Source organism: Bacillus sp. UNC438CL73TsuS30, assembly GCF_000482325.1.
Lineage (GTDB): Bacteria > Bacillota > Bacilli > Bacillales > Cytobacillaceae > Neobacillus.
Map to the genome: position 1 here is coordinate 57,672 of NZ_AXVA01000019.1, position 89,075 is coordinate 146,746.

General features: G+C 40.8%; 69 protein-coding genes, 1 rRNA gene and 1 riboswitch. Of the genes, 61 read left to right on the forward strand and 9 right to left on the reverse strand.

Annotated features, from left to right (window positions below; genetic code table 11):
* The first annotated feature begins 464 nt into the window (after window positions 1-464).
* The gene (locus M028_RS32715) at window positions 465-602 is read left to right on the forward strand and encodes a hypothetical protein (protein ID WP_155925532.1); all 138 of its coding nucleotides are present in this window, start codon (window positions 465-467) and stop codon (window positions 600-602) included.
* Between the two features lie 290 nt (window positions 603-892).
* On the opposite strand, the gene M028_RS0108760 is transcribed toward M028_RS32715, so the two are convergent.
* On the reverse strand, window positions 893-2,110 hold the full coding sequence (locus tag M028_RS0108760) for an MFS transporter (RefSeq protein ID WP_026573584.1): 1,218 nt from the start codon (window positions 2,108-2,110) through the stop codon (window positions 893-895).
* 475 nt (window positions 2,111-2,585) lie between these two features.
* Between M028_RS0108760 and M028_RS0108765 the strand changes: the two genes are divergently transcribed.
* The 5 genes from M028_RS0108765 (at window position 2,586) to M028_RS0108785 (ending at window position 9,901) form a co-directional block, all read left to right on the forward strand.
* Entirely contained in the window at window positions 2,586-4,922 is a 2,337-nt protein-coding gene (locus M028_RS0108765) for an EAL domain-containing protein (RefSeq protein ID WP_026573585.1), read from the forward strand.
* A gap of 262 nt (window positions 4,923-5,184) precedes the next feature.
* Window positions 5,185-5,829 (forward strand): LytTR family DNA-binding domain-containing protein, encoded by a 645-nt coding sequence (locus tag M028_RS0108770; RefSeq protein WP_026573586.1) that lies wholly within the window; start codon window positions 5,185-5,187, stop codon window positions 5,827-5,829.
* 119 nt (window positions 5,830-5,948) lie between these two features.
* Window positions 5,949-7,469, forward strand: coding sequence for an acetyl-CoA hydrolase/transferase family protein (locus M028_RS0108775; protein ID WP_026573587.1), 1,521 nt, complete (start codon window positions 5,949-5,951; stop codon window positions 7,467-7,469).
* 302 nt (window positions 7,470-7,771) lie between these two features.
* Window positions 7,772-8,275: a hypothetical protein gene (locus M028_RS0108780; RefSeq protein ID WP_026573588.1), complete on the forward strand. Its 504-nt coding sequence runs from the start codon at window positions 7,772-7,774 to the stop codon at window positions 8,273-8,275.
* A 165-nt stretch (window positions 8,276-8,440) separates the two neighbouring features.
* On the forward strand, window positions 8,441-9,901 hold the full coding sequence (locus tag M028_RS0108785) for a PAS domain-containing sensor histidine kinase (protein WP_026573589.1): 1,461 nt from the start codon (window positions 8,441-8,443) through the stop codon (window positions 9,899-9,901).
* Between the two features lie 157 nt (window positions 9,902-10,058).
* Here the strand turns inward: M028_RS0108785 and M028_RS0108790 are convergent, their stop codons facing one another.
* Entirely contained in the window at window positions 10,059-10,589 is a 531-nt protein-coding gene (locus M028_RS0108790; protein WP_026573590.1) for a ribonuclease H-like YkuK family protein, read from the reverse strand.
* 253 nt (window positions 10,590-10,842) lie between these two features.
* Here M028_RS0108790 and M028_RS0108795 point away from each other — a divergent pair, with 253 nt between their 5' ends.
* The 3 genes from M028_RS0108795 to ilvB all read left to right on the forward strand — a co-directional run bounded on the left by M028_RS0108795 (window position 10,843) and on the right by ilvB (window position 14,300).
* Window positions 10,843-11,919: a DUF2157 domain-containing protein gene (locus M028_RS0108795; RefSeq protein WP_035423984.1), complete on the forward strand. Its 1,077-nt coding sequence runs from the start codon at window positions 10,843-10,845 to the stop codon at window positions 11,917-11,919.
* Complete coding sequence (locus tag M028_RS0108800) at window positions 11,912-12,463, forward strand: GDYXXLXY domain-containing protein (protein ID WP_026573592.1); 552 nt, start codon at window positions 11,912-11,914, stop codon at window positions 12,461-12,463. The genes M028_RS0108795 and M028_RS0108800 overlap by 8 nt, the downstream gene beginning before the upstream one ends.
* Before the next feature lie 166 nt (window positions 12,464-12,629).
* Window positions 12,630-14,300, forward strand: a complete 1,671-nt coding sequence (gene ilvB / locus M028_RS0108805) for a biosynthetic-type acetolactate synthase large subunit (RefSeq protein WP_051590976.1) — start codon at window positions 12,630-12,632, stop codon at window positions 14,298-14,300.
* Between the two features lie 119 nt (window positions 14,301-14,419).
* On the opposite strand, the gene M028_RS0108810 is transcribed toward ilvB, so the two are convergent.
* Window positions 14,420-15,157 carry an IclR family transcriptional regulator gene (locus tag M028_RS0108810; protein WP_026573594.1) on the reverse strand — a complete coding sequence of 246 codons (738 nt, stop codon included), beginning with the start codon at window positions 15,155-15,157 and terminating at the stop codon, window positions 14,420-14,422.
* Window positions 15,158-15,355: 198 nt separating this feature from the next.
* Here M028_RS0108810 and M028_RS0108815 point away from each other — a divergent pair, with 198 nt between their 5' ends.
* The 5 genes from M028_RS0108815 (at window position 15,356) to M028_RS0108835 (ending at window position 20,474) form a co-directional block, all read left to right on the forward strand.
* Window positions 15,356-16,210 (forward strand): dimethylarginine dimethylaminohydrolase family protein, encoded by an 855-nt coding sequence (locus tag M028_RS0108815; RefSeq protein WP_035423995.1) that lies wholly within the window; start codon window positions 15,356-15,358, stop codon window positions 16,208-16,210.
* A gap of 27 nt (window positions 16,211-16,237) precedes the next feature.
* A complete protein-coding gene (locus M028_RS0108820) occupies window positions 16,238-17,644 on the forward strand; it encodes an amino acid permease (protein WP_026573596.1) in 1,407 nt (468 codons plus the stop codon).
* Between the two features lie 239 nt (window positions 17,645-17,883).
* Window positions 17,884-19,443, forward strand: coding sequence for an FMN-binding glutamate synthase family protein (locus tag M028_RS0108825; RefSeq protein ID WP_155925534.1), 1,560 nt, complete (start codon window positions 17,884-17,886; stop codon window positions 19,441-19,443).
* Between the two features lie 191 nt (window positions 19,444-19,634).
* Window positions 19,635-19,793 (forward strand): hypothetical protein, encoded by a 159-nt coding sequence (locus tag M028_RS33320; RefSeq protein ID WP_197031394.1) that lies wholly within the window; start codon window positions 19,635-19,637, stop codon window positions 19,791-19,793.
* Between the two features lie 138 nt (window positions 19,794-19,931).
* Window positions 19,932-20,474, forward strand: a complete 543-nt coding sequence (locus tag M028_RS0108835; protein WP_035423986.1) for a DinB family protein — start codon at window positions 19,932-19,934, stop codon at window positions 20,472-20,474.
* A gap of 67 nt (window positions 20,475-20,541) precedes the next feature.
* On the opposite strand, the gene M028_RS0108840 is transcribed toward M028_RS0108835, so the two are convergent.
* The gene (locus M028_RS0108840; protein WP_026573599.1) at window positions 20,542-21,048 is read right to left on the reverse strand and encodes a DinB family protein; all 507 of its coding nucleotides are present in this window, start codon (window positions 21,046-21,048) and stop codon (window positions 20,542-20,544) included.
* 218 nt (window positions 21,049-21,266) lie between these two features.
* On the opposite strand from M028_RS0108840, the gene M028_RS0108845 reads away from it, so the two are divergent.
* The 11 genes from M028_RS0108845 to M028_RS0108895 all read left to right on the forward strand — a co-directional run bounded on the left by M028_RS0108845 (window position 21,267) and on the right by M028_RS0108895 (window position 35,812).
* Window positions 21,267-23,456, forward strand: a complete 2,190-nt coding sequence (locus M028_RS0108845) for an alpha-galactosidase (RefSeq protein ID WP_026573600.1) — start codon at window positions 21,267-21,269, stop codon at window positions 23,454-23,456.
* A 267-nt stretch (window positions 23,457-23,723) separates the two neighbouring features.
* Window positions 23,724-24,746 carry a sugar-binding protein gene (locus tag M028_RS0108850; RefSeq protein ID WP_026573601.1) on the forward strand — a complete coding sequence of 341 codons (1,023 nt, stop codon included), beginning with the start codon at window positions 23,724-23,726 and terminating at the stop codon, window positions 24,744-24,746.
* Window positions 24,730-26,193, forward strand: coding sequence for a sensor histidine kinase (locus tag M028_RS0108855; protein WP_026573602.1), 1,464 nt, complete (start codon window positions 24,730-24,732; stop codon window positions 26,191-26,193). The genes M028_RS0108850 and M028_RS0108855 overlap by 17 nt, the downstream gene beginning before the upstream one ends.
* Window positions 26,186-27,781, forward strand: a complete 1,596-nt coding sequence (locus M028_RS0108860) for a response regulator (RefSeq protein WP_026573603.1) — start codon at window positions 26,186-26,188, stop codon at window positions 27,779-27,781. Before M028_RS0108855 ends, M028_RS0108860 begins: the two co-directional genes overlap by 8 nt.
* Window positions 27,782-27,979: 198 nt before the next feature.
* Window positions 27,980-29,038, forward strand: coding sequence for a galactose/glucose ABC transporter substrate-binding protein MglB (mglB, locus tag M028_RS0108865; protein WP_026573604.1), 1,059 nt, complete (start codon window positions 27,980-27,982; stop codon window positions 29,036-29,038).
* Window positions 29,039-29,245: 207 nt separating this feature from the next.
* A complete protein-coding gene (gene mglA, locus M028_RS0108870; RefSeq protein WP_026573605.1) occupies window positions 29,246-30,751 on the forward strand; it encodes a galactose/methyl galactoside ABC transporter ATP-binding protein MglA in 1,506 nt (501 codons plus the stop codon).
* Between the two features lie 12 nt (window positions 30,752-30,763).
* Window positions 30,764-31,786, forward strand: a complete 1,023-nt coding sequence (gene mglC, locus M028_RS0108875) for a galactose/methyl galactoside ABC transporter permease MglC (RefSeq protein ID WP_026573606.1) — start codon at window positions 30,764-30,766, stop codon at window positions 31,784-31,786.
* A 243-nt stretch (window positions 31,787-32,029) separates the two neighbouring features.
* A complete protein-coding gene (locus M028_RS0108880; protein ID WP_026573607.1) occupies window positions 32,030-32,419 on the forward strand; it encodes a GntR family transcriptional regulator in 390 nt (129 codons plus the stop codon).
* Window positions 32,412-33,311, forward strand: coding sequence for an ABC transporter ATP-binding protein (locus M028_RS0108885; RefSeq protein WP_026573608.1), 900 nt, complete (start codon window positions 32,412-32,414; stop codon window positions 33,309-33,311). The genes M028_RS0108880 and M028_RS0108885 overlap by 8 nt, the downstream gene beginning before the upstream one ends.
* Window positions 33,286-35,259: a DUF6449 domain-containing protein gene (locus M028_RS0108890; RefSeq protein WP_026573609.1), complete on the forward strand. Its 1,974-nt coding sequence runs from the start codon at window positions 33,286-33,288 to the stop codon at window positions 35,257-35,259. The genes M028_RS0108885 and M028_RS0108890 overlap by 26 nt, the downstream gene beginning before the upstream one ends.
* Window positions 35,260-35,290: 31 nt before the next feature.
* Entirely contained in the window at window positions 35,291-35,812 is a 522-nt protein-coding gene (locus M028_RS0108895) for an RNA polymerase sigma factor (protein WP_026573610.1), read from the forward strand.
* Window positions 35,813-35,862: 50 nt separating this feature from the next.
* Here the strand turns inward: M028_RS0108895 and M028_RS0108900 are convergent, their stop codons facing one another.
* Window positions 35,863-36,678, reverse strand: coding sequence for a phosphotransferase family protein (locus M028_RS0108900; protein ID WP_026573611.1), 816 nt, complete (start codon window positions 36,676-36,678; stop codon window positions 35,863-35,865).
* Between the two features lie 122 nt (window positions 36,679-36,800).
* A riboswitch (cobalamin riboswitch) is annotated at window positions 36,801-37,000 on the forward strand.
* Window positions 37,001-37,141: 141 nt separating this feature from the next.
* Here M028_RS0108900 and M028_RS0108905 point away from each other — a divergent pair.
* From M028_RS0108905 to M028_RS0109005, 21 genes are all read left to right on the forward strand, one after another.
* A complete protein-coding gene (locus M028_RS0108905) occupies window positions 37,142-39,409 on the forward strand; it encodes a ribonucleoside-diphosphate reductase subunit alpha (RefSeq protein ID WP_026573612.1) in 2,268 nt (755 codons plus the stop codon).
* A gap of 95 nt (window positions 39,410-39,504) precedes the next feature.
* Entirely contained in the window at window positions 39,505-40,551 is a 1,047-nt protein-coding gene (locus tag M028_RS0108910) for a ribonucleotide-diphosphate reductase subunit beta (RefSeq protein WP_026573613.1), read from the forward strand.
* A gap of 12 nt (window positions 40,552-40,563) precedes the next feature.
* Window positions 40,564-41,031, forward strand: a complete 468-nt coding sequence (locus tag M028_RS29665) for a flavodoxin domain-containing protein (protein WP_051590977.1) — start codon at window positions 40,564-40,566, stop codon at window positions 41,029-41,031.
* A gap of 163 nt (window positions 41,032-41,194) precedes the next feature.
* Window positions 41,195-41,575: a GntR family transcriptional regulator gene (locus M028_RS0108920; protein WP_026573614.1), complete on the forward strand. Its 381-nt coding sequence runs from the start codon at window positions 41,195-41,197 to the stop codon at window positions 41,573-41,575.
* Window positions 41,572-42,474 (forward strand): ATP-binding cassette domain-containing protein, encoded by a 903-nt coding sequence (locus M028_RS0108925; RefSeq protein WP_026573615.1) that lies wholly within the window; start codon window positions 41,572-41,574, stop codon window positions 42,472-42,474. Before M028_RS0108920 ends, M028_RS0108925 begins: the two co-directional genes overlap by 4 nt.
* A complete protein-coding gene (locus M028_RS0108930; RefSeq protein WP_197031395.1) occupies window positions 42,452-43,189 on the forward strand; it encodes a hypothetical protein in 738 nt (245 codons plus the stop codon). Before M028_RS0108925 ends, M028_RS0108930 begins: the two co-directional genes overlap by 23 nt.
* Entirely contained in the window at window positions 43,186-43,914 is a 729-nt protein-coding gene (locus M028_RS0108935; protein ID WP_026573617.1) for a hypothetical protein, read from the forward strand. Before M028_RS0108930 ends, M028_RS0108935 begins: the two co-directional genes overlap by 4 nt.
* A gap of 194 nt (window positions 43,915-44,108) precedes the next feature.
* On the forward strand, window positions 44,109-45,293 hold the full coding sequence (locus tag M028_RS0108940; protein ID WP_026573618.1) for an ABC transporter substrate-binding protein: 1,185 nt from the start codon (window positions 44,109-44,111) through the stop codon (window positions 45,291-45,293).
* A 296-nt stretch (window positions 45,294-45,589) separates the two neighbouring features.
* Window positions 45,590-46,822, forward strand: a complete 1,233-nt coding sequence (locus M028_RS0108945; protein WP_026573619.1) for a Zn-dependent hydrolase — start codon at window positions 45,590-45,592, stop codon at window positions 46,820-46,822.
* Window positions 46,823-46,940: 118 nt separating this feature from the next.
* Window positions 46,941-48,497: a response regulator transcription factor gene (locus M028_RS0108950; protein WP_026573620.1), complete on the forward strand. Its 1,557-nt coding sequence runs from the start codon at window positions 46,941-46,943 to the stop codon at window positions 48,495-48,497.
* Window positions 48,498-48,509: 12 nt separating this feature from the next.
* A complete protein-coding gene (locus M028_RS0108955; RefSeq protein ID WP_026573621.1) occupies window positions 48,510-50,282 on the forward strand; it encodes a cache domain-containing sensor histidine kinase in 1,773 nt (590 codons plus the stop codon).
* A 174-nt stretch (window positions 50,283-50,456) separates the two neighbouring features.
* On the forward strand, window positions 50,457-51,743 hold the full coding sequence (locus M028_RS0108960; RefSeq protein WP_026573622.1) for an ABC transporter substrate-binding protein: 1,287 nt from the start codon (window positions 50,457-50,459) through the stop codon (window positions 51,741-51,743).
* A gap of 133 nt (window positions 51,744-51,876) precedes the next feature.
* The gene (locus tag M028_RS0108965) at window positions 51,877-52,797 is read left to right on the forward strand and encodes a carbohydrate ABC transporter permease (protein WP_442852778.1); all 921 of its coding nucleotides are present in this window, start codon (window positions 51,877-51,879) and stop codon (window positions 52,795-52,797) included.
* Window positions 52,790-53,614 carry a carbohydrate ABC transporter permease gene (locus M028_RS0108970; protein ID WP_026573624.1) on the forward strand — a complete coding sequence of 275 codons (825 nt, stop codon included), beginning with the start codon at window positions 52,790-52,792 and terminating at the stop codon, window positions 53,612-53,614. The genes M028_RS0108965 and M028_RS0108970 overlap by 8 nt, the downstream gene beginning before the upstream one ends.
* 27 nt (window positions 53,615-53,641) lie before the next feature.
* Window positions 53,642-56,671 carry a glycoside hydrolase family 2 TIM barrel-domain containing protein gene (locus tag M028_RS0108975; RefSeq protein WP_026573625.1) on the forward strand — a complete coding sequence of 1,010 codons (3,030 nt, stop codon included), beginning with the start codon at window positions 53,642-53,644 and terminating at the stop codon, window positions 56,669-56,671.
* A 192-nt stretch (window positions 56,672-56,863) separates the two neighbouring features.
* The gene (locus M028_RS0108980) at window positions 56,864-59,092 is read left to right on the forward strand and encodes an alpha-galactosidase (RefSeq protein ID WP_026573626.1); all 2,229 of its coding nucleotides are present in this window, start codon (window positions 56,864-56,866) and stop codon (window positions 59,090-59,092) included.
* 343 nt (window positions 59,093-59,435) lie between these two features.
* Window positions 59,436-60,617 (forward strand): galactokinase, encoded by a 1,182-nt coding sequence (locus tag M028_RS0108985; RefSeq protein ID WP_026573627.1) that lies wholly within the window; start codon window positions 59,436-59,438, stop codon window positions 60,615-60,617.
* Window positions 60,614-61,609 (forward strand): UDP-glucose 4-epimerase GalE, encoded by a 996-nt coding sequence (galE, locus tag M028_RS0108990; RefSeq protein ID WP_026573628.1) that lies wholly within the window; start codon window positions 60,614-60,616, stop codon window positions 61,607-61,609. The genes M028_RS0108985 and galE overlap by 4 nt, the downstream gene beginning before the upstream one ends.
* A gap of 5 nt (window positions 61,610-61,614) precedes the next feature.
* Window positions 61,615-63,090: a UDP-glucose--hexose-1-phosphate uridylyltransferase gene (galT, locus tag M028_RS0108995; protein ID WP_026573629.1), complete on the forward strand. Its 1,476-nt coding sequence runs from the start codon at window positions 61,615-61,617 to the stop codon at window positions 63,088-63,090.
* An 18-nt stretch (window positions 63,091-63,108) separates the two neighbouring features.
* Window positions 63,109-64,158 carry an aldose epimerase family protein gene (locus tag M028_RS0109000; RefSeq protein ID WP_026573630.1) on the forward strand — a complete coding sequence of 350 codons (1,050 nt, stop codon included), beginning with the start codon at window positions 63,109-63,111 and terminating at the stop codon, window positions 64,156-64,158.
* A 12-nt stretch (window positions 64,159-64,170) separates the two neighbouring features.
* Entirely contained in the window at window positions 64,171-65,160 is a 990-nt protein-coding gene (locus M028_RS0109005) for a LacI family DNA-binding transcriptional regulator (RefSeq protein WP_026573631.1), read from the forward strand.
* 41 nt (window positions 65,161-65,201) lie between these two features.
* Here the strand turns inward: M028_RS0109005 and M028_RS0109010 are convergent, their stop codons facing one another.
* Window positions 65,202-65,804 (reverse strand): DedA family protein, encoded by a 603-nt coding sequence (locus M028_RS0109010; protein ID WP_026573632.1) that lies wholly within the window; start codon window positions 65,802-65,804, stop codon window positions 65,202-65,204.
* A gap of 230 nt (window positions 65,805-66,034) precedes the next feature.
* Here M028_RS0109010 and M028_RS0109015 point away from each other — a divergent pair, with 230 nt between their 5' ends.
* Both M028_RS0109015 and M028_RS0109020 read left to right on the forward strand, forming a co-directional pair.
* Entirely contained in the window at window positions 66,035-66,487 is a 453-nt protein-coding gene (locus M028_RS0109015; protein WP_035423991.1) for a nucleoside deaminase, read from the forward strand.
* A gap of 232 nt (window positions 66,488-66,719) precedes the next feature.
* On the forward strand, window positions 66,720-67,988 hold the full coding sequence (locus M028_RS0109020) for an MFS transporter (protein WP_026573634.1): 1,269 nt from the start codon (window positions 66,720-66,722) through the stop codon (window positions 67,986-67,988).
* A 39-nt stretch (window positions 67,989-68,027) separates the two neighbouring features.
* Here the strand turns inward: M028_RS0109020 and modA are convergent, their stop codons facing one another.
* Window positions 68,028-68,819: a molybdate ABC transporter substrate-binding protein gene (gene modA / locus M028_RS0109025; protein ID WP_026573635.1), complete on the reverse strand. Its 792-nt coding sequence runs from the start codon at window positions 68,817-68,819 to the stop codon at window positions 68,028-68,030.
* Window positions 68,820-68,874: 55 nt separating this feature from the next.
* Complete coding sequence (locus M028_RS0109030) at window positions 68,875-69,243, reverse strand: winged helix-turn-helix transcriptional regulator (RefSeq protein ID WP_026573636.1); 369 nt, start codon at window positions 69,241-69,243, stop codon at window positions 68,875-68,877.
* Window positions 69,244-69,426: 183 nt separating this feature from the next.
* Here M028_RS0109030 and M028_RS0109035 point away from each other — a divergent pair, with 183 nt between their 5' ends.
* From M028_RS0109035 to deoD, 6 genes are all read left to right on the forward strand, one after another.
* Window positions 69,427-70,632: an MFS transporter gene (locus M028_RS0109035; protein ID WP_026573637.1), complete on the forward strand. Its 1,206-nt coding sequence runs from the start codon at window positions 69,427-69,429 to the stop codon at window positions 70,630-70,632.
* 17 nt (window positions 70,633-70,649) lie between these two features.
* Complete coding sequence (locus M028_RS0109040; RefSeq protein WP_035423993.1) at window positions 70,650-71,489, forward strand: aldo/keto reductase; 840 nt, start codon at window positions 70,650-70,652, stop codon at window positions 71,487-71,489.
* Between the two features lie 152 nt (window positions 71,490-71,641).
* Window positions 71,642-75,052: a S8 family peptidase gene (locus M028_RS0109045; RefSeq protein ID WP_026573639.1), complete on the forward strand. Its 3,411-nt coding sequence runs from the start codon at window positions 71,642-71,644 to the stop codon at window positions 75,050-75,052.
* 289 nt (window positions 75,053-75,341) lie between these two features.
* Entirely contained in the window at window positions 75,342-76,523 is a 1,182-nt protein-coding gene (locus M028_RS0109050) for a NupC/NupG family nucleoside CNT transporter (RefSeq protein WP_026573640.1), read from the forward strand.
* Window positions 76,524-76,668: 145 nt separating this feature from the next.
* Complete coding sequence (locus tag M028_RS0109055; protein WP_026573641.1) at window positions 76,669-77,847, forward strand: MFS transporter; 1,179 nt, start codon at window positions 76,669-76,671, stop codon at window positions 77,845-77,847.
* A 27-nt stretch (window positions 77,848-77,874) separates the two neighbouring features.
* Window positions 77,875-78,573, forward strand: coding sequence for a purine-nucleoside phosphorylase (gene deoD, locus M028_RS0109060; protein WP_026573642.1), 699 nt, complete (start codon window positions 77,875-77,877; stop codon window positions 78,571-78,573).
* Between the two features lie 32 nt (window positions 78,574-78,605).
* Here deoD and M028_RS0109065 read toward each other — a convergent pair whose 3' ends face one another.
* Window positions 78,606-79,364, reverse strand: coding sequence for a TrmB family transcriptional regulator (locus M028_RS0109065; protein WP_026573643.1), 759 nt, complete (start codon window positions 79,362-79,364; stop codon window positions 78,606-78,608).
* A gap of 225 nt (window positions 79,365-79,589) precedes the next feature.
* Here M028_RS0109065 and M028_RS0109070 point away from each other — a divergent pair, with 225 nt between their 5' ends.
* From M028_RS0109070 to M028_RS0109100, 7 genes are all read left to right on the forward strand, one after another.
* The gene (locus M028_RS0109070; protein WP_026573644.1) at window positions 79,590-81,131 is read left to right on the forward strand and encodes a bifunctional GNAT family N-acetyltransferase/carbon-nitrogen hydrolase family protein; all 1,542 of its coding nucleotides are present in this window, start codon (window positions 79,590-79,592) and stop codon (window positions 81,129-81,131) included.
* Between the two features lie 190 nt (window positions 81,132-81,321).
* Entirely contained in the window at window positions 81,322-83,055 is a 1,734-nt protein-coding gene (locus M028_RS29670) for a sigma 54-interacting transcriptional regulator (RefSeq protein ID WP_051590980.1), read from the forward strand.
* A 343-nt stretch (window positions 83,056-83,398) separates the two neighbouring features.
* Window positions 83,399-84,751, forward strand: a complete 1,353-nt coding sequence (locus M028_RS0109080) for an APC family permease (RefSeq protein ID WP_026573645.1) — start codon at window positions 83,399-83,401, stop codon at window positions 84,749-84,751.
* Window positions 84,752-84,814: 63 nt separating this feature from the next.
* Window positions 84,815-85,603, forward strand: coding sequence for a carbon-nitrogen hydrolase family protein (locus tag M028_RS29675; RefSeq protein WP_051590981.1), 789 nt, complete (start codon window positions 84,815-84,817; stop codon window positions 85,601-85,603).
* Window positions 85,604-85,743: 140 nt separating this feature from the next.
* Window positions 85,744-87,087, forward strand: a complete 1,344-nt coding sequence (gene gabT, locus M028_RS0109090) for a 4-aminobutyrate--2-oxoglutarate transaminase (protein ID WP_026573646.1) — start codon at window positions 85,744-85,746, stop codon at window positions 87,085-87,087.
* A gap of 19 nt (window positions 87,088-87,106) precedes the next feature.
* Window positions 87,107-88,525: an aldehyde dehydrogenase family protein gene (locus tag M028_RS0109095; protein ID WP_026573647.1), complete on the forward strand. Its 1,419-nt coding sequence runs from the start codon at window positions 87,107-87,109 to the stop codon at window positions 88,523-88,525.
* A gap of 339 nt (window positions 88,526-88,864) precedes the next feature.
* Window positions 88,865-89,075: ribosomal RNA gene (locus tag M028_RS0109100) — 16S ribosomal RNA — on the forward strand; the annotation flags it as partial.

Here is an 89,075-nt window from a genome sequence, read left to right on the forward strand (position 1 = left end):
ATTTGATTTAGGCTTATTTTAAACCGGGAAAAAGATGAACGGAAACGGTATCATCTTTTGTAAAGACTCCGTTAAACTTGTATTGAGCATCGATTAAAAGAGGTATTTCTACAGAATTGTTAACCGGAGAGAAATAAGAAAATTGGTATTCTAGAAGAATTACTTAAATGAGTATAGTGGATACTTATATTAATAATTACTATTGACAGCTTGTTAAATATAGATTAGTATGAATTTACACAAAATTCATCCCTAGAAGGATTACCTCTTTCGAGATCGGTGAATATATTCTTTGAACTCAATTAGTAAACAAACTGATGAATCTTCTGAACTCCGAGAGATCGGAGAAATAAAGTAGATCAAAGCCAGTTGTATTATCCGGAATTATTCCGATTAATACAGCTGGCTTTTTTGCTATATGAGTTAAAGAATCAATAGAAAAACCTGGAGAGGTGGAATTGTATATGAACATGATCAGAGATTTAGTAGACAAATGTATCAGTTGCCATCAAGAATTAGCCCCCTGTGAAAGGAACCGCAGTGAATGTCTGGATTGCCGGGATAAAACCATTGAGGCATACGGAGATGATTCTGAGGAGTAGCGAGTGCTATGAATGCTTATTTGGCAGTATCAAAGGGGGAATGACCTTTTAATGGCGATGAACACAACAACAATTAGGGAAATGGATACTAAATTTAAAGAGGAAGATGAATAATATCCAGGAAAGTGAATGCAACAGGGGAGTTCAATAATACCCAATTTAACGGGTCAGCCTTGTTCAAAAATGGTTTGATGATTGGAAAGCTTTTTTCGGTCTTTAAATAAAAAGTGAGCAATGTAAAAAAGGGAAGTTTGGGCTTACACTTCCCTTTTTTGATATTCTATGAGAGACTATCCAGCACGCTTCAATTCTACAGATTCCACTCTTTGATTTTTCTTAAGACCAAGCATCACAATAAAGGATACACAGTAAAGAACCGCCAAATATGTCATCGCGATAGTCATATCATAGTTTTGCAAAATGTAGCCAACCAGAATTGGTGACAGTCCTCCAAGTGCACGTCCAAAGTTGAAAATTGCGTTTGTGGCGGTACTGCGGATTTGAACTGGATAGTAACTGCTAATAAGTGCGCCATAGCCTGCAAACATTCCGTTTGAAAAGAACCCAACGATTGCCCCGCCAATGAGTACAGCTGCACCACCTGCGGCTTGCGAGTATAAGAACACCGCTGAGGCAGAGGCAAGCAAGAAAATCCCGTAAGAACGTTTCATCCCAAGGCGGTCGATGAATTGACCAAAGGTCAGCATTCCAATCAACATCCCAACTGCCGTGCTGATTGTCCATAAAGCCGAACTTGAAACGGACAATCCTTGTGATTTTTGCAGCATAGATGGCAGCCAAATCATCAAGCCGTTATAGCCGGCAATTTGTACAGTTGCCATAATTGCTAATGAAATGGTAGTCATGGATGTTCTCGGTGTAGCAAATAATTGAGGAAGTTTGCTTTTTTCGAGTCTTTTATCTGCCTTTTGGCGTTTTTGAGCTGCCAGCCATTCCGGTGATTCCTTTAAGTTTTTACGTACCATAATGGCGAATATAACCGGAATAATTCCGACAAAAAACAATGCTCTCCAGCCGAATGCAGGAAGGATGACCGCACTAAGTACGGCTGCGATAATAACCCCAAATTGAGCACCAATACTTACATAAGATGAGGCCCTGCCTTGTTTTTCCTTTGGCCATGCCTCTGCTACTAGCGTCATGCCAATTCCGTATTCCCCACCTGCACCGAGTCCGGCGATGAATCTGAAAATGTAAACTTGTTCTATATTAGTTGCCATTCCGGTTAAAGCTGTACCGATGGCAAAGAAGAGAATACTATACGTAAACGTCCGAACCCGGCCAAACTTATCTGCAAGAATTCCAAAAATCACTCCGCCTGCAAGCATTCCTAGATTCGTAATCGAAGAAATAAGTCCTCCTGTAGCTAAATCAATGTGAAAATTGGCAATAATCATTGACATGGCGAAGGAGATAAACATAATGTCCATGCCTTCTAGTGTCAAACCCGTTACTGACGCAACAACTGTTTTTTTCTGATAGTTCATTTTTGATACCCTCCAGTTTTTTACAAATGTTTGAAGGGAATGGATACTCAAATTCAGTAAATGAATCTTCCATTCTCTTTTCAAGCCTCACAGGACTACGTTAAAAAGAGTACTGCGTAATACTAAAAATGCCCTTTCGTCACAGAGGACAAAAGGGCATGGATAGACTAAGCCTATTTCATTATTACGCGCCCTTTTCAGCCTCTCTGGACTGATTTTTAAAGGAAATATTATATTACTATATATACTAGCATGCTTATAAATTTCGTTCAATGGAAATTTAAATATGATTATTTGAAAAAATTTACAATAAATATTTATAACGGATGATGATAAAATCAAACTAATATGAATAAAAAGTTCTGCAACTTTCGACAGATTTGAAGTGGGAGAGGGGCATTCTTTTTACACAATTTAGAAGTATGATTCCTTACCAAATCAGCTAATGCCTTTAATCATAGAAAGGAAAAGATGGATGAAACTAAAAGTAAAAACGCTCTTGGTTGTAGGTATTACGATGTTTCTTTTTCTCACTCTTCTTTTCATCTTTATTCGCCCCTTTTTACTTGAGGATTCAATCGAATTAGATCAAAACAATTCGTTAAAAGATCTCGATCGAGTTCAAAATTACTTGAAATCTAATATGGATAATCTGAATCGAACAAATCGGGATTGGGCTGTCTGGGATGATAGCTATTTCTTTTTGACAGGAGAAAATCCGGATTTCCCAAAAGCAAGTCTTCAAAATGGTACGTTTGAAAATAACGAAGTCAATTTTATGCTATATATTAATAATCAACACCAGATCATTTTTCAAAAGGCTTATGATTATAAAAAACATCAGCAGCTCTCAATAAATAGTGATTTTTATAAAGTGTATTTACCTCTTTTAGATGCTGTAAATAATGGCAGAAGTCCTCTATTGATTACAACGGATCTTGGCCTGGCAATATCTTCTATTCAACCGGTGAATCGAACGAATGGTCAGGGTCCGTCTCCTGGAACGTTAATCATGGGACGTTTGATTAATAACGGCTCGATTTTAGATATTGGGGAGGAACTCCAGCTTACACTTTCTTTACATCGGACGGACCAGCGGTATTTTTCATTACAGCATATTGTTAAACCAATAAGTGAAACAGAAATGGAAGGTTCGTTGTATTTACAAGATTACGCTAAAAAAAATGCGTTTGAAATTAGGCTAATCAATAAACGGAATTTCTATTTACAGAAACAGGCCAACGTGAAACAATTGACTTTCTATTTAATCCTTACAAGTCTGTTCTTTATTGTGCTGACGATTTTTTTGCTAAATAAATATATCCTTTCTCGCGTCCGGGAATTGTCCTCACAGCTATTTACGATACAAAATAAAAAAGATATTAATTCGAGAATTAGTATTAGTAATGGTCCAAAGGACGAATTAACAGATTTGCAGCATTCGATTAATCAGATGCTGTCCTCACTTGAAGAGAAGCATAGCGAAGTTATTAATCTTGCCTATTACGACCAGCTGACCCAGTTGCCAAACCGGTATTTTTTCTTTCAGGAATTTACCAACCGTTTGGAGCAAAATCAAAGTAAAATGGCCGTTTTATTTTTAGATTTGGATGGTTTTAAGCGAGTAAATGACTCATTGGGACACAAAGTTGGCGATGCCCTGCTTCGAAGTGTTTGCGCACGGGTGCTGCCCATGATTAATGAAAAAAACGGAATAATCGCCCGCTATGGCGGCGATGAATTTGTTATTTTACTAAAATATGAAAGTATATCCGAACTGGAAATACTTTCAGAGGAAATTCTATATAAAGTAGGACAGGAATATCAATTGCCGCCATTCAAAACGGTTGTTACTGCCAGTATCGGGATTAGTTTGTACCCACATGACGGTGAAACGATTGAACAGTTATTGCAAAGTGCCGATATTGCCATGTACGAGGCAAAACGGAAAGGAAAGAATCAATACTTCTTTTTCCAGGATCTCGCGGAAGACAGCAGTTATAAAAATTTGCTAGAACTTGAAAACGATTTAAAATTCGCTCTGCAAAAAAATCAATTGGAATTAAATTATCAAATAATTGTTTGCGGAGTCGATAAAAGCATTGTCGGGGTGGAAGCACTTTTACGCTGGAACCACCCAGAAAAAGGAATGATTCCTCCAGGTAAGTTCATTCCGATAGCCGAAGAAACGGGATTAATGCCGGCGATTGGGTTATGGGTATTAGAGGAATCGGTAAAACAAGTAAGTATTTGGCATCAAGCCGGATGGGATCAAATGACCTTGTCTGTTAATATCTCAAAATCGCAGATGAAGGACCACAGCTTGATTGAAAAGCTGGATCAGGTTATGAAAGATTATGCGTTTCCGCCATCGATGCTGCAAATTGAAATAACTGAGAGTGATATTCATCATTACCTTGATGAGGTTCTCCAATTTACGAAAGATCTGAAAAAGCGAAACGTTAAAATTGCCTTAGATGACTTTGGGGTAGGGAATTCTTCCTTACTGTATTTAAAGGAATTGCCGATTGATGTCATCAAAATTGACCGTAATTTCATTAAAAATGTACCGGCCCAGCCTTTTGATACGATTCTGTTATCAGGAATTTTTGAAATTATCAAGGGGCTGGATCTAGAGGTCATTGTCGAGGGAATTGAAACAGAGGAACAAATCCATTATATAATCGCCCTCATTCGAACAAAATTACAGGGATTTTATTTTAGCCGTCCATTACCAAGTAGTAAGCTAGAAAAGGAGTTTCTTGGGATGGGGTATGAAAAAAATGAGGAAATAGGGCAGTTAGGAAATTAATATTGTATAAAGCCGGACATTTATAAAGTTCAATTAAATAAAAATGGAAGCAGGCACCGTTTGTATAACGGTGTCTGTTTTTTATAGGACTTAGTAATCTTTCTATTAGATTTATAAGAGGGCGGGACTAGGATTGAGAGGATATGGTCCGATGTTTAAATGGTATACTATTATAGTAGAATTTTAAGTGCATGTCACAATGTTCCGACCTGAGGATCTAGAATGGGGCGTTGTGAAATTTTGTAGGAGGAGGGGCCGGAATATGGAAAGCATTACTGTCGTTTCTCTTCTAGATGTAATCAGTGAATTGTTTTCTGATGAAATCTCTATTGCGGTATCTAATAAGACGGAATATATCTATTATCGGCCAAGTAAACGGGTTGATTTAAAAATCAGGCCTGGGGACCTGTTAAAGGAAGGGACCATTGCCCACAAAGCGATTCAATCGAAGCAAAAAATTTCTGAATTTATTGATCGAGATGTTTTTGGTATTCCTTATCATGGGATGGCGGTGCCCTTTTTTCATGATGGAAAGCTAGAAGGCTGCGTTACTGCTATTTTTCCATCCTTAACAAGCGGGAAATTAGTTGTAACGATTAAAACGGAGGATGGCTGGCTTCCCATTCCTTTTTCACAGGTGGTCTACTTGGAAGCCAAGGATAAAAAGACGTATGTTTTTGGCAAGGAGCATAGTGGGACGCATAAATACTCCCTTCAGGAATTTGAATTTCTGCTGCCAAAGGATTATTTTATCCGCTGTCACCGCTCGTTTATTGTGAATGTGAATCATATTAAAGCGATTTATCCTGATACCCATTCTACGTTTGTTCTTTCGATGGATAATGGTGATCAAGTTCCGGTGAGTCAATCCTATTCCAGTTATTTTCGCCGCTTGCTTGGATTTTAAAAAATTCTGTTTTATCCCTTAAAATTGCTGTTTTATCTGAATTTTTCGTAACTAATCCTTGAAATCCCCAATTGGTCAACCTTATCTGTAAAATATTAGGTAAGGGGGTTGGATGGGATATGGATAAACGGTTTGATCGGATTCGTGATTCAAGGCTCTGGAACCGGGTCGTAACACCTGAGGAAGCAGCATCTTGGATTCAAGATGGGATGACATTAGGGTTAAGTGGATTTACCCGTGCCGGTGACGTGAAAGCGGTTCCGTTTGCGTTAGTGAAACGGGCGGAAAATGAATCCTTTAAGGTGAATGTGTATACCGGGGCTTCTTTAGGTTCCGATGTGGATAAGCTGTTTGCTGAAGCGGGGATTTTAGGAAAACGACTGCCGTTTCAAGCGGATCCTACCATGAGGAGCAAAATTAACAATGGTGAGATTTTGTTTGTCGATCAACATTTATCACACACCGCTGAATTGGTTCGGGCTAATGTCATGGACCCAATTGATGTGGCTATTTTGGAAGCGTTCTCAATTACGGAGGATGGAATGGTGGTTCCAACGACTTCGATTGGGAACTCCTTATCGTTCGCAGCAAATGCCAAGTCCATTATTATTGAAATCAATTTGGCTCATCAGGTGAACCTAGAGGGACTGCATGATTTATATGAGCTTGGAAAGCAAGGAGAACGGGACCCGATTCCTTTAACGAAAGTGGATGACCGGATTGGGACAATTGGAATTCCGGTGGACCTTGAAAAGGTGAAAGGAATTGTATTTACCAATCAGCTGGATTCTCCGTCTACGATTGTTTCACCTGATGAGGAAACGGTTGTCATGGCCCAGCATTTAATGGAGTTTTTGCGCAAAGAGATTGCCGCAGGCAGGCTGACGGAACGACTTGCCCCGCTGCAATCTGGAATTGGTTCGATTGCCAATGCGGTTCTCCATGGAATGGTTGATTCAGAGTTTCACGATTTAGAGGTTTATTCAGAGGTATTACAGGATGCCGTTTTTGATTTAATGGACGCAGGAAAGGTTCAGTTTGCCTCTTGCTGTTCGATTACGCTTTCGGATGCAAAAATGAAAGAGGTTTTTGCAAACTTTGACCGATACCGGGATCGATTGATTATGCGGCCGCAGGAGATTTCCAATCATCCGGAAATTATCCGCCGCCTTGGCTTGATTTCAATTAACACTGCATTAGAATTAGATATTTACGGGAATGTCAATTCAACCCATGTGTTAGGAACGAAAATGATGAACGGTATTGGCGGATCCGGTGATTTTGCGCGGAATGCCCGCTTAGCTATTTTCGTTACAAAATCAATTGCCAAGGGTGGCAAAATTTCAAGTATTGTTCCGTTTGTTTCACATGTTGACCATACAGAGCATGATGTCGATGTGATTGTGACGGAACAAGGATATGCGGATTTGCGCGGATTGGCTCCACGGCAGCGGGTGGAACTGATCATCGAGCGTTGTGCACATCCAATGTATCGCGAGCAGCTTCGAGAATATTATCGTGAGGCTCTGGTTCGGGGAGGGCAGACCCCTCACGTATTAGAAAAAGCACTTTCATGGCACACCAACTTTGCAGCGAACGGGACAATGCTGCAGCAGCAGAAGGTTGCCGAAACGGTTTAATTTGTGATAATGATGTCAACTGTCATATAAATGGATGGGGATCTTGGGACGGACGGTTTGACCATTATAAAAATTGGAGCATCTGGATATTTATATCCAGGTGTTTTTTTGACTAAATGTGAAGGCCATAATAGTTAAGCGATGGTGGTTTTAAAATTGTGAAGGAAATGGCAAAAGTGGTAAAGGAAGCTATATAATATTAGGGACTGATTCTCAAAGTGCTATGGCTTTAATGTATTTTGGTGTCAGCCACAATTTTTTTGAGGCAACATGCAAATCCACTATGGAAGAAGGGGATCATTTTGTATCACCGGCTTTGGCTGATTGTTAATGCTGCGTTAGTCGTTATTTTGACAGTATATATTTGGATCATAAGCCCTCATGATAGTTCTAGAGTGGTTTTGGCTCAATTATTGGCGCAGATTGCTGTGATTCTTTTCATCTTGAATGTGAATATGTATTTCATTTTTCTTGTGATTCGGAATACTTCGCAACGAAATGTGAAGATTCGACTTGCGAAATTTTCAAGAGCTTTAATGAAGTGGCATATAAAAATAGGAGTCTCCGCTACCATTCTTATTTTGGCCCATGCGTTGATTAATTTAAGTAAGGTGGGGCCGCTGGTTGGTTTTACTCATGTAAAATTTGTAAGCGGTTATCTTGCAATCCTATTGCTTTCGGTCACATTATTCGCCGGCTATTTGCGTCATAAGAAGTCCTCCGGATTTCGGCGTAAATTCCACCTTACCTCAGCTATGATCTTCTTGGCAGCTTTTCTAATCCATATTTTTGTCCTCCTTAGTTAAAGAAGATCATTCCCGTGTCCATGTGGAATGGACAAATCAACCGTTTTGTCCACAAACGGTGCCTGTCACCTTATTCTGTCACTATATTGAAAAAAGTTCTTTTATTTACCGCAAAATTCAGTAAAATGGATGGAGAGTATATTTGTAGCGGTGGGAGAGATTTCTATGTCGATGAGTATCCCGATTTTTGGTAATGGAAATGAATTGGTCTTATATAATCCTGATGAATTAATTGACCTGTTTCTCAATTGTACAGCAGACGGATTTGCGATCGTCGATATGGAAAATCGATTCATTCGCATAAACCCCGTGTATACACAAATTTTCGGTTATACAGTGGAAGATGTTATTGGAAAGAGGTTTGATGATTTTCCACATTCTGATTTAGTGAAGGAAATTATTGAAGAGGTCAAACTAGGCAAATCGTTTACCAATATGATTACTCAATGGTTTCATAAAGATGGCACGGCCCTTGACATATCCGTTTCCTATTCGCCTTTTCGAAATTCGAATGGTGAAATGATCGCCATTATTGCGACTTATCGTGATATTACACATACCGTTTTAATGGAAAAGGAGTTAAAACGAACACGTGAATTGTATAAATTAATTACGGAAAATACAACCGATATGATAAAAGTTTATTCAAAGGATTATGATATTCTCTATGCTTCCCCATCCCATGAACAAAGAATTGGATACACTCCCGAACAATTAGTGGGCAGAAGTATATTTGATTTGGTTTTTCCTGAGGAAATGGAAGATTTCAAAAAGATGTTTCAAAAAATAGAGGAAACAGGGGAATCCCAAGTTTTTCAAGTGAAAATGAAGACAAGTACGAACGAAATTATTCATTCTGAATCCAATATTAGTCCAATTTTTAATGAAAAAAAAGAAGTTGAATCATATGTCACGGTAGGAAGGGATATAACCGAGAGAGTGAACAATGATGCTGCGTTTCGGAATTTGGATAGACTATCCATCATCGGACAATTAGCGGCAGGTGTTGCCCATGAAATCCGAAATCCGTTAACCTCTTTAAAGGGGTTCTCCAAACTTTTAAGAAGTACAGCAAATAAGGAAAAGAATGACCAATACTTATCAATTATTATGAATGAATTAGACCGGATTGATATGATTGTGAATGAGTTTATGTCCTTAGCAAAACCACAAGCAATCCATTTTGAACGGGAACAGTTAATATCAATCTTGGACAGCACCATTAACGTACTGCATCCACAGGCACTCTTGCATGGAGTAGAAATCAAAATAAATTATCCAACTGACCATGTTGAGATTAATTGCAGTCTGCATCAGCTTAAACAAGTATTCGTTAACTTTTTGAAAAATGCAATAGAAGCCATGCCAAAAGGCGGGACTGTACATATTAATGTAGAAAAAGTGAACCGCAATCGAGTCGTGATTTACTTTACGGATGAAGGTGTGGGGATTGAACAGGAACGCTTGAATTACCTAGGAACACCCTTTTACACCACAAAAGATAAAGGAATTGGACTCGGATTAACCGTTAGCAATAAAATCATCCAAGAACATTGTGGAACAATGAAAATACAAAGCCAACTCGGTGTCGGCACAACCATCACCGTAGAATTGGACTGTTTATAAATTTAAAAGTGACATCATAAAAAAGGTGACAAAAAAGAGTGACAGGCACCGCCCGTGGACAAATTGGTTATATTGTCCATGTGGGGTGGATAATGCTGTTTTTCGCCTGTTTGCCTGACTCTCAGGGCGCTTGGTTAGCGTGCTGGGTGTCAGGCTTTTATTTTGTGTAGCGGTTTGCATAGCTTGAGGCGACAAAAGCATCCGGTTTGATTTTTGGCTCGACCCCCATTGACTCCATTCTGGTTACCATTTCTTTTACAAATGCGCTGGTTTTATTCCGTTTTCCTGCTCCAATATCAATATGTCCTTCCATGACAAAGGTTGCCCCCTGATAAAGATGTGGAAGAATAATATTGATGAGCTCATTTTTTCGCCCCTCTGTAAACATGGAGACGATTTCCTCTGTCAGGGATAATTCAAGTGAAATCCGTTCATGCAGCTGAAGCATTTTTCGTGGAACAACGTATTTCCGAATACAAGCCCATACCCCGTTCCCTTCGTTTTGAATGACAATGCCCGTGATAAAAACAGTATAAGATCGATGAACCTGCGAGTCTGTTCCGACCATTAACCGGTAGTTTCCCAAAGGGTCAGATTTCATGAAAGAAACAATTTGGCTAAATACATGCTCAAATGTCATATTTTGTTCTTGAAGGTTTTGAAATAAATAATCTTGATTTTTACTCATCTGGAAGCACCACATCTTCCTTTTTCAGCAGAATAAACCGCTTTTATTTCTATCTTATGGAAAAAGTTTTTATGACGTGCAACTGAGAATGATCTTAAAAAAGAGTGAAATTTTTATAAGGGAGCAATAACATATCGGAAGAAAATTTGTTTGTTTTTAGGAAGAATATACTAAAAAATCATATAATTGTTAAAATGGGATTAGAAAGAAGTGGTACCTTAAAGATATTTTTATACAGAAAGGGGCGAGATTAGTGACCAAGCGGAAAGTAAAACAGAATGAGTTTGAATTTTTAAAGCGGGAACTTCAGTTTTTAGAGGATTCAGAGACTATCCCCAGGGGGAAGGCCAAAGAAATTCAAGAGTTATATAAAGTGGAGGAAAAGCTATCTTTTACAAAAACTCTCTTATATGTTGGGTCCATTTTGATTGGGGTAGGGATTCTTAGTTTTATCGCCAGCAATTGGAGTGAAATTGGAAAGACGATTAAGCTTCTGTTTATTCTCTGTTTGTACCTTGGATGCAACTTTGCTGGATTCAAGCTGGAAAAAAGCTTACCAAAAACATCTAGAAGCTTTTATTATCTGGGTGTGATGGTTTTCGGAGCGGGAATATTCCTGATTGGACAAATGTTCCACTTTGGCGGCAGTTTTCAGGGGGCTTTTTTATGGTGGACCATTGGCATTTTGCCTTTAACCTGGGTGCTGCGGGATAAATGGATGCTCCTTGTTTCTGCTTTGTTTACCCTTATTTATATGCTGGATGAACCGTTCCTTCAAGGAGATCGTATCCCAATTTGGACGATTCTGTTGATAGCGGTCATTTATTTCCTGAATGAAAAAATTGGTTTTTCGCGAACAGTAGGGTTTGTGAATGGGCTGCAACAGCTTGTATTTATCAGCACGGTTATTACCTTCTTTATCGGAGGAGACGATGAGTTCCTATATCTTTATGGGTTAATCTATTTAGCTCTTGGCATTGCGCTTATTCTTAGAAGATCAAAAATTAGAGATGTCTATGTTTTATTGGGACACCTTATTCATGGAATCGCCGCTCTGATGCTATCCTTCGAGGATGTCTGGCCTTCTTCGATTGATTGGGTGTATATTCCGTTTTCAATTCTTTACCTGATTTTTGTACTATTTTTAGTGAATCGGGGCAGTTTGTTTAGCATTGTGATTCTTTGCGGACTGATTTTCCGGTTTTATATCGACCTATCATTTGATTTTCTGCCAAAATCGCTTGTGTTTATCATAGGCGGACTTCTCCTGCTTGGATTTGGTTTTTATTTTGAAAAACAGAGGAAAAAAGGGGGGAGTGTTCATGAATAAGCAGACGCGGGGAAAGCAGTTGATATTGGCTTGCTTGGTACCGGTGGTCATTCTCCTTGGTATGTGCTTTACCCCTTTATTTACTTTGATGACCGGGAAAGAAATCATTCTTCAAACCATTCCAGTTGACCCAACGGATTTGTTTCGGGGAGACTATGTAACCCTTCGGTATGAAGCGGAGGAGGTCCCGAAGGAGTTGGTGGAAGAGGAAGTGGTAAATAAAATGAAAGATGGGCGGGGTGGAATCAAGGTATACGTGACGTTGAAGAAAAAGAATGGAATCGACACCCCGGTCAAGGTCTCACTTGTAAAACCAAAATCGGGCGCTATATATCTAAAAGGAACCTTGGACTATATTGGGGATAATCGGGACCAAAATGAAGTTGCCTTCATTCAATACAGCCTGGATAAATATTTTGTTGAGGATAACACAGGAATGGATTGGGAAGCGGCCTCAGTAAAAGGAGAAATCCTAGCCACAGCCAAAGTCAAAAACGGCTATGCGATCCTAACCGGAATCGAAAAAAAGCGACCAAAAAAGTGACAGGCACCGTACGTGGACAAATGGCTATTTTTGTCCGCGTAGGGTGGACTCGGGTGCCCATGTCTTTTAGAACGACTCCCAAAATGATAGATAAGCATGATATATCTCACATACTTTTGATTTCTGATGATTTAAAATATTAGAAAATTGGAAATCAGGTGAAGGTATGTTTTTGCAAAGAGAGGTTACAGAAAAAATAGGATTATTTGAGTCTTTAAGTCTTTTAGAAGTGGAATGTGTTTTTGGGTGTGATGACCGCTGCCTGCTTCTAGGTGTTGACCAATCAAACATTCGATATGTTCAGTTAAATCATGAACAGGCTGCAGTTCATGCAGCGGATGGCTTTGCCCGAGCGACAGGGAAACCCGGTGTGGTTCTCCTATCAAACGCTGCCGGAGTAACTAACGCAATTACAGGAATTGCAACGGCTTATAGCGATTCAGTACCCCTTGTCCTTATCACGGGTCCGCTTGTAGCTAAACCGCAAATTAAGGAAGCATTTCAAGATTTGGATGTTTTGGGAATCACGATGCCGATTACAAAGTACTCTTTTAAGCAGAAGGATTGGGAATGTTTATCCGAGGCGCTGCAAAATGCTTTAACCATAGCAGAAGAGGGCAGACCCGGTCCCGTTTTAATCGAATATGCGGCGGGGCCTTTAACGAATAATCAGGATAGACTTCTAAGTTATCCGCGTCCTCGAAGTCACATAAGTAAGGGACAGATGGAAAAATCGATTGAATCGGCCGCAGAATTGATTGAAGCTGCAAGGAAACCGGTTCTATTTATTGGCGGTGGAGTGATTTCTTCCGGCGCAGCCAACTTTTTAAGGGGAATTGTTCGGCAGGCTCGAATACCGGTAGTCAGCTCCCTTATGGGAATTGGTGCGATGGAGGCTGCAAATCCGCTGTACTTGGGAATGCTGGGGATGCATGGAACTTTTGCTGCAAATAAAGCTGTTCACCAATGTGATTTACTGATTAGTATCGGGGTCCGTTTTAGTGACCGGGTCACAGGGAAAATCAGTGGGTTTTCACCAAAATCAAAAAAAATCCATGTCGATGTGGATCCGGCTGAAATCAATAAGATCATTGCGGTAGACCTGCCAATTGTGAGTGATGCAAAAGAGTTTCTTTGCGAGCTTAAAGGGCGGTTAGATTATCAGCAGATTTTAAGAAATGTTGAAATTTGGACGAATGAAGTAATTGGGTGGAAGCGGACAGTGCCGAGATTTGACAAGTCTCATAGTCTTCTTAGCCCGCAGACAGTGATAAAAAAGCTGTGTGAATATTCAGCTCAAGATACAATCGTTGTTACGGATGTGGGACAGCATCAAATTTGGACAGCACATCATTATGCTTTCACAACCCCTAGAACATTGATTACATCAGGCGGTTTAGGAACAATGGGGTATGGGCTGCCGGCGGCAATTGGTGCAGCTGCGGCATGTCCGGGAAAGCCGGTCCTTTGTGTATCCGGTGACGGCAGCTTTCAAATGAACCTGCAGGAATTAATCATAGCAGTAAGATATCAACTTCCGATCAAGATTGCGATCCTTAATAATGGATACCTTGGTATGGTTCGTCAGTGGCAGGAGCTCTTTTACCATGGACGCTATTCTTCCGTAAAAATTGGCTCACCAAGTTTTGCAAAACTGGCAGAGGCTTATGGCGTTCCCGGATATGAGGCTCGGACCGAGGAGGAAGTTGAACGGGTGATAGCAGAGGCTTTTCAGCACAGCGGCCCAGCTTTAATAGAATTCGATGTAATAGAAGAGGAAAATGTATACCCAATGGTACGGCCCAACCATAGCAACCACCAAATCATCCTAGAGTGACCACTAAGGTGACAGGCACCCTTCGTGGACAAAAGGTCATCTTTGTCCGTGTGGGGTGGACACCCTGTTGGATAGTGGTACGAAACAAAAAGGCAGAAGCTTAGAAATCTGCTTCTGCCTTAAAATTTGTATCCTAATTTTGAGGAAATGCGGATTCCGTATTCGACTACTTTTTCCTTTAAAAAGGTTTGTCTTTCTTCTGATATATTAAAGGAAACGTACCCGATGCTGATGGCGCCCATCAGTTCATTTAATTGATTAAAAACCGGTGCCGCAACAGAGGAAGTTCCCGGTGTTTTCTCTCCGTGGCTTTCTCCAAATCCCTTTGCATGTACCTCATTTAAAACTCCAATAAAAGTCTCCTGCTCCTCTTTCGGAACCAGTGCATCTACGATTTTTGCTGCCTCTGATCTTGGCATGTTTGCTAGCATCGCTTTATTGGCAGCACCGACATTCAGAGGAATCCGGATCCCTAATTGATCATAGATACGAATCGGGTTGTGCTGGCAGTCAATCCTCTCGACAATCAACGATTCCAGTCCAATTGGTTTACTAAAATACACACTCTCTTCAACCTCTAGCATTAATTTTTCCATTTCTGGACGGATCTGACCAACAAAGTCAAAAGTATCATACATTTGCAAACCATACTCTAACCACTTAGTCCCTAACGAATAGAGCTTTAAAGCGGGGTCCTGTTGAATCAAACCATGTTTTTTCATGGATTGTAAGATTCGATGCATTGTACTTACAGGTAACTCGCACTCCTTCGATAAATCGGTAATGGAAAACCACTTTTTTGTTTCAGTTCCGGCAAGGACAGCCGCAACCTGCATGGCGCGGTCAATTGTCTGCATATACTCAACTCCTATTCCTTTCTATTATCTACTATAGCGGGAAAAATTTAAAAACAAAATTATTCAGTAAATTCATAAAATATTGACATGTGATTACATCTATCATACTATTTTATTAATAGATTTTCCTCTGTAGGGAAATGTATTCCGTAATGTGGAAAAATAGTAGGAGGGGTAAATTTGTCGTACAGTCAATCCATGCATAAAAAACTAGGCCATGTCATTGTGAAACATCCAAAAGATGCGTTTCTTAACCAAGAACATTTAAGTAAGGAATGGAAAAAATTCAACTACCTTGAGGAGCCTGATTTTACAAAAGCTCAACAAGAATATGAAAAGTTCCTTTCGATTTTGAATCAGCATGTAGAACAGATTGATTTTTTACCAACTTCAGAGAGTGTTGGTTTGGACTCGCTCTATGCCCACGATCCTGTTAAGTTCACCAAAAATGGAGCAATTATTTTAAAATCAGGAAAAAAACTGCGCCAGCCTGAAGCTGGGGTATATAAGGAATTTTTACAGGAAAAAGGAATTCCGATTATTGGGGAACTTACTGGCGATGCTGTCTGTGATGGCGGAGACATTGTCTGGCTTAATGACCGGACACTACTTGTCGGACGTGGTTATCGCACGAATGATGAAGCGATTCGGCAGTTAAAAGAAATCACGAAGGATTTAGTGGATGAATTTATTGTCGTGCAGCTTCCGCATGACCAAGGCGAGGATGAATGTCTCCATCTTATGTCGTTTATTAGCTTGGTTGATGAGGATTTAGCTGTTGTTTATTCAAGATTAATGCCTGTATTTCTACGGCAAATGCTGATTGAGCGCGGCATTCAATTAATAGAGGTTCCAGATGATGAATATCTTCGACTCGGGTGCAATGTTCTTGCTCTGGCACCGCGTGTTTGTATGATTGCCTCTGAAAACCCTTCCACGAAGCAACAGTTACTTGATGCCGGGGCAACAGTTTATGAGTACGAAGGAAATGAAATTTCTTACTTGGGAACTGGCGGTCCGACATGTCTTACATGTCCTGTTGTCCGTTCATAATACATTAAACGAAGGGTGTGGGAAGTGATGGAACAAGGGACTCAGCAAAATCAGCAAAATCAGTTGAATCGTTCCATGAAGCGCCGGCATTTATTTATGCTGTCGCTTGGGGGTGTCATTGGAACAGGATTATTTTTAAATGCAGGGTATACGATTCATCAAGCAGGAGTGGGCGGCTCGTTAATTGGCTATTTATTTGGCGGAATTATTCTTTATTTAGTTATGGTTTGTCTTGGTGAACTTGCCGTCTACATGCCTGTTACAGGTTCCTTCCAAACCTATGCGACTAAATTTATTAATCCTTCGGCAGGCTTTTCGCTAGGGTGGATGTACTTTATCGGTTCGGCAACAACCGCCGGGGTGGAATTTACCGCAGCCGGAATTCTGATGAAACGATGGTTTCCTGATATATCGGTTTGGATTTGGTGTATTATTTTTATCGCCTTGTTATTTTTACTGAATGCTTTAACGACAAAAGGCTTTGCCGAGGCTGAATATTGGTTTGCTGGGATTAAGGTAATTGCAGTTATTTTCTTTATAATTATTGGGCTGGGAGCAATTTTTGGCATCATTCCATTATCAGATAGACCGGCACCATATGCGAAAAATTTTGCTCCGTCAGGTTTGTTTCCGGCTGGTTTTGTCATTCTCTTTACGACCATGATGAATGTTATTTTTTCATATCAAGGCTCGGAATTGATAGGGATTGCGGCAGGGGAAAGTGAAGATCCCCAGAAGAATATCCCTCGTGCTATTCGAAACGTCCTTTTTAGAATTATTGTCTTTTATCTTGCATCGATTGTGATTTTATCAGCGATTTTCCCAACGAAAGAATTAGGATTGTTAGAGAGCCCGTTTGTAACCTTAATGGATTTGGCGGGGATTCCGTTCGCACCTGATATTATGAACTTTATTATCTTAACTGCGATTTTATCTGTAGGGAATTCATGTATTTATGCTTCGACCCGTTTGCTGTGGGCGATGGCAGGGGAGGGAATGGCACCGAAGTACTTTGGAAAACTTTCAAAGCGTAAAGTTCCATTTACTGCTCTTGTATTTACGATGATTTTCTCTCTATTATCCTTGTTGACAAGCGTGATTGCTGCGGATACTGTGTTTGTGTTATTAATGTCGATTGCTGGTATCTCTGTGACCATTTCCTGGATTGGAATTGCTCTCTCCCAATTGATGTTCCGACGCAAATATATACAGGGAGGCGGAAAATTGGAAGATTTGCACTACAAGGTTCCGTTCTATCCGTTGATTCCAATTATTTGTATCGTATTTTGCGTATCGATCTTAATCTTCCTGGCCTTTGATCCAACCCAGTTAGTAGGATTACTAGTTGGAATCGGCTTCTTGCTAATCTGCTACTTTGGATACTACTTCAAAGATAAAAAGACATCAAAGGCTGATACTAAAGTTAGCGGCTGATCGAATAAAGTGACATAAAATAAAGTGACAGGCACCGTTCGTGGACAAATTAGCGATTTTGTCCGTGTGGAGTGGACGGTGGTGAATAACGAAGGATGCTCTTGTAAAAAGGGCATCCTTGGTTTGTTTTTTCACCAATTTCACAGTTAAACAGGATACAATAGATACCTTTAATAACAACCTCGACCCTTTTGCATAGATTGATTGTAATATAGCTACCATGCAAAAGGGGATTATGGATATTTATGACTGCTCTGATTATCATTTTGGTTGTATTTGTTATGGGGCTGCTCAGTTTATTGTTATGGCTTCGGAGTATCGCAAAAAGACCTCAGCACTCGATTATCCGAATGCACCCGTATTTGGGCTGGATGCGATACCTTTTAGAACAAATGGGGCCGAAATTAAGACAGTATTGGTATGAAAATGATAATGACGGCCGCCCTTTTTCAAGATACGACTTCTTAGGCATTGTATTTTCGGCAAAATATCGGAATGATCTTTTAAGCTTCGGTTCTAAAAGGAACTTTGATCAGCCGGGTTTCTATATAGCAAATAGTCTGTTTCCGTTATTAACAGAGGAACTTCGTGTGGACAATCAGGAAAAGATTCATGCGATGAAATATAAAATTGAACATGAGGGCCTGTTCACTCGAAGGGAACAGCTTGAAAAGGATCAAGCCGACCGCTGGTTATACCCTAACGAGGACGCGATTATAGTTGGACCGGACCGGAAAGTTCCTTGGAGGCTTCTTGGACCGTTCGGTGCTTCGGCGACCTCTTACGGTTCGGTTGGTGAAAACTATATTTTATCAACGGGTCTCGGCAGCCACATTGCGGGAGGTTCGTGGATTAATACAGGAGAAGGCGGAGTGGCTCCGGAGCATTTAGAAAGCGGAGCGGATGTTGTCGCCCAGATTGGCCCTGGGTTATTTGGATTTCGCGACCAGAATGGGGACTTTTCGCTCGCTGAATTTAAGTTGAAAGCAGAGGAGCCTAATATTAAAGCGTTTGAATTGAAATTTGGCCAAGGCGCAAAAATCCGCGGGGGGCATCTTGAAGGGGCAAAGGTTACTCCAAAAGTAGCCAGTATCCGAAAGGTTCCGGTGGGTCAGACCATAAATTCCCCAAACCGCTTCCCATTTTTACGAAATGCGGTAGAAATGCTTACCTTTGTCAAACTCCTGCAAAAGGAGGGCGGGAAGCCGGTGGGAATTAAGATTGTTGTTGGGGCACCGGCCATGCTTGATGAATTATTTTTAACCATGAAAAACCTCCATATCTATCCTGATTTTATTACGATCGATGGCGGTGAAGGCGGTACGGGTGCTACGTATAAATCGATGGCCGATACGATGGGGCTGCCGCTGTACCCGGCATTGATTACATTCGTCGATAAGGCCAATGAGCATGGTGTCCGCAATCAATTTAAGATTTTTGCTTCTGGAAAGCTGATTTCGGCGGATAAAATTGCAATTGCCCTTGCCATTGGAGCGGATGCCGTGAATTCTGCCCGGGGATTCATGATTGCGGGTGGCTGTATCATGGCCATGCAGTGTCATACGGGAAAATGCCCGGCAGGTGTTACCACTACTGACCCCAAATACCAAGAAGCCCTTGTCCCGGAGGAAAAGAAATGGCGGGTTATGAACTACATTATTAATGTCCGGCAGGGCTTATACGCCTTAGCGGCAGCCTGTGGAATTGATACCCCGCGTAAATTCACCCGCGAACATATCGTATTTAAAGATGCCGATGGAAAAATAAAAAGGCTGTCAGACCTGTTTCCTAATCAATAAAGTGACGTTAAAGTGACAGGCACCGTTCGTGGACAAAAGGTCAATATTGTCCGTGTGGAGGAGACATCAGTTGATTTGCGTGTCTGTCCCATTTTTTGACGAATTTAATGAAAAAAGTTATCTGCCTATCAATCTTTGTGCCGGTCCATCATTTAATAAAGAAACAAGATTTATTGAATAGGATGATGAAAATGGCTAAGAGGAATCGGGGGAAAACGATCAGCTATCTGCCTTCGAGGGGGCGCGGGACTTGCCCGTTGTGCGGCAGAACAAGAATTAAATTATTGTATCCGCATAAAACAGTGGAAAATGTAACAATCAAAGTTTGTAAGATGTGCCGTCATAAATAATCATATTTTTCTAGATTGAGAATATAATAGCCCCTGAACTCCTCCGAAGCGAAGGGGTTATTTTTTTGAAAAAAGGGATTCCGGTTTAAAAAATTGAATTATTACGTTGTGGATTTGTAAAAAATGTTGGAGGGGAATATGGCAAATTTAGATACTTTATATTTAATTGATCAAAAAGAGGGGTTTAGTCCTGAGTTTAGTAAATTAGTATCAATGATGAACTATACAAGAACAATCACCATTGAAGAAGTCAAAGCGCTAACAATTGAGGAGCTCGATTTTCATTATGATGAGGAAGCGAATTCGATTGGTATGCTGTTAGACCATATGGCTGAGGTGGAAAAGGCCTATCAAATTTTAACCTTCCAAAATCGCGACTTAACTGATGAAGAGGTCGACTGCATGAATCCCGGGTTAGATTTAGGTGTTCCAGCAAGGGAAACGATTAAGGGCCAACCAATCGAGCATTATTTGGAAAAATTAGCGAAAGTTCGGAATGAAACCATCACCATGTTTAAAACCCTACCGGATGAATGGCTGTTTGAACAAACTCCGTTTTGGTGGGACCGCCCTGCGAACAACTATTTTAAATGGTTCCATGTTTTTGAAGATGAACTAAGCCATAGAGGGCAGATTCGAATTATTAAAAAAATGATAAAAAAACAGATGGGGTCTTTGTAAAAATTAAAGACGATTTGCATTAAAAAAGATGCACATAAAGGTGAGTGCATCTTTTTTATGGAGAGATTTAATGCCTGTTAACAAGCTGCTTTATCTCCTTTATTTGCTCAATATGCCGTTGCTCGTGGAGATAAATCAGTTCTACCCATTGAGTTAATGGCATTTCTCCAAAGACAGGGTGAACTGCGGACCTTTCCGCTAAAACGCTTTGATCCTCAAGGCTATCCAAAACCTTTAGAAGCTGATTTCTAGCATCGTTTAACATTTCCAGCATCTGTTGAACATCAAATGGCTCTCCGCTGGGCTGCACGATTTCAGGAGCAATATATTTCGTAGAGCGGTCAGTCGCAAGTTGGATGGGCTTTGACTCGGCCTTGTTAATTTCTGGCTTGGTTACTAGATGGTGAATAAGCTTAGCTGTTCGTCCCTCAAGTAAAACTAGATGATGGCACACCTCGGCAACACTCCATTTGTCATTGCCCGGCTTATAATTAAATTCCTCATTGGTAAAAGATTTAATTTCATCAACTAAATGATTTCTTGTTTCTTCCAAGTTTTTATTTACAGAGCTCATAGTCTATCCCCTTTCAAAAATAGATTCTTCCTTTATATATTCGGTGTTTCAAAAATATATCCTTCACAGTAGAAACAAGGTGACAGGCACCGCTCATGGACAATTCCCATATTTTGTCCGTGTGAGGTGGACATCCAGGGGGTTACTAGAAATATAGAACATTGTTTTCAATCAGGGGAATATGATGAAGTAGGACGTGTTTTAAGGGGGATTGGGTTATGCCAATTGAGTGGAATGAACAAGATGGAATCTTTCATTTATATAATAATAAGGTCAGTTATTTAATCCAGATTGTGCATGGGAAGTATCCCGCCCATTTATACTGGGGAAAGCGGGTGGAAACAAAGCAGGCTGCGGCCATTCTTTCCTTTAAGGGAAGGGCATTTTCGCCATCAACAGAACCGGCCTATCCGCAATTTTCACTAGATACACTACCACAGGAGTATCCGGCGTTTGGCAACGGGGACTTCCGCTCACCAAGCTATCAACTCCAAACCGCTGATGGATCCACGATTACAGAATTCGTCTACGACTCCCATGAAATTTTTCAAGGAAAACGTCCTTTAAACGGACTGCCGGCTTCCTATGTAGAAGCTGAATCAGAAGCCGAAACCCTCGTGATTACATTGGTAGATTCCAAGCTTGGGATTGGTCTCCATCTTCAATATTCTATCTATCGGGACTTCGAAGTCATCACAAGATCCACTGCAGTTGAGCACCTCGGATCCCAACAAGTAAAAATCTTAAAGTGTATGAGTATGTCGGTAGATTTCCATCAAGCCGATTGGGACCGGCTGCATCTTCACGGCACCTGGGGGCGAGAGCGTCATATTGAGCGAAAGCCACTGTACCACGGGACGCAAATGATTTCATCAGCAAGAGGGGCAAGCAGCCACCAGCATAATCCGTTTATCGCCCTGCTCTCAAAAAATGCAGACGAGGACCACGGGGATGTTTATGGGATCAGCCTCGTTTACAGCGCGAATTTTCAAGCCTCCATCGAAGTGGACCCGTTTCAAAGCGCACGGCTTGCCATGGGCATCAATTCCTTTGATTTTACATGGCTGTTGAATCCGAGAGAAACTTTTCAAGCCCCTGAGGCATTAATGGTTTATTCAAATGAAGGTCTCGGCGGGATGTCCCGAATCTTTCATAAATTTTTAAGAAAAAGAGTTTGCCGTGGTGCTTATCGTGATCAAACGAGGCCAGTCTTAATCAATAATTGGGAAGCTACTTATTTCAATTTTAATGAAAAAAAATTAAAGGCCATCGCTGATGCAGGAAAAGAATTGGGAATTGGGCTGTTTGTTCTGGATGATGGCTGGTTTGGACATCGGGACAATGCAAAAAGTTCATTGGGGGATTGGGTGGTCGATAAGAGGAAACTGCCTAATGGACTAGAGGGCTTAGAAGAATATCTTCGAAAAAAGGGAATGAAGTTTGGATTATGGGTGGAGCCGGAAATGGTTTCACCGGATAGTAACCTGTACAGGGAGCATCCGGATTGGTGCCTGCATGTGCCTGACAGGAAACGGACACCGTCGAGAAATCAATTAGTGCTGGATTTAAGCAGGGAAGACGTATGCAATTATTTAATCAATACCTTAACAGCAGTTTTTCAAAGTGCCCAAATCGCTTATGTTAAATGGGATATGAATCGTAATATGACGGAGGTGGGTTCCGCAGCACTGCCGCCTGAAAGGCAAAGGGAAACCGCTCACCGTTATATGCTGGGACTTTATCGGATCTTAGAGAGGCTGACTGAACGTTTTCCTGATATCTTATTTGAAAGTTGTTCCGGGGGCGGCGGCAGGTTTGACCCAGGCATGCTTTATTACATGCCGCAAACCTGGACAAGTGATGATACGGATGCTGCCGAGCGGTTAAAAATTCAATACGGAACGAGCCTGCTCTATCCCGCTATCACTATAGGCTCCCATGTTTCAGATGTGCCAAACCATCAAGTGGGCAGGACAACACCTCTCCTAATGAGATGCCATGTGGCGATGGCGGGGAATCTTGGCTTTGAATTAAATATCGATAAGCTGAGCGGGGATGATAAGAAATTGGTCGCGGAACAGATCAAACAGTATCATAAAATCAAGGAGTTGGTTTGTTTTGGGGATCTTTACCGGCTGATTAGTCCCTTTGCTGGTACGGATTCAGCCTGGATGTATGTTTCAGAGGATAAAATAAAAGCAGTCTTGTTTTATTTTAAAACCATGGCAACTCCAAATCCACCCTTCCAGCGTGTGAAATTACGGGGGTTGGAGGCTAAAAAAAGGTATAAACTCAACAATGGGAATCGAGAGTATTTTGGCAGCGAACTCATGCAAATCGGGCTTAACCTGCCGCTGATAAAAAATGACTTTTCATCGTGCTTATTCTATATCGAAGCAACACAGTGACTCCAAATCCCACCAAATAGCCCTCAAAAATTTAACTAAACGTTTGATTAGTTCCAAAAAATCCATATGACGCAAGGCTTCCACTGGATTTAATCAAACGTTTGATTAGTTTTTTAATTCCCTTTATGTCTACTCCACACGCACAAATTTTGCCATTTGTCCACGAACGGTGCCTGTCACCATATGTTTTCACCGTATGTTGTTGATTTTGTGAAAATTCCGTATAATGATTGTAGTTTTTTCACTTACTGGGACTGGGGTTGTTTTATGAGCAGATTAACCAAAGCCGCTTATATTTTAGGCATTTTTTGTTTTTTGATCAGCTGCTCTTTTGCGATTTTTTATGGATATAAAATCTTTACCCATGACGTACCAAAAACGAAGAAAACAATCGAAGAGGCGCGGTATCATTTTGTGCTTGTTCCTGAGGAGCTTGACAACGAATATTGGCGGCTTGTCGAAAAGGGAGCAAAAGCTGCGGCAAAACATTACGGTGTGGTACTTGAATACGTCGGGCCGAAACAGGCGAATATTGATGAGCATTTAAAAACAATTGAAATGTCCGCAGCCGCTAAGGTCGATGGAGTCATCACACAGGGATTGAGCAACAAGCAGTTTACCCCGCTGATTAATCGGGTTGTCTCCTCTTATGGAATCCCGGTTATTACAATTGATACAGATGCAGCCAATAGCCATCGCATTGCCTATATTGGTACGGATAATTATCATGCAGGTTACCTGGCGGGAAAAGCGCTAATTGCCGATACAAAGGGAAAGGCCAATGTAGCCATCATCACCGGGAGTTTTTACGCGAATCATATGATTCAGCGGGTAAAAGGGTTTAAGGATGCAGTAAAAAAAGCAAAAGACATTCATATTGTTGCGATCGAAGAATCACAAATCAGCCGGATTCGGGCAGCGGAGAAAGCCTATCAAATCCTGCAGGAACACCCTGAAGTCAATGCTTTTTACGGGACAAGTGCCTTAGATGGAATCAGTATTGCCAAAGTGGTTGAATTAAAAAAGAGACAGCATGATATCTATATAATTGGCTTTGATGTCCTGCCGGAGACCATTGCAAATCTTCAAAAAGGAACAATTAATGCAACCGTAGTCCAGCAGCCCTATGAAATGGGATATGGTTCGGTCAAAATGATGGTTGAACTAATGGAGAAGAAACATATACCGCCGATTGTCCATACAGAAACACAGGTAATCAGAAAAAAGGATTTGTCCGACTTACATCAGAGCAGAATGGAGGCGGGCAAAAAAAATGCTATTCCGAATTAGATCCAAACTGTTGCTTTATTTTATTGTGCTTGTCGTTTTATTAACCTCCATCGGTTTTTATTTTTATAATAGCAGTGAAAAACTGGTGGTAGAATACGATAACAGCTTTGAACAGTTCCTCTTGTTAAATGATATCTCAAAACGGACCAACCAAATTTCCGAGAGCCTGCATGCGTATATTTTGGATAAAGAAGAACGTTATTTAGAGGACTATACAGCAAAAAGTACAAAACTGCTCAAGGATCAAAAGAGAGTATATCAAGAAATTAACACCAATGATATTACCCTTGTAAATTATAAAAATATGATCGACAGCTTTTTGGAAGAATGCGATACTTCGATTCATTTTTTTCAAAAAGATGATATTAACCGCTATTCAGATCATTATAATGAAGCGTTGAAAATTGCCTCATTTTTACAAGAAAGTACACTATCATTATTAAATAATAAGCTGACAGACTATCAAAGATTTTATGGTGAAATCGAATTGCAAAACCATTACTACAAATTAATGGCGATTTCCCTTTTTGCTGCCACTTTTTTTCTTAGTACCTTACTTGCTCTGTGGATTTCAGGTGGAATTACGAAACCAATCCGCCAGCTTTCGAAGGCGGCAAAAGAAATTTCGAAAGGAAATTTTTCCGGGGAGGATATTAAGGTTTCCACAAATGATGAATTAAAATTATTAACAGAAACGTTTAACCAAATGCGGACGAATATCCGGCAGCTGGTCATTGAAATCAAACAAAAGTCCGAATTGGACAAGCTCTTAAAGGAGCTGGAATTGAAGAGTCTGCAAAATCAAATCAATCCACATTTTCTTTTTAACACGTTGAACACCGTTTCTAAAATGGCGTACCTAGAGGACGCAGAAGAGACTTCAAGATTAATTGAAGCGGTTGCGGCCTTGCTCCGTTATAATCTTGGTGATTTAAACAAGGCATCCACGCTTCGAGATGAGGTTAGAGTGGTGAAAGAGTATTTTTATATCCAGCAAACAAGATTTGGGGAACGGATTCAGTTTAAGACAGATATTCAAAAGGATTGTTTAGATATTGAAATGCCAAGTTTAATTCTTCAGCCTTTGGTTGAAAACGCATTCATCCATGGAGTGGAGGAATACGAGGAAAATGCGGTGATCAGCTTAAATATTTATCGGCTAGCGGACCGAATTTTCGTGGAAGTGAAGGATAACGGGGGAGGCATGGATGCGGCAACCAAGAAAAAACTTCAAGACTATGTTCAAGGGATTGAAAAAGAAGAGAACTTTGAGCTGGAAAAATCGACGGGCCATTCGACGGGCATTGGCGTTAAAAATGTAATTAAACGGCTGCAGTTATTTTATCAGCGAAACGAGATCGTTGAAATTGAATCTGAACTAGAGAAAGGGACAACGTTTAGAATAGTCCTGCCTGATGAAGGGGAAGGTGGAGGAGAACGTGCTTAGAATTCTACTTGTCGATGATGAAGCCCTTGAGCGGAAGGCAATCGGAAAAATGATTCAAAAAGGCATGGAAGATGTTGAAGTAATTGGTGAAGCCCCGAATGGGAGGAAAGCGGTAGAACTGGCCGTCGAACTTAATCCCGACATTATTTTTATGGATATCAAAATGCCGGGAATGGATGGGGTGCAAGCTGTAAAGGAAATCAAAAAGCTCAACGCGGCCATTAAATTCATCATGGTTTCGGCCTTTAATACGTTTGAATATGCCAAAGAAGTTATGCAGCAGGGAGTTAAGGAGTATATTCTTAAACCCAGCAGAAAACAGGATATTTTAGACTCCCTCGCGCGGGTTTCCTCTGAAATTCAGGAAGAGCGCAAACAGCAGGAAGAACAGCAAAGCCTGCGGGAAAGCCTAAACCGTGCGGTAACCCTCGCACAAAAAGAATGGGTCTCTTCCCTTATTATTAACCAAGTTCAGGACATCACCTTTGAAGAATGGGGACAATTGTTAGGTGTGGAAATTACCACCGGCTATATCATGCTTTTCTCTCTAAAGCCCAAGGACCAAAGGGAATTTACTGCTAAGGAGAAACAAAATTGGTACAACTGGTTGAAGGAGGCCCTGCATTCTGTCGTAAAAAAGCAAGAAATCATGATTGGCCCATTAATAGAATTACAAGTGCCTGTATTGTTTCTTTGGAAAAAATCGAACGAGAAATTGCTGTTTAAATCGCTATCACAGTATATAATTGAAAGTTTATTGACCCTTTTTCAAAAAGAGTCCCTTCATGCAGAGTTACGGATTGGCGTTGGCCACCCTTACCTTCATGCCTATGAACTCAATAAATCCTATCATGAGGCTGTGATGGCATTAAACCACCTCATGAAAAATCCAAACCAAAAGTATTTAATCGGGGTAAAACAAGCTGAACGAGAAGAAAATTCAACCATTGCTTCAGAAATCCTTGAGATGGAGAAGAAATTATTAGAAGCGGTTCGTCAAGGCGATGTGAATAAGGTATTATTTCTCTTTGATTCCTTTATTACCAAACACCAGTCGAACTCAAAGATAGAGGCTGCTGTTGTAAAAAAATCATTTGATGAGCTCTTTATATTGATTTCCCGTATGCTGCATGATCTAGGTGTGAATTTGGAACGAACTCCTGTGGTTCATCAGACAGAGGATGTTGCTGAGATGCTTGAAGCCGGAAAAGCACACCTTATATCCATTGTCCAATCCGTGCAGCAATGGCGGACCAATCATGCGAAAGGAATGCTGCAAAAAGCAAAGGATTATATTGAAACGAATTTTGCCGATACAATTACATTAGAATCTGTTGCAGAGTATGTCGAGCTAAGTCCGTTTTATTTTAGCAAATTGTTTAAGGACCGGTTTGGGATGACGTTTATCGATTATTTAACAGAAATTAGGATTAAAGAGGCAAAGGCCTTAATGGAGGATCCTGGGAAAAGCTTGAAGGAGATTTGTTATTCCGTTGGCTACAAGGATCCCAATTATTTTAGCCGTGTGTTTAAAAAGCTGACAGGCTCATCACCATCAGAATTCCGCAAGGTGGTAATAAAAGAATAATAGCTTATAAGACCAAATCGGATTTGGTCTTATTTTTATGGAGAAATTCCCGAAAAACAAAATAGTCTAGATAATCACAAATTAGTGCTATTGTTTTGAACTATTTGAAAAATAAGCCCCATGCTACCATAAATGTAAGGGTTTACATCAAATGCTGAAACCGGTTCCAATAACTTAATCATAAAGGAGATTGATTCGATGTTTAATAAGAAAAAAGGCCTCATCCTTTCATTAACGGTTGCTTCTAGTATTCTTCTAGCTACGGGCTGCAGCAGCTCAACCTCTGGAAATTCTGCAAGCGGCAAGGACGGTGACCTGCCAGCTGTAGGTGCTACGATTTATAAGTTTGACGATAACTTCATGTCCTATGTACGCCGTTCAATGGAAGACTCGGCAAAAGGCAATGTGAAATTAATGTTGAATGACTCTCAAAATGACCAATCCAAACAAATTGAGCAAGTGGATACACTGATTGCAAAAGGCGCAAAATCACTGGCTATTAATCTAGTCGATCCAAAAGCGGCTCAAACGATTATCGATAAAGCGAAACCGAAAAACATCCCAGTTATCTTCTTTAACAAAGAGCCGGATGCGGCTGTATTGAAGGGCTACGATAAAGCTTACTATGTTGGTACAACTTCATCTGAATCAGGTGTCCTTCAAGGTGAATTAATTGCCAAGGCTTGGGAAGCAAACAAAGATAAATGGGACAAAAACCATGATGGAAAACTTCAATACGTACTATTAAAAGGTGAGCCAGGGCACCCGGATGCAGAGGCGCGTACGAAATATGCGGTTGATACGATCAAAGAAAAAGGCATTCAGGTAGAACAGTTAGCGTTAGATACCGCCATGTGGGATGCAACAAAAGCGACAGAGAAAATGGATGCTTGGTTAGCAAAATACAGCGACAAAATTGAATTTGTTATTGCTAACAACGACGGCATGGCCTTAGGTGCGATTGCTTCTCTTGAAAAAGCAGGATACTTCACTGGAGACAAATTCATGCCGGTTGTAGGGGTTGACGCGATTCCGGAAGCACTTGAAATGATTGAAAAAGGCAAAATGGTTGGAACCATCTTGAATGATGCGAAAAACCAAGGAAAAGCTACGATTGACCTAGCTGCAAATGCTGCAAAAGGCAAGGATGTTTTAGACGGAACTCAGTGGAAGCTGGACGATGCAAAAGCAGTTCGTGTACCTTACGTGCAAATCACTAAGGATAACATCCAAGAAGGTAAAGACGCTTATAAGTAAGCTTTTACTAAACAATAGTTTCATAGAGACAGCGCCTAAGTCCAGCACCTTGAGTTGATCGCAAGGGGCATGGCGCTCCTCGAACGAAGGAAAAGATCATGCTTTTCCTTCGTTCGGGGTTAGGCTTCCGTTGTTAGCGAAGCTGGACACTTTTTCATCCTAATATATTCCTGATCGAAGTTTCACCTTACGCGAGGAGGTTCGCTCATGTCAGAATCAAGTACTACTAATCTACTTGAAATGCTAAATATAACAAAAAGATTCCCAGGAGTTATCGCACTGCAAGATGTTTCGTTAAAAGTAAAAGCGGGATCCGTTCATGCCTTGATGGGTGAAAATGGTGCTGGAAAGTCGACGTTGATGAAATGCCTATTCGGGATTTATTCCATGGACGAAGGCAAGATTGTTTTTGACGGAAAAGAAGTAGCATTTGCAAATTCCAAGCAAGCACTTGAAAACGGAGTTTCCATGGTTCACCAGGAGCTCAATCAAGTCCGTCAGCAAAATCTCATGGATAATATCTGGCTCGGCCGCTATCCGAAAAAAGGTTTTTTCATTGATGAGAAAAAAATGTATGACGATACTGTCGCTATTTTTAAAAGTCTTGATATTAATCTTGATCCGCGCAGCAAGGTAAGTACTTTATCTGTTTCCGAAATGCAAATGGTGGAAATTGCAAAAGCAGTCTCCTACCATTCTAAGATCATTGTGATGGATGAACCGACATCATCCCTAACAGAGAATGAAGTAAATCATTTGTTTAAAATCATTAAGAAACTGCAAAGCGAAAATGTGGCGATCATTTATATTTCACACAAAATGGAAGAGATTTTAAAAATTTCTGATGAAGTAACGATCATGCGTGATGGACAGTACATCGCAACAAAGAGTGCGCAGGACTTAACTACCGACGAAATTATCAAGCTAATGGTTGGACGAGATCTTTCACAGCGCTTCCCTACAAAAATCAATCAGCCAGGGGAAGTCATCCTAAAGGTGTCCGATTTAACAGCGGAAGCAGAAGGTTCTTTTTCGAATGTGGATTTTGAACTTCGAAAAGGCGAAATCTTAGGAATTGCCGGCTTAGTGGGTTCGAAGCGAACAGAAGTGGTGGAATCGTTATTTGGAATGAGGTCACTAAAATCCGGGACGATTGAAGTCAATGGCAAAGTGATTCAAAATCCGACTCCGCAGCATGCCATTAAAAATGGTTTTGCCCTTGTTACCGAGGAACGAAGGACAACGGGAATCTATCCAGAGCTGAGTATCAGCTTTAACTCTATCATTTCAAATCTGAAGCAATATAAGACAAATGGATTGTTCTTATCTGATAAAGGGGTTTTTGATGATACCAAATGGGTGATTGACTCGATGAAAGTAAAGACACCTTCGCAAAAGACCTCCATTGGTAGTTTATCTGGCGGGAATCAGCAGAAGGTGATCATTGGCCGCTGGTTGTTAACCAAACCCAATATTCTATTACTAGATGAACCAACACGGGGGATTGACGTAGGGGCGAAGTTCGAAATCTATCAATTAATCAACCAATTAGCCGCTGAAGGAAAAGGAATCATTATGATTTCATCTGAAATGCCTGAGCTTTTAGGGACTACTGATCGCATTTTAGTCATGAGTAATGGAAGAGCAGCTGGAATCGTGGAAACGGCCACAACGTCGCAAGAAGAAATCATGCGATTAGCAGCTTTGTATTAGGAGGAGATGCAAATGAATAATCAAGTTTCACAAAAAACTACTATCTCTAAATGGCTCTTTAATAATGTAATCTATGTGTTTTTAATTCTATTAGTCGTGGGAATTGTCATTGCTTCTCCGGACTTTTTATCCGTTACGAACTTAATCAATATATTAAGTCAATCATCTTCTCGGATCATTATTGCCCTTGGGATGGCTGGGATTTTGATTACTGCGGGTACAGACTTGTCGGCTGGACGGATGGTCGGACTTGCAGCAGTTGTGTCTGCATCTCTTTTACAGGCATCTGACTATGCGTATAAAATGTACCCTCATCTTCATGAATTGCCGCTTTTTGTACCAATTTTAATTGCAATGGCCATCACGGGACTTATTGGAGTACTAAATGGTGTGATTGTTTCTAAATTCCATGTTCCTCCGTTCATTGCCACTTTAGGGATGATGATTGGTGTTTACGGAATCACTTCCATCTATTTCGACCGCCCTCCGTACGGGGCGCAGCCAATCGGTGGATTAAGTCAAAAATTTACTACTTTCGCGCAGCGGGGAATTCCTATTGGACAATACGAGATTCCTAATCTAGTGCTTTATGCGATTATTGTTACGGCTATCATTTGGGTAGTTTGGAATAAAACGACACTTGGTAAAAACATGTACGCAATCGGTGGAAATCCAGAAGCTGCAAAGGTATCTGGGGTAAACGTTGCCAGAAATATTATTATTATCTATATGATTGCCGGTATTTTGTACGGTTTCTCTGGAACACTTGAAGCGGGCCGTGTCGGCAGTGCCACCAACAATACTGGTAATATGTATGAGCTGGATGCAATCGCAGCCTGCGTTGTCGGCGGGGTGTCCTTATCTGGCGGAATCGGAACCGTACCTGGCGTGATCACCGGAGTACTGATTTTCCAAATCATCAACTACGGCCTAGCCTTCCTCGGCGTAAGCCCATACATCCAATTCATCGTCAAAGGCGCCATCATCATCGTCGCAGTAGCCTTCGACATGCGCAAACACGCAAAGAAAAAATAATACGGAGCCTTAATACGGAGCCTTAATACGGTGCCTGACACCGTTCGTGGACTTTTACCTTGATTTGTCCACGTGTGACGGACACATCTGAAACGAATACAATATTGATCACAAAGTCTGGCTCTTGGTTGAGCCGGGCTTTTTTTATTTTTTTTCGAATCCCTCTTTTCTTTTGGAAGCAGATGGAATATAATACAACTGTATTACGAATAATAGTACACTTAGTACAGATGGGGGGTCTTTATGTTTGAGCTTGATATTCGAAGCCGTAAGCCCATTTATGAACAGCTTGTCGACAAAATGAAGGAATTGATTATGAATGAGGTGGTCAAAGCAGATGAGCAGCTGCCATCGGTCCGGGCGCTTGCCACTGAACTATCCATCAATCCCAATACCATCCAGAAGGCTTATCGGGAACTTGAGACCCAAGGATTTATCTACTCCATAAAAGGCAAAGGCAGCTTTGTCAGTCCGAACAACCAGGTGAAGGACAATGAGAAAATCACTGAGGTTAAAAAGGAGCTAGAGAAGCTAATCATAGAGGCACTATACCTGGGAATCCAGGCAAAAGAAATCATCGAATTAATCGAAGTCGTAGACGCTTCAAAAGGGGGAGGCGAAAGCAATGATTGAAATGAACAAGGTCAGCAAAACATTTGATCGCTTTAAAGCAATAGACCAAGTAAATCTTTCCATCCAAAAAGGATCGATTTACGGATTAATCGGATCTAATGGGGCTGGGAAAACAACCTTAATCAAGCTGCTTGCTGGTATTTACCGCCAAGAGTCAGGCAGAATTACGGTGGAGGGCCAACCAGTATTTGAAAACATCAGCCTGAAACAGAAAGTTTTTTATATACCAGATCAGCCGTATTTTTTATCCCATTATACAACCAAGCAAATGGCCCGTTTTTATAAAAACATCTATCCAACCTGGAGTGAGGAGCGTTTTTATAAACTGGCTGAGCTGTTTGAAGTCAACCTTTCCAAGAAAATCCACACGTTTTCAAAAGGCTGGCAAAGGCAAATTGCTTTCATTCTGGCCCTTTCTTCGAATCCTGAAATTCTCATTCTAGACGAACCGATGGATGGACTGGATCCAGTTGTGAGGAAAAAAGTGAAGAATCTGCTAATTAATGATGTGGCCGAACGGGAAATGACGATCTTGATTTCATCTCATAATTTGCGTGAAATTGAGGATATTTGCGACCATATCGGAATCATCCATAAGGGAAAGCTCATCATACAAAAAGAATTGGATGATTTAAAGGCGAATGTTCAAAAAGTTCAGGTTGCTTATAAGGATGGACTTCCAAAACAGTTGCTGAAAAATCTGGACCTGCTCCATCAAGAAAAACGGGGCAGCATCTACCTGTTCATTATTAGAGGCGACGAGGATCAAATCGCAAAACAAGTCCGCCAGACGAATCCGGTCATTTTTGACTTGCTGCCGCTCACTCTCGAAGAAATTTTTATTTACGAAATGGGGGATATCGGCTATGCCATCAAAAATGTCATTGTTTAATAGAGAACTAATCATGCAGATTGGCAGGGGTACGGGCTGGATTTCCATCGTTTATTTTTTTGGACTGTTGTTTGCACTGCCGCTGCAGCTGATCATGAGGTATTCTTCGGAAGAAAATAGGGCCTTTTACATGAAGCCTGAAAACCTTTTTCAATTTTATTATGATATTCAAATTACCTTAATGATTACAGTTCCTATTTTGCTGGCGGTGTTTTTATTCCGTTTTTTACATGTAAAACAGGCTTCAGACCTGATGCATAGTATCCCGCTTAAAAGAGATAAAATTTTCCATCATTATGCGCTCAGTGGAATCATCCTTTTGGTTTTACCGGTTGCGATAACAACGATTTTGCTATTAATCATTCGGATCAATCTTGATATTACGGCGATTTATAGCAAAACCGATATTCTTATTTGGGCAGGAACCACGATTTTATTTGACCTGCTGTTGTATATAGCAGGTGTCTTTATTGCAATGATGACTGGAATTTCGGCGGTTCAGGCAGTGCTCACCTATGTATTTGTCCTGTTCCCTGTAGGAATAACAGTATTGGTTTGCTCTAATTTAAAAATATTATTATATGGTTTTCCAAGCGATTATCTTTTGAATCGGGACTTGGAAAAGATGTCACCGATTACGACGGCGATCACCCTTAATAATGCCGATTTAAAATGGGAGTATGTTGTTATTTATTTGCTTTTATCGGTGGTCCTTTATGGTCTTGCATTGTTTTTTTATAAAAAAAGAAAATTGGAAACAGTTTCCGAAGCGATTGCGATTGTCCGCTTACGTTCGGTTTTCAAATATGGTGTAACGATTTGCGTTATGTTCCTAGGCGGAGTGTATTTTAGTGAAGTACAAATTGCTAATACCGGCTGGATTATTTTTGGATATGTGATTGGGGCAGTAATCGGCTATTTTATTGCGGAAATGGTTCTGCAAAAAACATGGCGCGTGTTCAGCCTAAGCCGATTAAAGGGTTTGGTTGTTTTTTCAGCCATATTCGCAGTGTTAATCCTTGGGGTTAAGACACTAGGAGTCTATGAAAAACGAGTACCGAACCAAATGGAAATTCAAAACGTTTTAATTACGGATAACCCATACCTTTTTAAGAGTCAATATTCATCAACTGAAGAATATCGTGTACCAGAACCATTGAAAGAAGAAGCAAATATTGAGGCGGTTCGAAAGCTCCATAAGCAAATTATTGCGAATGAGAAGCTAAATAAGGGGCATATCTCTGAGCAGACACAGGATTTGTTTTTACGATATAAATTGAAAAACGGAAGATATGTAACTCGAGAATACAGGGTGGATAAGCGTCTTTACGCGGATTTATTTAAAACGATTAATGAATCGAAGGAATATAAACTTGCTACGAATGAGATTTTTAAAATCAATGTGAATCAAATCAGATCGATTCGTATTAGTACGAATGGACCGGTTGGCAAAGAGGCCGCTTTTGCCGATCCAATCGAGATAAAAGAGGCTATTTCACTCTTACGGTCCGATATATTAGCGGAATCCTATGAGGACAATCTTTATTACCAGGACCGAGGTTCCGGGATTGAAGTGGATATGGGAAGAGGCAGAAATATCTATCTTACTTTAAGACCGTCCTTTGTAAATTTTACAGAGTGGTTAAAGAAACAGAAACAGCTGGAAAGGGTGACTATTACACACAAGGATATTTCAAAAATCCTGGTCGTAAAGAAGGATTACTCAAATGCATTTGATTCAGAGGAACCAATTCCACAGTTGGAAAAGGATAAAAATTCGCTAAAAAGCACAAACAAGCAGCAAATTGAACTTGCACTGCAAAGGGCGGGAAGTCATCCCAAAAAGGATTATACTGTCGTTTTTTACTATAAGAGGGGTAACTATAAAGAGGTTTTATTTTTCGATGAAGCACATGTGCCGGATTTTGTAAAAGAACATTTCAGATAATGGTGGTTTTTCTCATAAAGGGGGTAGATTCATGGGCTCCATTGATTTTAATCAAATAGTTAGCGAGCATTCACAGCGCCTGCACTATATCGCTTATTCCTACGTCAAGGATCGATTTATCGCAGAGGATATCGTTCAGGAAGCCTTTTTGAAAGCCTATAAGAAACTGGATACAGTCGAAGATTCGAATAAATTGGGTGCCTGGTTGTCCGCCATTACAGTCAGGACCGCGATTGATTTTTTACGAATGGAAAAAAGAACAAACTGGATGCTCGTAGACCCTGCGATCATAGAACCGATCATCGGACTAGAACGGTCCGGGGAAAATCTCGAGGAAGAGGTTGGAGTCCGTCTTTTTAAAGAAGAGGTAAACGAGACGCTGGGCTGTTTATCAAAAGAATTTCAGGAAGTGATGATTCTGAAAATCCATTATGGTTTAAAAGAAAATGAGATTGCCAGTCTGTTAAATCTTAAAGCAGCAACTGTTAAAACCCGTCTGTACCGGGCCCGAAAGCAACTGAAGCATGTATATGCTGAAAAAGTATCAGCTTGATCTATGGAAACCTGATCCTGCCACTCTTATTAGGAGGGCAGGATCGTTTTTTAATGAGAAAAATATTTTTTTAGAAGATTACGAGTTTCCTCAAGTAATACCGCTTTTTCATCCGGGTGAACGCCCTCAATTAACCGGGCAGCCATGACAGGTATGGTCCATTTTTCGAGGTCTTCTAAAGTAAATGATGCTTGTGTCCGATATTCCTCAAGATAATAGGTGCAAAATCTGTTTCGCACTCGCTCAAGTGAAGCTCTTACAAAAGCTGGCATATTTTTTGGCAAATAGGCATGCTTTAAAATAATATAGGTTCGCGCAATATCTCCCAAAGGGTTACCGCAAGTTGCAGTCATCCAATCAATCACTTTGACTTGCTTCTTGGAGACAAGTATATTGTCGGGGTGAAAGTCGCCATGGCAGACTTGATTACCTTCAGGAAGATGTTGCAAAAAATCACACATAGCTAGCTTTTCTTCAGTGGTTAATAAATCGGTGTGTTGAATATTTCTTGTGAGGTAGGTTGTTTGTTTCGGAAGGTTGGCGCCATCTTTTTCATGAATTTGCTGGTGTAATTGTGAAAAAAGTTTTGCCTTGTCCCGGATTGCAAAGGGATTCCTTGTAAGCTGTTTTGTCAGACTATTGCCGTTAATTTTTTCATAGATAATCGCTTTCTTTCCATCTATTTCTGTTTTCCCTTTTACGAGTGGGGAAGGTAGTTGCAAACCTTGCATCAGTATATTAGATTGATATTCTTCATCTACTAGACTTTCTGGAATCCGCTGATCAAAAAGTTTAATGACCTCGTTTTCCCCCCATTCATACACTTCTGCTGTATTTCCACGGCCAATCAATTTTCCTAATGTCATGGATTATCACCTTATTTTTTAGATAAATATTACCAATATCTAGAATCGAAAACAATTAAACTTGAAAAAATAATTCTATTACTATATATTGATTCTATTGAGAAATAAAACAACTACATATTGTATTAGCCTTAAGTTAGGATGCCGTACGGCTTAAAAGGGAATCTGGTGAGAATCCAGAGCTGCCCCCGCAACTGTAAATGCAGACGAAATGAGCGATGACCACTGTATAAGTTTCTTGTGAAAACAGGTGCTTATACGGGAAGGGCTCAGAGTAGGGAGAAGCATGAGTCAGGAGACCTGTCCTAATTTGAGATGTTTCACTTCCTCGGGGATTGGGAGCTGGAACGGTGGCAAATTAGGATCAGGAAGGCATATTTACCTTGTATCCTCTTTTCTGTTGTCGTTTCATCCGCTCGAATCCGCCCCGAGCGGATTTTTTTATTATGGGAGGAATTTTTCAATGATCACGAAAGAATACGTTTCCGAGGTAATCGGGCAAGCGGCGGAGCAATATAGTCTTAATACAGCAGAACTGGTCCAAAAAATTCTAGATGTACCAGAAAAAGAAAAAACACAGCAAGCTCTTATGTACGCACTCAACCGGATTGCGATGGATCAGCCCAATTGGACGTTTGTCGCTGCACGATTGTATTTGCAGGAATTATATATGGAGGCAGCACGCAACCGTGGTTTTTCACAGGAGGAGCAGTATGGAGACTTTTATCAGTTAATTGGGACCTTAACGGAAAAAGGAATCTACTCTAGTGAACTATTAGATTCTTACTGTCGAGATGAAATCGATCAACTGGGCAAGGAAATTTTGCCGGAGAAGGATCAGTTGTTTAACTACATAGGATTATTTTTATTGGCAGATCGTTATCTGGCCAAGGACCATGAGCGAAATTTATATGAGCTTCCACAGGAGAGATTCATGGTAATTGCGATGACCTTGATGCAAAACGAGCAGCCCCACCGCCGATTGGACTTGGTTAGAGAAGCCTACTGGGCCATGAGCAATCTTTATATGACCGTGGCTACACCGACTTTGTCTAACGCAGGAAAAAGTTTTGGCCAGTTGTCGTCCTGTTTTATTGATACTGTCGATGACTCGCTTGATGGGATTTATTTAAACAATTGGGACAGTGCCAGGTTAAGTAAGGATGGCGGTGGAATCGGCATTTACTTTGGCAAGGTGCGCGCCCTTGGCTCCGATATTAAAGGGTTTAAAGGCAATTCTTCAGGTGTTGTCCCGTGGATCCGGCTGATCAATGATACAGCGGTCAGCGTTGACCAGTTAGGCCAAAGGCAGGGAGCCATCGCGGTTTATCTGGATATTTTTCATAAAGATATTATGAATGGATTTCTTGATTTAAAAACAAACAATGGTGATGAGCGGCGCAAAGCTCATGATATTTTTACAGGTGTCTCAATCCCAGATTTATTTATGAAAAAGCTTGAAGAAGTCGACGAGAATGGTAGAAGTATTGGACAGTGGTGCACGTTCTGTCCGCATCAAGTGAAGCAGATCATGGGCTGGAAGGACAAGTTTGGTCATCCGCTTGGCTTAGAAGATTTTTACGATGAGGAGGACAAGCTTTATTTTACCGAAAAATATGAGGAAGCTGTCCGGAATCCGCTTCTTCCGCGCAAAACTTATCGGGCAATGGAGATTATGGCTCGGATTATGGTTTCACAGCTGGAAACCGGGACTCCTTATATGTTCTATCGAGATGAAGTGAACAGGCAAAATCCAAATAAACACTTATTAGGGGCGGGGCGGACTTCTATTTATTGCAGCAATTTGTGTACGGAAATTGCGCAAAACATGTCTGCTTCTACCGTTGTTAAAGAGCAAGTTGATGAGGATGGAAATATTGTTATTGTCCGCAGACCTGGGGATTTCGTCGTTTGTAATCTATCGTCTATTAATCTGGCAAAGGCGGTGCCGGCTAATGTATTGGAACGGTTGATATCGATTCAGGTCCGGATGCTGGATAATGTGATTGATTTAAATACGATTGCGGTCGGGCAGGCACAGGTAACGAACCAAAAATATCGCGGCATCGGGCTCGGAACCTTTGGCTGGCACCATTTGCTTGCCTTGAAAAAAATTCATTGGGAATCGGAGGATGCGGTCCGGTTGGCTGATGAGCTTTATGAGGAAATTGCCTATTATACGATTCGTTCTTCGGCTGAGCTTGCTAGCGAAAAAGGCTCCTACAGCAAGTTTGAGGGTTCGGAGTGGCAGACCGGGGCATATTTTGAGCGTAAAAAGTATCGCTCGGACCGCTGGCTTTCATTGCAGCAGGAGGTTTCGAGGGTCGGAGTACGCAATGGCTGGTTATTGGCGGTTGCTCCGAATTCTTCTACGGCTAAAATTGGCGGGTCCACGGATGGAATCGATCCAATTTATTCTGTTGAGTACGCGGAGGAAAAGAAAAACTTTAAATTCAAGGTAACGGCTCCAGATTTGGATCATCTGACGTATGAGTATTATCGCCGGGCCCGGCATGACTTGGACCAGGTCTGGAGTATTAAGCAAAACGCTGCCCGCCAGCGCCACGTTGACCAAGCGATCAGTTTTAATCTGTATGTTCGTCACGATATTAAGGCACGAGAGTTATTAAATCTTCATCTGGAGGCATGGAAGCAGGGGCTGAAAACTACTTATTATGTCCGGAGTACATCCCAGGCGGAGATTGAGGAGTGCGAAGCGTGTCATAGCTAATCGCCTGCTCACCAAAAGAGATGTCCTTCAAGCAACTTGTAAATTACAAAACTACCTAAATGGCCCGACATAATTTTTCAGAGGAGGTCTTCAAAATGAATACTCATCAACCACTTAAAAAAATAAAACTACTAAACCCGGAATATCCAAATAAATCAACCGGAATCATCAACGGGAAATCCTCCGGTCTGCTGAACTGGAATGACATTGCCTACCCGCAAATGTATGATCTCTATCAAACCTTGCTATCAAACTTCTGGAAAGCCCAGGAGATTAATATGCAGGATGACCTGAAGCAGTGGGAGTTCCTTTCGCCAGTGGAGCAAGATGTTTTTCTAAGAATTAATACTCAATTAGCTTCCCTAGACAGCCTGCAAACACCGACCATGAGCCAGGTCATGGATTATGTGACGGACTCCAGCTTTAAGGCGATTTTTGCCGTGATTTCACAGCAGGAGGCAGTACATACCGAATCATATTCCTATATTTTGAGTTCTCTAGTACCGTTAAGTGAACAAAACAATCGGTTTGACCAAGCAAAAAATGATCCAATTGTACAAAAACGGAATCAATTAATCTTAGATTCATATGAGAACTTCCGGCAAAGCCCAACGCCACAAAATCTCTTTAAACTTGCAGTGAATTCTATCAATCTGGAAGGAATCTATTTTTATGCAGGGTTTGCCTTTTTCTATCATCTTGCCCGCCAGCAAAAGATGCTCAAAACGAGCACGATGATCAGTTATATTCAGCGGGATGAAATGCAGCACGCTTATTTTATTGCCCAGTTTATCCGTATTCTTTTAAGTGAAAATCCGGAGCTGAATACAGAGGAAAATGTGGAGTATATCTACCAAACGATAGACCGGGCAGTAAAGCTTGAAAATGAATGGGCTGCGTTTATCTTAAAAGATATAGAGGGAATTGATTTGGAGGAATTCAGCAGCTATGTTGAGTACCTGGCAAATAAACGCCTGCGGCAGCTGGGCTTACAAAATCTCTATTATGACCGTGACAACCCAATGCCGTGGATTCATGTGTTTAGCGATGAAATGATTAATGAAACGAAGTCGGATTTCTTTGAGCAAAAATCAAGAACATATTCAAAGGTAACACAATCGAATGGGTTTGATGAACTGTAGGAGGAGAAGGGAATGAAGTTAGCCATCGTTTATACCTCGATTACAGGGAATACGAAAGAACTCGCAACGATTTTAGGGGAATTAATCAAGGGCTATGACTTAGATGTTCAGTTGTTTACAATTGAAGAGTTTCCTCTATGGCAATTAAGTCATTTTGACGCGGTTGTAGTCGGAACGTATACATGGGGAAACGGAGAAATTCCCGGAGAGATGCTGCCTTTGTATAGGGCATTTGAGAACCAGGATACCCATTCAATCGTAACGGGTGTATTCGGTACAGGGGATCAATTTTATCCACATTATTGCGGGGCCGTCGACAAGTTCCGGGATATGCTTTATGTTCAAAGTGAATTGGCGGTTACCCTAAAGGTGGAGTTAACACCTCAGCTCCAGGATCTTAAACGGTGTCGAAAGTTTGCAGAACTACTGATGTGGCGGTTGCGACAAAACTGTCCATCTGGAATGAACAAAATAAGCTAAATGTCCACGAAGGGTGCCTGTCACCCATGTGAATTCTTCACATGGTGACAGGCATCTTTTTGTATTTGTTGAATTATTTTCCAAAAATGTATTGTTATGATTTGGAAATTATAATATACTACATTACAACACTAATGTACTGTGTTAGGGGAGGAGGAGAAGGGTGATTCCTCATTTGGATGGATCGAAGCCAATTTATGTTCAGATATCAGAGTGGCTGGAGACTGAAATTTTGAACGAAAATATTGAAAAGGATCAAAAAATTTACTCCCAGTACCAGCTAGCGGAGATGTTTAACATTAATCCAGCGACAGCAGCAAAGGGCCTCAATTTATTGGCTGATGAAGCAATTCTCTATAAGAAACGCGGTCTGGGGATGTTTGTTGCAGACACCGCAAAGGACAAAATTCTAAAAAGACGCAAAAGCCAAACACTAAAGCGCTTGGTTTCTGAAATCGTTATCGAAGCCGCAAGACTCAATGTAAGCAAGGATGAATTAATTGAAATGATCAGAAAGGAAGAAATAGGGGAGGAAGAGGAATGAATGTAATTGAATGCGATCGATTGATCAAAGTCTATGGGGAAGAAAATGCGCTAAACGCGATAACGTTCCAAATTGCTGAAAATAAAATTACCGGACTGATTGGCAGAAATGGTGCTGGGAAAACGACCTTGCTAAAAATCATTGCCGGTCATTTAAAAGAGACATCTGGTGAAATAAAGGTTTTTTCTGAAAATCCCTTTAACAATCTTAAGGTTTCGGCAAACCTAATCTTTATCCATGAGCAAATGACTCTTCCTTCAGCATTAGGTTTGATGGAGATTTTAGAAACAGCTGCTGGCTTTTATGAAAACTGGGATGAGGAGCTTGCTCATCGTCTTTTTGACTATTTCTCCTTTCACCCGCTGCAGCAATTTGATGGTCTATCAAAAGGGATGAAAAGTACGTTTAAGATGATTTTAGGATTGGCGGCAAAATGCCCGATTACCATTTTTGATGAGCCAACATCTGGAATGGATGCAGCTGTCCGTAAAGATTTTTATCGCGCCTTACTAAAGGATTACATTGCCCATCCCCGAACAATTATCATTTCGAGTCATCACTTGAACGAGATAGAGGATTTAATCGAGGATGTTCTGCTGATAAAAGGCGGAAAAGAACTGCTTCATATCCCGGCAGCTGATTTGAAGGAATGGGCAGTAGGGCTGCAGGGGAGTGCTGCTCTTGTAACGAAATGGGTAGAAGATAGGGGAATCCTTTATTCCCAGGGGATCGGAGAGAATTATTTATATGTTGTGGTGAAAAATGGCTTTTCTCCAGCGGAGTTAAAAGAGGTTCGTGCAGCTGGAATTGAGATTTCGCCAGTGGACTCTAGTGACCTATGTGTCTATTTAACTGGTAAAACGAAAGGTGGAATTGATGATGTCTTTATCAAATCCTAGTCTGGGTGATGTGGTCAAAAAACAATTTTGTTATAAACTCAAAGCCTATCAACAGGTTTTTACTACACTCGTCATTATTCAGGTGATTGCGATATTCTTTTCCTTTAACGGTGTTGGATCGATGGGTTCAGGTAGTCAAAGCATCAATATTGATATCCGATATTATTCAGCTGACATGGTCGTCGGTTTTACGATTTTTTGGGCGTTTGTTACCGCGATTAACCTAACGACAAAAGCGTATCGTTATGATGATTTCGCATTTATAACAAATAGAGTCAGCAGTAATTTATCGAATATACTGTTTCTGCTGGCGGCAAGTGTCATTGGCGGGAGCACATCAGTGCTTTCCACTTCGTTACTAAAGGTCATTATGGTGTATTTTAGAGGGGAGCAATTGGTGGCTTCTTCGAGCAAAATGTTTGTCCCTTTAGAATTTCTACTTGGTATTATGACCACTAGTTTTTATATTTTTCTATTTTGTGCATTAGGTTATTTTGTCGGGATGCTTGTTCAAATCAATAAAATATTTATCATTGTGCTGCCCGCTATTTTCTTAGGAATTGGAATTGGTAAGGAAAAACTGCTAATCAATCTATTTGCTATTTTCTTTACAGAGTCATCGCTTTTACTATTTATCGTTAAGGTGGCCATTGCTGTTGCATTGCTATTTTACTGTTCAGTGATTTTATCCAATCGAATGGAGGTCAAGTCATGATGGTTGCAAACCTGCTGCCGATTATCATCATTATTGTTATCGGAATGATCATTGCCTTCTTTGTAGTAAAAATGATGAATGGAAGTGGTAAGCGAAAAGGCAGATATAATTTTAGAAAAAGAGTTTATTGGATTTTAGGAGGCTATATTACGGTTTTATTGGTCTGTTTTATTATAGATATTGCACATCCAGTAAACGGCATGATGACAGACCGAAAAATAGTTAAAGAAAAAGATCTTGCTCAAGAAAACTCGGAATTATATGTAGCAGCTTTAGAAGGGAAAATTGCTGAAACTGGAAACCCATTTGTCGTAAAAAAATGGGACTTTGATTATCAAGGGAAAAAGCTGAACATCAAGACTGAAAACGGGGAGTTCTTCGATGCAAGAGTCGTAGTAGAACGGAAGAAGGAAAATGACGGGAAAATCGATGCCATCTACTATCATACAAGGTCAAGTGTGGATCAGCGGGAAATTACTGAGAAGAAGCGCCCAATTAGAATACAATTATCAGAAGGTACACTCATGCTGGGGCAACCAGAAAGAGTCGAATTAAAATTCTCACAGTTTGAAAATGTCTTTACCATTAACCAATTTACCGGTACAGGCTGGTTCCAACATGAATCCAACTTCTTCGAAGGACAAGGTATCCTCTATCTCCAAATTCCAAAAAAACTTGACCTCAACGCACAATCCGAACTAGACCTTCAGTACGTAAACAACTGAAAGCGGTGACAGGCACCGTTCGTGGACATTTTCGTGATTTTGTCCTCCTGTGGTGGACACTTGTTGCTGAAGTGGAAAAATTTAATTTTAAAAATTATTCTGAAAAAACATTGACAGGGCTGTCCATAAGTTATATTCTGAAAACATTAAAAATTACATCAGAGAGATAAAATCAGAAAAGGGAGATTACTAGTATGAAAAAGAAAATGGCAAAACTTTTTATGGCATCGAGCCTAGTGGCTGGAATTCTAGCTGGATGCTCAGGAGCAAATAGCAGTTCAGGTTCAGGCTCCGACAATAGCAAATCTATTAAAGTTGGGGTAAACTTGGAGCTCTCTGGCGGGGTTGCATCTTACGGTGAATCGCTGCTTGACGGGATTAATATTGCAGTCGATGAAATCAATAAAAAAGGTGGAGTTGACGGCAAAAAGATTGAGATGGTAAAAGTCGATAATAAATCAGATGCAGCCGAAGCAACCAACGGTGCGGTTAAGTTATCAAGCCAAGACCATGTAACAGCTATTATTGGAGCAGCAACCAGCGGTGACACCCTTGCACAGGCGCAAATCGCAAATGATACGAAAACGGTTTTATTAACACCATCGGGTACAGCCCCGAACGTAACAGTTGATGACAAAGGAAAGTTGAATGAATTTGTTTTCCGTACATCATTTATCGATCCATTCCAAGGAACAGTTGCAGCAAACTTTGCAGCGCAAAAATTAAAGGTTAAAAACGCAGCTATTTTCGCAGACAGCTCTAGTGATTACGCTAAAGGTCTTTCTGCATCCTTCAAAAAGACTTTTGAAGCAGATGGGGGCAAGGTTATAGCTGAAGATGCTTATGTTGCTAAAGATACTGATTTCCGCTCTCAATTAACTCGTATTAAGGCGAAAAAGCCTGAATTCATCTTTATCCCTGGATACTATGAAGAAGTAGGTTTAATCATTAAGCAGGCTCGTGAATTAGGAATCACTGTACCGTTTATGGGTGCTGACGGCTGGGATTCTCCAAAGTTAATTGAAATCGCAGGAAAAGATGCATTGAATAACACGTATATTACAAACCATTATTCATCTGAAGATCCAGACAAAAAGATCCAAGACTTTGTTACACTCTTTAAAGATAAGAACAAGGGCGAATCACCAAATGCCTTCAACGCACTTGGCTATGATACCGTTTATATGTTAGCCGATGCAATCAAGCGTGCCGGCAGCACGGACTCAACCAAAATCAAAGACGAATTGGCAAAAACGAAAGATCTATCACTTGTAACCGGAATTGTATCTATTGATAAAAATCATAACCCAATTAAATCAGCAACAATCCTAGAATATAAAGATGGTAAACAAGTCTTCAATACAAAAATTAATCCTTAATAATGAAGAAAGAAGTGGAGGGGCAGCTGCCTCCCACTTTTTTTGTTGGGTAGAACTTTACAAACTATAAAACAATTTATGGAAAAGATTTTATGTTTTGTCTAATGACAACGAGCTAGAATAGTATATAATTTTATATACAAGTCTGAATATTTACATACGGGTATAACTATAGCTGTTTGAAACAAGGATTACCAACACTTTTAAAAACTGCATACGCTTACAATTGATTTCTCGGATTACCAAGTGTTATGAAACTGGTCTGCAAAACTATCAGTAAAAAGGAGTGGTTAATCATGCAACGTCAAAAGTTATTGGTTAATGGAGAAAGACTTCACCAGGAGTTAGAACGGTTCGCGGATTTTGGCCGAACAGAAAACAATGGGGTCACCCGACTCGCTCTCTCGGAGCAGGACCGTCTAGTAAGAAACTATTTCAAGTCCACCTGTGAAGAACTCGGCTTAACCGTAAAGATCGATGATATGGGTTGTATGTACGCCACCCTTGCAGGGACGGAAGAAAAACCTCCAATTGTCATCGGCTCACATCTGGATACGGTAAAAAAGGGCGGCCGCTTTGACGGAGTACTGGGGGTTGTAGCCGGATTAGAAGTAGTCCGAACACTCGTGGAAAATGGAGTAAAGCCGAAAATTCCGATTACGATTGTGAACTGGACAAATGAAGAGGGAGCAAGATTTGAGCCTTCAATGATGGCTTCCGGTGTTATTGCCGGCAAATTTGACAAAGCCACCATGTTGCAAAAGAAAGACGCAGACGGCACTACATTTGGGGATGCATTAAAGGCAATCGGGTACGTTGGCGAAGAGGCAAACCGCTTGAAAGAAGCAACTGCTCTTTTAGAATTGCATATCGAGCAAGGACCAATCCTTGAAAAAGAAGCACTCGCCATTGGCGTTGTCGAATGCGTTGTCGGAATGGCCTGCTTCGAAATTGAAGTAACTGGTGAATCCGACCATGCCGGAACCACCCCAATGAGTATGAGAAAAGATGCCTTATTTGCGACAAATAATCTAATCAATGAAATCCGCAGCCGTTTAGGCTCACTTGATGAAGACTTAGTATTTACAATCGGGCGGGTAAATGTATTTCCAAGTATCCATACCGTTATTCCAAATAAGGTCGTCTTTTCATTGGAAGCTCGTCACAAGGATACGGAAATTGTCAGTACCTTTAAGGACTTTGTCCAAAGCCTGCCACATCTCGGTTTAGATGAAGGTTGTGAGATTAAAGTGACTAAGCTGTGGGAGCGTGACACGGTTTGGTTTAATGATGAAGTAGTCAATCACTTAGAGCAATCTGCCCAGTCACTGGGATATTCCAATAAGCGCATGGTCAGCGGCGCCGGACATGATGCTCAATTCATTGCAAGCCTTGTTCCTACAGCCATGCTGTTCGTTCCAAGCAAAAATGGAAAAAGCCATTGCGAGGAAGAACTGACCACATGGGAAGAATGCGAAAAAGGTGTAAACGTCCTATTAGATACGACGCTCGCACTATTATCGAAATAAGAAATAAGGGAAATGCAGGCAAAAATTATGCCTGCATTTTTTTGTGCTAAAATGAGGTAAAAGCACTACTCGGAAATTACAGAATATTTGTATACCTTTTAAGGAAGGGGGAATTAATATGACATCTCCAGAACTTTGCAGAACACTTATAGTTGATGATGAACTATTGATCAGACAAGGGATAAAACATTATATCGATTGGGAAAAGGAAGGTTTTGTAATTGTTGGCGAAGCCGCCAATGGTCAGGAAGCATTTGAATTAATTGAGGCAGCGAACCCGCATATTATCATCACGGATATTGTAATGCCGATCATGGACGGGGAAGAATTAACGAGACTGGTAAAGGATAAATACCCCAATATTGAAATCATTATTCTTAGTAGTTTTGGCGAGTTTGATTATGTAAGGTCTACCTTCCAAAGCGGAGTCGTGGATTATATATTAAAACCGAAACTTGATGCGAACAGCCTGTTACAGGCATTAAATACGGCCCGGGAAAGAATTCCCTCGCTTCAAGATGTGGGGAATCAGGTAGAAGCCAATCTTTCTATCGGCCAAATCATACAAAAATTGATTTCAGGATACGAGGTCGATTTTGATTCGGTGACCATCTCCAAAGCTTTTCCATATCGTCACTTCTGTTTATTAGGTGCTGACATTAAGAATCATCCATCAAAAGGAACGGTTGAATTTACGGAACGAATTAAAGAGAATGTCGAAAATGCTCTCAAAACAAACTTAAAAGAGGCAGCATGCCACTTCTATCCCTTTGACCAGGCAATTCAGGTATTTCTCATTAATTTTATTTCTGAAGGAGTGGACAAGGTCATAGAACTCGCTAAACAGCTAGCAATGTCCGATTCTAACATTGGTTACGCCTTAACAGATGCATTCGACCATTTTTCTCAACTTGGTACACAATATAAAGAGGGTCTAATAAAGCTATTAAATTATCGATTCTATTTGCCGGATGTTCCTCTTTTAATGGAGAAAAGTCTACCAGAACTACCTCCTAAAAGTGACAATTTTAATCTGGATTGGTTTACAAATGAGTTTAAGCGCAGGCAGTTTGATTCAGCATTAAGTTATTTAGTCGATCATGTTCATTCAGTATCTAGCTGCTATACGATGGATGTCTTTGAATATAAAGCTTTCTTTGGAAACATCATTTTTAACATCACTGTCCTCCTTAACAATATGGAATACGATGTAAAGGAATTAGAGAACGCAAGATATTCGTATTTTCGGGCAATTGATGAAGCTCAAACGGCCGGTGAAACCGTTCAATTGCTGGATCGTTTTATTGAGGAAGTCAAGAAATGTATCAATTCTTCCCAAAATCAGCCCGAAAATCTTAGTATGAAAAAGCTAATGGAATACATGAGAGAGCATTATGCTGAAGCGATTACCTTAAAGGAAGTAGCGAAGCATTTTCATTTTAATCCTTCTTATCTATCAAGTTATTTTTCTGCACATAATAATGAAGGATTCATTGAATATTTGAATAGAATTCGGATTGAGGAAGCTGCAAAGCTGCTGATAAAGGGTGAAGCAAACATTTCCGAGATTAGTGCGATGGTCGGCTATTCCGATCATAGTTATTTTTGTAAAGTATTCAAAAAAATAAAGGGATTGTCTCCCAGCCAATTTAAGAGAAAACAAAACTTCAGATAAGAGATGGTAGCGATGAGACTTGTTCCTGAACGTCTTAAACATAATGGTTTATTTATTAATATGTTCCTAATCACAATGGTCATTATCATCATTGTTTCCACCACCATAGCGTGGACAACTATTCGAATGGCCGAGCAATTCTTTTTTCAAAGATTTAGTATCATGAATGCTAAAGTAATGAACCAGGTAAAAGAGCGCTTTGAAACATTTAATTACTCGATCGTTACATCCGCAAACAATATTCTTGAGAGTGGTACAATCCGCTCCGTACTAACCGAAAAACAAACTACTGTCCAACAAATGACCTCTTTTTATACGGTAGGGCAGCAGTTAAAACACATCCAATCCAATTTGGACCCATATGAAATAGAAATAATCCTTTTAGGTAGGAATGGAGTAAGCTTCCGAACAGATCGGAATGTTTGGACGATTTCGGATCAAGAATTGAAAGACAGTACTCTTGTCAAGAATACTCTTGGACAGCCGAAAAAACTGATGTACCAATACGACCAGCGTCCCTATACAGCTTCAGAAACAGGAGATCAGCAGTTTATCGTTGCTTCCAAGTCCTTAATGGATCGGATTTCCGGAACTGTCTATGGTTCAATGTATTTTGCCATTCGAGAAAATGAATTCCGTCAATTCTATAGCAACTATACAAGCCCCGGTAATCATGTGTTTCTAGTGGACAAGTTAGGCGGTATTGTCTCAAGTGATAGAACGAAGCTGATCGGAGAAAAATCAAAAGAGCTTTTAGGTTATGCGGATAAGTTAAAAAACCAATCACACCAATATATCGTCGGCAAATTTATGGGGAAAAATCAAATCATTTTAATGGACTATCTCCCCCAATTTGATATGTATCTGTTTAATATTATCGACAAGCAAACTGCCTTCGGCGATTTAATTGACAAAAAGGCGATTGCACTAGTTGCAATGGCGATAGTCTTGTTGGCGCTCATGATTGTTTTCCTTGCCTCAAGAAGATTAACGAACTCGTTAACAAGCCTAGTCAAGCAAATTGGAAGTGCCCCAAAACATGACTTCGATCAGTATGTTTCTGTATCAGGTACGTATGAAACAAGACAAATTGGCAATGCGTTTAATTCTATGCTTGATGAATTGCATGAGTATGTCGAGCAATTGATCTTGTCGCAAAAGGAAAAACGAAATGCGGAACTGGCGGCCCTGCAGCAGCAAATTAACCCTCATTTTTTATACAATACACTGACTTCCATTAAATTTATGGTAAATCAGGGGGAGAAGCAAGAGACAGAAGCGACCATTCATGCCTTGATATCCTTGCTCCAAAATACAATCGGTAATGTGAGTGAAACCATCTCGGTCAAACAAGAGATCGAGAACCTAAAAAATTACGTTCTCATTAATCAAAAACGCTATGGTGACCGGGTCAAGGTCAACTATTTTCTAGCGCCGGATTGTATGGACTTTCAAATTCCGAAACTGATTTTACAGCCGTTCATGGAAAATTCATTTTTCCATGGGTTTAACCGCAAAGCGGGAGGTTACATTAATGTATTGGTATGGAGAGATAGTGAAAACTTGATTTGTGAAGTGGTTGATAATGGGGATGGTATGGAAGTTGGGGTCGATAATACGATTCCGAAAACAAAGCGCAAACAACAGCTTTTCTCCGGAATTGGCGTACGGAATGTCCATGAGCGGATTCAGCTGATTTATGGGGAAGAATATGGAGTAACAATTTCTAGTGAACCGGGAAACGGAACTAAGGTCCGGATCCTCTTGCCTATTCATTCAATCTAAAAAAAGTCTTACTATCTAAAAAAAGTACAAATTCAGAGAATGTAACCGTATTCATTTTACAAAAATATTACCAGATTAGAAAAATATCGTCCTAACGATTGCTCTTAGGCAGATGCTAACATTAAGTATGTAAGGATAACGCTTACATACTTTTTTAAAATGGGGGAAAGATCGATGAAGAAAGTACTGGCACTGTTATTAGTAAGCATACTGTTATTGTCTGCCTGCTCTTCTGGAACAAAAGAGAAAGCTTCCAGCAGCGCGAAAGACACCAAAGAAATAACCGTATTGGCTTGGGATCCTAATTTTAATATCAAAGCAATGAATCTAGCAAAAGAGGCTTACAAATCCGTTGATTCAAAGCTTAATATTAAAATCGTTGAAAACGCACAGGCGGATATTGTTCAAAAACTCAACACTTCATTAAGCTCTGGAACAACAAAAGGGCTGCCAAACATTGTATTAATTGAAGATTATCGTGCGCAAAGTTTCCTTAAAGCATATCCAGACGCATTCTATGATTTAAGCAAAACATTTAATGCCGATGACTTTGCCCAATACAAACTTGCTACAACTAGCTTGAACGGTAAGCACTACGGACTTCCATTTGATACGGGTGTTACAGGATTATATGTAAGAACAGATTATTTGAAAAAAGCAGGCTACACAATCGATGATCTAAAAGGTATCGATTGGAACAAATATATTGAAATTGGTAAAAAAGTAAAAGCTGCAACTGGTAAAGAAATGTTAACGCAGGATCCAAAAGACCTTGGACTTATCCGTATGATGATCCAGTCTGCCGGTTCATGGTATTTAAAAAATGATGGGACAACACCTGACCTAGCAAACAACGCTGCATTGAAAGATGCTTTTAAAACTTATAAAGCAATTTTAGATGCTGGTCTTGTAAAACCGGTTTCTGACTGGAGCCAATTTGTTGCCGGTTTTAACAGCGGGGCAGTTGCTACTGTTCCAACTGGTAACTGGATTAACGCATCCATCAAAGCTGAGGCGTCACAATCTGGCAAGTGGGCAGTTGCTCCGCTTCCAAAGCTTCCTGGTGTAGAAACTTCTGTTAATGCCTCTAACCTAGGCGGCAGCTCATGGTACGTTCTAAATGTGCCAGGAAAAGAAAAGGCAGCAGAATTCTTAGCAAAAACCTTTGGTTCTAATGTTGATTTTTATCAAACATTAGTTAAAGAAATTGGGGCAATTGGAACTTACAAGCCGGCTGCTGAGGGTGAGGCTTATAAAGCAAGTGATGAATTCTTCGGAGGTCAAAAAGTTATTACTGATTTTGCAAATTGGACTACTCAAATTCCTCAAGTAAACTACGGCTTACACACTTACGCTATTGAGGACATTCTTGCTGTTGCCATGCAGGATTATTTAAAAGGTAAAGACCTTGATAAAGTGCTCGCAGATGCTCAAAAGCAAGCGGAAGAGCAAATTAAATAAAACACAAAACTTTATGAGAAAAATAGCCTCAGGAATTCGCTAGCTTCTCCTACTCGGTTTAATGGAGCAAACTGATGGGCAGGCGGGATTTCCGGGGCTTTTTCTTTAAAGGTAAAGGAGTTGATTGAGCGTGATACCCGCAAAAGCCGAGAAAAGCCTTCCTGTAGTAAAATCGAACCGAAACCTTCGGGTGAAAAATACCTTGATTGGCTGGTCCTTTATTGCTATTGCAACCGTAATGATAGGCTTATTTTATTTCTACCCGATGATTCAATCCCTCATCCTGTCCTTTAAGTCAGGTACTGGAGTCAGTTTGAAGTTTGTTGGTTTTGAAAATTACGTTCGTTTATTCAAGGACCCAGTGTTCCTCACCACTGTAAAAAATACCGTGATCTACCTGATCATTCAAGTACCGATTATGATTATTCTCGCTTTATTTCTATCGGTTTTACTGAATAATAAAAAACTTAAGCTAAAGGGTTTCTTTCGGACCGCAATCTTTTTACCGTGTGTAACTTCCCTTGTTGCCTATTCTGTTATTTTTAAATATTTATTTGGTCAAGATGGCATCATTAACTTCATGCTCATGAAGATTGCGCTTATTTCAGAACCCATCCAATGGCTGACAGACCCTTTTTGGGCCAAAATTACAATTATCATTGCGATTACTTGGCGCTGGACGGGATATAACATGATTTTCTTTTTATCCGGTTTGCAGAACATTGATGAATCCATATATGAAGCGGCCAAAATTGATGGGGCCTCGTCCATTCAGCAATTTTTCAAAATAACGATTCCCGTGATGAAGCCAATTATCTTATTCACAACCATCACATCAACAATTGGTACACTGCAATTGTTTGACGAAGTTATGAATATTACCAAAGGCGGACCAGGAAATGCAACGATGACAATTTCCGAGTACATCTATAATGTCTCATTCAAATATACACCTGATTTTGGCTATGCAGCGACAGTCTCTTATGCCATTGTGATTCTAATTATCTTTTTCTCTATTATTCAGTTCAAAGTAGCAGGTGATAAAAATGACTAATCTTAAACGTGTCTGCACCTATGCAGTCCTTATCATTGCTTCGATTATTTCTATTTTTCCATTTTTGTGGATGATTGTCAGCTCAACGAATAAGTCTGTGGATGTTACAAAGGGCAGATTGCTGCCTGGCAGTCATTTTATGCAAAATCTTCACAATTTGTTGGATACAGCAGACCTTGGCACAGCGTTAATGAATTCAGCGAAGATTTCCATTACTACGACCGTATTAGCGATGCTCATCGCCTCCTTGGCCGGCTATGGTTTTGAAATTTATAAAAGCAAAGCAAAGGATGTCGTGTTTAATATCTTATTGCTTTCCATGATGATTCCGTTTGCGGCTTTAATGGTACCGTTATTCCGAATGTTCGGAACGATTTCACAAACAGTCCCGGTACTTGGAATCGATACTCTTACAGCTGTCGTATTGCCGACTGTCACAACAGCCTTTCTTATTTTCTTTTTTAGACAAAGCACAAAGATGTTTCCAAAAGAAATTTTGGAAGCAGGCCGGATTGATGGTTTAACGGAACTGGGGTTATTCTTTAGAATTTATATTCCAACGATGAAGACCTCTTATTCCGCGGCAGCCATCATTACCTTTATGGCGAGCTGGAATAGTTACTTATGGCCGCTCGTTATTTTACAATCACCCGAAAATCAGACAATTCCATTACTGATCTCCAATCTTGGGTCTAGTTACGCACCCGATTATGGAATTATTATGACAGCGATTGTCATTGCAACCTTGCCGGCAGCGCTTATTTTCTTCCTCATGCAAAGGCATTTTGTTGCAGGGATGATGGGTTCAGTCAAATAAATGATCGAGATAGGAAGGAAAATCACAATGACCACAATTCCAACAATTAATTGGCTTACGGACGTAAATGTGTTTGCAGTTAATCGTCTTCCTGCACACTCTGACCACAAGTATTATGAGACGGTGGAAGAGGCAAAAAGTACTGTGCCGATGGCGATGCGACATGTTTTGAACGGAGATTGGAAATTTAATTATGCAGTAAATCCAGCGTCGAGACCGGAGTCTTTTTTCAAAAAAGACTTTGATTGTTCAGGCTGGGGGAATATTACGGTCCCAGGACATATCCAGCTTCAGGGCTATGGGAAACCTCAGTATGTTAATACCATGTATCCTTGGGATGGGCATAATGAGATCCGGCCGCCCGAAATACCGATGGACCATAATCCGGTCGGCAGCTATGTGAAGATGTTTCATCTGCCGGACAAAATGAAAAATAAACCTGTATTTATTAGCTTCCAAGGAGTGGAATCTGCCTTTTATGTGTGGTTGAACGGTGAGTTTGTCGGCTACAGTGAAGACTCTTTTACTCCAGCGGAATTTGAACTTACTCCTTTTTTAATAGAAGGAGAGAATAAGCTGGCAGTTGAGGTGTATCAGCGCAGTACAGGAAGCTGGCTCGAGGATCAGGATTTCTGGCGGTTTTCAGGAATCTTCAGGGATGTCTATCTTTACACGGTGCCGGAGATTCACGTTCAGGATCTTTTTGTCCGTACAGAGCTGGACAAATCTTTTTTAAAAGGAGATCTTACCGCGGATCTGAAATTTTTATCGGGACCTCCTGCGAAAATTGTAGCTGAGTTGTATGATGCAATGGATAGATTAGTAGTCTCAGTGAATGGTTCTCTTGCGGGAGATAAAGGATCCATTTCGCTTTCTGTCGATGCACCGAAGCTGTGGAGTGCGGAGGATCCTTATTTATACAAACTATATGTTCAAGTTTTTAACGAGGAGGACCAATTGGTAGAGGTAGTTCCACAAATAGTGGGTTTCCGACGATTTGAGCTTGTGAATAAAATTATGCACCTTAATGGTGAGCGGATTGTATTTAAGGGTGTGAATCGCCATGAATTCAATTGCCGCCGCGGACGGGCAGTAACAAAAGAAGATATGCTCTGGGATATTAAAACGTTGAAGCAGAACAACATTAATGCGGTTCGGACCTCCCATTATCCAAACCAAAGCGATTGGTATGAGCTTTGTGACGAATACGGGATTTATGTGATCGATGAAATGAATTTAGAAACGCATGGATCGTGGCAAAAGATGGGGGCCGTTGAGCCATCTTGGAATATTCCGGGTAATAGACATGAGTGGCAGGAAATTGTCATGGACCGGGCGATATCGATGGTAGAACGAGATAAAAATCATCCTTCCATATTGATTTGGTCTTGTGGAAATGAATCATACGCAGGTGAGGTGATTCTCAATGTCTCCCGCTATTTTAAATCTGTTGACCCAAGCCGGTTGGTCCATTATGAGGGAGTATTTCATAATCGCGATTATAATGAGACAAGTGATATGGAAAGCAGGATGTATGCGAAGCCTGCGGATATTGAAAAATATCTATCGGAAAATCCAGAGAAGCCTTATATTAGCTGCGAATATATGCATGCGATGGGAAATTCGCTTGGCGGAATGCATAAATACACGGAGTTGGAACGGAAATACCCGATGTATCAAGGCGGTTTTATCTGGGATTATATTGACCAATCAATTATGAAAAAAGACCGATATGGTCAGGAGTTTTTAGCTTACGGCGGTGATTTTGATGATCGTCCAACAGACTACGGGTTCTGTACGAACGGAATCGTCTATGCAAATCGGGAGCTTTCTCCAAAGATGCAGGAAGTGAAATTTTTATATCAAAATTTGAAGCTTACTCCTGGTCGCAATGGCGTGACGATTACGAATGAAAATCTTTTCATTGATACATCAGATTATGATTTAGAATATGTCCTTCATCTTGAAGGGAAGGAACTCTACCGCAAAAAGCTTGATTTTGTTGTTGCTCCTTTGAGTGATGGACGGGTGGAATTTGACTGGCCAAAGGATATCGCAAGTGCAGCTGGTGAGTATTGTGTCCATGTCTTCTGCAGGTTGAAGGAAAAGCAGCTTTGGGCAGATGCTGGTTATGAGATTGCCTTCGGACAATATGTGTTTAACGGGGAAAGTTTAATTGAGACTCCTCAGCCTGAAGGGGAAATCAGGGTTGTCCATGGCGATGTGAATATTGGTGTGCATGGCAGGGGGTTCTCGGCGATTTTCTCGAAACAGGCTGGCAGTCTGATCTCATTAAATTATGCCGGAAAAGAAATGATTGCTTATCCTCCTGCGCCATTATTCTGGAGGGCGACTACGGATAACGATAGAGGTTTTTCACAGGATTACCATTCTGGGGTTTGGTATATGGCAAGCTTGGCCCGAAAATGCGTTGGTTTTGAAGTGGAGGAGATGGAAGGCTTTGTTACGATTTCCTTTACTTATAAATTTTCGATTAGCGATGCGGCAGAAGTAAAGGTAGCCTACAGGGTGTATCCAGATGGCAGCATTCGCGTGAAATCAAGTTATCACGGAGTAGAAAATCTCCCGGAAATGCCGACTTTCGCCTTTGCTTTTAAAGTACCGGCGGATTATGACCAATTAGAATGGTATGCGATGGGGCCTGAGGAAAATTACGCTGACCGTAATAATGGGGCAAGGCTCGGCCTTTTTAAGAACACGGTTGCCGATAATCTTTCTGGTTATGTAATGCCGCAAGAATCGGGGAATCGGACCGGAGTCCGACGGGTAAATCTCACAAATCAGGATGGGCAGGGAATTCGGATTTCCTCTGTCAGCGAACCGCTAGAGTGCAATTTTTCACCATATACAGCGTTCGAGCTCGAAAATGCGAAGCATCATTATGAACTGCCAAATATACATTACACCGTCGTAACGATTGCGGGTAAGCAGATGGGTGTCGGCGGGGATGACAGCTGGGGGGCGCCAGTGCACGATGAGTATTTAATCCGTCCGGACCAGGATATGGAATTTGAGTTTATGATTCAGAGAATCTAGAAAAAGTTGATACGCAAATAAATATGGTTCATTCGCAAATAAAGGTAATACATTCGCAAATAAAAAAAGTTAATTCGCAAATAAAACTAAAAAAATCGCAAATAAACCCTTAAGAATCACATCTTAAGGGGGTTTTTGCTATAAGAATCCCTTTATTTTGTATATCAACCAAAGAAGAGATAGGTGAAAGATATGTTAATCCATGTAAATCAAGAAACCAAGCAATTTCATTTAACCAATGGCCAAGTAAGTTATATTTTTCATGTGATGAAAAATGGCCAGCTTGGCCACCTATATTATGGGAAGGGATTAAGGCATCGATCGGATTTTTCGCATTTGCAAACCTATGATGTTCCAACTGCTGCAAGCTGTCATCCATATGCGGATGACCCTGCCTTTAGCTTGGAAACATTACGGCAGGAGTACCCGGCCTACGGTAATTCCGATTTTCGTGAACCTGCTATTAGTATCAGTAGACACGACGAACATCATATTCCAAACTTTCAATATCAAACTTTTAAAATACTAGACGGAAAACCAAGACTCGAGGGGCTGCCGGCAACATATGTTGAAGACGTGCAAGTTGCCAGTACGCTTCAACTCCTCTTAAAGGATGACCACCTTCAAGCGGAGTTGACGTTAAATTATACAATATTCCGCTGCCTTCCCGTTATTGCGAGAAGTGCTCAGGTAGTGAATGTTGGCTCGCAGAAATTAGTCATTGATCGGATGATGGGAGCCTCGATTGATCTACCCGATAAAGATTTTAAATTTGTCCACTTAGCAGGGACGTGGTCGCGTGAACGTCATGTTAAGGAACGAAAGCTAGAAGCGGGTATTCAGTCCATTTCCAGTCTGCGCGGTGCCAGTTCCCATCACCATAATCCGTTTTTAGCCTTAAAAAGGCCGCATACAACAGAGAATTCCGGTGAAGTTTATGGCTTTAATTTTGTCTACAGCAGTAATTTTATCATGCAGGCAGAGGTGGACCATTATGATGTGACGCGGGTGATGGCAGGGATTCATCCATTTGGTTTTAAGTGGGGGCTTATGCCGCAGGATTCTTTCCAAACCCCGGAGGTTGTAATGGTGTACTCTGCCCAAGGTTTAAATGGGATGAGTCAAGCTTTTCATTCGCTTTATAGGGAGCATCTGATTCGGGCTCAGTGGAAGAAGCAAGACCGCCCGATTTTGATAAATAACTGGGAAGCCACCTATTTTGACTTTAATGAGGAAAGGCTCGTAAACATCGCAAAATCAGCGAAGGAATTAGGAATTGAATTGTTTGTCCTTGATGATGGCTGGTTTGGAAAAAGAAATGACGATACGACCTCGCTAGGTGATTGGGATGTAGATTTCAATAAGCTTCCGAATGGGCTAGAAAGCTTGGCGGAGAAAATTAATGGGCTGGGAATGAAATTTGGGCTTTGGTTTGAACCGGAAATGATTAGTCCCGACAGCGATTTATATCGGGAGCATCCTGACTGGGCTGTAGGGATGCCCCATTTACCGCAAACGCTTGGCCGTAACCAGCTTGTACTTGATTTTTCAAGGCCAGAAATTGTTGAATATCTTTATGAAAAAATGTCCAATATCATCAGGCGGACAAACCTTTCTTATATTAAGTGGGATATGAATCGGAATATTACGGAGGCGTTTTCGCAAAGACTTGCTGCAAACCAGCAGGGTGAATTTTTCCATCGTTATATATTAGGTGTTTATCGATTATACGAGCGGTTGACTGCTGTATTTCCTGAGGTACTGTTTGAATCCTGTGCTGGAGGCGGAGGGCGATTTGATCCTGGGATGATGTATTATGCGCCGCAAGCTTGGACGAGTGATGATACGGATGCGGTCGAAAGGCTGAAAATCCAATACGGAACATCGTTCGCCTATCCAATTTATAGTATGGGGTCACATGTATCGGCTGTCCCGAATCACCAAACGTTACGGTTAACCCCTTTATCTACCAGGGCAAACACAGCCTACTTTGGAACTTTTGGGTATGAACTAAATCCATTGTCATTAACGGATCAAGAGCGGGAAGAAATTAAAGAGCAGGTTGTTTTTTATAAACAGCATCGCAGGTTGGTACGCGACGGCCATTATTATCGTCTGTTAAGTCCGTTTGAAGGGAATGAAACGGCTTGGATGATTGTGAGCCCGGATAAATCGGAGGCGTTAGTTGGCTGGTATAAGGTGTTAGCCACACCGACCTCCTTGAAGCAGCAAACAGTAAAACTAATGGGGTTAGACCCATCGAAATTCTATAGTGTATTTGGACGGGATCAGATTTTTTATGGAGATGAGCTCATGCAGGTGGGACTTCAACTTTCAACGGAATTTAATGGTGTTAATAGGGATTCCGCAGAACGTGGCGGCGACTATCAATCCCAGGTTTTTTATTTATCAGGTAAGTGATTGGCGACAATTTTGGTATGGTAGCGAGGTAAAATGTCGCGTATAAGCTCGATAGGGGTCAAAATCAGGTTTAACTAGAGTAGAGGTGTCGCGTATAGGGCCGATAGGCGACAAAACCGGGTTGATCCAGAATAAAAATGTCGCCAATAGCCAGGATAGGCGACAATTTAAGCCAAATAGTCGCCAACAAACCAAGACACTATAGCCCCTAAAAAGAACGGACTAAACCCCGTTCTTTTTTAATAAATTTTAGTAAAAATTTTAGTAAAATTATTGCGCTAATTTTACTAAAGGCGGTAAAATAAAATTAAAGAAAGATTCCTAGATAACGGAGGACACTGAAATGAACGTCACCACCTTAAAAACAACCTTTCAAGATTTGTTTCAAAGCGAGCCTGAAAAAGCATTCTTTGCACCAGGCAGAATCAATTTAATCGGCGAGCACACCGATTATAACGGCGGCCATGTGTTTCCCTGCGCCATTACCTATGGAACCTATGCGGTTGCGAAAAAGCGGGACGATCAGCTAGTCCGCTTGTACTCAGCAAACTTTCCTGAAAAAGGCATTATCGAATTTGACTTAAATCATCTAGAGTATGCAAAAGAAGATAACTGGGCCAATTACCCAAAAGGGATGATTCACTATATCATCAAAGCGGGGTACCCAATTTCAACTGGCCTCGATTGCGTCATCCAAGGAAATATCCCAAATGGCGCCGGACTTTCCTCCTCTGCTTCCATTGAATTGTTAACAGGCGTCCTTTTGAATGGACTATATGATCTAGAGATACCACGCCTTAAGTTAATCAAATTAGGAAAACAGGTTGAAAATCAATTTATCGGCGTTAACAGCGGAATCATGGACCAATTTGCAATCGGAATGGGCCAAAAAGATGCTGGAATCTTACTAGATTGCCAGACATTAAGCTATGAATATGCCCCAATCAAACTTGAAAACCACAAAATCTTAATCATAAACACGAACAAACGCCGTGAACTAGCGGATTCGAAATACAATGAGCGCAGAGACGAATGTGAAAAGGCCCTCTTGCAACTTCAGCAAAAACTGCCAATCGAAGCGCTTGGACAGCTTTCAGAAGAAGAGTTTGATGCCAATCAATCCCTCATCACAAACGAAACCGTTCGCAAACGGGCGAAACATGCTGTCTATGAGAATGCGAGAACTTTGAAGGCACTGCAAGAATTAAAGGCTGGAAACCTGGAGGTCTTTGGTCAATTAATGAATCAATCCCATCTATCCTTACGGGATGACTACGAGGTTACCGGAAACGAGCTTGATCGCTTAGTAGAAGCGGCTTGGAAACAGCCTGGAGTTCTTGGGGCACGGATGACGGGAGCGGGATTTGGCGGCTGTGCGATTGCAATTGTCGAAAATAAAAAAGTTGAGAGCTTTATAACCAACGTCGGCGCAGCCTATCGCGAAAAAATTGGCTATGATGCCGATTTCTATGTAGCAAGTATTGGTGATGGAGCAAAAGAAGTAGAAATGGAGGCGGTAAGATGAGTATTCTCGTTTTAGGTGGGGCTGGCTATATTGGTTCACACGCTGTATATCAATTAATCGATCAAAATTTCCAAGTCGTTGTCATCGATAATTTGCAAACAGGACATCGGGAGGCAATCCATCCAAAAGCAAACTTTTACGAAGGAGATATCCGTGACCGCAAGTTTATGCGATCGGTTTTTGAAAAAGAAACCATTGAGGGTATCCTTCATTTTGCTGCGAACTCTCTTGTCGGCGAATCAATGACAGAGCCATTAAAATACTTTGATAACAATGTGTACGGAACACAAATCGTGCTAGAAATGATGAAGGAATTCGGAGTAAAAAACATCGTCTTTTCTTCAACAGCTGCGGTATATGGTGAACAAATGGTCATGCCGATTACAGAAGCCGCGGCTACGAATCCAACCAATACGTACGGCGAAACCAAACTGACGATGGAAAAAATGATGTCCTGGTGTGAAAAAGCCTTTGATCTCAAGTATGTTTCACTTCGCTATTTTAATGTAGCCGGAGCCAGAGGAGACGGACAAATTGGTGAGGACCACAACCCTGAAACACATCTAATCCCTGTTGTTTTGGAAGCGGCACTCGGAAAAAGACCTGCCGTTACCGTATTTGGTAAGGATTATGACACAGAAGATGGAACCTGTGTCCGCGATTATATCCACGTCGAGGACTTAATTGCAGCCCACTTGTTGGCCCTAAAGTATTTGCAAAATGGCGGCGGGAGCAACGTGTTCAATCTGGGCAGCAGCCAAGGATTTTCAGTAAAAGAAATTATTGAGACTGCAAAACAGGTAACGGGCATCGAACTTCCTGTTGTCATGGGCGAACGACGTTCCGGGGATCCGAGCACGCTTATCGCTTCCTCAGAAAAAGCAAAGCAAGTGCTGGGTTGGAACCCATCTCGAACATCCATCCGTGAAATTATCCGTGATGCGTGGAACTGGCATCAGCATCACCCGAACGGCTACCAAAAAAAGAGGTGAAAAAAATGATTGATCACGTTATTCAGCAATTACTAAATCAAGCGCTTGCTGTCCAATTAATACAGAAGGAAGATGAGATTTATGCCCGAAATCAAATCTTGTCTCTGCTGCAATTAACAGATTTTAAGGAATCCGACCCACTAACAGAATCAGATCTCTCTATCCCCGATTTGCTTGATCAGATTGTCGATTATGCTTGCGGGCAAGGGATTATTGAGGATTTTTTTGATGAAAAAGAAATTTTTTCAAGTAAGGTGATGAACGGTTTGACGGCAAGACCGTCAACGGTGAATCAGTTATTTTATGAAAAATATAAACAAAGTCCTCAAACAGCAACCGACTATTTTTATGACTTAAGTAAAAACAGTAACTATATTCAAATGAAACGGATTTCCAAAAATATTGAGTATAAAGCGGCTACCGAATATGGTGAATTAGATATAACGATTAATCTATCAAAGCCCGAAAAAGATCCGAAGAGTATTGCACTAGAGCGGGAAGCGAAAAAGAATGATTACCCGAAATGTCTGCTTTGTATTGAGAATGAGGGCTATGCTGGGCGAATTGGCCACCCGGCCCGCTCCAATCACCGGATGATCCGCGTGAATCTTTTGGAGAAAAACTGGTATTTACAATACTCGCCCTATGTGTACTACAATGAGCATTGCATTGTCTTGTCTGAGAACCATACCGATATGAAAATAAGTCCGCAAACCTTTTTGCGAATCTTAACATTTGTGGACCTATTTCCTCATTATTTTCTTGGTTCGAATGCGGACCTGCCGATTGTCGGCGGCTCGATTTTATCCCATGACCACTACCAGGGCGGCAACCATGAATTTGCGATGGCCAAGGCAGAAGCTGATTGGACTTTTACACTAGATAGATTTCCAGATGTTCAAGGTTCAGTGGTGAAATGGCCAATGTCGGTTATCCGCCTCCGTTCGGAGCAAAAAGCAGGCCTTGTGGATGCCGCCACACATATCTTAACGAAATGGAAAAACTATAGTGATGATTCGCTCGGAATTCTGGCGGCTACAGATGGAACACCGCACAATACGATAACCCCGATTGCTCGTAAAAAGGGGAACTTTTTCGAATTGGATTTAGTCCTTCGTAACAACCGGACGAGTGAGAAGTATCCGCTGGGAATCTTCCATCCACATCAAGATGTTCATCATATTAAAAAGGAAAACATTGGCCTGATTGAAGTGATGGGACTTGCTGTTTTACCGGCACGTTTAAAGGATGAGTTGGAAGAGGTGGAAATGTTCATTGAAGGCCAATCAGCAGTGGTTGCAGACTATCATTTGGAGTGGGCTGAGCAGTTAAAATCACGTTTTGCAGGCGAAATGAATACGGGATTATTCGTAAAAGAAGAAGTGGGTAAGAAGTTCTTGCGGGTTCTCGAGGATGCCGGTGTATTTAAACGAAATGAAGATGGAGCAGCCGGGTTTAAACGTTTTATTGCGTCATTATAAACGAAGGAGCAACAATCCATGAAAATAATAGATCAAGTTTTCGGAGATAATCATGGCAAGCAGGTAATCGAATATACACTGGTCAATGATTCTGGTATGTCTATCTCGTGTTTGAATTACGGTTGTGTGATTACGAAAATTATGGTCCCAGACCGGAACGGAACGATCGAAAATGTTGTGCTCGGATTCGACAACTTTAATGATTACTTAGCGTGGTCTCCGTATTTTGGCGCCGTTGTCGGCCGGGTGGCAGGCCGAATTAAAGATGCCCGTTTTAAGTTGGATGGGAAAGAATATCTTCTTGCGAAAAATGAGGGAGCTAACCATCTTCACGGCGGTCAAAAAGGCCTTAACTCCGTAATTTGGCAGGCTGAAAAACTGGAAAAAGACCAGGCAATCGGTATAAAGTTTTTTTATCACTCTCCGGATGGTGAAGAGGGCTATCCAGGTAATTTAGAGACAGCAGTTACGTATCTATTAACCAATAATAATGAATTACAAATAACGTTCGAAGCGAGAACTGACCAAAAAACGCTGGTCAATTTAACGAATCATTCTTATTTTAATTTGAGCGGTCATACAAAACGGGATATTACTGAACACATCCTGCAGCTGGACAGCCATCGCTTTTTAGAATTGGGGCCAGATTTAATTCCAACTGGTAAAATGATCGAGACTGCCGGGACTCCGTTTGATTTTAGCCAAGGAAGAAAGTTGCAGGTTGGGATGAATTCAACGTACGATCAAAATGTTTTGGTTGGAAATGGCTACGACCACCCGCTGATTTTTTCAAAAAAAGGTGAGAATTGCGTTTGGCTCAAAGATGAAGGAAGTGGACGTGCGCTTGAGGTAACAACAGATCAACCATGTGTTGTCCTCTATACTGGCAATTTTTTAGAGGGGCCCTATTCCATTTCAGGTGTTTCGGCTCGGGATTATTTAGGCGTGTGTCTGGAAACACAGGGTTTTCCAGATGCGATTCATCATCCATCGTTTCCATCTATCATTTTGAATCCAGAAGAAGTATACTTTGGGAAAACAACGTACCGTTTCTTTGTTAATCAGTAAGGAGTTTTAACTATGGCTACAATTAAGGATATTGCCCAATTGGCTGGAGTTTCCATCGCGACCGTTTCCCGTGTCTTGAATTATGACACTACTCTATCTGTCAGCGATGATACGAAAAAAAGAATTTTTGAAGCAGCAGAAGAACTCTCCTATAAAAAACTGCCGGCTCGGAAGCAGGAAACCGGAAAAATTGCCCTTCTTCAGTGGTATACGGAAAAAGAAGAGCTGGAAGATTTGTATTATATGTCGATTCGCTTAGGAGTCGAAAATCGCTGCCGCCATCATGGGCTTCAAATGGCGTCATACTTCCAAGACAATATCGAGGATTTGAAGCAGGACGATTTGCGCGGGCTGATTGCAATTGGTAAGTTCAGCAGCAAACAGGTAAAAGAATTAAGTTCGATTACGAAAAAAATTGTTTTTGTCGATTATTCCCCAGATGAGGAGCAGTTTGATTCGATTGTGATTGATTTTGAAAAGGCAACAAAAAAGGTACTCAACCATCTGATTAAAAAGGGTCATGAGAGGATTGGGTATATCGGTGGCAGGGAAGTGTTTAGGGACAAAACCTCGACGATTGAAGACCTGCGGGAATCAACCTTTAAGCGTTACTTAGATGAAAAAGGTCTTCTTAATGAAGCCTATATGTATAACGGCAGCTTTTCAGTTCAGGATGGTCATTCGTTGATGAAAAGGGCAATTGACGAACATAAGGAACAATTGCCGACGGCGTTTTTTGTAGCTAATGATTCGATTGCTGTTGGTGCACTTCGGGCGCTGCTGGAGGAAGAAATTTCTGTACCGGACCGGGTGAACATTATCGGAGTCAATGATATCAGCCTTGCAAAATATGTTTTTCCGGCCTTGAGTACGGTGAAGGTTTATACCGAACTTATGGGGGAAACAGCCGTGGATACGCTGTTAGAAAGAATCGAAGGCAGAAAAATTGCGAAAAAAGTCATGATTGCTACTAAGCTGATTCTACGGAATAGCAGCTTTTAAACGCATGGAACGTTTAGTTCCATGCATTTTTTTGATTAATTTCAAGGAGTTCTTAATCTTATTCTTCTTTTTCGCTGATAGGTATAAATAATAATGGTGACCAGAATGAAAAGGATGATTAAAATAATGCTGTATCTCGAAAAATACCCTGCGACAGCTGTCCAATTTTCTCCCAATATCCTTCCTAAAGTAATAAAGCTAAAACACCAAATCACTGCACCCGAATAAGCAAATAAGACAAACTTTTTATAGGTATAGCGATTAATCCCGGCAAGATAGGCGGTAATATGGCGGATTCCGGGAATAAAAAAGCCAATCAACAAGAGGAAGGGTCCCATTTTCATAAATAATTTTTTCGTTCGATTCACTCGTTCTTCTGTAATATGCAGCTTCGGCCCATAACGATTTAAAAAAGGCACCCCTAATTTTACTCCTAAGAAATAGCTTAATGTGATCCCCCCGCAAGCTCCGGCTGCGGCACAAAGAAGGGAAGGGATGTAGCTAAGGTTTCCTTGAAAAACGTTATATCCCACATAGGTAAGAAGAACCTCATCTGGAATCGGCAGTCCAATAATACCGCCAATTAAGGCGATAATAATTCCCATGTATCCGAAATGAGCAATTAAGTAACTTAGTTGATGCATGTTTTTAACACTTCCAGTTAGATTTATAATTTCTTACCCATGTATTTTTCCTAAAATGAATCGGGATATACAATTTGTTTTTGTTTGATCATTTATTGTGAGGGGAGGAAATGGAGGGAATCTTCGCTCCCTATAGACAATATACTAGAAGTGAATAAAAACACGGTAATTGTTTTATTTTTTATAAAGTTTTATTGGAATTAGGGGGGATAACGATCGATAACCTATTTATGAAAGAGGCTGTTGATATTGCTCTTAACAATGTGCTGACAAACAGCGGGGGTCCGTTCGGTGCCGTTATTGTTAAAAACGGAAAGGTTATTAGCATGGGTCGGAATCAAGTCGTGGCGGGGAATGACCCAACGGCCCATGCGGAGGTTCAAGCCATTCGGTCTGCCTGTTTGCATTTAAACACCTATGACCTGACTGATTGCGAAATATACACAAGCTGCGAGCCATGCCCAATGTGTTTAGGAGCCATCTATTGGGCGAAAATCAAAGCCGTTTATTATGCAAATACCTCAGAGGATGCGGCCCAAATCGGCTTTAACGACCAATTTATCTATGAACAACTTTGTCTGCCAAAGAACCAGCGCACCATCCCAATGACCCAAATCCTCACACAAAACTACCAACAACCCTTCCAAGCCTGGCAGCAAACCTCCGCCAAAACACGATATTAACATAGGTGACAGGCACCGTTCATGGACTTTTCGCCTGTTTTGTCCGCATGGGGTGGACATCACTTCGGTTTTAAAAGAAAGTGCAGGGGAAATTTTTCTCTTGTATTTTCTTTTTTTTGTTGGAAAAAAATTTTTTTGTAGTGTAAACGCCTACATGAGTGGAAATTTCTATATTCGAAATAAATATAGAGTATAATATGAGGAAGAAAAAAATGACCAGGAGTAGAGACCATTGAATAAACAAAATAGCAAATACCGTTGGGTGGTTTTTGCCTCGGTATTGTTTACGTATTTTTTAATTGTCAGCCAAAGAACGGCACCGGGATTAATTACGGACCAATTAATGAAGGATTTTAATTTAACCGCATCCACCATCGGGTTAATGACAAGTATTCAATTTTTGGCCTATGCCGGATTGCAAATTCCAATCGGTATTTTGTCAGACAGGTTTGGCCCAAATTTTTTCCTTATTATTGGTACCTTGCTGAACGCGATTGGAACGGTAGTTTATAGTCTTGCTCCTAATGGGGCAATCCTTGTTTTTTCCCGATTATTAGTGGGGATGGGAGATGCGACTATTTGGGTGAACTTGGTATTAATATTAAGCCAATGGTTCAAAGTTAAAGAATTTGTGGGGCTGCTGGGGCTGGCCGGTGTATCGGGAAGTATGGGCTTTTTGCTGGCGACCGTTCCATTTTCAACATGGATCTCCTTATTTGGCTGGCGCACGCCCTTTTTGGTTATTGGTATTATTTTATGCCTTTGTGCACTGCTGCTTTATTTCGTTCTGGTTAAAAAACCAAAACAGATTTTTAAGAACGAGGCACCTAAGGTTAAAATGGTGAAGAAACAGGATAATCCATTGCAGTTGCTGCGCCGGATTTTCTCTGCAAGGCAGGCATGGGCGACCTTCTTTTGCCATTTTGGCGCTGTCGGTACGTATGTAGGATTTATCGGATCATGGGCAGTACCATACGGCATGCATGTTTACGGATTGACGCGGTCGCATGCCAGCCAGTTCATCATGATCGGCTTAATTGGGGCAATTATCGGGGCACCGCTGACCACCTGGATTTCCAATCGGGTTGATTCGATTAAACGCCCTTATTTGGTGGTTCATATAATCATCTTTATAAGCTGGGCTGCATTTCTTTTATTTAATGGTAAGCCGCCATTCTATATGCTAATGATTCTATATTTTATGATTGGTTATGGGAACGGGGCAAGTGCGTTAACCTTTGCGGTCGTTCGGAAATCCTTCCCGATGAAAGAGGTTGGTGTCGTATCGGGATTTGCCAATACAGGTGGATTTTTAAGTGCCGTCCTTTTGCCAACGATTTTTGGGAAGGTTTTAGATCATTTTCATACTTCGGCAGCAAGTGTTGGCTACCAATACGGTTTTATCATTCCCGTCATGTTCACTCTGTTAGGCTTGCTTGGGGGAATCTTAATTAAAGAGCAACGTCAAGAGGCAAAGCGGCCGAGTGAAGTAAGAGTATAGGTTTTTTTGAAAAAAGAGGAAGCAAAATTGCTTCCTCTTTTATTGAAGTCCTTTAAATCCGTATTTTTCCAAAATATTTATGGATGTTTGACCTTGAAGATAATCGTAAAATAACTGCGCCTCTTTTGGGTGGGAACTATTCTTGATCACCCCTACAGGATAAATAATCGGTCCATGACTATCTTCCTTAGCCATCGCAGCAATTTTAACCTTCGGAGAAATTAATGCATCCGTTTTATAAACAATCCCTGCATCCACATTGTTCGTTTCCACATATGTAAGCACTTGGCGGACATCCTTGGCATAGACCGCTTTTCCTTCAATCGCTTTCCAAGCATGTAAATGTTCTAAAGTTTCCTTAGCATACTGACCTGCCGGTACAGACTCTGGTGTCCCAATCGCAATCTTATTTGCTTTTACAAGGTCTTCAAATGCATGAATTCCTTTATTACCATCCTTTGGAACAACCAACACTAGCTCATTTCCAACGAGATCTGTTCGTTTTGATCTTTCAATAAGTCCGTCTTGTACTAATTTATCAAATTTATCCTCAGCGGCTGAGAAGAAAAGATCGACAGGTGCTCCTTGTGAAATTTGTTGTTGAAGAGCACCGGAAGCTCCAAAATTATAGTTGATCACGATATTTGGATGTTCCTTCTCAAACTTCGTTTTAATGTCATTCAAGGCATTTTGTAAACTCGCAGCGGCTGAAACTGTTAGTTCCACCTTTTTTTGTTCCTTTGGCTTTTTTGCCTGTTGATTGGATGAACACCCAGCCATAATCATTATAAGCAGTATTAGCGAAAGAAATAAAAGATATCGTTTTTGCATCATCCATCTCCCTTTATGAATAGCTGAAATTCTACAGCCTTCTACTTGTCTATCTTTACTTCAATGGATCATTTAATACGTTTTCCTCTAAGACTGAAAATTTATCCCCATATACCATAGTAATATGTTTTTCTCCCCATGCACAGAGAGAGTCTAAAATGTCTTTTAAACTCCAGCCATATTCACTAAGCTCATACTCCACTTTCGGCGGGACTTGGTTATGGACAATCCGCTTTACAACCCCGTCTTCTTCCAATTCCCGTAATTGCTGAGTCAGCATTTTTTGCGTAATGTTGGGCATGAGGCGTTTCAATTCACTTGTTCTTTTTTTTCCATGTGTAAGATGGCAAAGAATCACACATTTCCATTTTCCGCCGATTACTTCCAGCGTAGCTTCAACTGAGATATTATATTTCTTCTGCATTTTTCTCCCCTTCTCTATAGGCGCCTAAAAGTACCTATATAACTTTTTGGTTCCTATATCACTTTAAAGTGCGTACTTTTCTTTATGTTCACTATAACCCATAATAACATTTGCCGGCTGATTAAAACCACACATTTTATATATAGTTTGCCAGAAACAACTATTTCAATAAGGAGGAGAAAAATGGGTTTAGATAAAAAAAGAAGTACATTGGCTCTGCTCGCTTTAGCTGTCAGTGCTTTTGCGATTGGCACAACTGAGTTTATCAGTGTCGGATTATTACCGTTGATCGCTAAGGACTTAAAAATATCGGTTACAACTGCTGGTTTAACGGTTTCGTTATATGCATTAGGGGTTACTTTTGGAGCACCGATTCTAACCTCGCTAACATCGAGAATGTCGCGAAAATCATTATTACTGTGGATCATGGTTGTTTTTATCATCGGCAATAGTATTGCTGCCAGTGCAACAATGGTGTGGGTGTTGCTGTTGGCCCGTGTTGTATCTGCATTTTCACATGGGGTTTTTATGTCAATCGGCTCTACCATCGCAGCGAACCTAGTGCCGGAAAATCGTCGGGCGAGTGCAATTTCGATTATGTTTACAGGCCTCACTGTTGCCACCGTCACGGGTGTTCCGTTCGGAACCTTTATTGGTCAGCAATTTGGCTGGAGATTTGCCTTTATAACCATTGTGGCAGTTGGCGTGATAGCATTTATTGCGAACATACTATTAATACCAGCTGAATTACCAAAAGGAATCAAAACCAGATTGCGAGATCAGGTGAAGCTTATTACCAATGGAAGGTTATTACTTTTATTCATCATTACCGCTTTAGGATATGGCGGAACGTTTGTAGTTTTTACCTATCTATCGCCATTACTTCAAGAAATTACGGGATTTAAACAGGGGTCTGTAGCGGTGATTTTACTCGTCTATGGACTTGCGATTGCCATTGGAAATGTGATTGGCGGAAAAGCAGCCAACCGAAAGCCGATTTCAGCCTTATTTTATATGTTTATCCTACAAGCCATTGTGCTGTTTATCTTAACCTTTACGGCTCCATTTAAGGTAGCGGGTTTACTCACAATTATTTTTATGGGGGTATTGGCTTTCATGAACGTTCCTGGATTACAGGTATATGTCGTAATGCTGGCGGAACGTTATGTCCCAAGCGCAGTGGATGTCGCTTCTGCAATCAATATCGCCGCATTTAACGCAGGAATTGCGATTGGGTCCTATCTTGGAGGTGTGATTACCGATTCAATTGGACTCATTCATACAGCATGGGTTGGTGCACTGATGGTTTTTGGTGCTGTTATTTTAACAGGTTGGAGTCGTGCTTTAGAACGAAAAGATGAAAAAATGGTTTTACAAAAAATTTCTTAACAATGAGGAGAATCATTATGAATACATTACAAGATAAAACAACATTAAATAACGGTGTGAAAATGCCTTGGTTTGGCATTGGTGTATTTAAAGTAGAGGAAGGACCTGAGCTAGTCAATGCTGTTAAAACAGCAATAAAGCATGGTTATCGCAGTGTGGATACAGCGGCGATTTACGGAAATGAAGAAGGAGTCGGACAGGGTATCCGTGAAGGAATAGAAGCGGCCGAAATTTCAAGAGAAGAATTATTTGTAACTTCTAAGGTTTGGAATTCTGATTTAGGCTATGAATCCACTCTAGCAGCCTATGAAACAAGCCTGCAGAAACTAGGTGTAGAGTACTTGGATTTATATCTTATTCACTGGCCTGTTGATGGGAAATATAAAGAGGCCTGGAGAGCATTAGAAACCCTTTATAAAGAGGGACGGGTAAAAGCAATTGGGGTGAGTAATTTTCAAATCCACCATCTTGAGGATTTAATGAAGGATGCGGAAATTAAACCGGTGATTAATCAGGTAGAGTATCATCCTCGACTAACCCAAAAAGCACTTCAGGAATTTTGCCGAGAGCATGATATACAGTTGGAGGCCTGGTCTCCACTGATGCAAGGGCAATTACTTGATAACCCTGTTCTGAAAGAAATAGCTTCAAAGTATCAAAAATCGGCTGCTCAAATCATTTTGCGCTGGGACCTGCAAAACGGGGTTGTAACGATTCCAAAATCTACGAAAGAACATCGTATTGTTGAGAACGCCTCGGTCTTTGATTTTACGCTGACCAAAGATGAGATGGATCAGATTGATCGTTTGAATCAGAATCATCGTGTTGGACCAGATCCAGATCATATTGACTTTTAACATAACCATGGAGATATCAGGGGGTGAGACCTGATGTCTCCTTTTTTTTTCGTGTTTGTCGAAAAACAGAGGAATTTTACCGAAAACTAAACTCTTTTATTTTGGTAACATATGGTATGATATTGCTAGTTTCATAGAAAAGAGGGGTATCCATGAAGTCGGTTTGGCGAAAATTAAGTGCCATTGGAATTGGCGCAACACTGATGACATCCACGCTATTGACCACCACTGTCGAGGTATCGGCAGCAAGCAAGTTTGGAACATCCAAAGCATTGATTCAACAGAAAACAAATTCACTAAAGGAAAAGCTCGAGGAAAACAAGACCCCATTATTTAGCGAAGATACGCTCATCATCAAGTATAAGCAGCCGCTCTTGCTCGGTGAAGTAAAAGGAGCAAACAAAGATTATATTATCGTTCAAAATGTGGAAAAGCTGGGATACATGGTGGTCAAGCTTCTAAAAAAAGACTCCCTTCAAAAAGTAACCCAGGCCTTTCAAAAGAACAGTAAGGTTCTTTCTGTGGAAAGAAGTGTTCTATATAAACCATTTTCTGTTCCATCAGATCCAAAAACAAAGGATGAATACTATCTATCCATGTTAAAGATCCCCGAAGCCCAAAAACTGAAAGGGAAAAATAAAATAACTGTTGCTGTCATTGATACAGGGATTGATGGAAATCATCCGGAACTAAAGGGAAAAGTGCTCCCAGCCGTAAATGAAATCAATCCAATGAATCATGGAGTTCCTGATCAGCATGGTACCCATGTGACCGGTATTATTGCTGCAGCAAAAGGAAATGGCATTGGCGGTTATGGAATCAACCCAAATGTGAAAATCCTGCCGATTGATGTTTTTGACCGCGATGGTTTTATAACGGACTATACGATTGCCCAAGCAGTGCTATATGCAGCGAACCACGGTGCAAAGGTAATTAATATGAGTCTTGGTTCGCCCATTCCGTCATCCATTTTAGGAGATGCGGTTAAAACTGCGATTCAAAAAGGAGTAACCGTTGTCGCCGCTTCAGGAAATGATGGGACTTCCGCTCCGAATTATCCTGCCAGCTACGAAGGAGTCATTGGAGTTGGTTCGATCAATAAATCGAAGCACTTAAGTTATTTCTCGTCCTACGGTCCTTCGATGGACATCGTGGCACCAGGGGAGGATATTTACGCGCCGTTTTATGATTATGAGAAAAAATCAACCTTTCAAACTCTGAGCGGAACCTCCATGGCGTCACCAATGGTGGCGGGGGCAGCCTCCTTGCTTTTATCCAAGCATCCGAAATTAAAACCGGCACAGGTTGAATATATTCTTGAGCATACGACCAATGATTTGGGAGCGAAAGGGTACGATGTGAAATATGGAAAGGGCCTTGTTAATCCTGTCGCAGCCTTAAAGTATGATATTAAGAAGCTTCCTTCTTTTGTAAATACTGTCTGGACGAAAAAAGAAATTTTGCAAAATGCAACCGCACTTTCAATGAAAAAGACAAAGTCAGTAACAGGATCTTTAACGAAACCACGGCAGCAAAAGTGGTATCAGCTCCCTGTTCAAAAAGGTGAGTATATCCAAACCGTGCTTGCGGGGGCAAAACAATATGATTATAAAATGACCCTTCGCGTTTATGGAGAGAACCAGAGCCTTTCGATTGACGTAAACAAAGTACAAGCGGGAAAAACGGAAGGGAAATTAATCCAGGTTCCTTTTTCCGGAATAATGGCAATTGGTGTGAATGATACCAATGGAAATTATGATGATTCCTCTGCGAAACAATCTACTTTTCATCTTTCCATTAAACGCTCTGCTGTACAGCCGGTTGACGAGTCGACTTCGGATGCGCCAATAGCGGTGAAATCCCTGCCGTATACATCCGCACCGCAAACGTTAATGGGGGAAAATGGGGATGATGATTACTTTTACCTTAAGACCAAAAATGAGAATGCTGCGAAAGTAGTGCTCTCGGGAATTCCGGGGATTGATACGAATATTCAAGTCTATAGTCTGTCTGTGGTGAATGAAGAAACGGAAAAAAATGATGAAAACGTCATGGAGGATAATGTCCCGCTTGATCAGCTCCCGCCAATTGCAGCGGCAGATAGTAAAGGAATAGGGGATGGGGAAACGTTGACATTCCCTGCTCAGCCTAATACAGAATATTTAGTCAAGGTTTCGAGTAAACCAATGCTAGATTTTGCAGATGAAAAAGGGATGGTTCTAGTTGACAAGTCAAGTGAGGAAGCGCAGGCATCCCTTGAACCCTACACCGTCAAAATTCAAGGCAAGGTGATACCACCGGATGAAGATAACAGCGCTAATACAAATCCGGATGGATCTCTTTCTGATTATTATCAATCGATTTTGGATGGCACCGTTTCTTCGCCTGCTGGTAAAACACTTGTCGGCTATTTGCAAACGCCGGAGGATGAGGATTGGTATGAGGTTAAGCCATCTAAAACGGGAATTTATCAATATAGTCTGCCTAAAGGATTAGGAGTGAAACCGTATATTGAGATTGTACATGTAATGAATGGCAAGGATGAAAATGGCAGGGACATTGTTGATTTTAATTTAGTTGGAACCAATATGAATGATGCGAATTGGGTATCAGGGGAATTAAGTGATACCATTTTTGCTGGTTTGAAAAAGAATGAAACATATTTGATTCATTTCATGGGGAATCCAATGACAGGGGGAGGTATTTCCCTTGATCCGTATCAATTGTCTTCTAAGTTACTGATTTCGAATACCGGAGATAAATATGAGGATAATGATTCAGTTCCTAAAAATTTACCATCCTCAACAGTCCATGGAAATTTTGCAGCGCCAAATGATGTGGACATGTTTTATTTAAAAGGGAAGAAATCAAGTATTTACAGTCTGTTATTTGAGAGCGGCAAGCCAAGTGCTGCCATGCTGAAAAAGTATCCAAAAGAGCTATTCTCACAAATTTACGGAGCTGCGATTGTTTACAAGGATGTCAATAAGAACCGGAAAATTGATGGGGCAGACGCTGAAATGGCCAGTGTGATGGCGAAGGGGCTTTTCGAGGGTGCATCAAATAATTACGGATCCTTTAAAGTGGAAAAGGGAAGTAACTATATTGTCGTCATTATTGGGCTCACGGCCAGTTCTTCTCAAATATCTTTAGTACCGTATAATTTATCCATTGCCCCTGTCCCGACAAAAGATGAAGACGCAAAATCGAAAGTAAAGAACAATGTACCATCCAAACCTCTTACTTTGAAAAAGAAAGGCTCCCATACGCTGATGGCTTCTGGTAATTTAAACAGCGGGGTAGGGTATGGCGATGAAGATTGGTATGTATTGAATGTAAAAGACAAATGGAACGGATACATTTCGGTATCGGGCGGCCCAGAGATTGATGCGGTCATCTCCCTTTACCATAAAGGTAAAAGAGTCTCCCTTGCTGATTATTATGCACAAGGACAATCCGAAGTCATGCGTGTCCATCTCAAAAAAGGAAAATACTATATCAAAGTCAAGGATGTTAATGGCAACGCAACAATCAAGCCATATACAATAAAAGTAACAAAATAACAAAAGTAAGGCGGTTAGCTGGTGCACAGGGATGTGCTCAGCTAACCGCCTTTTCACATTGGTGCCCACATTGGTGCCTGTCACCGTTCGTGGACAAAAATGGTATTTTTGTGCGCCTGCGGTGGACAGTGTTACAAAAGAATAAATGTAAGGGGTTTATAAGGGCATATTAAAGATAAAAAGTTCTTGCACAAAATTCTAAAAATAGTTACTATAATGGTAGTAACCAAAACAAACGTTTGTAAGCGTCTACAAGAGGCTGACGTTTGATATCATCTGGGGGTAATGTATGAAATATGTCATTTCGATTATTGGTCTTCTTTTTGTATTCGGTTTAGCATTATTAGTCAGTAAAGATCGGAAAAGGGTAAGAGTAAAACCGATTATCATCATGGTGGTCATTCAAATTCTTTTGTCCTGGATCCTCCTGAATACCGAAATTGGTTTAATCATAATTCGGGCAATCTCTACTGTTTTCAGTAAATTGCTGGAATACGCGAATGAAGGGGTAAGCTTCGTGTTTGGCGGGCTGGCAAATAAAGGAGAGGCACCTTTCTTTTTAAATGTGCTGCTGCCAATTGTGTTTATTTCTGTGTTAATCGGGATTTTCCAGTATCTAAAAATTCTCCCCCTTATCATGAAAGGAATTGGACTTGTTCTTAGTAAGGTAAATGGGATGGGGAAATTGGAATCGTATAATGCTGTAGCATCGATGATGGTCGGACAATCGGAAGTATTTATTACGGTTAAAAAACAGCTTGGACAGCTGCCGGAGCATCGCTTGTATACACTATGTGCCTCTGCGATGTCCACCGTTTCGATGTCGATTGTCGGGGCCTATATGAATATGCTTCAGCCGAAATTTGTTGTAACGGCTCTTATCCTTAACCTATTTGGCGGTTTTATCGTTACATCCATCATTAACCCCTACAGGGTGGAACCAAGTGAAGATATTTTGGTGATCCATGAAGAAGCGAAACAGTCCTTCTTTGAAATGCTTGGTGAGTATATCCTAGATGGATTTAAGGTGGCTATAATCGTAGGTGCAATGCTAATTGGATTTGTTGCCTTAATGGCTGCAATTAATCATTTATTTCAATTATTGTTCTCGATTTCCTTCCAGCAGCTATTAGGATATATTTTTGCACCAGTGGCATTTATTATGGGAATCAACCCAGCTGAAACCGTTCGTGCTGGTGGAATCATGGCGACAAAACTTGTAACGAATGAATTTGTGGCGATGATGGATTTATCGAAAGAGGTAAAAAGTTTTGACCAGCGGACTGTTGGAATTCTTTCAGTATTTTTAGTATCCTTTGCGAACTTTGCGTCAATCGGAATTATTGCCGGTGCTGTTAAAGGCTTAAATGAAAAACAAGGAAATGTCGTGGCCCGCTTCGGTTTAAAACTTCTTTATGGAGCCACACTTGTCAGCGTTTTGTCTGGTGTGATTGTAAGTTTTGTCTTATAAAAGTTAAACCTAGTGATTTCACTAGGTTTATTTTATTGTAAAAAAACCTCTTGCCATAAAGGGTTAATGGAGGTTACTATAGTAGTAGTAACTAATGGGAAAGCATTCATAATAAATAACCAATCGAAGGGAGGAGAGTCACCACGTGAATTTTAGAATCTATCTTTTAGCGATTGTTTCATTTGTGGTCGGAATGGCTGAGCTGATTGTCGGTGGGATTCTTGACATCGTCTCAGATGGCCTTGGCATTTCAATTAGTGCTGCGGGAGAACTTATTACGATATATTCACTTGTTTTTGCGATCGCCTCACCGGTCCTTTTAACGGTAACCGCGAAAATTGAAAGAAAGCGGCTGTTGCTTTGGACATTGCTGATCTTCTTATGCGGGAATATGATCGCCTTCATCAGCCCTAATTTTATTGTTTTATTTCTTTCAAGAATTATCTCTGCTGCAAGTGGATCTCTTTTAGTGGTTCTTTCCGTAACCATTGCTTCAAGTATTGTAAAAGAAGAATATCGTGCGCGGGCAATAGGAGTCATCTTTATGGGAATCAGCGGATCCCTCGTATTGGGGGTGCCGATTGGACTTGTGATTGGGAATCATTTCGGCTGGCGCTCACCATTTCTGTTTATCGCTGTGCTAACACTGATTTCAATGGCAGGGGTATATGCCTTCTTAAATAAAATCGACCCTAAACCAATGATTTCACTAAAACAGCAATTACAAACCTTGAAAAATTCAAAGATTTTATCAGCGCAGTTAACTTCTGTTTTATTTTTAACGGGGCATTTAACTCTCTATGCGTATCTAACCCCGTTTTTAAAAACAACCCTACATTTAGATGCAACCTGGGTCAGCATTTTTTACTTTATTTTTGGTATTTCAGCTGTTTTTGGAGGAGGCTTTGGGGGCTGGCTGGCCGACAAATGGGGTTCAAAGAAAAGCATTTTAACCATCGTAACCGTGTTTGCCGTCGCCCTGTTTGTCCTGCCAAATGTCACTTTTTCCATTACGCTTTTTGTCATCGTAATGATGGTGTGGAGTGCGTTAAGCTGGGCGATTACACCGGCACAGCAAAACTATTTAATTGAAACGGCGCCGGAAACATCGGATATCCAGCAAAGTTTGAATAATTCAGCCTTGCATATCGGGATTGCACTAGGCTCTGTAATCGGTGGAATGGTCATCAACCAGTATTCGGTTCAAGCGAATGCATCAGTAGGTGGGGTATTTATCATCATTGCCTTACTATGTGCCATTTTTTCTATTACAAGAAAACCAACTGAAAATAGACAAGAGGAGGTGAGCATGATGGTGGAGTAGGGATATCCTCTCCAGCATCATGATCGAATGAGTGTTCATATCAATGCAAAACAAGGGGAAATTGCAGAAAATATTTTATTACCGGGAGATCCTTTACGTGCCAAGTATATCGCGGAGACTTTTTTGGAAGATGTGACTTGTTATAATGAAGTGCGCGGCATGCTTGGTTTTACAGGTATGTATAAAGGAAAAAGAGTATCTGTTCAAGGAACAGGGATGGGAATTCCGTCGATTTCCATCTATGCGAATGAGTTAATTCGTGAATACGGTGTAAAAAATTTAATTCGTGTTGGTTCCTGCGGGGCAATCCAGAAGGATATAAAGGTCCGGGATGTGGTTCTAGCGATGACATCTTCAACTGATTCGAATACAAACCGCCTGGCTTTTCCAGGAATTGATTATGCACCGTGTGCTAACTTTAATTTACTGCAGAATGCCTATCAAGCAGGCACGCAAAAGGGCCTGGAAATAAAGGTTGGAAATGTGTTGTCAGCGGATGTATTCTACCGGGACAGCATGGATATTGTAAAAAAACTAGCTGATTATGGTGTGCTCGCAGTGGAGATGGAAACCACCGCATTATATACACTGGCTGCAAAATATGGTGTGAACGCGCTATCGATTTTAACCGTCAGTGATCATATTTTCACCGGGGAAGAAACGACAGCCGAAGAACGTCAAACCACGTTTAATGACATGGTGATCATGGCGCTTGAGGCATTATAAGATAAAGGCAGCGGGATCATCCCGCTGCCATTTTAATATCTTAACCTCATTAAGAGGTTTTTGATTTCCTCATCCTGCATTAATGTATCTTCAAATCTTTTCGTGATTTTTGCTAAGGCTAAATCATGGTAAAAAAAGTCAACGAAAAATTTTACGAAGGGTGGTGACTTTGTGATCATCGCCTGCCATGCACCGTTTTCCACACCGGCGAACAAAATTTCCTCTTCATCCGTTATGATTAGACGGCTATTCTCTAACATCCGATGCTCTTCATTCGGAGATAGAATCGTGAGCGAGGATAGTGCTGCATCAACATCCCCGACAACAAGTGCCTCTACCTTTACACCCGCATGTTCTTTTTCGAGTAAAACTGGCAAAAAGTCATGAAAATCTTCTTTCCATAGAGAAATTTGAATTGATTTCTTCGCCTCTTGCAGCAGCTGTTTACATTTTAGTTGAATTGAGGAATCGACTTTTAGACTCCATACCCGGTCATCGGTTATTTGTTTTTTGGATGAATTTTGTTTCAAACGATCGATATTGGTCTGAAATTGCTTTGTCAGCATTTCAATGACCAGATTTAACGGCAGAGCAGAATAGAGCTTTTTCTTTTCTGAAACAGAATCCAGCACCAGCCCTTTTTCAATCATTCGCGTCAACACTTCATATACCTTTGCTTTTGGAACCCCGGAGTATTTTACAATTTGTGTCGCATCCAGCGGTTCATCATTGGAGGAAAGGATCTCATAAACCTTGCTTTCATACTGTGAAAAACCAAACTTTTGCAGCATCATTACGCCCTCTTTTTAAGAAAAATTCGTCATATAGTCTATCATATTGGAATACAGAATGTTTGTAAAATCATCTTTAATTCAAGCCTTAGACACATCTTATCATTCTGTAAGGTATAGGTCTTTTTTACTCTAAAATCGAATAATGGAAGAAATACGTTAGTTTTTAGAAATAGAGGGAATTATATAATCAGTTACCAATCATGAAAGCCAGGAAGTGAAAGTATGTCAGATACAGATATATCGAAATATGAAAAGAAAATTATCATCCGCAATATACGTGTTGAAGATATTGATGCCATTATCGACTTAGGGAAGGTTTGTTTCCCTAATATGGATCCCTGGAAAAGGGAGCAATTACTTAGTCACATCCGAATTTTCCCTGAGGGTCAGTTTTGTGTCGAATATGAGGACAAGATTGTTGGTTCTTGTTCCAGTCTAATCGTTAATTTTGATGAATATGATGACCAGCACACATGGGATGTCATCACGGACAACGGGTATATTACCAATCATGACCCGGATGGATTTAACTTATATGGGATAGAGGTAATGGTGGACCCCGAATACCGTCGAATGAAATTAGGCCACCGTCTATACGAGGCACGTAAGGATCTGGCAGTTCGATTAAATCTAAAAAGCATTATCATTGGAGGAAGAATCCCGAATTACCACAAATACAAGGAAGAAATGACAGCCCGTGAATATGTTGCGGCCGTTGAGAAGCATAGCATTTATGACCCGGTGCTATCCTTCCAGCTCCTTCAAGGATTTGCGATTAAAAGGATTAACACAAGGTATCTGCCGGATGACAAAGCATCTGATTCGATGGCGACCTTGATGGAATGGAACAATGTTGATTATCGTCCAAAATCCAAACGGATCTATCGTACAGCGTTTCCCATTCGAATTTGTGCCGTGCAGTATATGATGAAGAAAATTGATTCGTTTCAGAATTTTAGCCGGCAAGTCGAGTACTATGTGGATGTCGCCGCTGATTTCGGATCGGATTTTGTTGTATTTCCAGAAATTTTTACCACCCAATTAATGTCCTTTCTCGAAGAAAAACGACCCGATCAGGCAGTACGAAGACTCGCCACCTATACCGATCAATACATTGAATTGTTTACACAACTTGCTGTACGCTATAACATCAACATTGTCGGGGGATCACATTTTGTAGAAGAGAATGGGGAGTTGTACAATGTTGGTTTCCTATTCCGCCGCGACGGTACGATAGAGAAGCAATCCAAAATTCACGCTACTCCTGATGAGCGTAAATGGTGGGGGATATCAGAAGGAAACGAAATCAATGTATTTGAGACCGATTGCGGAAAGATTGCTATCCAAATTTCGTATGATGTTGAGTTTCCGGAGCTCGCAAGGATTGCCGTGGATAAAGGGGCAAATATCATTTTCGTGCCTTTTTGTACGGAGGACCGTCAGGCATACCTTCGTGTTCGCTGCTGTGCGCAGGCACGGGCAATTGAAAACCAAGTATATACGTGTATTGCAGGAACTGTGGGCAATTTAACACATGTGGAAAATATGGATATTCAGTATGCTCAGTCAGGAATTTATTCCCCTTCTGATTTTGAGTTTGCAAGAGACGGGATTGTTGGGGAATGTGACGCAAATATTGATACAGTGGTGGTAGGTGATGTTGACCTTGAGAAATTGAGGCGCTCTCGGAACTCGGGATCACTAAGGCAATTGCGTGACCGCAGACATGATTTATATCGAGTGGAATGGAAAAATTTAAGCTAATAAGCTGCTCCCACGGTTGGGGCAGCTATTTTTTATAAACTTGATGTCGAAAAAACTACACCGAAGGGGGTTAGGCCACTTTCCGACTAATGCATGCGCTTACTCTTTTCGTATAACCGTGGTATCATATGGATAGTAAAAAAGTTATTGCAACATTATGATTTTAGCAGCGGGAAAGGAAGAAATTCACTTGAATTATAATAAAGACTTTGCCGTCATCAATGTCTCAACAAATGTAAGGGAAGCCTTGGATACGATGATTCAAGCTAGTATCCGGTTATTAGTTATAGAATCAGAAGGGAAACCTGTCGGGGTCTGTGATAGCTTTCACCTATTAATGCAAAAAAAACAGCCTGAACAAAAAGTGGCTTTTCATACGGATTTTATCCTAACAACCAGCAAGAATATCTTTTCCCTTGCCGATGACGATTTCTCCTATGCCCTCATTGAGGATGATACTGCGGAAATAATCGGTTGGACGGATCAGAAATCAGTGGAAATTGATCATATAAAACAAGCATATTCGAAAGACCTAGGAGCCATAACAACCGATTTGGAAGCAATTGTCGATTCGATATATGATGAAGTTTTAGTTGTTGACAGTCTTGGAAAAATTATTCGGGTTTCTAATCGAAGCACCCACCAATTATGGGGAGTAGACCCCGAAACGGTTATTGGTCAAAATATTTTAGAACTTGAAGAAAAGGGATGGTTTAAGCCTTCTGTTACAAGAAAAGTATTGGAGGAAAAGAAGAAAGTTTCAATTGTCCAGCATAACCGCTTCGGCAGGAAAATACTAGCTGTAGGAAATCCGGTTTTTAATCAAAAAAATGAATTAGAACGAATTGTCATTGCTTCCCGTGATATTACAGCCGTTAAAAAATTAGAGGAAGAACTTGAAGAGGCGAAAACACTAAAAGAAAAATATCGCAAAGAGGTAGATATCTTAAAGAAAGTCCAGCATGGAAATGAGAAGAAGATTATCTATCAATCTGAACAAATTAAAAATTTAATGTTTGAGGTCGAAAGGGTGGCCCGAGTTGAATCAACGGTTACCTTATATGGAGAATCAGGGGTAGGGAAAGAGTTGTTTGCTCAAGCCATCCATCAGCTGAGCCCAAGGGCGGAAAATCCATTTATTCGCATTAATTGCGGATCCATCCCTGAAAATTTATTGGAGAGCGAGCTATTTGGCTATGAAAAAGGTGCCTTTACCGGCGCCCTAAGCAATGGAAAAAAGGGCTTGTTCGAATTAGCCAATGAAGGAACTCTTTTTTTAGATGAGATTGGTGAGTTACCGCTTAATTTACAGGTAAAGCTTTTAAGGGCGATACAAGAACGGGAAATTATGAAAATTGGCGGCAGCAAAGCAATCCCAATTAATATTCGTATTATTACAGCAACCAATAAAAATTTGGAGGAAATGGTTGCGAAAGGAACCTTCCGCGAGGATTTATTTTATCGAATTCATGTTATTCCGTTATTTATTCCACCATTAAGGGAAAGAATCGCAGATATTGAACCTATTGTTTATCATTTCCTAGAATATTATAATGAAAGATTTTCGTCGAAGAAATATTTTTCCGAGGATGCAATGGAAGTGTTAAAAACATATAAGTGGCCAGGGAATATCCGGCAGCTGCAAAACGTAACAGAACGGGCCATGGTGGTTACGGCGGAGCAAATGATCACTGCGAATGACCTTGTGAAAATATTGGACAATCGTCAGAAAAACCAACATCCTGTGGAAGTGCATACCATTATCCCCCTTCAGCATGCAGTCCAGGATACGGAAAGACAGCTGCTTCAATTAGCTTTATTGAAATATAAGACGCTAACAAAAGTGGCTGAAGTGTTAGAGGTGAGTCAGCCGACTATCAGCAGACTTTATAATAAACTGAAGAACAGTCTTCAGGTTCGTTAAAAAATAGTACAATTGTTTTTCTAATATAGCCAAATGAGCAGTTCATTCATTTTTGAATAATTATCATTCAAAAATGAATGAACTATCGTTTTATATCTATAAACATAGTTGATATGTCGATATTTAAAGGATTGGCACGAAATATGCATATTAGAATAATAGGGATAGTTTAAAAGTATAAGGGTAGAGGGAAAGTTGTACTGCCATAATAAGTGAGGGAGGAATCAAAGCCACGGCTATAATTTTCTGACTTTTCCAATAAGGGTGACTAGTCAAATAGATAGCGTTTACAAAAAATGAACGTTATCTTATAAGTTTTACGACAACTTAAGGGGGAACATATATGGAAAAACAAGAGGTATCGTTTGAACGATCACTTACATTAACACATCTAGTTTTATTTGGACTTGCTTATTTAGCTCCGATGATTGTGTTTGGAATCTATGGGACGGTTGCAGAAGTAACCCATGGACTTGAGGCAAGCGCTTATTTGGTTGCCTTAATTGCAATGTTTTTTACTGCCTTCAGCTATACGCATATGGTTAAAGCTTATCCTGTTGCCGGATCTGCCTATACCTATACACGTAAATCTCTTAATTCACACCTCGGATTTATGGTCGGCTGGGCTACCCTGCTCGATTATGTCTTTATACCAATGGCCATCTGGCTGATTGGAAGTGCTTATTTGAATGCGGCATTTCCTTCTGTACCATCATGGTTATGGATCCTCTTATTTATATTTGTTACAACCGCAATCAATATTCTTGGAATCAAATTGAGTACTAAGGTCAACTTTCTTATGATGGTGTTTCAATTTTTAGTTATTGCACTATTTATTATTTTAAGTATTAAGAGCGTATTAGGCGGTGGCGGTGCCGGTACACTTCTTTCCGTAAGCCCGTTCGTGAATACTCATGTTTCGTTTTCATTTGTCCTGGCTGGAGCATCAATTGCCTGCTACTCATTCTTAGGTTTTGATGCCATTTCAACCTTTACCGAAGAAACAAGAAATCCTGAAAAAACGATCCCAAGAGCCATCATTTTGACAACTGTTATCGGTGGATTGATTTTTGTTGTTTCTACCTATTTCACTCATTTAGCTCACCCGGATTTTACGCATTTCAAAGCGGTAGATTCTGCAGGGTTTGAAATTGCTAAGCAAATAGGCGGGAACTTATTTAGCGCCATTTTCTTAGCAGGGATTATTATCGCCCAGTTTGCTTCAGGAATTTCCGCTCAAGCAAGTGCATCAAGATTGCTGTATGCAATGGGCCGCGATTCCGTACTTCCGAAAAAAATCTTTGGCTATCTCCATCCAAAGTTTAAAACACCTGTACTGAATATTCTTGTTGTAGCTGTGATTGGGTTACTGTCATTAAAGCTAAGTGTGTCAACTTCCACCTCATTTATAAACTTTGGTGCGTTTGTTGCCTTTATTTTAGTAAACGTTTCCGTTATTGCTCACTTTTATATAAAAGGCGGTAAACGGGCAGGAAAAGAAAAGATTTTCTATTTATTATTTCCAGCCATAGGCTGCTGCTTCGATATTTGGCTGTTTGTAAATCTTGATAAAAATGCACTAATTTTAGGCGGTACTTGGGCAGTAATCGGATTTGTCTATTTACTTGTTCTTACAAAAATGTTTAAAAAGCAGCCGCCGGAAATGCATTTTGAGGAAATGGATGAGGCTGTATAAGGATGAAAATAAGGGAAGGGCTTAGATGAAGCCCTTCTTTTATCGCTAATGGGAGGCATATAAGTGGAAAAAATCTATAGAATTGCACTCGCACAGCTAGCTGTAGCGGATGGAAATAAAGAAGAAAATTTAATAAAAATGGAATCTGCCGTTAAGAATGCGTGGAAGGAATCGGCAGATCTCTTGATTTTACCGGAATTAAACCTGACCGGCTTAGTATCGAAGGACCAATTGACAGGAATAGCAGAACCGCGCGAAGGGGAGAGTTTTAACCGGATTCAACGCATGCTGGCAGATTACCCTGTATCATTACTGTATTCTTTTCCAGAGTATGTCTCTGATGAGGAAATCTATATTACCTCCTGCTTGGTAGGGAAAGATGGCGAGGCATTGGCTTATTATCGTAAAACACATCTCTTTACTGAAGAAAATGAACTATTCAGCAAGGGGAACGAGCTTATAGCCTTGAGCCAAGACGGCCTTTCATTGGGGTTTCTCACCTGCTATGATATAGAATTTCCTGAGCCGGCAAGGGCACTTGCATTACAAGGGATAAATCTCTTAATCGTCAATTCGGCCAATATGGCACCATACGAATATATCCATCGCTTATTTATTCAGTCAAGAGCGCTCGAAAATCAAATCTTTGTGGTTTACTGTAATCGCATCGGGGCAAATTCAAAATATGAGTATCATGGGCAAAGTGCAGTCATTGGGCCGGATGGAAAAATCATTACGGAAATTGCTGACGATGTTGAAACGGTGCAAATCATTGATCTTTCTTTCGAGAATTTTAAAAAATCTAGCGCTGTTTTCGACTATTTATCTGACAGGAGAAGAGAACTCTATTAATCCATTTAATTATGAATAGCGATTATTCACTTTTGAATGATATTTCTCTGTGATTGATTGTAAAATGGGAATTAACGCGCTTGGCACACTTCTTGCATTATAGATTAGTAGTTGAATAAATTAAAAAAGGGGTTAATAACATGAGTACAACAACTAAAACAATTGAACTTAAAACATCTATTCCAGGGCCAAAAGCACAAGCCCTTTTAGAAAGAAGAGCAAATAATGTACCGGTTGGAGTATCGAATAATGTTCCATCCTTTGCAGCAAAAGGTAATGGAGCAATCTTAGAAGATGTGGACGGAAATGTTTATATTGATTTAGCTGGAGCGATTGGTACACAAAATACAGGTCATTGCCCGCCAAAAGTGGTTGAAGCATTAACAGAGCAAATTCAAAAGTATCTTCACCCAGGCTTTAACGTGATGATGTACGAACCATATATTGAACTTGCTGAAAAGTTAAACGAAATTACACCTGGTTCCCATGCGAAAAAGACCTTTTTCCTAAACAGCGGTGCAGAAGCAGTTGAAAATGCAGTGAAAATTGCTCGTAAATATACAGGAAGAAAGGCTATTCTCTCTTTTGACCGTGCCTTCCATGGTAGAACACTACTGGCAATGTCATTAACAAGTAAAGTGAAACCTTACAAATTTGGTTTTGGTCCATTTGCACCGGATACGTATAAAGTACGCTACCCTTATTATTATCGTGCGCCATTCGGTGTAAGCCAGGAAGAGCTTGATGCAAATCTATTACATCAACTTGAGGACTTTTTCAAATCTGAAGTTCCTGCAGAAGAAATTGCAGCGATTATTATGGAACCCGTTCAAGGTGAAGGCGGATTTATTGTTCCGTCCAAGACCTTTGTACAAGGCGTGAAACGGATTTGTGAACAACATGGTATTCTATTTATTGCGGATGAAATCCAAACCGGTTTTGGACGAACAGGGAAAATGTTCGCGATTGAACACTTTGATGTTGTTCCAGACCTGATGACTATGTCAAAATCAATCGCTGCCGGGTTGCCACTTAGTGCTGTAACAGGCCGTGCTGAAATTATGGATGCTGCTGCACCGGGAGAAATTGGCGGCACGTATGGCGGAAGTCCGCTTGGATGTGTGGCCGGCTTAAAGGTAATTGAAACGATTGAAGAAGATCAACTTCTCGATCGCGCAAATGTAATTGGCGAAAAAATTATCTCTCGTTTCAACAGTTTAAAAGAAACATATGATGTAATTGGTGATGTCCGCGGATTAGGTGCAATGTGTGCGGTTGAACTTGTAAAAGATCCGCAAACAAAAGAGCCTGACAAGGACTTAACGAACAAGCTTGTTGCAGAATGTCAAAAGCAAGGTGTGATTGTACTAAGTGCTGGATTATACGGTAATGTACTTCGCTTCCTTTCTCCGCTTGTCATTACCGATGATCAATTAGATGAGGCTCTTGATATAATTGAAGCCATATTTAAAAAATTGGTTTAAAAGAATAGGAGTGTTTTAGATGAAAAAGCATCTTTTAATAGATGGACAATGGAAGGAAACGAAAGAGTACCGTCCATTATACAGTCCTTACAATAATGAACTGCTGGCTGAAATTGCCTATGCTGATGCACAGGATGTAGATGATGCGATTGCAGCTGCCGAGAAGGCAAGACCTGTTATGGCAAAAATGCCGGCACATCAACGTGCATCGATTTTAGAAAAATTAGTCGAGCTTTTAACGAAAAATGAAGAAGAATGTACCCGTTTGCTCGCACTTGAAGCGGCAAAGCCTTGGACGACAGCAAAGGCTGAGGTAGCGCGGACAATTATGACCTATAAATTTGCAGCGGAAGAAGCAAGACGTATTCATGGGGAAACGATTCCTCTGGATGCAGCCCCAGGCGGAGAAGGCCGGATTACGTTTACGTTAAGGGAGCCAGTCGGCGTAGTGGCAGCGATTACTCCATTTAACTTTCCGATGAATTTAGTGGCTCATAAAGTTGGTCCAGCGATTGCAGCAGGGAATACAGTCGTATTGAAGCCGGCATCACAAACGCCGTTAACTTCCATTTTCTTAGCGGAACTGCTTCAAGAAGCGGGCTTACCTGATGGCGCCATCAATGTGGTAACAGGAAGTGGAAGTGTTGTCGGCGACCGCTTAATCCAGGATGACCGTGTAAAAGTCATTACCTTTACAGGCAGTCCTGCGGTAGGAATTGGTCTCCGCAATAAAGCCGGATTGAAGAAGGTAACCCTTGAGCTTGGCTCCAACTCTGCGCTAATCGTTGATAAAGGTGTCGACATTGATTCGATTATCCCAAGAACCGTTACTGGTGCCTTTTCCTTTGCCGGCCAGGTTTGTATTTCATTACAAAGGGTTTATGTCCATGAAGACCTATATGAGGAGTTTATCGAAAAATTCGTTGCCCAAACGAAGACATTGAAACTCGGCAGCCCGCTTGATCCAAGCACAGATGTTTCTGCTGTTATCAGTCCGAAAGATGCTGAAAGAGCACTATCGTGGATTGAGGAAGCAAGGCAGTCCGGCGCAGTTGTTGCAGCGGGTGGCGGGCGTGAAGGAAATATTGTTGAGCCAACCGTTCTATTAAATGTTGATCCGAAACAAAAGGTTTCCTGCCAAGAGGTATTTGCACCAATTGTTATGATTAACAAAGTGGCTTCCGTTGAAGAAGCTATTGCCTATGTGAATGATTCAAGATACGGACTTCAAGCGGGAATCTACACAAATGACATCTTTAAAGCACTTCATGCAGCCGAAGAACTAGAAGTAGGCGGCGTCATGATTAACGACATCCCAACCTTCCGCGTCGACCACATGCCTTACGGCGGCGTAAAAGAAAGCGGAATCGGACGCGAAGGCCTAAAGTATGCCATTGAAGAAATGACCGAAATAAAATTAATCAGCATTAAAAAATAGAGTGTGAATTAGACAAAATTCGGGTGGTGCCACCACCCGAATTTTTCATTTTTGTTTTTCCGATTTTAAATCTAAAAAAATATATTGACGAATGTGTTTTAATGTTATATTCTAATTAAGTCGCTTCGGAAGTGAGTGAAACAAAAATTATTCAAAAATAACTTTTTGTTGACTTACCTCAAACGAAATGATACAATAAATCTTGCCGCTTAAACGAGCGGTAAAGAAAATTTGTTCTTTGAAAACTAAACAAACAAAAACGTCAACAAACAATAATAATCATGTTTCTTCTATTATATAGAGAACATGAGCCAACGTAACAAATGAGCTATATCAACTTTCTTGGAGAGTTTGATCCTGGCTCAGGACGAACGCTGGCGGCGTGCCTAATACATGCAAGTCGAGCGAATCAATAGGAGCGCAGCTCTTTTGGTTAGCGGCGGACGGGTGAGTAACACGTGGGCAACCTGCCTGTAAGACTGGGATAACTTCGGGAAACCGGAGCTAATACCGGATAATCCTTTTCCTCTCATGAGGAAAAGCTGGAAGT

What these genes read in the sequence shown, in the direction of transcription:
- M028_RS0108960 (WP_026573622.1), top strand. Translation starts at nt 50,457, where the DNA reads ATGAAGAAAGTACTGGCACTGTTATTAGTAAGCATACTGTTATTGTCT.
- M028_RS0108800 (WP_026573592.1), top strand. Translation starts at nt 11,912, where the DNA reads ATGAATAAGCAGACGCGGGGAAAGCAGTTGATATTGGCTTGCTTGGTA.
- mglC (WP_026573606.1), top strand. Translation starts at nt 30,764, where the DNA reads ATGAATAATCAAGTTTCACAAAAAACTACTATCTCTAAATGGCTCTTT.
- M028_RS0109065 (WP_026573643.1), bottom strand. Translation starts at nt 79,364, where the DNA reads ATGCTGCAAAAGTTTGGTTTTTCACAGTATGAAAGCAAGGTTTATGAG.
- M028_RS0108880 (WP_026573607.1), top strand. Translation starts at nt 32,030, where the DNA reads ATGTTTGAGCTTGATATTCGAAGCCGTAAGCCCATTTATGAACAGCTT.
- M028_RS0108770 (WP_026573586.1), top strand. Translation starts at nt 5,185, where the DNA reads ATGGAAAGCATTACTGTCGTTTCTCTTCTAGATGTAATCAGTGAATTG.
- M028_RS0108940 (WP_026573618.1), top strand. Translation starts at nt 44,109, where the DNA reads ATGAAAAAGAAAATGGCAAAACTTTTTATGGCATCGAGCCTAGTGGCT.
- M028_RS0108935 (WP_026573617.1), top strand. Translation starts at nt 43,186, where the DNA reads ATGATGGTTGCAAACCTGCTGCCGATTATCATCATTATTGTTATCGGA.
- M028_RS0108950 (WP_026573620.1), top strand. Translation starts at nt 46,941, where the DNA reads ATGACATCTCCAGAACTTTGCAGAACACTTATAGTTGATGATGAACTA.
- M028_RS0108820 (WP_026573596.1), top strand. Translation starts at nt 16,238, where the DNA reads ATGGAACAAGGGACTCAGCAAAATCAGCAAAATCAGTTGAATCGTTCC.
- M028_RS0108890 (WP_026573609.1), top strand. Translation starts at nt 33,286, where the DNA reads ATGCCATCAAAAATGTCATTGTTTAATAGAGAACTAATCATGCAGATT.
- M028_RS0109070 (WP_026573644.1), top strand. Translation starts at nt 79,590, where the DNA reads ATGTCAGATACAGATATATCGAAATATGAAAAGAAAATTATCATCCGC.
- M028_RS0108910 (WP_026573613.1), top strand. Translation starts at nt 39,505, where the DNA reads ATGAATACTCATCAACCACTTAAAAAAATAAAACTACTAAACCCGGAA.
- galE (WP_026573628.1), top strand. Translation starts at nt 60,614, where the DNA reads ATGAGTATTCTCGTTTTAGGTGGGGCTGGCTATATTGGTTCACACGCT.
- M028_RS29665 (WP_051590977.1), top strand. Translation starts at nt 40,564, where the DNA reads ATGAAGTTAGCCATCGTTTATACCTCGATTACAGGGAATACGAAAGAA.
- M028_RS0108785 (WP_026573589.1), top strand. Translation starts at nt 8,441, where the DNA reads ATGTCGATGAGTATCCCGATTTTTGGTAATGGAAATGAATTGGTCTTA.
- M028_RS0109030 (WP_026573636.1), bottom strand. Translation starts at nt 69,243, where the DNA reads ATGCAGAAGAAATATAATATCTCAGTTGAAGCTACGCTGGAAGTAATC.
- M028_RS0108840 (WP_026573599.1), bottom strand. Translation starts at nt 21,048, where the DNA reads ATGAGCTCTGTAAATAAAAACTTGGAAGAAACAAGAAATCATTTAGTT.
- mglA (WP_026573605.1), top strand. Translation starts at nt 29,246, where the DNA reads ATGTCAGAATCAAGTACTACTAATCTACTTGAAATGCTAAATATAACA.
- M028_RS0108985 (WP_026573627.1), top strand. Translation starts at nt 59,436, where the DNA reads ATGAACGTCACCACCTTAAAAACAACCTTTCAAGATTTGTTTCAAAGC.
- M028_RS0108885 (WP_026573608.1), top strand. Translation starts at nt 32,412, where the DNA reads ATGATTGAAATGAACAAGGTCAGCAAAACATTTGATCGCTTTAAAGCA.
- gabT (WP_026573646.1), top strand. Translation starts at nt 85,744, where the DNA reads ATGAGTACAACAACTAAAACAATTGAACTTAAAACATCTATTCCAGGG.
- M028_RS0109005 (WP_026573631.1), top strand. Translation starts at nt 64,171, where the DNA reads ATGGCTACAATTAAGGATATTGCCCAATTGGCTGGAGTTTCCATCGCG.
- M028_RS0108855 (WP_026573602.1), top strand. Translation starts at nt 24,730, where the DNA reads ATGCTATTCCGAATTAGATCCAAACTGTTGCTTTATTTTATTGTGCTT.
- M028_RS0108930 (WP_197031395.1), top strand. Translation starts at nt 42,452, where the DNA reads ATGATGTCTTTATCAAATCCTAGTCTGGGTGATGTGGTCAAAAAACAA.
- M028_RS0108760 (WP_026573584.1), bottom strand. Translation starts at nt 2,110, where the DNA reads ATGAACTATCAGAAAAAAACAGTTGTTGCGTCAGTAACGGGTTTGACA.
- M028_RS0108970 (WP_026573624.1), top strand. Translation starts at nt 52,790, where the DNA reads ATGACTAATCTTAAACGTGTCTGCACCTATGCAGTCCTTATCATTGCT.
- M028_RS0108900 (WP_026573611.1), bottom strand. Translation starts at nt 36,678, where the DNA reads ATGACATTAGGAAAATTGATTGGCCGTGGAAATACAGCAGAAGTGTAT.
- M028_RS0108925 (WP_026573615.1), top strand. Translation starts at nt 41,572, where the DNA reads ATGAATGTAATTGAATGCGATCGATTGATCAAAGTCTATGGGGAAGAA.
- M028_RS0109080 (WP_026573645.1), top strand. Translation starts at nt 83,399, where the DNA reads ATGGAAAAACAAGAGGTATCGTTTGAACGATCACTTACATTAACACAT.
- M028_RS0108905 (WP_026573612.1), top strand. Translation starts at nt 37,142, where the DNA reads ATGATCACGAAAGAATACGTTTCCGAGGTAATCGGGCAAGCGGCGGAG.
- M028_RS0109035 (WP_026573637.1), top strand. Translation starts at nt 69,427, where the DNA reads ATGGGTTTAGATAAAAAAAGAAGTACATTGGCTCTGCTCGCTTTAGCT.
- M028_RS0108980 (WP_026573626.1), top strand. Translation starts at nt 56,864, where the DNA reads ATGTTAATCCATGTAAATCAAGAAACCAAGCAATTTCATTTAACCAAT.
- M028_RS0108895 (WP_026573610.1), top strand. Translation starts at nt 35,291, where the DNA reads ATGGGCTCCATTGATTTTAATCAAATAGTTAGCGAGCATTCACAGCGC.
- M028_RS0108790 (WP_026573590.1), bottom strand. Translation starts at nt 10,589, where the DNA reads ATGAGTAAAAATCAAGATTATTTATTTCAAAACCTTCAAGAACAAAAT.
- mglB (WP_026573604.1), top strand. Translation starts at nt 27,980, where the DNA reads ATGTTTAATAAGAAAAAAGGCCTCATCCTTTCATTAACGGTTGCTTCT.
- M028_RS0108845 (WP_026573600.1), top strand. Translation starts at nt 21,267, where the DNA reads ATGCCAATTGAGTGGAATGAACAAGATGGAATCTTTCATTTATATAAT.
- M028_RS0108815 (WP_035423995.1), top strand. Translation starts at nt 15,356, where the DNA reads ATGCATAAAAAACTAGGCCATGTCATTGTGAAACATCCAAAAGATGCG.
- modA (WP_026573635.1), bottom strand. Translation starts at nt 68,819, where the DNA reads ATGCAAAAACGATATCTTTTATTTCTTTCGCTAATACTGCTTATAATG.
- M028_RS0108835 (WP_035423986.1), top strand. Translation starts at nt 19,932, where the DNA reads ATGGCAAATTTAGATACTTTATATTTAATTGATCAAAAAGAGGGGTTT.
- M028_RS0108975 (WP_026573625.1), top strand. Translation starts at nt 53,642, where the DNA reads ATGACCACAATTCCAACAATTAATTGGCTTACGGACGTAAATGTGTTT.
- M028_RS0108765 (WP_026573585.1), top strand. Translation starts at nt 2,586, where the DNA reads ATGAAACTAAAAGTAAAAACGCTCTTGGTTGTAGGTATTACGATGTTT.
- M028_RS32715 (WP_155925532.1), top strand. Translation starts at nt 465, where the DNA reads ATGAACATGATCAGAGATTTAGTAGACAAATGTATCAGTTGCCATCAA.
- M028_RS0109000 (WP_026573630.1), top strand. Translation starts at nt 63,109, where the DNA reads ATGAAAATAATAGATCAAGTTTTCGGAGATAATCATGGCAAGCAGGTA.
- M028_RS0109015 (WP_035423991.1), top strand. Translation starts at nt 66,035, where the DNA reads ATGAAAGAGGCTGTTGATATTGCTCTTAACAATGTGCTGACAAACAGC.
- M028_RS0109050 (WP_026573640.1), top strand. Translation starts at nt 75,342, where the DNA reads ATGAAATATGTCATTTCGATTATTGGTCTTCTTTTTGTATTCGGTTTA.
- galT (WP_026573629.1), top strand. Translation starts at nt 61,615, where the DNA reads ATGATTGATCACGTTATTCAGCAATTACTAAATCAAGCGCTTGCTGTC.
- M028_RS0108955 (WP_026573621.1), top strand. Translation starts at nt 48,510, where the DNA reads ATGAGACTTGTTCCTGAACGTCTTAAACATAATGGTTTATTTATTAAT.
- M028_RS0108945 (WP_026573619.1), top strand. Translation starts at nt 45,590, where the DNA reads ATGCAACGTCAAAAGTTATTGGTTAATGGAGAAAGACTTCACCAGGAG.
- ilvB (WP_051590976.1), top strand. Translation starts at nt 12,630, where the DNA reads ATGTTTTTGCAAAGAGAGGTTACAGAAAAAATAGGATTATTTGAGTCT.
- M028_RS0108775 (WP_026573587.1), top strand. Translation starts at nt 5,949, where the DNA reads ATGGATAAACGGTTTGATCGGATTCGTGATTCAAGGCTCTGGAACCGG.
- M028_RS0108850 (WP_026573601.1), top strand. Translation starts at nt 23,724, where the DNA reads ATGAGCAGATTAACCAAAGCCGCTTATATTTTAGGCATTTTTTGTTTT.
- M028_RS0109040 (WP_035423993.1), top strand. Translation starts at nt 70,650, where the DNA reads ATGAATACATTACAAGATAAAACAACATTAAATAACGGTGTGAAAATG.
- M028_RS33320 (WP_197031394.1), top strand. Translation starts at nt 19,635, where the DNA reads ATGGCTAAGAGGAATCGGGGGAAAACGATCAGCTATCTGCCTTCGAGG.
- M028_RS0109045 (WP_026573639.1), top strand. Translation starts at nt 71,642, where the DNA reads ATGAAGTCGGTTTGGCGAAAATTAAGTGCCATTGGAATTGGCGCAACA.
- deoD (WP_026573642.1), top strand. Translation starts at nt 77,875, where the DNA reads ATGAGTGTTCATATCAATGCAAAACAAGGGGAAATTGCAGAAAATATT.
- M028_RS0108810 (WP_026573594.1), bottom strand. Translation starts at nt 15,157, where the DNA reads ATGCAGACAATTGACCGCGCCATGCAGGTTGCGGCTGTCCTTGCCGGA.
- M028_RS0109095 (WP_026573647.1), top strand. Translation starts at nt 87,107, where the DNA reads ATGAAAAAGCATCTTTTAATAGATGGACAATGGAAGGAAACGAAAGAG.
- M028_RS0109010 (WP_026573632.1), bottom strand. Translation starts at nt 65,804, where the DNA reads ATGCATCAACTAAGTTACTTAATTGCTCATTTCGGATACATGGGAATT.